Source organism: Blastococcus sp. SYSU DS0669 (assembly GCF_054050895.1).
This window is the reverse complement of sequence record NZ_JBJHAE010000003.1, coordinates 1-112,046: the sequence shown is the minus strand read 5'-3', so window position 1 is coordinate 112,046 and position 112,046 is coordinate 1. Positions and strand designations below refer to the sequence as shown.

114 protein-coding genes (1 of these 114 running past the window's edge) are annotated in these 112,046 nt (G+C 74.1%); 62 read left to right on the top strand and 52 right to left on the bottom strand.

The genetic code is table 11. The annotated features are described in order from the left end of the window. The 4 genes from ACI792_RS05285 to ACI792_RS05270 all read left to right on the top strand — a co-directional run. Window positions 1–419, top strand: the 3' portion of a protein-coding gene (locus ACI792_RS05285) for a histidine phosphatase family protein (protein WP_456601653.1). Its footprint begins 280 nt before the window's first position; the window shows 419 of its 699 coding nt (coding positions 281–699); its start codon lies beyond the left edge, outside the window; the stop codon is at window positions 417–419. Between the two features lie 70 nt (window positions 420–489). Further along, window positions 490–1,041, top strand: a complete 552-nt coding sequence (locus ACI792_RS05280; protein WP_456601652.1) for a DUF3090 family protein — start codon at window positions 490–492, stop codon at window positions 1,039–1,041. Continuing rightward, window positions 1,011–1,790, top strand: a complete 780-nt coding sequence (locus tag ACI792_RS05275; protein ID WP_456601651.1) for an SCO1664 family protein — start codon at window positions 1,011–1,013, stop codon at window positions 1,788–1,790. The genes ACI792_RS05280 and ACI792_RS05275 overlap by 31 nt, the downstream gene beginning before the upstream one ends. Window positions 1,791–1,931: 141 nt before the next feature. Then, on the top strand, window positions 1,932–2,315 hold the full coding sequence (locus ACI792_RS05270) for a VOC family protein (RefSeq protein ID WP_456601650.1): 384 nt from the start codon (window positions 1,932–1,934) through the stop codon (window positions 2,313–2,315). Between the two features lie 18 nt (window positions 2,316–2,333). Here ACI792_RS05270 and ACI792_RS05265 read toward each other — a convergent pair whose 3' ends face one another. Continuing rightward, window positions 2,334–3,050 (bottom strand): maleylpyruvate isomerase family mycothiol-dependent enzyme, encoded by a 717-nt coding sequence (locus ACI792_RS05265; protein ID WP_456601649.1) that lies wholly within the window; start codon window positions 3,048–3,050, stop codon window positions 2,334–2,336. Window positions 3,051–3,156: 106 nt separating this feature from the next. Here ACI792_RS05265 and mshC point away from each other — a divergent pair, with 106 nt between their 5' ends. Beyond that, window positions 3,157–4,407 carry a cysteine--1-D-myo-inosityl 2-amino-2-deoxy-alpha-D-glucopyranoside ligase gene (mshC, locus tag ACI792_RS05260; RefSeq protein ID WP_456601648.1) on the top strand — a complete coding sequence of 417 codons (1,251 nt, stop codon included), beginning with the start codon at window positions 3,157–3,159 and terminating at the stop codon, window positions 4,405–4,407. After that, complete coding sequence (locus ACI792_RS05255; protein WP_456601647.1) at window positions 4,407–5,492, top strand: HD domain-containing protein; 1,086 nt, start codon at window positions 4,407–4,409, stop codon at window positions 5,490–5,492. Before mshC ends, ACI792_RS05255 begins: the two co-directional genes overlap by 1 nt. Before the next feature lie 65 nt (window positions 5,493–5,557). Here the strand turns inward: ACI792_RS05255 and ACI792_RS05250 are convergent, their stop codons facing one another. Further along, window positions 5,558–6,427 carry a PAC2 family protein gene (locus tag ACI792_RS05250; protein WP_456601646.1) on the bottom strand — a complete coding sequence of 290 codons (870 nt, stop codon included), beginning with the start codon at window positions 6,425–6,427 and terminating at the stop codon, window positions 5,558–5,560. A 215-nt stretch (window positions 6,428–6,642) separates the two neighbouring features. Between ACI792_RS05250 and metH the strand changes: the two genes are divergently transcribed. Further along, on the top strand, window positions 6,643–10,443 hold the full coding sequence (gene metH, locus ACI792_RS05245; RefSeq protein ID WP_456601645.1) for a methionine synthase: 3,801 nt from the start codon (window positions 6,643–6,645) through the stop codon (window positions 10,441–10,443). A gap of 28 nt (window positions 10,444–10,471) precedes the next feature. Here metH and ACI792_RS05240 read toward each other — a convergent pair whose 3' ends face one another. Next, window positions 10,472–11,848, bottom strand: coding sequence for a copper resistance D family protein (locus ACI792_RS05240; RefSeq protein WP_456601644.1), 1,377 nt, complete (start codon window positions 11,846–11,848; stop codon window positions 10,472–10,474). Beyond that, the gene (locus ACI792_RS05235; protein WP_456601643.1) at window positions 11,845–12,444 is read right to left on the bottom strand and encodes a copper resistance CopC family protein; all 600 of its coding nucleotides are present in this window, start codon (window positions 12,442–12,444) and stop codon (window positions 11,845–11,847) included. The genes ACI792_RS05240 and ACI792_RS05235 overlap by 4 nt, the downstream gene beginning before the upstream one ends. 294 nt (window positions 12,445–12,738) lie before the next feature. Between ACI792_RS05235 and ACI792_RS05230 the strand changes: the two genes are divergently transcribed. The 3 genes from ACI792_RS05230 to ACI792_RS05220 all read left to right on the top strand — a co-directional run bounded on the left by ACI792_RS05230 (window position 12,739) and on the right by ACI792_RS05220 (window position 15,254). Further along, window positions 12,739–13,509, top strand: a complete 771-nt coding sequence (locus ACI792_RS05230) for a hypothetical protein (RefSeq protein WP_456601642.1) — start codon at window positions 12,739–12,741, stop codon at window positions 13,507–13,509. A 70-nt stretch (window positions 13,510–13,579) separates the two neighbouring features. After that, window positions 13,580–14,299: a class F sortase gene (locus tag ACI792_RS05225; RefSeq protein ID WP_456601641.1), complete on the top strand. Its 720-nt coding sequence runs from the start codon at window positions 13,580–13,582 to the stop codon at window positions 14,297–14,299. A gap of 250 nt (window positions 14,300–14,549) precedes the next feature. Then, window positions 14,550–15,254: an HAD family hydrolase gene (locus ACI792_RS05220; protein ID WP_456601640.1), complete on the top strand. Its 705-nt coding sequence runs from the start codon at window positions 14,550–14,552 to the stop codon at window positions 15,252–15,254. Window positions 15,255–15,277: 23 nt separating this feature from the next. Here the strand turns inward: ACI792_RS05220 and ACI792_RS05215 are convergent, their stop codons facing one another. Then, window positions 15,278–16,225, bottom strand: coding sequence for a RecB family exonuclease (locus ACI792_RS05215; protein WP_456601639.1), 948 nt, complete (start codon window positions 16,223–16,225; stop codon window positions 15,278–15,280). A gap of 95 nt (window positions 16,226–16,320) precedes the next feature. Between ACI792_RS05215 and ACI792_RS05210 the strand changes: the two genes are divergently transcribed. Then, window positions 16,321–17,256 carry a tRNA (adenine-N1)-methyltransferase gene (locus tag ACI792_RS05210; RefSeq protein WP_456601638.1) on the top strand — a complete coding sequence of 312 codons (936 nt, stop codon included), beginning with the start codon at window positions 16,321–16,323 and terminating at the stop codon, window positions 17,254–17,256. 267 nt (window positions 17,257–17,523) lie between these two features. Next, window positions 17,524–19,299: a proteasome ATPase gene (gene arc / locus ACI792_RS05205; RefSeq protein WP_456581374.1), complete on the top strand. Its 1,776-nt coding sequence runs from the start codon at window positions 17,524–17,526 to the stop codon at window positions 19,297–19,299. Window positions 19,300–19,514: 215 nt separating this feature from the next. Here the strand turns inward: arc and ACI792_RS05200 are convergent, their stop codons facing one another. Beyond that, complete coding sequence (locus ACI792_RS05200) at window positions 19,515–20,123, bottom strand: transglycosylase family protein (RefSeq protein ID WP_456601637.1); 609 nt, start codon at window positions 20,121–20,123, stop codon at window positions 19,515–19,517. A 290-nt stretch (window positions 20,124–20,413) separates the two neighbouring features. Between ACI792_RS05200 and dop the strand changes: the two genes are divergently transcribed. From dop to pafA, 7 genes are all read left to right on the top strand, one after another. Then, complete coding sequence (gene dop, locus ACI792_RS05195) at window positions 20,414–21,919, top strand: depupylase/deamidase Dop (RefSeq protein WP_456601636.1); 1,506 nt, start codon at window positions 20,414–20,416, stop codon at window positions 21,917–21,919. A gap of 116 nt (window positions 21,920–22,035) precedes the next feature. Further along, complete coding sequence (locus ACI792_RS05190) at window positions 22,036–22,245, top strand: ubiquitin-like protein Pup (RefSeq protein ID WP_456601635.1); 210 nt, start codon at window positions 22,036–22,038, stop codon at window positions 22,243–22,245. A gap of 344 nt (window positions 22,246–22,589) precedes the next feature. Further along, window positions 22,590–22,889, top strand: a complete 300-nt coding sequence (locus tag ACI792_RS05185; RefSeq protein WP_456601634.1) for an endonuclease domain-containing protein — start codon at window positions 22,590–22,592, stop codon at window positions 22,887–22,889. Between the two features lie 99 nt (window positions 22,890–22,988). Next, window positions 22,989–23,846: a proteasome subunit beta gene (gene prcB / locus ACI792_RS05180; protein WP_456601633.1), complete on the top strand. Its 858-nt coding sequence runs from the start codon at window positions 22,989–22,991 to the stop codon at window positions 23,844–23,846. Window positions 23,847–23,849: 3 nt separating this feature from the next. Further along, a complete protein-coding gene (prcA, locus tag ACI792_RS05175) occupies window positions 23,850–24,713 on the top strand; it encodes a proteasome subunit alpha (protein ID WP_456601632.1) in 864 nt (287 codons plus the stop codon). A gap of 27 nt (window positions 24,714–24,740) precedes the next feature. Then, window positions 24,741–25,088: a hypothetical protein gene (locus ACI792_RS05170; RefSeq protein WP_456601631.1), complete on the top strand. Its 348-nt coding sequence runs from the start codon at window positions 24,741–24,743 to the stop codon at window positions 25,086–25,088. Between the two features lie 55 nt (window positions 25,089–25,143). Next, window positions 25,144–26,502, top strand: a complete 1,359-nt coding sequence (gene pafA, locus ACI792_RS05165; RefSeq protein WP_456581366.1) for a Pup--protein ligase — start codon at window positions 25,144–25,146, stop codon at window positions 26,500–26,502. 151 nt (window positions 26,503–26,653) lie between these two features. On the opposite strand, the gene ACI792_RS05160 is transcribed toward pafA, so the two are convergent. Beyond that, entirely contained in the window at window positions 26,654–27,775 is a 1,122-nt protein-coding gene (locus ACI792_RS05160; protein WP_456601630.1) for a DUF3866 family protein, read from the bottom strand. Window positions 27,776–27,851: 76 nt separating this feature from the next. Here ACI792_RS05160 and ACI792_RS05155 point away from each other — a divergent pair, with 76 nt between their 5' ends. From ACI792_RS05155 to ACI792_RS05120, 8 genes are all read left to right on the top strand, one after another. Next, window positions 27,852–28,844, top strand: a complete 993-nt coding sequence (locus tag ACI792_RS05155) for a helix-turn-helix transcriptional regulator (protein WP_456601629.1) — start codon at window positions 27,852–27,854, stop codon at window positions 28,842–28,844. Then, window positions 28,841–29,824, top strand: a complete 984-nt coding sequence (locus ACI792_RS05150) for a helix-turn-helix transcriptional regulator (protein ID WP_456601628.1) — start codon at window positions 28,841–28,843, stop codon at window positions 29,822–29,824. Before ACI792_RS05155 ends, ACI792_RS05150 begins: the two co-directional genes overlap by 4 nt. Window positions 29,825–29,833: 9 nt before the next feature. Next, window positions 29,834–30,040: a hypothetical protein gene (locus ACI792_RS05145; RefSeq protein WP_456601627.1), complete on the top strand. Its 207-nt coding sequence runs from the start codon at window positions 29,834–29,836 to the stop codon at window positions 30,038–30,040. Between the two features lie 111 nt (window positions 30,041–30,151). After that, window positions 30,152–30,481 (top strand): Sec-independent protein translocase subunit TatA, encoded by a 330-nt coding sequence (gene tatA / locus ACI792_RS05140; RefSeq protein WP_456581361.1) that lies wholly within the window; start codon window positions 30,152–30,154, stop codon window positions 30,479–30,481. Between the two features lie 25 nt (window positions 30,482–30,506). Then, a complete protein-coding gene (tatC, locus tag ACI792_RS05135) occupies window positions 30,507–31,421 on the top strand; it encodes a twin-arginine translocase subunit TatC (RefSeq protein WP_456601626.1) in 915 nt (304 codons plus the stop codon). A 5-nt stretch (window positions 31,422–31,426) separates the two neighbouring features. After that, window positions 31,427–32,329 carry a diacylglycerol/lipid kinase family protein gene (locus tag ACI792_RS05130; RefSeq protein ID WP_456601625.1) on the top strand — a complete coding sequence of 301 codons (903 nt, stop codon included), beginning with the start codon at window positions 31,427–31,429 and terminating at the stop codon, window positions 32,327–32,329. A 105-nt stretch (window positions 32,330–32,434) separates the two neighbouring features. Next, window positions 32,435–35,272, top strand: a complete 2,838-nt coding sequence (locus tag ACI792_RS05125) for a DEAD/DEAH box helicase (protein ID WP_456601624.1) — start codon at window positions 32,435–32,437, stop codon at window positions 35,270–35,272. Window positions 35,273–35,358: 86 nt separating this feature from the next. Continuing rightward, window positions 35,359–35,889: a DUF4333 domain-containing protein gene (locus ACI792_RS05120; protein WP_456601623.1), complete on the top strand. Its 531-nt coding sequence runs from the start codon at window positions 35,359–35,361 to the stop codon at window positions 35,887–35,889. An 8-nt stretch (window positions 35,890–35,897) separates the two neighbouring features. Here the strand turns inward: ACI792_RS05120 and ACI792_RS05115 are convergent, their stop codons facing one another. Further along, the gene (locus ACI792_RS05115) at window positions 35,898–36,815 is read right to left on the bottom strand and encodes a 5'-3' exonuclease (protein ID WP_456601799.1); all 918 of its coding nucleotides are present in this window, start codon (window positions 36,813–36,815) and stop codon (window positions 35,898–35,900) included. Window positions 36,816–36,951: 136 nt separating this feature from the next. Between ACI792_RS05115 and ACI792_RS05110 the strand changes: the two genes are divergently transcribed. The 4 genes from ACI792_RS05110 (at window position 36,952) to ACI792_RS05095 (ending at window position 41,434) form a co-directional block, all read left to right on the top strand. After that, window positions 36,952–38,106, top strand: coding sequence for a M24 family metallopeptidase (locus ACI792_RS05110; protein WP_456601622.1), 1,155 nt, complete (start codon window positions 36,952–36,954; stop codon window positions 38,104–38,106). Next, on the top strand, window positions 38,081–38,548 hold the full coding sequence (locus ACI792_RS05105; protein WP_456601621.1) for an Lrp/AsnC family transcriptional regulator: 468 nt from the start codon (window positions 38,081–38,083) through the stop codon (window positions 38,546–38,548). The genes ACI792_RS05110 and ACI792_RS05105 overlap by 26 nt, the downstream gene beginning before the upstream one ends. A 90-nt stretch (window positions 38,549–38,638) precedes the next feature. After that, window positions 38,639–39,205, top strand: a complete 567-nt coding sequence (locus ACI792_RS05100; RefSeq protein ID WP_456601620.1) for a dihydrofolate reductase family protein — start codon at window positions 38,639–38,641, stop codon at window positions 39,203–39,205. A 93-nt stretch (window positions 39,206–39,298) separates the two neighbouring features. Continuing rightward, complete coding sequence (locus tag ACI792_RS05095; RefSeq protein WP_456601619.1) at window positions 39,299–41,434, top strand: intein-containing Rv2578c family radical SAM protein; 2,136 nt, start codon at window positions 39,299–39,301, stop codon at window positions 41,432–41,434. Window positions 41,435–41,444: 10 nt separating this feature from the next. Here the strand turns inward: ACI792_RS05095 and ACI792_RS05090 are convergent, their stop codons facing one another. Continuing rightward, on the bottom strand, window positions 41,445–42,290 hold the full coding sequence (locus ACI792_RS05090) for a hypothetical protein (protein ID WP_456601618.1): 846 nt from the start codon (window positions 42,288–42,290) through the stop codon (window positions 41,445–41,447). 156 nt (window positions 42,291–42,446) lie between these two features. On the opposite strand from ACI792_RS05090, the gene ACI792_RS05085 reads away from it, so the two are divergent. Both ACI792_RS05085 and ACI792_RS05080 read left to right on the top strand, forming a co-directional pair. Beyond that, complete coding sequence (locus ACI792_RS05085; protein WP_456601617.1) at window positions 42,447–43,625, top strand: carboxylate-amine ligase; 1,179 nt, start codon at window positions 42,447–42,449, stop codon at window positions 43,623–43,625. A gap of 9 nt (window positions 43,626–43,634) precedes the next feature. Continuing rightward, the gene (locus ACI792_RS05080; protein WP_456601616.1) at window positions 43,635–44,495 is read left to right on the top strand and encodes a lysophospholipid acyltransferase family protein; all 861 of its coding nucleotides are present in this window, start codon (window positions 43,635–43,637) and stop codon (window positions 44,493–44,495) included. 9 nt (window positions 44,496–44,504) lie between these two features. Here the strand turns inward: ACI792_RS05080 and ACI792_RS05075 are convergent, their stop codons facing one another. After that, window positions 44,505–45,032, bottom strand: a complete 528-nt coding sequence (locus ACI792_RS05075; RefSeq protein WP_456581349.1) for a GNAT family N-acetyltransferase — start codon at window positions 45,030–45,032, stop codon at window positions 44,505–44,507. Between the two features lie 119 nt (window positions 45,033–45,151). Here ACI792_RS05075 and ACI792_RS05070 point away from each other — a divergent pair, with 119 nt between their 5' ends. From ACI792_RS05070 to ACI792_RS05055, 4 genes are all read left to right on the top strand, one after another. Then, window positions 45,152–46,672 carry an amidohydrolase gene (locus ACI792_RS05070; protein WP_456601615.1) on the top strand — a complete coding sequence of 507 codons (1,521 nt, stop codon included), beginning with the start codon at window positions 45,152–45,154 and terminating at the stop codon, window positions 46,670–46,672. 555 nt (window positions 46,673–47,227) lie between these two features. Continuing rightward, window positions 47,228–48,775, top strand: coding sequence for an apolipoprotein N-acyltransferase (lnt, locus tag ACI792_RS05065; protein ID WP_456601614.1), 1,548 nt, complete (start codon window positions 47,228–47,230; stop codon window positions 48,773–48,775). Continuing rightward, window positions 48,772–49,545: a polyprenol monophosphomannose synthase gene (locus ACI792_RS05060; RefSeq protein ID WP_456601613.1), complete on the top strand. Its 774-nt coding sequence runs from the start codon at window positions 48,772–48,774 to the stop codon at window positions 49,543–49,545. The genes lnt and ACI792_RS05060 overlap by 4 nt, the downstream gene beginning before the upstream one ends. Before the next feature lie 57 nt (window positions 49,546–49,602). After that, window positions 49,603–50,109, top strand: coding sequence for an FxsA family protein (locus ACI792_RS05055; RefSeq protein ID WP_456601612.1), 507 nt, complete (start codon window positions 49,603–49,605; stop codon window positions 50,107–50,109). Window positions 50,110–50,232: 123 nt separating this feature from the next. Here the strand turns inward: ACI792_RS05055 and ACI792_RS05050 are convergent, their stop codons facing one another. From ACI792_RS05050 to ACI792_RS05030, 5 genes are all read right to left on the bottom strand, one after another. Next, window positions 50,233–50,577, bottom strand: a complete 345-nt coding sequence (locus ACI792_RS05050; RefSeq protein ID WP_091932539.1) for an RNA polymerase-binding protein RbpA — start codon at window positions 50,575–50,577, stop codon at window positions 50,233–50,235. Between the two features lie 192 nt (window positions 50,578–50,769). Further along, window positions 50,770–51,522: a thymidine kinase gene (locus ACI792_RS05045; protein WP_456601611.1), complete on the bottom strand. Its 753-nt coding sequence runs from the start codon at window positions 51,520–51,522 to the stop codon at window positions 50,770–50,772. Next, window positions 51,519–52,874 carry an MFS transporter gene (locus ACI792_RS05040; protein ID WP_456581343.1) on the bottom strand — a complete coding sequence of 452 codons (1,356 nt, stop codon included), beginning with the start codon at window positions 52,872–52,874 and terminating at the stop codon, window positions 51,519–51,521. Before ACI792_RS05040 ends, ACI792_RS05045 begins: the two co-directional genes overlap by 4 nt. A 52-nt stretch (window positions 52,875–52,926) precedes the next feature. Then, window positions 52,927–53,808 carry a lysophospholipid acyltransferase family protein gene (locus ACI792_RS05035; protein ID WP_456601610.1) on the bottom strand — a complete coding sequence of 294 codons (882 nt, stop codon included), beginning with the start codon at window positions 53,806–53,808 and terminating at the stop codon, window positions 52,927–52,929. Then, window positions 53,805–54,584: a glycerophosphodiester phosphodiesterase gene (locus tag ACI792_RS05030; RefSeq protein WP_456601609.1), complete on the bottom strand. Its 780-nt coding sequence runs from the start codon at window positions 54,582–54,584 to the stop codon at window positions 53,805–53,807. Before ACI792_RS05030 ends, ACI792_RS05035 begins: the two co-directional genes overlap by 4 nt. 150 nt (window positions 54,585–54,734) lie before the next feature. On the opposite strand from ACI792_RS05030, the gene ACI792_RS05025 reads away from it, so the two are divergent. Beyond that, entirely contained in the window at window positions 54,735–55,142 is a 408-nt protein-coding gene (locus ACI792_RS05025) for a hypothetical protein (protein ID WP_456581340.1), read from the top strand. Between the two features lie 9 nt (window positions 55,143–55,151). On the opposite strand, the gene ACI792_RS05020 is transcribed toward ACI792_RS05025, so the two are convergent. Beyond that, entirely contained in the window at window positions 55,152–55,382 is a 231-nt protein-coding gene (locus tag ACI792_RS05020) for a hypothetical protein (RefSeq protein WP_456581339.1), read from the bottom strand. Window positions 55,383–55,958: 576 nt separating this feature from the next. Here ACI792_RS05020 and ACI792_RS05015 point away from each other — a divergent pair. The 3 genes from ACI792_RS05015 (at window position 55,959) to ACI792_RS05005 (ending at window position 57,279) form a co-directional block, all read left to right on the top strand. Next, window positions 55,959–56,549: a hypothetical protein gene (locus ACI792_RS05015; RefSeq protein ID WP_456601608.1), complete on the top strand. Its 591-nt coding sequence runs from the start codon at window positions 55,959–55,961 to the stop codon at window positions 56,547–56,549. Window positions 56,550–56,614: 65 nt separating this feature from the next. After that, window positions 56,615–56,977, top strand: coding sequence for a VOC family protein (locus tag ACI792_RS05010; RefSeq protein WP_456601607.1), 363 nt, complete (start codon window positions 56,615–56,617; stop codon window positions 56,975–56,977). 107 nt (window positions 56,978–57,084) lie between these two features. After that, a complete protein-coding gene (locus tag ACI792_RS05005; protein ID WP_456601606.1) occupies window positions 57,085–57,279 on the top strand; it encodes a hypothetical protein in 195 nt (64 codons plus the stop codon). A 3-nt stretch (window positions 57,280–57,282) separates the two neighbouring features. Here ACI792_RS05005 and ACI792_RS05000 read toward each other — a convergent pair whose 3' ends face one another. Both ACI792_RS05000 and ACI792_RS04995 read right to left on the bottom strand, forming a co-directional pair. Beyond that, window positions 57,283–57,924, bottom strand: coding sequence for a LysE family translocator (locus ACI792_RS05000; RefSeq protein WP_456601605.1), 642 nt, complete (start codon window positions 57,922–57,924; stop codon window positions 57,283–57,285). Between the two features lie 24 nt (window positions 57,925–57,948). Beyond that, entirely contained in the window at window positions 57,949–58,581 is a 633-nt protein-coding gene (locus tag ACI792_RS04995; protein ID WP_456601604.1) for an antibiotic biosynthesis monooxygenase, read from the bottom strand. Window positions 58,582–58,701: 120 nt separating this feature from the next. On the opposite strand from ACI792_RS04995, the gene ACI792_RS04990 reads away from it, so the two are divergent. Next, on the top strand, window positions 58,702–59,418 hold the full coding sequence (locus ACI792_RS04990; RefSeq protein ID WP_456601603.1) for a M50 family metallopeptidase: 717 nt from the start codon (window positions 58,702–58,704) through the stop codon (window positions 59,416–59,418). Window positions 59,419–59,532: 114 nt separating this feature from the next. Here ACI792_RS04990 and ACI792_RS04985 read toward each other — a convergent pair whose 3' ends face one another. Together ACI792_RS04985 and ACI792_RS04980 are read right to left on the bottom strand one after the other, a co-directional pair. Continuing rightward, window positions 59,533–61,893, bottom strand: coding sequence for a glycoside hydrolase family 65 protein (locus ACI792_RS04985; RefSeq protein WP_456601602.1), 2,361 nt, complete (start codon window positions 61,891–61,893; stop codon window positions 59,533–59,535). Further along, window positions 61,890–62,633 (bottom strand): beta-phosphoglucomutase family hydrolase, encoded by a 744-nt coding sequence (locus ACI792_RS04980; protein WP_456601601.1) that lies wholly within the window; start codon window positions 62,631–62,633, stop codon window positions 61,890–61,892. Before ACI792_RS04980 ends, ACI792_RS04985 begins: the two co-directional genes overlap by 4 nt. Before the next feature lie 167 nt (window positions 62,634–62,800). On the opposite strand from ACI792_RS04980, the gene ACI792_RS04975 reads away from it, so the two are divergent. After that, the gene (locus ACI792_RS04975; protein ID WP_456601600.1) at window positions 62,801–63,346 is read left to right on the top strand and encodes a YbhB/YbcL family Raf kinase inhibitor-like protein; all 546 of its coding nucleotides are present in this window, start codon (window positions 62,801–62,803) and stop codon (window positions 63,344–63,346) included. Window positions 63,347–63,461: 115 nt separating this feature from the next. Then, window positions 63,462–64,373, top strand: coding sequence for a serine hydrolase (locus tag ACI792_RS04970; RefSeq protein ID WP_456601599.1), 912 nt, complete (start codon window positions 63,462–63,464; stop codon window positions 64,371–64,373). Window positions 64,374–64,385: 12 nt separating this feature from the next. On the opposite strand, the gene ACI792_RS04965 is transcribed toward ACI792_RS04970, so the two are convergent. Continuing rightward, window positions 64,386–65,195 (bottom strand): GNAT family N-acetyltransferase, encoded by an 810-nt coding sequence (locus ACI792_RS04965; protein ID WP_456601598.1) that lies wholly within the window; start codon window positions 65,193–65,195, stop codon window positions 64,386–64,388. A gap of 113 nt (window positions 65,196–65,308) precedes the next feature. Here ACI792_RS04965 and coaA point away from each other — a divergent pair, with 113 nt between their 5' ends. Both coaA and ACI792_RS04955 read left to right on the top strand, forming a co-directional pair. After that, window positions 65,309–66,271, top strand: coding sequence for a type I pantothenate kinase (gene coaA, locus ACI792_RS04960; RefSeq protein WP_456601597.1), 963 nt, complete (start codon window positions 65,309–65,311; stop codon window positions 66,269–66,271). Between the two features lie 203 nt (window positions 66,272–66,474). Continuing rightward, a complete protein-coding gene (locus tag ACI792_RS04955) occupies window positions 66,475–66,666 on the top strand; it encodes a DUF5999 family protein (protein ID WP_456581328.1) in 192 nt (63 codons plus the stop codon). Window positions 66,667–66,773: 107 nt separating this feature from the next. Here the strand turns inward: ACI792_RS04955 and gcvP are convergent, their stop codons facing one another. The 11 genes from gcvP to ACI792_RS04900 form a co-directional block, all read right to left on the bottom strand. Beyond that, window positions 66,774–69,806, bottom strand: coding sequence for an aminomethyl-transferring glycine dehydrogenase (gene gcvP, locus ACI792_RS04950; RefSeq protein WP_456601596.1), 3,033 nt, complete (start codon window positions 69,804–69,806; stop codon window positions 66,774–66,776). A gap of 53 nt (window positions 69,807–69,859) precedes the next feature. Beyond that, window positions 69,860–70,435: a MerR family transcriptional regulator gene (locus tag ACI792_RS04945; protein WP_456601595.1), complete on the bottom strand. Its 576-nt coding sequence runs from the start codon at window positions 70,433–70,435 to the stop codon at window positions 69,860–69,862. Window positions 70,436–70,637: 202 nt separating this feature from the next. After that, window positions 70,638–71,129 (bottom strand): bifunctional nuclease family protein, encoded by a 492-nt coding sequence (locus ACI792_RS04940; protein WP_305999992.1) that lies wholly within the window; start codon window positions 71,127–71,129, stop codon window positions 70,638–70,640. A gap of 113 nt (window positions 71,130–71,242) precedes the next feature. Further along, on the bottom strand, window positions 71,243–71,974 hold the full coding sequence (gene ftsR / locus ACI792_RS04935; protein ID WP_456601594.1) for a transcriptional regulator FtsR: 732 nt from the start codon (window positions 71,972–71,974) through the stop codon (window positions 71,243–71,245). Window positions 71,975–72,046: 72 nt separating this feature from the next. Next, window positions 72,047–72,562 carry an oxoglutarate dehydrogenase inhibitor Odhl gene (gene odhI, locus ACI792_RS04930; RefSeq protein WP_091932657.1) on the bottom strand — a complete coding sequence of 172 codons (516 nt, stop codon included), beginning with the start codon at window positions 72,560–72,562 and terminating at the stop codon, window positions 72,047–72,049. 262 nt (window positions 72,563–72,824) lie between these two features. Then, complete coding sequence (gene gcvH / locus ACI792_RS04925) at window positions 72,825–73,229, bottom strand: glycine cleavage system protein GcvH (RefSeq protein WP_456581323.1); 405 nt, start codon at window positions 73,227–73,229, stop codon at window positions 72,825–72,827. Window positions 73,230–73,317: 88 nt separating this feature from the next. Beyond that, window positions 73,318–74,091 (bottom strand): DUF881 domain-containing protein, encoded by a 774-nt coding sequence (locus ACI792_RS04920; protein ID WP_456601593.1) that lies wholly within the window; start codon window positions 74,089–74,091, stop codon window positions 73,318–73,320. Then, entirely contained in the window at window positions 74,088–74,420 is a 333-nt protein-coding gene (locus ACI792_RS04915; RefSeq protein WP_091932660.1) for a small basic family protein, read from the bottom strand. Before ACI792_RS04915 ends, ACI792_RS04920 begins: the two co-directional genes overlap by 4 nt. Window positions 74,421–74,424: 4 nt before the next feature. Further along, window positions 74,425–75,324, bottom strand: a complete 900-nt coding sequence (locus ACI792_RS04910) for a DUF881 domain-containing protein (protein WP_456601592.1) — start codon at window positions 75,322–75,324, stop codon at window positions 74,425–74,427. Beyond that, entirely contained in the window at window positions 75,321–75,989 is a 669-nt protein-coding gene (locus tag ACI792_RS04905; protein WP_456601591.1) for a CDP-alcohol phosphatidyltransferase family protein, read from the bottom strand. Before ACI792_RS04905 ends, ACI792_RS04910 begins: the two co-directional genes overlap by 4 nt. A 243-nt stretch (window positions 75,990–76,232) precedes the next feature. Continuing rightward, a complete protein-coding gene (locus ACI792_RS04900) occupies window positions 76,233–78,314 on the bottom strand; it encodes an elongation factor G-like protein EF-G2 (protein ID WP_456601590.1) in 2,082 nt (693 codons plus the stop codon). Window positions 78,315–78,483: 169 nt separating this feature from the next. Here ACI792_RS04900 and ACI792_RS04895 point away from each other — a divergent pair, with 169 nt between their 5' ends. Next, window positions 78,484–78,684 (top strand): hypothetical protein, encoded by a 201-nt coding sequence (locus ACI792_RS04895; protein ID WP_456581317.1) that lies wholly within the window; start codon window positions 78,484–78,486, stop codon window positions 78,682–78,684. Next, window positions 78,684–79,115, top strand: coding sequence for a hydroxyphenylacetyl-CoA thioesterase PaaI (paaI, locus tag ACI792_RS04890; protein ID WP_456601589.1), 432 nt, complete (start codon window positions 78,684–78,686; stop codon window positions 79,113–79,115). Before ACI792_RS04895 ends, paaI begins: the two co-directional genes overlap by 1 nt. A 7-nt stretch (window positions 79,116–79,122) precedes the next feature. Here the strand turns inward: paaI and ACI792_RS04885 are convergent, their stop codons facing one another. After that, window positions 79,123–79,743, bottom strand: a complete 621-nt coding sequence (locus ACI792_RS04885; RefSeq protein WP_456601588.1) for a TetR/AcrR family transcriptional regulator — start codon at window positions 79,741–79,743, stop codon at window positions 79,123–79,125. Next, window positions 79,740–81,083 carry a phenylacetate--CoA ligase PaaK gene (paaK, locus tag ACI792_RS04880; protein ID WP_456601587.1) on the bottom strand — a complete coding sequence of 448 codons (1,344 nt, stop codon included), beginning with the start codon at window positions 81,081–81,083 and terminating at the stop codon, window positions 79,740–79,742. The genes ACI792_RS04885 and paaK overlap by 4 nt, the downstream gene beginning before the upstream one ends. 115 nt (window positions 81,084–81,198) lie before the next feature. On the opposite strand from paaK, the gene paaA reads away from it, so the two are divergent. From paaA to ACI792_RS04845, 7 genes are all read left to right on the top strand, one after another. Next, window positions 81,199–82,173 (top strand): 1,2-phenylacetyl-CoA epoxidase subunit PaaA, encoded by a 975-nt coding sequence (gene paaA, locus ACI792_RS04875; RefSeq protein WP_456601586.1) that lies wholly within the window; start codon window positions 81,199–81,201, stop codon window positions 82,171–82,173. Continuing rightward, on the top strand, window positions 82,170–82,535 hold the full coding sequence (paaB, locus tag ACI792_RS04870; protein WP_456581312.1) for a 1,2-phenylacetyl-CoA epoxidase subunit PaaB: 366 nt from the start codon (window positions 82,170–82,172) through the stop codon (window positions 82,533–82,535). Before paaA ends, paaB begins: the two co-directional genes overlap by 4 nt. A gap of 86 nt (window positions 82,536–82,621) precedes the next feature. Continuing rightward, the gene (paaC, locus tag ACI792_RS04865) at window positions 82,622–83,530 is read left to right on the top strand and encodes a 1,2-phenylacetyl-CoA epoxidase subunit PaaC (RefSeq protein ID WP_456601585.1); all 909 of its coding nucleotides are present in this window, start codon (window positions 82,622–82,624) and stop codon (window positions 83,528–83,530) included. Then, a complete protein-coding gene (gene paaD, locus ACI792_RS04860) occupies window positions 83,527–84,030 on the top strand; it encodes a 1,2-phenylacetyl-CoA epoxidase subunit PaaD (RefSeq protein WP_456601584.1) in 504 nt (167 codons plus the stop codon). Before paaC ends, paaD begins: the two co-directional genes overlap by 4 nt. A gap of 80 nt (window positions 84,031–84,110) precedes the next feature. Further along, window positions 84,111–85,187, top strand: coding sequence for a 1,2-phenylacetyl-CoA epoxidase subunit PaaE (paaE, locus tag ACI792_RS04855; RefSeq protein ID WP_456601583.1), 1,077 nt, complete (start codon window positions 84,111–84,113; stop codon window positions 85,185–85,187). A 329-nt stretch (window positions 85,188–85,516) separates the two neighbouring features. Then, the gene (locus ACI792_RS04850; RefSeq protein WP_456601582.1) at window positions 85,517–86,647 is read left to right on the top strand and encodes an FUSC family protein; all 1,131 of its coding nucleotides are present in this window, start codon (window positions 85,517–85,519) and stop codon (window positions 86,645–86,647) included. 127 nt (window positions 86,648–86,774) lie between these two features. Next, window positions 86,775–87,770 carry an alpha/beta fold hydrolase gene (locus tag ACI792_RS04845; protein WP_456601581.1) on the top strand — a complete coding sequence of 332 codons (996 nt, stop codon included), beginning with the start codon at window positions 86,775–86,777 and terminating at the stop codon, window positions 87,768–87,770. 75 nt (window positions 87,771–87,845) lie between these two features. On the opposite strand, the gene ACI792_RS04840 is transcribed toward ACI792_RS04845, so the two are convergent. Beyond that, a complete protein-coding gene (locus tag ACI792_RS04840) occupies window positions 87,846–88,670 on the bottom strand; it encodes an MBL fold metallo-hydrolase (protein WP_456601580.1) in 825 nt (274 codons plus the stop codon). Window positions 88,671–88,875: 205 nt separating this feature from the next. Further along, entirely contained in the window at window positions 88,876–89,805 is a 930-nt protein-coding gene (locus tag ACI792_RS04835; protein WP_456601579.1) for a LysR family transcriptional regulator, read from the bottom strand. 85 nt (window positions 89,806–89,890) lie between these two features. On the opposite strand from ACI792_RS04835, the gene ACI792_RS04830 reads away from it, so the two are divergent. The 7 genes from ACI792_RS04830 (at window position 89,891) to ACI792_RS04800 (ending at window position 96,167) form a co-directional block, all read left to right on the top strand. Further along, window positions 89,891–90,889: a cyclase family protein gene (locus ACI792_RS04830; RefSeq protein ID WP_456601578.1), complete on the top strand. Its 999-nt coding sequence runs from the start codon at window positions 89,891–89,893 to the stop codon at window positions 90,887–90,889. Between the two features lie 9 nt (window positions 90,890–90,898). Beyond that, on the top strand, window positions 90,899–92,029 hold the full coding sequence (locus ACI792_RS04825; RefSeq protein ID WP_456601577.1) for an FAD-dependent oxidoreductase: 1,131 nt from the start codon (window positions 90,899–90,901) through the stop codon (window positions 92,027–92,029). A gap of 82 nt (window positions 92,030–92,111) precedes the next feature. Continuing rightward, the gene (locus tag ACI792_RS04820; protein ID WP_456601576.1) at window positions 92,112–93,050 is read left to right on the top strand and encodes a VOC family protein; all 939 of its coding nucleotides are present in this window, start codon (window positions 92,112–92,114) and stop codon (window positions 93,048–93,050) included. Beyond that, a complete protein-coding gene (locus ACI792_RS04815; protein WP_456601575.1) occupies window positions 93,050–94,018 on the top strand; it encodes a fumarylacetoacetate hydrolase family protein in 969 nt (322 codons plus the stop codon). The genes ACI792_RS04820 and ACI792_RS04815 overlap by 1 nt, the downstream gene beginning before the upstream one ends. 19 nt (window positions 94,019–94,037) lie before the next feature. Further along, a complete protein-coding gene (locus ACI792_RS04810; protein WP_456601574.1) occupies window positions 94,038–95,222 on the top strand; it encodes an alpha/beta hydrolase family protein in 1,185 nt (394 codons plus the stop codon). A 12-nt stretch (window positions 95,223–95,234) separates the two neighbouring features. Continuing rightward, window positions 95,235–95,636, top strand: coding sequence for a VOC family protein (locus ACI792_RS04805; RefSeq protein ID WP_456601573.1), 402 nt, complete (start codon window positions 95,235–95,237; stop codon window positions 95,634–95,636). 177 nt (window positions 95,637–95,813) lie between these two features. Further along, on the top strand, window positions 95,814–96,167 hold the full coding sequence (locus tag ACI792_RS04800; RefSeq protein ID WP_456601572.1) for a hypothetical protein: 354 nt from the start codon (window positions 95,814–95,816) through the stop codon (window positions 96,165–96,167). A gap of 8 nt (window positions 96,168–96,175) precedes the next feature. Here ACI792_RS04800 and ACI792_RS04795 read toward each other — a convergent pair whose 3' ends face one another. The 16 genes from ACI792_RS04795 to ACI792_RS04720 all read right to left on the bottom strand — a co-directional run. Then, window positions 96,176–97,099 carry a ThuA domain-containing protein gene (locus tag ACI792_RS04795; RefSeq protein WP_456601571.1) on the bottom strand — a complete coding sequence of 308 codons (924 nt, stop codon included), beginning with the start codon at window positions 97,097–97,099 and terminating at the stop codon, window positions 96,176–96,178. Beyond that, window positions 97,096–97,872, bottom strand: coding sequence for a TIM barrel protein (locus tag ACI792_RS04790; protein ID WP_456601570.1), 777 nt, complete (start codon window positions 97,870–97,872; stop codon window positions 97,096–97,098). Before ACI792_RS04790 ends, ACI792_RS04795 begins: the two co-directional genes overlap by 4 nt. A 1-nt stretch (window position 97,873) precedes the next feature. Beyond that, window positions 97,874–98,932, bottom strand: coding sequence for a sugar phosphate isomerase/epimerase family protein (locus ACI792_RS04785; protein ID WP_456601569.1), 1,059 nt, complete (start codon window positions 98,930–98,932; stop codon window positions 97,874–97,876). A gap of 10 nt (window positions 98,933–98,942) precedes the next feature. Then, a complete protein-coding gene (locus ACI792_RS04780; RefSeq protein ID WP_456601568.1) occupies window positions 98,943–99,341 on the bottom strand; it encodes a C-glycoside deglycosidase beta subunit domain-containing protein in 399 nt (132 codons plus the stop codon). Beyond that, window positions 99,341–100,327, bottom strand: a complete 987-nt coding sequence (locus ACI792_RS04775; protein ID WP_456601567.1) for a sugar phosphate isomerase/epimerase family protein — start codon at window positions 100,325–100,327, stop codon at window positions 99,341–99,343. The genes ACI792_RS04780 and ACI792_RS04775 overlap by 1 nt, the downstream gene beginning before the upstream one ends. Continuing rightward, window positions 100,324–101,274, bottom strand: a complete 951-nt coding sequence (locus ACI792_RS04770; RefSeq protein WP_456601566.1) for a sugar phosphate isomerase/epimerase family protein — start codon at window positions 101,272–101,274, stop codon at window positions 100,324–100,326. The genes ACI792_RS04775 and ACI792_RS04770 overlap by 4 nt, the downstream gene beginning before the upstream one ends. Next, window positions 101,271–102,245 (bottom strand): sugar phosphate isomerase/epimerase family protein, encoded by a 975-nt coding sequence (locus ACI792_RS04765; RefSeq protein WP_456601565.1) that lies wholly within the window; start codon window positions 102,243–102,245, stop codon window positions 101,271–101,273. The genes ACI792_RS04770 and ACI792_RS04765 overlap by 4 nt, the downstream gene beginning before the upstream one ends. After that, window positions 102,242–103,123 carry a sugar phosphate isomerase/epimerase family protein gene (locus ACI792_RS04760; RefSeq protein WP_456601564.1) on the bottom strand — a complete coding sequence of 294 codons (882 nt, stop codon included), beginning with the start codon at window positions 103,121–103,123 and terminating at the stop codon, window positions 102,242–102,244. The genes ACI792_RS04765 and ACI792_RS04760 overlap by 4 nt, the downstream gene beginning before the upstream one ends. A gap of 314 nt (window positions 103,124–103,437) precedes the next feature. Beyond that, complete coding sequence (locus ACI792_RS04755; RefSeq protein WP_456601563.1) at window positions 103,438–104,907, bottom strand: MFS transporter; 1,470 nt, start codon at window positions 104,905–104,907, stop codon at window positions 103,438–103,440. Then, on the bottom strand, window positions 104,907–105,692 hold the full coding sequence (locus tag ACI792_RS04750) for a nuclear transport factor 2 family protein (protein ID WP_456601562.1): 786 nt from the start codon (window positions 105,690–105,692) through the stop codon (window positions 104,907–104,909). The genes ACI792_RS04755 and ACI792_RS04750 overlap by 1 nt, the downstream gene beginning before the upstream one ends. 76 nt (window positions 105,693–105,768) lie before the next feature. After that, on the bottom strand, window positions 105,769–107,073 hold the full coding sequence (locus ACI792_RS04745; RefSeq protein WP_456601561.1) for a C-glycoside deglycosidase beta subunit domain-containing protein: 1,305 nt from the start codon (window positions 107,071–107,073) through the stop codon (window positions 105,769–105,771). 2 nt (window positions 107,074–107,075) lie between these two features. Then, window positions 107,076–108,587, bottom strand: coding sequence for a GMC oxidoreductase (locus tag ACI792_RS04740; protein WP_456601560.1), 1,512 nt, complete (start codon window positions 108,585–108,587; stop codon window positions 107,076–107,078). Continuing rightward, window positions 108,584–110,095: a GMC oxidoreductase gene (locus tag ACI792_RS04735; RefSeq protein WP_456601559.1), complete on the bottom strand. Its 1,512-nt coding sequence runs from the start codon at window positions 110,093–110,095 to the stop codon at window positions 108,584–108,586. The genes ACI792_RS04740 and ACI792_RS04735 overlap by 4 nt, the downstream gene beginning before the upstream one ends. Beyond that, window positions 110,092–111,123, bottom strand: a complete 1,032-nt coding sequence (locus tag ACI792_RS04730) for a sugar phosphate isomerase/epimerase family protein (RefSeq protein WP_456601558.1) — start codon at window positions 111,121–111,123, stop codon at window positions 110,092–110,094. Before ACI792_RS04730 ends, ACI792_RS04735 begins: the two co-directional genes overlap by 4 nt. A 1-nt stretch (window position 111,124) precedes the next feature. Then, window positions 111,125–111,529: a C-glycoside deglycosidase beta subunit domain-containing protein gene (locus tag ACI792_RS04725; protein WP_456601557.1), complete on the bottom strand. Its 405-nt coding sequence runs from the start codon at window positions 111,527–111,529 to the stop codon at window positions 111,125–111,127. Between the two features lie 26 nt (window positions 111,530–111,555). Then, window positions 111,556–112,046 (bottom strand): sugar phosphate isomerase/epimerase family protein (locus ACI792_RS04720; protein ID WP_456601556.1); only part of this gene is annotated, 491 nt, incomplete at its 5' end.

The following is a 112,046-nucleotide window of genomic DNA, read 5'->3' as shown; positions in this document are numbered from 1 at the left end:
TCAAGGAGCTGGCCAAGGAGCCGCTCTGGAAGGTGGTCCAGCAGCACCCCTCGGCCGCCGTCTTCCCCGGGCCGGACGGGGAGGGGCTCGCGCAGACCCAGGCGCGGGCCGTCGCCGCCGTCCGAGGGTGGAACGCCCGGCTCGGCCCCGACGCGGTGTGGCTGGCCTGCAGCCACGGCGACGTCATCAAGGCGATCCTGGCCGACGCCCTGGGGCTGCACCTGGACTCCTTCCAGCGGATCGTCGTCGACCCGGCCTCGATCTCGGTGGTCAGCTACACCGACACCCGACCGTTCGTCGCGCGGGTCAACGACACCGGTGGCGACGTCGCCGCGCTGATCCCGCCGCCGCGCAAGGGCCGACGCCGCAAGGCCGCCTCCGACGCCGTCGTCGGCGGTGGGGCGGGCGCGAGCGCCTGACCTCGCGGGCCCCTCCGGAGGGTGCGAGGCGTGGGGAGGACGGGGTCCTTCCACCGCGTAACCTGGGCGCGTGCCCCGCCAGGTCCATCTCTTCGATCGCCCCAGCCGGTTCGTCGCAGGGACGGTGGGGCAGCCCGGGGACCGCACCTTCTACCTCCAGGCCAGTGACGACAGCGGCCGCACGGTCAGCGTCGCGCTGGAGAAGACCCAGGTGCAGGTCCTGGCCGAGCGGATGAGCGACCTGCTCGACGAGGTCGCCGGCCGGGCGGGCACGGTGATCCCGCCGGAGGCCGACGTCGACGACCTCGAGCCGCTCACCGCGCCGGTCGACGAGGAGTTCCGCGTCGCCGCGATGGGGCTGGCCTGGGACGGCACCGAGGAGGCCGTCGTCGTCGAGGCGGTCGCCGCCGGTGAGGAGCCGATCGAGGAGGACGCCATCCTCTCCGACAGCGAGGAGGGGCCCGACGCCCTGAGGGTGACCATCACCCCCATGGCCGCGCGCGCCTTCATCGCCCGCGCCCGGCGGGTCGTGGCGGCCGGCCGCCCGTCCTGCCCGCTGTGCTCGCTACCGCTCGACCCGGTGGGCCACGTGTGCCCGCGGCAGAACGGCTACCGCCGCTGAGCGGCGACCCCGCGGAGGACACCGTCCTCCGGCCGCCCGCCGGCGACGAGGAGGCGCGGCGGCTCCTCACCGAGGGCGTCATCGACCTCGAGGGGCGCATGCTCGACGCCTCGAACGTGACTCTGGTCGGCGCCATCCGCGCCGGTGACCTGGTCGCCGAGTGCGTCTACAAGCCGGTCGCGGGGGAGCGGCCGCTGTGGGACTTCCCCGACGGCACCCTCGCCGGGCGGGAGATCTCGGCCTACCTGGTGTCCGAGGCGACCGGCTGGCGGATCGTCCCGCCCACCGTGCTGCGCGAGGGGCCGTTCGGGCCCGGGATGGTGCAGCTGTGGGTGGACGGCGACGAGGAGGTCGACCTCGCCGCCTTCGTCCGCCGCGACGACCCGGCGCTGCGCCGCATGGCCGTCTTCGACGCGGTGGTGAACAACGCCGACCGCAAGGGCGGCCACATCATCCCGATGCCCGGCGGCCACGTGCACGGCATCGACCACGGCATCTGCTTCTCCGTCGACCCCAAGCTGCGCACCCTGCTCTGGGGCTGGGCCGGCAAGCCGCTGACCGCCGAGGCGATCGAGGTGCTGGAGCGGCTCGGGGACGAGCTGCGCGGGGACCTCGGGGACCGGCTGCACGAGCACCTGACCCGCGCCGAGGTGCGCTGCACCCAGCGGCGGGTGGCCGAGCTGCTGCGCACCGGCCGGCACCCCGAGCCGAGCGGGGAGTGGCCGGCCCTGCCCTGGCCGCCGTTCTGAGCACACTGTCGCCCTCCGGGCTCCCACCGCGGCCAGGTGCCGTCCCCCCGTTGCGCCGAGCCGGCCCCTTCGCCGCCTCGGGAGGCCTCCGGCCCCCGCTCGGCGGTTCGCCTCGCAGGGCGGCTCACTACCCTCCGGCGCATGCATCGCAGCCGGCTGTCGATCCTCCTGCTCGACCTCCCGCCGGAGCACCACGCCGCCGGCACCGCCTTCTGGGCCGGCGCCACCGGGCGCACCGCGCAGCCCGATCCCGCCGACGAGAAGTGGGCGTCCCTGGGCTCGTTCGCCGACGGCTGGCACGTGGAGGTCCAGCGGACGGGCGAGGGCACGCCGCCGCGCTGGCACGTCGACGTCGAGACCGACGACATCCCCGCCGAGGTGGCCCGGCTCGAGGCCCTGGGCGCCACCCGGCACCGCGACATGGGCCGGTTCTGGCAGATGCTCGACCCGGCCGGGCTGGTGTTCTGCGTCGTCGGCGTCCAGACCGGCGAGGAGTTCGACCGCCACGCGGTGACCTGGCCGTGAGCCGGAGGCGCCGGCCCCTCAGTCCAGCTTCACGAGGTCGATCATCGCGGCCGCCTGGAGGCCGTCGCCGTCGACGGTGAGCACCTCCAGCGGCACCCGGCGCCACACGGCCAGGAGCAGGTCACCGGCCGTCCCCGTGAGCGCGGCGATCGGGAAGGGCTTCGTGCCGGGGAAGAGGGTGCGCTCGGCATCGGCGTCCACCGCGTGCAGGACTACGGGGTGGGCCTGCTCGGGCGGGCCGTCGGGGAGGGCGCCCGGAACCATGACCTCCAGCCACTCGTCCAGGCCGTCCATCGCCACCGCGGTGGGCACCGGGCGCACGTCGCCGAGCACCTGCTCGACGTCGACGGTGTGCACGGTGGCCTCCTGCAGCTGCCGGCGCAGGACGAACGCCACGTCCTTCTGCGGCGCCCAGGTCCACACGCGCTCCGCGGGGTCGGCCCCGGCCAGCGCCGTCTCCAGCTCCGCGCTCTGCGCCGCCACGTACCCCAGCAGCTCGTCGTCCTCGATCCGTCGCGGCTGGGGGTAGGCCGAGGGGTCCTGGGCACGCGTGCGCACCACCCACGCCCAGAAGTGCTGCACCTCGCCCAGGTGCCGCACCAGGTCGGCGAGCGTCCAGCCGGGGCACCCGGGCACGGGCGCCTGCCACCCGCGGTCCAGGAGCGCCTCGGCCGCGGCGTCGGCGAACCGGGCGTCGACCCGCCGCAGGGCCGGGAGGTACTCGGACAGCTGCATCGCTCCTCCTCGTGGGCCGCTGCGGTGCGCACCCGGCCCTCCGACGTGATGACCCGCACGGACGTGCGGGCGGGGTGCCGTCGGACCACGCCTCTAGGCTCGTGCCGTGCTCTCCTGGCCCGCCCCGCTGCTGCCGACCCTGCCCGGCACCGGCCCCGTCCTCAAGGTCTACGACACCGCCCGCGGCGAGATCGTGGCGACGACGCCGGACCGGACGGCGCGGATGTACGTCTGCGGCATCACCCCCTACGACGCCACGCACCTCGGCCACGCCGCCACCTACCTGGCCTTCGACCTCGTCAACCGGGTGTGGCGGGACGCGGGGCACGCCGTCCACTACGTGCAGAACGTGACCGACATCGACGACCCGTTGCTCGATCGCGCCGAGCGCGACGGCGAGGACTGGATCGTCCTGGCCATGCGCGAGACGGCCCTGTTCCGGGAGGACATGACGGCGCTGCGCGTGCTGCCGCCCGAGGACTACGTGGGTGCCGTCGAGTCGATCCCGCGGATCGTGGCGCACGTCGAGCGGCTGCTCGACGAGGGGCTGGCCTACGTGCTCGACGACGGCACCGGCGACATCTACCACGACGTCGCCCAGGCGCCCGGGTTCGGGACGGAGTCCGGCTACGACGAGGCCACGATGCTGGCGTACTCCGCCGAGCGCGGCGGCGACCCCGACCGGGCAGGCAAGCGCAACCGGCTGGACCCCATGCTGTGGCGTGGCGAGCGCGCCGGAGAGCCGGCGTGGCCCGGCCCGCACGGCCGGCGGGGCCGCCCCGGCTGGCACATCGAGTGCGCCACGATCGCCCTGGACACCATCGGCATGGGCTTCGACGTCCAGGGCGGGGGCAGCGACCTCGTCTTCCCGCACCACGAGTTCTCCGCCGTGCACGCCGAGGCGCTCACCGCCACCAAGCCGTTCGCCCGGGCCTACGTGCACGCGGCGATGATCGGCCTGGACGGCGAGAAGATGAGCAAGAGCCGGGGCAACCTGGTGTTCGTCTCCAAGCTGCGGGGGGAGGGCGTGGACCCCATGGCGATCCGGCTGGCGCTCCTCTCGGGCCACTACCGCACCGATCGGACCTGGACCGGCGACCTCCTCGCCGAGGCCCAGGAGCGGCTGGCGACGTGGCGGCAGGCGGTCGGGCGCGAGGCGGGCGCCCCCGCGGGGCCGGTGCTGCACGGGCTGCGCGAGCGGCTCGCCGACGACCTCGACAGCCCGGGTGCGATCGCGCTGGTCGACGCCTGGGCCGCCCGCACCCTGGCCGGCGGGGACGACCTGGAGGAGCACGCGCCGCAGGTGGTGAGCGACGCCGTCGACGCGCTCCTGGGCGTCGATCTGCAGGAGGCCTGATGACCAGCGCGCCCGGCGGATCCTTCCGGCTGACCGACCGGGCGGCCCGCCAGCGGGCCGAGGAGCAGCTCGCGCCCGCCGCGACCCGGGCGTCGGCCACCCGCGGCCGGGCCCGCCCGGAGCCGGAGGACGCCCTGCGCACCGCTTTCGAGCGCGACCGCGACCGGATCCTGCACGCCAAGGCCTTCCGCCGGCTCAAGCACAAGACGCAGGTCTTCCTCCACCCTGACGGCGACCACTTCGTCACCCGGCTCACGCACACGCTGCAGGTGACGCAGGTGGCGCGCTCGCTGGCCCGGGCGCTGGGGCTCAACGAGACGCTCGCCGAGGCGATCGCGCTCGGCCACGACGTCGGGCACTCGCCGTTCGGCCACATCGGCGAGGACGCCTTCGACCCCTACGTCCCCGGCGGGTGGCACCACGCCGCGCAGGGGGTGCGGATCGTCGAGGTGCTCGAGGACCTCAACCTCACGTGGGAGGTGCGCGACGGCATCCGCGCGCACAGCTGGAAGATCGACCCGCCGCCGGCCACCCGCGAGGCGGAGTGCGTGCGGTACGCCGACCGGATCGGCTACCTGTCCCACGACGCCCTGGATGCCGTGAGGGCGGGGGTGATCCGCGTCGCCGACCTGCCCTCGCGCGCCCTCGCCGTCTTCGGGCAGCCGGGCAGCGAGATGGTCGGCGCGATGATCGACGCCGTCGTCGAGGGCTCGCTGGCCGACGGCGGCCGCGTCGTCATGACGCCGGAGCCGCTCGCGGCGATGCACGAACTGCGGGACTTCCTGTTCGCCCGCGTCTACGCCTCCGACGTCGCCGCCGGGCAGAAGCACCTCGCGATCGACGTCATCCGCCGGCTGGTCGACCACCACCTGGCGCACCCGGAGCTGATCCCGGCCAGCTACCGCGACACCGAGGCCGACCCGCTCACCCAGGTCGTGGACTACGTCTCCGGGATGACCGACCGGTACGCCCTCGCCACGCACGACCGGCTCTTCGATGCCGACGCCTCGGCCCAGATGCGACCGCTGCTGCATGGCGAGCCTCCGGACCGCACCGCGACCAACGGCCGTCCCGGCTGCCGCTGAGCCCCACCGTCGCGACGACGCCGACCCCCTCCGGGGCCCACTCGCCGCGACCATGCCGAGCGGGGTCAGGCGCCGCCGGCGGGGCCTCCGCGGCGGCGGAGGTAGCGCTCGAACTCGCGGGCGATCTGGTCGCCGTTGGCCTGCGAGAGGTCGACCTCGGTGGCGCGCTCCTCCAGCGAGCGCACGTACTCGACCACCTCGGCGTCCTCGCTGGCCATCTCGTCGACCGTCTTCACCCAGTCCTCGGCCTGCTGCGGCAGCACGCCGAGCGGCACGGTGACCTCCAGGACCTCCTCGACCCGCTGGAGGAGCGCGACGGTGGCCCGGGGCGACGGCGGCTGCGACACGTAGTGCGGGACGGCGGCCCAGAAGCTGATCGCCGGGAGGCCGGCCTGCACGCAGGCGTCCTGGAACACGCCCAGGATGCCGGTCGGGCCCTCGTAGCGGGAGGTCTCCAGCCCGTACGCGCGGGCCGACTCGCCGTCGTAGGCGGAGCCGGTGACGGGGGTGGGCCGGGTGTGCGGGGTGTCGGCGAGCAGCGCGCCGAGGGCGACGACGATCGAGGCGTCGAGCTCGTCGAGGATCTCCAGCAGCTCCTCGCAGAAGCTGCGCCAGCGCATGTTCGGCTCGATGCCGCGGATCAGCACGACGTCGCGGTCCAGCCCCTCGGGCCGGGCCACCGAGATGCGGGTGGTCGGCCACTCGATGCGCCGGCTCACCCCGCCCACCAGCGAGACCGTGGGCCGGTTGACCTGGAAGTCGTAGTAGTCCTCGGGGTCCAGCGCCGCCAGCGGCTTCGCGTCCCAGATCAGCTCGAGGTGCTCGACGGCCCCCGTCGCGGCGTCGCCGGCGTCGTTCCAGCCCTCGAACGCCACCACGACCACCGGGTCGGTGAGCTGCGGCAGGTCATCTGCGTCGGGCTTCGGATCGATCACCTCTGCCAGCCTACGTCGATCCCGCCGTCCCGCCCGGCGCACGCCCGCGGTTCTCCCACCGTCGGGTTGCCCGGTCCCCGACGCCCGCTGCAGCTGGGGGGACCCGGGTGCGAGAATGGGCGCCGACATCGGGAACGCCCAGGCCTGGGCCAGCCCGCCGGGGTGACGGAGCGCGAGGCCCGCACGCCCATCGAGCAGAACCACTGGGGATCACCGTGTCCGAGTCACCCGACCTCCGCCCCGATGCCACAGCGGCGCTCACCGCCCTGATGCAGCAGCGGATCCTGGTGCTCGACGGCGCCATGGGGACGGCCATCCAGCGGGACCGCCCCGACGAGGCGGGCTACCGCGGCGAGCGCTTCGCCGACTGGCCGAGCGACGTCCAGGGCAACAACGACCTGCTCAGCATCACGCAGCCGGAGATCATCGCCGGCATCCACCGCGAGTACCTCGAGGCCGGCGCGGACCTGATCGAGACCAACACCTTCAACGCGACGTCGATCTCGCTGGCCGACTACGGCATGCAGGAGCTGGCCTACGAGCTGAACCTGGCCTCGGCCCGGCTGGCCCGCCGCGAGGCCGACGCGATGGCCGCCCGCACTCCCGGGAGGCCGCGCTTCGTCGCCGGAGCGATCGGCCCCACCAGCCGGACCGCCTCGATCTCCCCGGACGTCAACGACCCGGGGGCCCGCAACGTCAGCTTCGACGAGCTCGTCGAGGCCTACCTCGAGCAGGCGGACGGCCTGGTCGACGGCGGGGTCGACGCCCTGCTGATCGAGACGATCTTCGACACGCTCAACGCCAAGGCGGCGATCTTCGCGCTCGAGACGCTGTTCGAGCAGCGCGGCCGCCGCTGGCCGGTCCTGATCTCCGGCACGATCACCGACGCCTCCGGGCGCACCTTGTCCGGGCAGGTCACCGAGGCCTTCTGGAACTCCGTCCGGCACGTGCGGCCGCTCCTGGTCGGGCTGAACTGCGCGCTCGGGGCGAAGGAGATGCGGCCCTACGTCGCCGAGCTCTCGCGGGTCGCCGACACGTTCGTCTCCTGCTACCCGAACGCCGGCCTGCCCAACGCCTTCGGCGAGTACGACGAGTCGCCGGAGGAGACGGCGGCGATCGTCGCCGAGTTCGCCGAGTCCGGATTCGTGAACCTCGTGGGCGGCTGCTGCGGCACCACGCCGGCGCACATCGCGGCGATCGCCCGGTCGGTGGAGGGAGCGTCGCCCCGCACCCCGGCGCAGCCCCGCCCGGCGCTGCGGCTGTCCGGCCTCGAGCCGCTCGCGGTCAGCGAGGAGTCGCTGTTCGTCAACGTCGGCGAACGCACCAACATCACCGGGTCCGCGCGTTTCCGGAACCTCGTCAAGGCCGGCGACTACCCGGCCGCGCTCGCCGTCGCCCGCCAGCAGGTGGAGGCCGGCGCGCAGGTCATCGACGTCAACATGGACGAGGGGATGATCGACGGCGTCGAGGCGATGGACCGCTTCACCAAGCTGATCGCCGCCGAGCCCGACATCTGCCGCGTGCCCACGATGATCGACTCCTCCAAGTGGGAGGTGATCGAGGCAGGGCTGAAGAACGTCCAGGGCAAGGCGATCGTCAACTCCATCTCGCTGAAGAACGGCGAGGAGGAGTTCGTCCACCAGGCCACGCTCTGCCGGAGGTACGGGGCGGCCGCCGTGGTCATGGCCTTCGACGAGCAGGGCCAGGCCGACACCCTCGAGCGGCGCATCGAGATCTGCCGCCGCGCCTACGACGTCCTCACCACGCGGGTGGGCTTCCCGGCCGAGGACATCATCTTCGACCCGAACGTCTTCGCCGTCGCCACGGGGATCGAGGAGCACGCGAACTACGGCGTCGACTTCATCGAGGCGACGCGCTGGATCAAGCGGAACCTGCCCGGCGCGCTGGTCTCCGGCGGCGTCTCGAACGTCTCGTTCTCCTTCCGGGGCAACAACCGCGTCCGCGAGGCGATCCACGCGGTCTTCCTCTTCCACGCCATCAGGGCCGGCATGGACATGGGGATCGTCAACGCCGGAGCCCTCGAGGTCTACGACGAGGTGCCGGCGGAGCTGCGGGAGCGGATCGAGGACGTCGTCCTCAACCGGCGCCCGGACGCCACCGAGCGGCTGCTGGAGATCGCCGGCGACTACGCCGGGGACGGCGCGGCCCGCGAGGTCGCCACCGAGGAGTGGCGGGCCCTGCCGGTGGGGGAGCGGATCACCCACGCGCTCGTGAAGGGCATCGACGCGCACGTCGAGGACGACACCGAGGAGCTGCGCCGGGAGATCGCCGCGCGCGGTGGGCGGCCCATCGAGGTCATCGAGGGTCCGCTGATGGACGGGATGAACGTCGTCGGCGACCTGTTCGGCGCCGGGAAGATGTTCCTGCCGCAGGTGGTGAAGTCCGCGCGGGTGATGAAGAAGGCCGTCGCCTACCTCATCCCGTTCATCGAGGCGGAGAAGCAGCCCGGCGACGCCGAGCGCAGCAACGGCAAGGTGGTCATGGCCACCGTGAAGGGCGACGTCCACGACATCGGCAAGAACATCGTGGGCGTCGTCCTGCAGTGCAACAACTACGACGTCGTCGACCTCGGGGTCATGGTGCCGGGGCAGCGGATCCTGGACGCCGCCAAGGAGGAGGGCGCCGACATCATCGGGCTCTCCGGGCTGATCACGCCCTCGCTGGACGAGATGGTCGGCCTCGCCTCGGAGATGGAGCGGCAGGGCTTCGAGATCCCGCTGCTCATCGGGGGCGCCACGACCTCGCGGGCGCACACGGCCGTGAAGGTGGCGCAGAAGTACCACGGCCCGGTGATCTGGGTGAAGGACGCCTCCCGGTCGGTCCCCGTGGTCGCCGCGCTGCTGTCGGACGAGCAGCGGCCCGGCCTGCTGGCCGAGACCGAGGCCGACTACGCGGCCCTGCGGGAGCGGCACGCCGCCCGGCAGGACAGCCGGACCCTGCTGCCGCTGGCGCAGGCACGGGCGAAGGCGACCCCGGTGGACTGGAGCGGCTACACCCCGCCGCGGCCGCGGATGCTCCTCCAGCAGGCGAAGGACGTCTGCGACGGCCCCACCTGCGACCACCGGCACGGGCACGCCACGCAGTTCGTGAAGACCTTCCCCGACTACCCGCTGGCCGAGCTGCGGGAGTACATCGACTGGCAGCCGTTCTTCAACGCCTGGGAGATGCGCGGGCGGTTCCCCGACATCCTGCACAACCCGGCGACCGGTGAGGCGGCCCGGCGGCTGTACGAGGACGCGCAGGCGATGCTCGACCGGATCGTGGCGGAGCGGTGGCTGCGGGCCAGCGGCGTCTTCGGGTTGTTCCCGGCCAACCGGGTCGGGGGCGAGGACATCGAGGTCTACACCGACGAGTCACGCACCGCCGTCCGCGCCACGCTGCACCAGCTGCGGCAGCAGACCGAGGGTCGCGACGGCTCCGCGCGCAAGTCGCTGGCGGACTTCGTGGCGCCCCGGGAGACCGGTCTGCGCGACTACGTCGGCGCCTTCGCGGTGACCGCCGGGCTGGGCTCGGCCGAGCGGGTGGCGGCTTTCAAGAAGGACAACGACGACTACAGCGCGATCATGCTCGAGGCGCTGGCCGACCGGCTGGCCGAGGCGTTCGCCGAGCGGCTGCACCAGCGGGTCCGCCGGGAGTTCTGGGGCTACGCCGCCGACGAGTCGCTGGACAACGAGGCGCTGATCGCGGAGAAGTACCGCGGCATCCGCCCCGCCCCGGGTTACCCGGCGTGCCCGGAGCACACCGAGAAGCTCACCATCTGGGACCTGCTCGACGTCGAGGCCGCCACGGGCATCCAGCTCACCGAGAGCCTGGCCATGTGGCCCGGCGCGGCGGTGAGCGGGCTGTACTTCGCCCACCCGCAGGCGCAGTACTTCGTGCTGGGCCGGGTGGGCCGCGACCAGGTCGAGGACTACGCCGCCCGCAAGGGCTGGACGGTCGCCGAGGCGGAGCGGTGGCTCTCGCCGAACCTCGGCTACCGCACCGAGGACGAGTAAGGACCCCGGCTGAAGGGCCCCCGTCCCCTCACCGGCTGACGACCAGGACGTCGGTCAACTCCGCCGAGTGGCGGCTGGCGAAGGGGTGGGCGCCTGGCTCCGCGGGGGCCAGGAAGGTGGTCAGCGTCCCGCCGGGGACGACGACGTCGAAGGACCCGTCGGCCGCGGTGAGGGTCACCTCCGCGGCGCCGGCGTTGAACACGCTCACCCGGGACCCCGGGGCGACCGGGCCGGCGACGTGGAAGCGCTCGTCGTCGACCAGCACCCCCACCGACAGCTCGCCGTGGTCGTGGCCGGCCATCGGGTCGGCGCTGCCCGCCGGTGCCGTGGCCGACGCGGCGGTGTGCGTGGCGCCCGCCGGGGGAGGGGAGGCCGCGAGCGCGACGGCCAGCGTCACGGTGGCGAGCATCAGCACGACCTCGCCGGCGGCGAACCGGCGGAACTCGCGCCCCTGGCCCGCGCGCAGCAGGGGGAGGGTGTGCCGGCGGTGGTGCAGGCCGAGCACGCCGAGCACGGTCAGCCCGGCGGTCTTGGCCAGCAGCAGGGCGCCGTAGCCGGTGCCCAGCGCCGTCACCGCCGCCTCGGTGCCGCCGAGCAGGAGCACGGCGGAGAGCACCCCGGAGACGGCCGTGGCCAGGAAGCAGCCCAGGGCGAGGCGGCTGAACCGGGACGCGGCCTCGGCCACCGCGGCGCCGCGGCGGGCGTAGGCGAGGAGGGCCAGCAGACCACCGACCCACGCGGCCGCGGCGACGACGTGGATCCCGAGGGTCGTGACGGCGAGCAGCCGGTCCTCCGCCGCCGAGGCGTGGCCGGTGAGCACGACCGGGACGACGAGCGCCGCGCCGGCCACCAGCAGGAGGAGCCCCGCGGCGGGAGCGCCTGCGCTGCGGCGGGCGGCGATGCCGACGAGGCCCGCGAGCGCCGCCACCAGCAGGCCCGCGCGGCCGGCGCCGGTCTCCTCGAGGAAGACCCGCAGCGAGGCCCAGGTCAGCGACGTCGGGGGTGTGCCGACCAGCCGGCTGACGGTGAGCAGCGCGCCGAGGGCGGCCGCTCCGGCCCACGCGAGCGCCCAGGTCGATGCGGCGCGGAGCGCCCGTCGGACCTCCTCGGGCGGGCCGGCCCGCCGGGGCAGCAGGACGGCGGCGAGGAGGAGGGCGCCGACCGTCCCCACCGCCGACACCCGGCCGGCCAGCGTGATCACCGGCAGCCCCCAGCCGACCAGCGGGCCGGCGCCGGGGAGCCCGGAGGGAGCCGGCTCGGGAGCCCCGCCCCCGACGACCAGAGCGCCGAGGAGGAGGGCGGCCAGGCCCGCGGCCGTGAGCCCGACGGCGCGTGGCGGCCGCCACCGGGTGCGTGCGCGGGCGTCGTCGACGGCGACGGCACGCGCGGGCACGGCGAGGCTCACGGACGTCCGCGCAGCCGGCCCGCGACGAGGATGCCGAGCCCGACCAGCACGACGGCGCCGACGGCCACCCACACCCCGCCGGGACCGGCGGCGTCCACGTCGGCGGCCGCCGCCGCGGGCGACGGCGTCGCGGCCTCCGGTGACGGTGCTGCGGGGTCCGGCGTCGGCGCCGCGGGCCCGGCAGAGGACGCGGCCGGGGTCGTCGCCGTGGCCACGGCGAAGTCGAAGGTGCCCGTGAGCGGGTGCCCGTCCGAGGACGTGCTCCGCCAGACGACCTGGTAGGTCCCGGCGGGCCGGTCGGCGATGAGGCGCTGGACCACGGAGGTGCCCCGGACCTCCGCGTCCCCTTCGGAGAGGACTGCGCCGTCGGCGTCCGTCACCAGGACGAGCGTGCCGAGCGGCAGCGGTTCGCCGGAGAAGACGAGCCCGACCGTGGACGGGGAGGACTCCACGGTGGCGCCCGCCGCCGGTGTGGTGCCCACCAGCCCGTCGTGGGCGAGCGCGGACGGCGCCGTGGCCAGGAAGAGCACGCCGGTCACCAGGGCCAGCAGCAGCGCCGTGCCCCGCCGGTGGCGGACCTGTCGCGAAGCAGTCATGCCCGTCCTTCGTTCCGAGCCGGGCTTCCGGTTGCCCGGGCCCCACGAGCCTCGGCGAGCACCGACGCGGCGGTCAACCACCACCCCTGTGCCCACGGCCTCCCCAAAACCGGGTGAACCGATCCGGCCCCGGCTCCCGAAGGCAGGACGGACAGCGCGGCCGGGGACCGGTCCGCTGCTCCGGGTCTCCGGACCGGAACCACGGCCGGCGCAGAGGCGCGCCGGCCGGCGCGACGGGTGATCGGCGCTCTCGCCGGCGCCCGCCGCCACCACTCCGAACACGAGGAGCACACCTTGCGCAAGGCACTCGCACTCCCGACCGTCGCCCTGGCCGCCGCGGCCTTCCCGCTGCTGGCCGTCTCCACCGCCTCGGCGCACGAGGGGCCGCTCAGCTACCAGGCCGACCTCGGCGCCCTCAACCAGTCCGGCGTCCAGGGCACCGGCATGGTGACGCTCGACGGCACCACGGCGACCGTGATGATCGAGGCCTCCGGGCTCCTCGCCGGCGCGCCCCACGCCCAGCACTTCCACATCGGCGCCCAGGGCACCTGCCCGACCGACGCCGCCGACGAGAACGGTGACGGCTTCGTCAGCGTGACCGAGGGGGCGCCGTTCTACGGCGCCATCGGCTCCTCCCTCACCACCACCGGCGACACCGGTCCGGACAGCGGCCTGGCCATCGACCGCTTCCCGACCGCCGAGGGCGGCTCCGTCAGCTACGAGCGCACCTTCGAGGTGAGCGAGGACGTGCACCAGGCGTTCGAGGACGGCACCGCGGTCCTCGTCGTGCACGGCGTCGACCAGAACGGTTCCGGCACCTACGACGGCGACGTCATGAGCGACCTCGACCCGTCGCTGCCCATGGAGGCGACCGCGCCCGCGGCGTGCGGCACCCTGGCGGTCGCGCAGATGGGCGCCGCGCCCGCCGGTGGCGCCGAGACCGGCGGTGGGAGCACCGTGGGTGCCGAGCAGCAGACGGCCATGGGCGTCGGCGCCCTCGCGCTGACCGGCGCTGCGGTCGCCGGTGGGCTGGCCTACCGGCGTCGGCAGGCCGAGCAGGCCTGATCCGTCCCCGGGCCGCGCGGGAGGATCTCCTCCCGCGCGGCCCGGCCCGCACACCCCGGAGGGAGCCCGCGTGACCGAGCAGAACGGCCGTCGGCCGAGCACCCGCACGTGGACGGCGCTGGCCGTCGGGCTGGCCCTCGTGGCCGTCGTGGCCCTCGCCGTGGCGGTGACCGGGCAGCGGCAGGCCCCGCAGCCGGTGGCGTCGGCCGACGCGTCCGCCACTGCCTCCGCGCCCGCCAGCCCGTCCGCGCCCGCCAGCCCGTCCGCGCCCGCCCCGCCCGGCCCGGGGACCGCGGCCGCGGAGCCGGCAGCGGGGGCCGATGCCGTGGCCGAGCCGGTGGCGGTGAGCATCCCGGCCATCGGGGTGACCAGCGACCTGCTCCGCCTGGGGCTGAACGGCGACGGCACCGTGGAGGTGCCGCCGCTGGAGCCGGACGACCAGGCCGGCTGGTACGAGCGCGGTCCGGCGCCCGGCGCGGTCGGCCCCGCGGTCGTCCTGGGGCACGTGGACTCCGCCGAGCACGGCCCGGGGGTGTTCTTCGACCTCGGCGCGCTGGCACCCGGTGACGAGGTGGAGGTGGCCCGCGCCGACGGGACCGTCGTGGTCTTCGCCGTCGACCGGGTCGAGCGGCACCCGAAAGCCGACTTCCCGACCCTCGAGGTCTACGGCAACACCGACGACGCGCAGCTGCGGCTGATCACCTGCGGTGGGGACTTCGACTCCTCCGTGCGCAGCTACGAGGACAACGTGATCGCCTTCGCCACCCTGGTGCGCACCGAACCGGCCTGATCCCGGCGGCTCGGGACCCGGTGATCCAGCGGCCCGAGGACACCCGGCGCCACCGGTCACGCAGCCGTGACCAGCACCGCGTCCGGGCTCGTCCGGTGCCACCACTCCGGTGGCACCACTCCGGTAGGGCGCCGCTCCGGCTCCGCCCCCCGGGCTGGGACACTCGGAGCCGCGGACCACCCACCGCGTGGACGGCTGCCCTGCGCGCCGTGCCTCCTCAGCCGGATCACGAAGGAACGTCGCAGCCCTGATGCCGAACGACCTCGCCGCCGTCCTGTTCGACATGGACGGCACGTTGGTGCAGACCGAGGAGTACTGGGGCGAGGCGATGTTCGAGCTCGCCGCCTCGCTGGGCGGGCGCATGTCACCCGAGGCCCGGGCGGCGACGGTGGGGACGAGCATGCGCCGGTCGATGCAGGTCCTCCACGCCGACCTGGGGGTCGTCCGCACGCAGCAGCAGCTGCAGGCCGACGCCCGATGGGTCGAGGACCGGGTCGGCGAGCTGATGGGGCGCGGGATCGCGTGGCGGCCAGGCGCCCGCGAGCTGATCTCGGCCGTCCGTGCCGCAGGGCTGCGGACGGCCCTGGTGACGACGACGCCGCGCCGGCTCGCCGACATCGTCCTGGGCAGCATCGCGGCCGACCTCGGGAACAGCCCGTTCGAGGCCACCGTGTGCGGCGACGAGGTGCCCGCGCGCAAGCCCGACCCGGCGCCGTACCTGCAGGCGGCCGCCGCCCTGGGCGTGGAGCCCGCGGCCTGCGTCGTCGTGGAGGACTCGATGGTGGGCGTCACCTCCGGGCTGGCCGCCGGCATGGCGGTGCTCGGGGTGCCGGCGTTGCAGCCGGTCCCGCCCGCGCCCGGGCTGACCCTGCGCGACACGCTCGCCGGCGTCGGGGTGCGCGAGCTCCTCGAGGTCCTCGCCGCCGGGCGGTCGGCGTTGCTCGCCGGCCGCTGAGCTGGACGAGCGTCAGCCGGGGCTCAGACCGGTGTGACCGGCAGCGTCGTGCGCCAGCCGGCCGCCGCGGCGGCGTCGGCCGGGAACGGCGGGGGAGTGCCCCCGAACGCCGGGCACAGCGCCTGGTGGTCGCACCAACCGCACAGCCGGCTCTTGTTCGGCCGGAACTCGCCGGTGGCGACGGCGCGCTCGATCGCCGACCAGATGGCCAGCAGCGTCCGCTCGAACCGGACCAGCTCCGCCTCCTCCGGGGCGTAGGTGAGCGCGTCGCCGTCGCCGAGGTAGAGCAGTTTGAGCTGGGCGGCGACGACCCCACGGGTGCGCCAGAGGACCAGCGCGTAGAATTTCATCTGGAACAGCGCCTTGGACTCGAACGCCTCGCGGGGCATCGAGCCGGTCTTGTAGTCGACGACCCGCAGCGCGCCGTTCGGGGCGACGTCGAGCCGGTCGACGTAGCCGCGCAGCAGGAGCCCGTCGGGCAGCGTGACCTCGACCAGCTCCTCGCGGCCGGCCGGCTGGATGCGGCGCGGGTCCTCCAGCGTGAAGTACTTCTCGACGAGCTTGCCGGCCGAGGCCAGCCAGGCGGCCACCGACTCCGGGGCGTTCGCGTCGGTCTCGGCGCCCTCCTCCTGCCCGGTCTCGAACAGCTCGGCGATGCCCGGCTCCTCGCGCAGCTCCGCCCAGGCCGGCTCGACCAGCTCCAGCGCGCTCTCGGGGGTGCGCCGCGCGGGGGGCAGGTCGTAGAGCCGCTCCAGCACGGAGTGCACCAGGGTGCCGCGGACGGCGGCCAGGCTCTTGCGCTCGGGCAGCCGGTCGATCGTGCGGAAGCGGTAGAGCAGCGGGCAGGTCTTGAAGTCGGCCGCGCGGCTGGGGGAGAGCGACGGGCGACGCGGTGCCGCCGCCTCGCCGGGCGCCGCCGCGCCCTCGGCGGGCGTGTCGGTTCCCGTGCCGGTCTGCACCATCGCCGTCATGCACCCGAGGCTAGGTGGCGCCTCCGACAGTTCCGAGCGCCCGCGCCGCATCGGCGTCCCGGGTCACACCAGCACCGTCCGTACCCTGGTCGCCCGTGACCAGTGAGCAGGAGCCCGTGACCGACGTCGTCGACGAGGCGCAGCCCGCGCCGGCCGGGACGCCGGAGGACGCGGGGGAGCAGCCGGCCGCCCAGCGGGCCGAGCCCGTGGAGGGCGCGTTCGTCGCGGGGGACCGCGTGCAGCTCACCGACCCCAAGGGACGGCTGCACACCGTCGTCCTGACCCCGGGCAAGCAGTTCCACACCCACCGCGGCGCCATCGAGCACGACGACCTCATCGGCGCGCCCGAGGGCTCCGTCGTGCACTCCACGGCGAACACCGGCTACCTCGCGCTGCGGCCGCTGCTGGCCGACTACGTGCTCTCCATGCCGCGCGGCGCGCAGGTCATCTACCCGAAGGACGCCGCGCAGATCGTCGGCTTCGGCGACGTCGGCCCCGGCATGCGCGTGCTGGAGGCCGGGGCGGGCTCCGGGGCGCTGAGCTGCTCGCTGCTGCGGGCCGTGGGCTCCGAGGGCTCGCTGACCAGCTACGAGCGGCGCGAGGACTTCCTCGACGTGGCCCGGGCCAACGTCGGCGCCTTCTTCGGCGAGGTCCCGGGCAACTGGGACCTGCGGCTGGGCGACCTGGCCGACCACCCGGCCGAGGAGGTCGTCGACCGCGTCGTCCTGGACATGCTGGAGCCGTGGGCGGTGCTGCCCACCGTCGCCGCGGCGCTGCGGCCGGGCGGCGTGCTCGTCGGCTACGTGGCCACCGTGACCCAGCTCTCCACCTACGTGGAGGCGCTGCGCGCGCAGGGCGTCTGGACCGAGCCCTACGCCTGGGAGACCCTCCTGCGGCCGTGGCACGCCGTCGGCCTCGCCGTCCGCCCGGAGCACCGGATGGTCGCCCACACCGCCTTCCTCGTCACCGCCCGCCGGCTCGCCGAGGGCGCCGTCGCACCGATCCGCCAGCGGCGCGCTCAGAAGCACTGAAAGGACCCTCCTGCCCCCCGCCGCTCGCACGCTCGCGGCGGGGCCCTGCAGGAGGGCCGTTCCAGCACGTCCCGAGGCTCGGCGCGGGTCCCTGAAGGGTTGCCGTTCCAGCACGACACGCGGCTTGCCCCGGGATCCTGCGGCGGTGGCGAGGGGTCACGAGGGCGTCACTAGCAGCCCGTCACGACCTCCGCGAGCCCACGGCGAACTGTCCCTCCGCGTGTATAGATTTGCGTCCTGGCTCCCCCGACTGTGCGGAGGTGCGCGATGGGCCTGGGTCCTGACGAGCTGAGGGCGCGGCGCGAGCGTGACGTCGCCTCGCTGCTCAGCCAGATCTCCTACCTCGAGGAAGAGATCGGCCTGCTCCGCCGCAAGGTGGCCGACAGCCCGCGCCAGGTGCGCGCGCTGGAGGAGCGGATCGCCGAGGCCGAGGGGCGTGCGGCCTTCCTCTCCGAGCGCAACGACAAGCTGGCCGGCACCCTGCGCGAGGCCCGCGAGCAGCTGGTCACGCTCAAGGAGGAGGTCGACCGGCTGGGCCAGCCGCCGTCGGGCTACGGCGTCTTCCTCACCTCCTACGACGACGGCACGGTCGACGTGTTCACCGGCGGCCGCAAGCTGCGGGTCTCCGTCTCGCCGAACGTCGAGGTCGAGGGCTTGCGAACCGGCCAGGAGGTCATGCTCAACGAGGCGATGAACGTCGTCGAGGCGCGCGACTTCGAGCGGCAGGGCGACGTCGTCATGCTCAAGGAGCTGCTCGAGCCGGTCGACGGCGTCACGCCGCGCGCGCTGGTCATCGGCCACACCGACGAGGAGCGCGTCGTCTACCTCGCCGACTCGCTCAGCGACCAGCCCCTGCGCGTCGGCGACTCGCTGCTGCTGGAGAGCCGGTCGGGCTACGTCTACGAGCGGATCCCCAAGAGCGAGGTCGAGGAGCTCGTCCTCGAAGAGGTCCCCGACATCGACTACGCCGACATCGGTGGGCTCTCGCGGCAGATCGAGCAGATCCGCGACGCCGTCGAGCTGCCCTTCCTGCACGCCGACCTGTTCCGCGAGTTCCAGCTGCGCCCGCCCAAGGGCATCCTGCTGTACGGCCCGCCCGGCTGCGGCAAGACGCTGATCGCCAAGGCGGTCGCCAACTCGCTGGCCAAGAAGGTGGCGGCGGTCAAGGGCGAGGGCGTCAACCAGGCGAAGTCCTACTTCCTCAACATCAAGGGCCCCGAGCTGCTCAACAAGTACGTCGGGGAGACCGAGCGGCACATCCGCCTGGTGTTCCAGCGGGCACGGGAGAAGGCCAGCGAGGGCACGCCGGTCATCGTCTTCTTCGACGAGATGGACTCGATCTTCCGCACCCGCGGCTCCGGCGTCTCCTCCGACGTCGAGTCGACGATCGTCCCGCAGCTGCTCAGCGAGATCGACGGCGTCGAGGGCCTGGAGAACGTCATCGTCATCGGCGCCTCCAACCGCGAGGACATGATCGACCCGGCGATCCTGCGGCCCGGCCGGCTCGACGTGAAGATCAAGATCGAGCGGCCCGACGCCGAGGCGGCGCGCGACATCTTCAGCAAGTACCTGGTGCCCGAACTGCCCCTGCACGCCGACGACCTCGCCGAGCACGGCGGCAACCGCGAGTCGACGATCGCCGGGATGATCCAGCGCACCGTCGAGCGGATGTACACGGAGAGCGAGGAGAACCGCTTCCTCGAGGTCACCTACGCCAACGGTGACAAGGAGGTCCTGTACTTCAAGGACTTCAACTCCGGCGCCATGCTGCAGAACATCGTCGACCGCGCGAAGAAGATGGCGATCAAGGAGCGGCTGGAGACCGGCACCGGCGGGCTCCGCGTCGGCCACCTGATGCAGGCGTGCCTCGACGAGTTCAAGGAGAACGAGGACCTGCCCAACACGACCAACCCCGACGACTGGGCGCGGATCTCGGGCAAGAAGGGCGAGCGGATCGTCTACATCCGCACGCTCATCAGCGGCAAGGGCAACGAGGCCGGGCGCGCCATCGACACGGCGACGAACACCGGCCAGTACCTCTAGCGCCGACGACGGACGGCCCGGCCACCTGCGCGGTGCCCGGGCCGTCCGTCTGCCTGCCGGCAGCCCGTCCGTCGGGGCTCGTCCGCCGGGGCTCGCGACGATCAGGGGACCTGATCGCGGCGTGTCCTCCCTCACCGCACACCGCGAGGACGGACACGTCACGGTGAGGGAGGACGGCGTGACGAGTCCGGAACCCCGGACGCCGGTCGGGCGGGTCAGCCCAGGGAGAGGACCTGGCCGGGGTAGATGAGCCCCGGGTCGGCGCCGATGACGTCGCGGTTGGCGTCGTACACGGCGCGCCAGTCCAGGCCGGCGGCGGCTGCGATCCGCGAGAGGGTGTCACCGGCCTGGACCGTGTACTGCTGTCCGGCGTCGGCCGGAGCAGGGGTGGGCGCGGGGGCAGCCGGTGCCGGGGCGGGTGCCGGTGCGGCGGCGCTGCCGGCCTTGTCGGCCTCGGTGAGCCCGAGCTTCGCCGAGCAGGCCGGCCATGCGCCCCAGCCCTGCGCCGCGAGGGTCTTCTCGGCGATCGAGATCTGCTGCTCACGCGTCGCCAGGTCGGCCCGCGCGGCGTACTCCAGGCCGCCGAACGCCTCCCAGGTGGGCTGGTAGAACTGCAGGCCGCCGTAGTAGCCGTTGCCGGTGTCGATCGCCCAGTTGCCGCTGCTCTCGCACTGCGCGAGGCGGTCCCAGGTCGCGCCGTCGGCGGCCGCGGCGGTGCCCGTGCCGAGGAACGGGGCGATCAGCGCGGCGCCGGCGACGGCGACACCCGCGGCGCCGCGGCGGAAGGAGCGGGTGGACGGGCGGGGAGTGCTGCGGTTGGTCATGACCCTCTCGAACGGCGGGCGCCCACGCGACCGACCCGCGACGGGGCAGCACGGTCCACCCACGGTGCCGGATCGATGGAGAAGGAGCGCGGCCGCTGGGCGGAGAGGGCGCGCGGCGCGTCCTGAGGGTGCAGCGGATCGGCTCGACGGCCGACATCCGTGCACGACCCCGATGACCGCTCGGTGCGGCCGGGGCGTCACCGAGGCTACGGAAGGGTTCCGGCATCCGCCAGGCCGCGGGCTCGATGCCGGCGCCGGGCCCGCGGACGGGACCGGCCTAGGGTTGGGCCATGAGCGTGCGGCGGGTCATGGGCACCGAGGTCGAGTACGGCATCTCGGTGCCGCGGCAGCCGGGGGCCAACCCGACGACGCTGTCCAGCCTCGTGGTGAACGCATGGGCGGTGGCCGAGGCGCCGACACCCCGTCGTCCCCGGTGGGACTTCGAGGAGGAGTCGCCGCTGCGGGACGCCCGCGGCTTCGACCTGACCCCCGCGCAGGCGCTGGACCACAACGACCTCGACGAGGACTCCGGGATGGCCAACGTCATCCTGACCAACGGCGCCCGGCTCTACGTCGACCACGCCCACCCGGAGTACTCGACGCCTGAGGTCACCACCCCGCGCGACATCGTGCTGTGGGACAAGGCCGGGGAGCGGGTCATGGCCGAGGCCGCCCGTCGCGCCGCGCAAATCCCCGGCACCCACCCCATCCAGCTGTACAAGAACAACACCGACGGCAAGGGCGCCTCCTACGGGGCCCACGAGAACTACCTGATGGACCGCCGGACGCCGTTCATCGACATCATCCGCGGGCTCGTGCCGTTCTTCGTCACCCGGCAGGTGTTCGCGGGGTCCGGCAAGGTCGGCATCGGCGTGGAGAGCCGGACGGCGGGCTTCCAGCTCTCGCAGCGCGCCGACTTCTTCGAGGTCGAGGTCGGCCTGGAGACGACGCTGAAGCGGCCGATCATCAACACCCGCGACGAGCCGCACGCCAACCCCGACGAGTACCGCCGTCTGCACGTGATCATCGGGGACGCCAACCTCGCCGAGCTGTCGACCTACCTCAAGGTCGGGACGACGTCGCTCGTCCTCGCGATGATCGAGGCGCGCGTGCTGCCGCCGGACCTGGCCGTCGAGGAGCCGGTGGCCGAGCTGCAGGCGGTCAGCCACGACCCCTCGCTCACCCACCGGGTGCGGCTGCGCGACGGCCGGCGGCTGACCGCGATCGAGGTGCAGCGGCTGTACCTCGAGCGGGCCGAGCGCTTCGTCGAGACCCGCGGGGAGCGCGACGAGCAGACCGACGACGTGCTGCGCCAGTGGGCCGCGGTCCTCGACGACCTCGAGGCGGACCCGATGCGGCTGGCAGACCGGCTGGACTGGCCGGCGAAGCTCCGCCTGCTGGAGGGCTACCGCTCGCGCGACGGCCTGGAGTGGAACGACTCGCGGATGCAGCTGGTCGACCTGCAGTACTCCGACGTCCGGCCGGACAAGGGGCTGTACAACCGGCTGGTCGCGCGCGGTGCCATGAAGCGCCTGGTCACCGACGAGGAGGTGACCCGGGCCATGGTGATGCCCCCCTCGGACACCCGCGCGTTCTTCCGCGGCGAGTGCCTGCGCCGCTTCCCCGCGCAGATCGCCGCGGCCTCCTGGGACTCGGTCGTCTTCGACCTGGGCCGGGAGAACCTGGTCCGCATCCCGACGATGGAGCCGTTGCGCGGCACGCGGGAGCACGTGGGCGCGTTGTTCGAGGCCTCGGCGACGGCCCAGGAGCTCGTCGACACGATCACCGGCCCCTGACCGGTCGTCCACAGTGCGGGGAGGCGTCCACCGGTCCCGGTCGGCGGACGCCGGATGTCGGTGCCGGCGGGTAGTTTCCTGAGCAGCACCAGCCACTTGACGGACCGGAGGGCAGCATGGCCACCAGGGACACCGGCGGGCAGCAGAAGGCGACGCGGGCGCGCGAGGAGAACGAGGAGATCGAGGCCTCGGTCGACTCCGACGTCGCCGAGCGCCACGAGAAGATGTCCGAGGACGTCGACTCGCTCCTGGACGAGATCGACGACGTGCTGGAGGAGAACAGTGAGGAGTTCGTTCGGTCGTATGTGCAAAAGGGCGGTCAGTGATCGGCTCATTACGCTGAGCGATGGACAAGCAGTGTCCGGCCTGTGGCCAGACCAAGTCCACTGCGGCGTTCGGACGCAATAGATCGCGCGAGGACGGTCTCTCGTTCTACTGCCTGGAGTGCAACCGTGCCCGGAATAATGCCTGGTACCGAGACAGGCGACGCTCTCTGGGGAAGGAGATCAGGGATCACTCCTGGATCCCGCAGGGGTTCCGATGGTGTCCCTCCTGCCAGCAACCGGTAGCGCACGAGGACTACACGCGAAGTCGGCGGACCGCCTCCGGCTTCGGCAGTCGCTGCAAGAAGTGCCACAACACCGCGAGCAGCGCGGCCTACTTCGCGCGGATGTACGGCATCACCAAAGAAGAGGTCGCGCAGCTCCGCGCGGCGCAGCGTGACCAGTGCGCGATCTGCCAGGACCCGAGTCCCCAGCACCTGGATCATGACCACGTTCGCGGGGGGACCCGGCAGTTGCTCTGCCAGCGGTGCAATCAGGGGTTGGGGCTGTTCAGGGATGATCCAGGGCTCCTCCACATGGCCGCCTTCTACGTGGAGCACCACATGCAGCAGCAGGCGATCGCCGTGCTCCAGGCTGCCGGCGCCGAGGACCCGGACGGCCAAGCCGACGTCAGTGGCCGCCGGTAGGGTCCCTGGGGACGTCCGGGACCGCATCCGAGCACTACGGCGCGGCGCCCGGCAGAGCAGCGGTGCACGCCGGCGGGAGCAGGCGGGAGAGGCGGATGGGTGAACGAGTCGTCAGCTGGCCGGAGCGGGTTCCCGCCCGCCTACCTGGACCGGGTGGGTTCCTCGTTCACCGACTTCCTGGCCGCCTCGTCTCCCGACCTGCTCCCGGGCCGCCGGCCGGTCCCGCAGCTGCCCGTGGGTGACATCGCGCCGCACGGCACCACGATCGTCGCCGCCACCTACGAGGGCGGCGTGCTCATGGGCGGCGACCGCCGGGCCACCATGGGCAACTACATCTCCAGCCGCGACATCGAGAAGGTCTACCCGGCCGACTCCTACAGCGTCATCGGCATCGCGGGTGCGGCGGGCATCGCCATCGAGATGGTCAAGCTCTACCAGGTCGAGCTCGAGCACTACGAGAAGATCGAGGGGCTCACCATGTCCCTCGACGGCAAGGCCAACCGGCTCGCCCAGATGATCCGCGGCAACCTCGGCGCGGCGCTGCAGGGGCTCGCCGTCGTCCCGCTGTTCGCCGGTTTCGACCTCGACGCCGCCCCGGGCGCGCTCCCGGGCCGCATCTTCAGCTACGACGTCACCGGTGGGAACTACGAGGAGCGCGGCTACGCGGCCGTCGGCTCGGGCTCGCTGTTCGCGCGCAACAGCCTCAAGAAGACCTGGCGCCAGGGCCTGGACGCGGCGGCGGCCACCCGCACCGTCGTCGAGGCGCTCTACGACGCCGCCGACGACGACTCCGCCACCGGCGGCCCCGACCCGGTCCGGCGGCTCTACCCGATCGTCTACCGGGTGGACGCCGAGGGCGCGATCCGGCTCACCGACGCCGAGATCGCCGCCGTCGCCGACGCCATCGTCACCGAGCGCGCCGCCGCCGAGCGCGAGAACTCCGCCGGGGAGGCCTGAGCCATGACCATGCCGTACTACGCCTCCGCCGAGCAGGTCATGCGCGACCGCTCGGAGTACGCCCGCAAGGGCATCTCCCGCGGTCGCAGCGTCGCCGTGCTCACCTACGCCGACGGCGTCCTGCTCATCGCCGAGAACCCCAGCTCCACGCTGCACAAGATCGGCGAGATCTACGACCGCATCGGCTTCGCCGCGGTGGGCCGCTACAGCGAGTTCGAGAGCCTGCGGGTCGCCGGCGTCCGCCTCGCCGACGTCCGCGGCTACTCCTACAACCGGCGCGACGTCACCGGCCGGGTGATCGCCAACGCCTACGCCCAGACCCTGGGCGCGATCTTCACCGAGCAGATGAAGCCCTACGAGGTCGAGCTGTGCGTCGCCGAGGTCGGCGAGACCCCCGAGCACGACCAGCTCTACCGCCTCACCTTCGACGGCTCGGTCGTCGACGAGCCCGACTTCGTCGTGATGGGCGGGCAGGCCGAGGCCGTCACGGCCCACCTGCGCGAGAACTTCCACCCCGGCATGGGGCTGGCCGACGCGCTGCGGGTCGGGGTCGACGCGCTCTCCGCCGTCAGCCCGGCCACCGCCGGGGCCGGCGACGGCGGGCCGACGCGGCTGACCGCGCACCAGCTCGAGGTCGCCGTCCTCGACCGCCGGCGGCCCAAGCGGGCGTTCCGACGGATCGTGGGCGCCGCCCTGCACAGCGTGCTCGGCGACGGCGAGACCGGCGACGGCGGGACCCCCACCTCGGGTCACGTGCCGAGCCACCCGGCACCCGGCACGCCCGCGGGGCTCGGCGACCCGGCCGCCCCCGACACCGCCGGCGGCGTCACCGACACCGGTGAGGGGCACCCGCAGACCGAGGGCTGACCCGCTCCGGCGGGGTAGGGGAGGGGCATGCCCCACTACGACCTCAACGACGACGCGTTCGCCCAGGCGAAGAAGCTCATCGACCGGGGGGACGTGGACGACCGGACCGAGTGGTCCGACGCCGCGCCCTCCGCCGCCGACGGGAACGCCGAGATCGAGGCGCACGGCTGGACGGGTTACGCGGCCTGGCACCTCGCCGTCGACCCGGACGCCGGCGAGGAGACCAAGAAGCGCTACCACTTCCCGTACGGCGACTTCTCGAAGGTGAACCGGGCGGCGCTGATCCACGGCAAGCAGCGGGCGTCGCAGAACGGGCACGACGAGATCGAGCGCGCGTTCGACGACCTGCTGCAGCGGCTCGACGCGAAGCGGTAGCGGCCCGCCGGTCCGGCGGTGGGCCGCTGTCGCTCCCGGCGCCTAGTCTCGGAGCGTGGACCGACGGATCTTCGGGATCGAGACCGAGTACGGCGTCACGTGCACCTTCAAGGGGCAGCGCCGCCTCTCGCCGGACGAGGTCGCCCGGTACCTGTTCCGGCGCGTGGTGTCGTGGGGGCGCAGCTCCAACGTCTTCCTGCGCAACGGCTCCCGGCTCTACCTCGACGTCGGCAGCCACCCCGAGTACGCGACGGCCGAGTGCGACGACCTCTCCGAGCTGGTCGTCCACGACAAGGCCGGCGAGCGGATCCTCGAGGGCCTGCTCGTCGACGCCGAGCAGCGGCTGGCCGAGGAGGGCGTCACCGGCGACATCTACCTGTTCAAGAACAACACCGACTCCGCGGGCAACAGCTACGGCTGCCACGAGAATTACCTCGTCGGCCGGCACGGGGAGTTCGGCCGGCTCGCCGACGTCCTGATCCCGTTCCTGGTCAGCCGGCAGATCGTCGTCGGCGCCGGCAAGGTGCTGCAGACCCCGCGGGGCGCCCTGTACTGCGTCAGCCAGCGCGCCGAGCACATCTGGGAGGGCGTGTCGTCGGCGACCACGCGCTCCCGGCCGATCATCAACACCCGCGACGAGCCGCACGCCGACGCGGAGCGCTACCGGCGGCTGCACGTCATCGTCGGCGACTCGAACATGAGCGAGACCACGACGCTGCTCAAGGTCACCATGACCGACCTCGTGCTGCGCATGATCGAGGCCGGCACCCCGATCCGGGACATGACGCTGGAGAACCCGATCCGGGCCATCCGCGAGATCAGCCACGACATGACCGGACGCCGCAAGGTGCGGCTGGCCGGCGGCCGCGAGATGTCGGCCCTGGAGATCCAGTCGGAGTACCACAGCCGGGCCATGGAGTTCGTCGACCGCGAGGGCTGCACCCCGGTCCACCGGCAGATGCTCGAACTGTGGGGCCGGGTGCTCAAGGCCGTCGACAGCGAGGACCTCGGCCTCATCGACCGCGAGATCGACTGGGCGATCAAGTACAGCCTGCTGGAGCGCTACCGGGCCAAGCGGGACCTCCCGCTCTCCTCGCCGCGCATCGCGCAGATGGACCTCGCCTACCACGACATCAGCCGCACCCGCGGGCTGTACTACCTGCTCGAGCGCGCCGGCCAGGTCGACCGGGTGGCCCACGAGCCGCGCATCTTCGAGGCCAAGAGCGTCCCGCCGCAGACCACCCGCGCCCGCCTGCGGGGCGAGTTCATCCGCAAGGCCCAGGAGAAGCGCCGCGACTTCACCGTCGACTGGGTGCACCTCAAGCTCAACGACCAGGCCCAGCGCACCGTGCTGTGCAAGGACCCGTTCAAGGCCGTGGACGAGCGCGTCGAGAAGCTCATCGCCTCCATGTGATCTGGCGCGCCGAGTGGGCCCGGAGGGTCCGCGCAGGCGCGACAGGGAGACGCCCTGCGAGGGACGTGCTGCGACGCGGGGGCCGGAGGCTCCCCGGCGCGGCACGTCGGCTGGGCTCAGCGCAGCGGGGGGACGGCTCGTGGCCGCGGTGTCAGCCGGAGGCTGACGAAGCGAGGGGTGCTTGCAGGGCGGCGTAGCGGCCGGCTGCCGCGGCCGCCAGGAAGTAGGCGCGCTCCTCCGGGTAGCCGCGGCCCATCGTCCGCAGCGGCACCGGCGAGAGCCCCAGTGCCGCGTCCAGCCCGTCGGTGTCCACCCAGACGACGGTGTTGCGCTCGGGCTGGCCCGCGAGGTCCTCGTCCACCTGCCCGCCCAGCTCGGACGAGAGCCCGCGCGGCGCCACCAGCGCCACCCCGCCCAGCGCCACCCGCCCGAAGGCGGTCAGCGAGTGGTGGGAGACCCCGCGGTGCCGTGGCCGGGGGTCGGCGTCGGAGATGCGCAGCGCTCCGACCGGCACCCCGCCCAGCACGCTGACGGCGTTGCAGGCCTCACCGGCGGCCACCCCGGAGAAGCCCCACGGCGTCCCCGTCCCCAGGTTCCCGGGCCCCTGGGTGACGATCGCCAGGTCGGCGCGGAGCACGTGCCGGGCCGCCAGCAGCCCGGTGTGCAGGGTGACCGCCTCCAGGTCGCCGCCGTAGGCCTGCCCCACCGTGACGACGCCGGCCAGCGAGGGCTTGAGCGCCCCCACGGCGCGGGAGAACGCCGCCGGCAGCGCCCCGCCGTCGGTCATCACGTAGGCGACCCTGAGGTCGGGGTCGGTGGCGAGCATCCCGATGAGGATCGCCGGCAGCGCCGAGTGCAGGTCGGCCACCACGACCGGCATCCCGCCGAGGTCGTCGGCGTCGGCGATCGTCGCGTGGTGCTCGGTCTCCTGCTCGTCGACGCCCTGCACCATCACCTGCAGCGGCGTGTACCGGGCCTTCACCAGGTGCCCGGGGCCCTCGGGGTCCGGCGGCAGCCGGTCGGGGACGGCGACGACCAGCGCGTAGCCCCCGGTACCCAGGCCCCGCGCCAGGGCGGTGGTGTTCAGCAGCACGTCGTCGCCCACCTCGGGGACGCCGACCAGCGAGGGGTGGGCCAGTGCGCGGAGCTCGCCCTCACCGCCCACCTCGACGGTCAGCTCCAGCGCGTCGGGCCAGGACCGGCCGGTCGCGGTGACCCGGCCGCGCCGCCAGCGGATCCGGGACGCGGGCGCGGAGGCAGCAGCACGGGTCATACCGGCAGGCTATCCAGCGGGCCGCGGACCGGCCGGGCGGCGACGGGGCGCCGGCGGGCTGACTAGCCTGAGGGCCATGGCGGCCAAGCGGGCGGAACGACTGGTCAACCTGGTCATCGCGCTCCTGAGCACGCGCCAGTACGTGACGGCGGCGCGCATCCGCGCCACCGTGCCGGGCTACGAGGCCGACGACGGCACGGACCGGGCCGACGAGGCGTTCAAGCGCATGTTCGAGCGCGACAAGGCCGAGCTCCGCGAGATGGGGGTGCCCCTGGAGACCGGGCGCACCAGTGTCTTCGACACCGAGGACGGCTACCGCATCGCCCGGGCCGACTACGAGCTCCCCGAGATCCACCTGACCGGGGAGGAGGCAGCTGCCGTGGGCCTGGCGCTGCGGCTCTGGGAGTCCGCGCAGCTCGCCGGCGCCGCGCAGGGCGCCCTGGTCAAGCTCCGGGCGGCCGGGGTCGACGTCGACTCCTCCCGCGCGTTGCCGATCAAGCACCGGCTGGACCGCGGCGAGGCGGCGTTCGAGCCCTGCTACGCCGCCGCCCGCGACCGGCGCCGTCTCCAGTTCGACTACCGGCGCCCCGACGAGGACACCGCCGTCCGCCGGGACGTCCAGCCCTGGGGCGTCGTCGCCTGGCACGGCCGCTGGTACATGGTCGGCCAGGACCTCGACCGCCAGGCGCCGCGCGTGTTCCGGCTCTCCCGCGTGGTCGGCACCCCGAAGGCCGTCGGGCCGGCGGGCGCCTTCGAACCGCCGGCCGACCTGGACCTGACCGCGGTCGTCGCCGGCCAGCAGGTGCAGGGGGAGGAGCACCTGGTGGTCGTCCGGGCACGCCCGGGCACGGCCGTGGGGCTGCGCCGGCACGCCACCTCCCTCGGCCCGGCCGACGACGGCACCGGCCAGGTGGAGGACCGGCTGCAGCTGCGCACCACCGAGCCCTGGGCGCTCGCCGACCAGATCGCCGCCTACGGCGCGGACGTCGTCGTCGAGGCCCCGACCACGATGCGGGAGGCCGTGATCGCCCGGCTGACCCGCCTGGCCGCCATGGAGGTGCACGCGTGACCGCCGGCGGGACCACCGACCGGATGACCCGGCTGCTGGCCCTCGTCCCGTACCTCACCGCCCGCCCCGAGGGGGTGCCGCTGGCCGAGGCCGCCCGCGACTTCGGCGTCCCCGAGCGGCAGCTGCAGCGCGACCTCGAACTGCTGTGGATGTGCGGGCTGCCCGGCTACGGCCCGGGCGACCTGATCGACGTCGCCTTCGAGGGCGACCGGGTGCGGGTCACCTTCGACGCCGGCATGGTGCGGCCGCTGCGCCTGACGACGGACGAGGCGGTCGCGCTCGTCGTGGCCCTGCGCACCCTGCTGGAGCTGCCCGGTCTCGCCGAGCGGGAGGCGGTGAGCCGGGCCCTGGCCAAGGTCTCCGCGGCCACCGGTGACGCCGCGGCGCGGACGGCGCCCCTGGCGGTGAGCGTGGACGCACAGGAGGAGACCCTCGCGATCGCCCGCCGCGGGCTGCAGGAGGGGCGCGCGCTCCACCTGCACTACTACGTGCCCGCCCGCGACGAGCGCACCGAGCGCACCGTCGACCCGATGCAGCTGCTGTACGTGGACGGCCACTGGTACCTGGAGGCCTGGTGCCGGCGGGCCGAGGGCGTCCGGCTGTTCCGGCTGGACCGGGTCGACGAGGCCACGGTGCTCGACGAGCCGGCCGCGGCACCGCCCCAGGCCACCAGCCGCAGCATCGACGACGGCCTGTACCAGCCCGGGCCCGAGACGCCCGCCGTCCGGCTGCGGCTGTCCCGCAGCGCCCGGTGGGTCGCCGACTACTACCCGACCGAGGACCTCACCCCCGTCGACGACCCACCCGGCGGGCTCGCCGTCACGGTCCGCACCGCCGACCTGGCGTGGGCCCGGCGGCTGGTCGCCCTGCTGGGCGGCAACGCGGTCGTGGAGGAGCCGGCCGAGCTCGGGGCGCAGGTCGCCGCCGAGGCCCGCGCCGCCCTGGCCCGGTACGGGGTGCCCTCCGGCGGCGCGGGCTAGGGTTCCGCCGTGGTGTTCTGGATCGTCCTCGCCGTCGTGGTCCTGCTGGCGCTCGTCGTCCTCGGCGTGCTCGTCCACGGCGTGCTGGGGTCGTTCGGCCGGCTGGCGCGCGAGCTGACGGCCGCGCAGGACGACGTCGCCCCCGTGCGCGCGGAGCTGCAGCAGTCCGCCGACCACGCCGCCCGGCTGCGCGACGCCCGGACGACCGCCGGCTGAACGGCCGGCGAACTCGACCGGCCGGCGGCTCCACCTCGCGCGCAGACCTCTGGGAATCGCCGCAAGGCGGCGTAGCATCACCGCAGCAACCACACCTCTGGAGGACGCGCCATGGCCGGACTCGGCCCGCTGGAGATCGGTCTGATCATCCTGGCCATCCTGTTGCTCTTCGGCTACAAGAAGCTGCCTGACGCCTCGCGGTCCCTGGGCCGTTCGCTGCGCATCTTCAAGGGCGAGATGAAGGGCATGAAGGACGACGACGTCCGCACCAAGGACGCCGCGCGCACCACGCCGGTGCGCGGGGAGATCGTCGCGCCCGCGTCGCCGGCGTCGGACGACCTCGGCGCCCAGCTGCAGGAGGAGGCGCGGCAGGCCGAGCTCCGGGCCGCGGAGCTGCGGGCGCAGGCCGAGCAGGCCCGCGCGGCCGACCGCTCCCGCTGACCGCACCGCACCCGGGGGGACGGCGGTGAGCGAGGCGACCCGTGGCGCGCGCCGGCGCCGGCGGCCGCCGCGCGACGCGCAGGCCACGATGAGCCTGATCGCGCACCTCACCGAGCTGCGCAACCGCATCCTCAAGGCCGGGCTGGCCATCCTCGTCGCCACCGCGATCTCGTTCTGGTGGTACGGGCACGGCCTCGGGGAGTTCATCCGCGCCCCGTACTGCGGCCTCCCCGAGGAGCTGCGCTACGGCGGGGACGACGCCGGGGGCTGCGGCCTGCTGATCACCAACGTCTTCGGTGGCGTGTTCATCCGCCTCAAGGTCGCCTTCCTGGCCGGCGTGGTGCTCTCCGCCCCGTTCTGGCTCTACCAGCTGTGGGCCTTCATCACCCCCGGCCTCAAGCGCAACGAGAAGCGCTACGGCGTCGGCTTCGTCGCCGTCTCCTCGACGCTCTTCGCCCTTGGCGCCGTGCTCGCCTACGTCTCGCTCTCGGCCGGCCTGGAGCTGCTGCTGAGCCTCGCCGGCGACGGCGTCGTCGTCGCGCTCACCGCCCAGGACTACATCGGCTTCGTGCTGTCGCTGCTGGTCGCCTTCGGCGTCAGCTTCGAGGTGCCGCTGATCGCCGTCGCGCTGAACCTCGCCGGCGTGCTGAGCTACGAGGTGCTGTCGAAGAGCCGCCGGTGGATCTTCTTCCTCACCATCGTCTTCGCCGCGTTCGTGACGCCGACGCAGGACCCGTTCACCATGCTGCTGATGGCCGGCCCGATGATCGTGCTGTTCGAGCTCGCCATCCAGCTCGCCCGCGTCGTCGACCGGCGCCGGGCCCGGCGGGCCGCCGCGGAGCACTTCCACGACCTGGGTGACGACGAGGCCTCGCCGCTGGACGCCCGCCCCTCGGAGCTGGAGGAACCGGTCGAGCACTCGCCGTCGGCCCGCGGCTGACGGCGGTGGATGCCGCGGTCCTCATCAGCCCGGCGGCCGGGCGCGGCCGCGCCCTCACCGCGAGCCGGTCGGTCCTCGACGCGCTGCGCGAAGAGGGGGTGGTGCCCCGGGTGCTCGACGCCACCACCCGGCCCGACGCCGAGCGCCAGGCGGCGGAGGCGATCGCCGAGGGCGCCGGAGCCGTCATCGCGGTGGGGGGTGACGGCGCCGCGCACGCGGCGCTGCAGGCGGTCGCGGGGTCGGCCGTCCCGCTCGCCGTCGTCCCGGCGGGCACCGGCAACGACCTGGCCCTGGCCCTCGAGGTGCCGGCCGATCCGGTGGCGGCCGCCCGCGCCGCCGCCCGGGACCTGCTGGCCGGGCGCCACCGGGCGGTGGACGCGGGGCGCGCCGCCGGCCGCTGGTGGGCCACCGTGCTGTGCTGCGGGTTCGACTCGGCCGTCACCGACCGCGCGAACCGGCTGCGCTGGCCCCGGGGCCGGCGCCGCTACGACGTCGCCGTCCTGGCCGAGCTGGCCCGGCTGCGCCCCTATGACGTGACGCTCTCCCTGGACGGCGAGACCCGCACGCTGGCCGCCACGATGGTCGCCGTCGGCAACACCGCCTGGTACGGCGGCGGTCTGCGGATGTGCCCGGGCGCCGACTGCGCCGACGGGCTGTTCGACGTCACCGTGGTCGGGCCCGTGACGCGCCGCGAGCTGGTGCGCACCCGACCGCGGCTGGCCGACGGCAGCCACGTCGGGCACCCCGCGGTGACGGTGCACCGGGCGGCCCGCGTGGAGCTGTCGTGCGCCGGCGTCAGGACCTACGCCGACGGGGAGCTGATCGGGCCCCTGCCGGTGGTCGTCGAGTGCGTGCCCGCCGCCGTCCGGATCGCCGGCGCGGGGCCCGGCGACGATCAGCTGACCTGATCATGCGGTGTCCTCCCTCAGCGCATGCGCTGAGGGAGGACGCGCCACGATCAGGGAAGCTGATCGTGGCGAGCCGATGACCCGGGGCGCGCCTAACGTGGGGGCATGTCCAGCCCCGCTGAGCGGTACGCCGCAGCCCGGCGGCGGACCTCCCACCCGACGCTGGCCGACTTCACCGCCGAGCTCGGCTTCTCCCTGGACCCGTTCCAGGTGGAGGCGTGCGAGGCGCTGGAGGAGGGCTCCGGCGTCCTGGTCTGCGCGCCCACCGGCGCCGGCAAGACCGTGGTGGGCGAGTTCGCCGTGCACAAGGCTCTCGCCGAGGGGCGCAAGGCCTTCTACACGACGCCGATCAAGGCGCTGTCGAACCAGAAGTACAACGACCTGGTCGAGCGCTACGGCGCCGACCGGGTCGGCCTGCTGACCGGCGACAACGCGGTCAACGGCGACGCCCCGGTGGTCGTGATGACCACCGAGGTGCTGCGCAACATGCTCTACGCGGAGTCCCCGGCGATCCACGGCCTGGGCTACGTGGTGATGGACGAGGTCCACTACCTCGCCGACCGGTTCCGCGGCGCCGTGTGGGAGGAGGTGATCATCCACCTGCCCCAGTCGGTCACCCTGGTCTCGCTCTCGGCGACGGTGAGCAACGCCGAGGAGTTCGGCGACTGGCTGGTCACCGTGCGCGGCCACACCAAGGTGGTGGTCAGCGAGGTCCGGCCCATCCCGCTGTGGCAGCACATGCTCGTGAGCAACCGGGTGTTCGACCTGTTCTCGCTGCGGCCCGCGGCGCACGCCGGGGAGCAGGGCGAGGGGCCCCGGCCGCTGTCCACGCGGGAACGCGGCGCCTCCGTCGTCGACCCGGAGCTCGTCCGCTACGTGCGGGAGCACGAGCGCCGCCTGGACACCTGGGGCGGCAACGGCCGCCGGGAGGGCCACCACCGGCCCCGGTACCGGCCACCGGCGCGGTCCGACGTCGTCGAGCGCCTCGACCGGGCGGGGCTGCTGCCGGCGATCACCTTCGTGTTCAGCCGCAACGGCTGCGACGCCGCGGTCCACCAGTGCCTGCTCAGCGGGCTCCGGCTCACCGACGAGGCCGAGCGCGCCGAGATCGCGGCGATCATCGACGAGCGCACCGGCTCGCTGCCGGAGGAGGACCTGCACGTCCTCGGCTTCTGGGAGTGGCGCGAGGGCCTGCTCTCAGGGCTCGCCGCCCACCACGCGGGGCTGGTCCCGGCGTTCAAGGAGACCGTCGAGGAGTGCTTCGTGCGCGGCCTGGTCAAGGCCGTCTTCGCGACCGAGACCCTGGCGCTGGGCATCAACATGCCGGCGCGCACCGTCGTACTCGAGCGGCTGGTCAAGTGGAACGGCGAGGCGCACGTCGACGTCACCCCGGGGGAGTACACCCAGCTCACCGGCCGGGCGGGTCGGCGCGGCATCGACGTCGAGGGGCACGCCGTCGTCATCTGGGCGCCCGGCATGGACCCGAGCGTCGTGGCGGGGCTGGCCAGCACCCGCACCTACCCGCTGCGGTCGTCCTTCCGGCCGAGCTACAACATGGCGGTCAACCTGGTCGGCTCGTTCGGGCGCGCCCGCGCCCGCGAGCTGCTGGCCAGCTCGTTCGCGCAGTTCCAGGCCGACCGCTCGGTCGTCGGGCTGGCCCGGGCCGCTGCCCGCCACGAGCGGGACGCCGAGGAGTTCGCCGCCCAGATGCACTCCGACCGGGGCGACGTGGGCGCCTACGCGCTGCTGCGCCGGCGGATCTCCGAACGCGAGAAGGAGCTGTCCCGCGACTCCCAGGCCAAGCGGCGGATCGAGGCCGCCGACGCGCTGGCCGCGCTGCGCCCCGGCGACGTCATCCGGGTACCCACGGGACGTCGGCAGGGGCTGGCCGTCGTCCTCGACCCCGGGATCACCGACCTGGCCGATCCGCGGCCGCTGGTGCTCACCGAGGACAAGTGGGCGGGCCGGCTGGGCTCGGTGGACTTCCCGACGCCGGTGCAGGCGCTCGCCCGGGTACGGGTGCCCAAGAACTTCAACCACCGCAGCCCGCACGCCCGCCGCGACCTGGCCTCGACGCTGCGCAACGCCCGGGTGGAGCACGACCTGGGCGCGCGGCGGGTGAAGAAGGGCCGCTCCGCGGCTGCGGACGACCCGGTGCTGGAAGACCTGCGGCAGGCACTGCGCAACCACCCCGTCCACCAGCTGCCCGACCGGGAGGATCGGGTGCGGGTGGCCGAGCGCTGGCTGCGCGCGGTGCACGAGGCGGAGGCCCTGCAGCGGCGGATGGCCGAGCGCACCGGCTCGCTCACCCGGCAGTTCGACCGGACCTGCGACGTCCTGGAGGAGCTGGGCTACCTGGTGCCGGAGGTGGCGCCGCTGGTGCCGGCCGACACCGAGGTGCTCGGGGCGGTCGACGACGTGCCCGTGATGACCGACGACGGCCGGCGGCTGGCCCGCATCTGGTCGGAGTCCGACCTGCTCGTCGCCGAGTGCCTGCGCGAAGGGGTCTGGCGCGGGCTCGGCCCGGCCGAGCTGGCGGCCTCGGTCTCCACGCTGGTGTTCGAGGCCCGGCGGGACACCCCGGGGCTGCCCTCCGTGCCCGCCGGCAAGGTCGGCGCCGCCATCGGCGAGATGCGCGGCATCCGCTCCCGGCTGCAGGACGTCGAGCTCGACCACGACGTGCCCCCGAGCCGCGACCTCGACCTCGGGTTCGCCTGGGCCGCCTACCGCTGGGCCGACGGCCAGAGCCTGGACCGGGTGCTCGCAGGAGCCGAGCAGGCCGGCACCGAGCTCTCCGGCGGCGACTTCGTCCGCTGGGCGCGGCAGCTGCTGGACCTCCTGGACCAGCTCGGCAAGGTCGCCGACGAGCCGGTGGCGCGCACCGCCCGGGCCGCGGTGGAGCGGGTGCGGCGGGGCGTCGTGGCGGTCGCCGTCGGCGGCTGACCAGCGGCGCCGCCGGTCCCGCCGGGAGCCGGTGCGGCAGGATGCGAGCTGCCCCGAGGGGGCACCCCACCGACCCGGGAGCGACGATGACCCACCCGCCGTACGGCGAACGGCCGCGCGAGGGGACCGGGCGGCTCCCGCAGCCGGGCTGGCAGCCCTCGTCGCAGGGCCCGGGGCCCGCACCCCACCCGGCCTCCCCGCCGCCCGGGGCACCCGGGTACGGGGGAGCTGCGTACGGGCCCCCCGCACACGTCGCACCCGGCTCTGAAGGCCCCGGGCACGGCTCGTCGGCGCAGCCGCCGCCGGACGGCCGGCGCCGGGCCACCCTGCTGCTCCTGCTCGCCGCTGTGGTCCTCGCGGTCGTCGCGGGGGTCGCACTCCTGGCGACGGCGACCGGCCCGGTCGTGCTCTCCCGGTCGGCCGTCGAGCGGGACGTGGCCGCGCAGTTCGAGCAGCGCGAGGGCGTCGCCGTCGACCTGGACTGCGACCAGGAGATGCGCGTGGAGACCGGCGCCCGCTACGAGTGCACCGGCGTCACGGCGGACGACGAGGAGGTGACCCTGCGCATCGAGATCACCGACGCCGACGACGCCCGCTACACCTGGAGCGAGCGCTGACCGGGGGCTCAGCCCAGCACGTCGGCCGGCCAGCCCAGCGCGGCGCCCAGGCGGCCGATGGAGGACTGCAGCCCGTGCTGCTCGGCGAGCGTGCCCAGCGTCTCCGGATCGGCGGGGGAGCGGGGAAGGGTGCCGTCCACGGCGGGCAGGTCGACGTCCCGCGCGACGGCGACGACCACCGGCGCGGCGTCGAGGTAGTCCGCGGCCGCGTGCATCTTCTTCAGCACCGCTGCGGTCAGCGGCGGCGCCGGGACGACGGTCCGCGCCACGGCCGCCCGGATCCCGGCCAGGTCCCCGTACCCGTTGATCAGCGCGGCCGCGGTCTTCGCGCCCACCCCGGCCACGCCCGGCAACCCGTCGCTGGGGTCACCGCGCAGCACCGCGAAGTCGGCGTAGGCCCGGCCGGGGATGCCGTACTTGGCGGCCACGCCGGCCTCGTCGACGTACTCGAGGTCGGAGATGCCGCGGGCGGTGTAGAGGATCCGGATCCCGCGGGCGTCGTCGACGAGCTGGAAGAGGTCGCGGTCACCGGTGACGACGTCGACGGGCCCGCGGGCCCGGGTGGCGAGCGTGCCGATCACGTCGTCGGCCTCGTAGCCGGGGGCGCCCACCCGGGCGATCCCCGCCGCGGCCAGCACCTCGACCAGGACCGGCACCTGCGGGCCCAGCTCGTCGGGGGTCTCCTCACCGCCGTCGGGCGCCAGGCGGTGCGCCTTGTAGGAGGGCAGCGCCTCGACGCGGAAGGCCGGCCGCCAGTCGTCGTCCCAGCAGGCGACCAGCCGGTCGGGGCCGTGGGCGGTCACCAAGCGCGCCGTCATGTCCAGGAACCCGCGGACGGCGTTGATGGGCCGCCCGTCCGGGGTGGTGACGCTGGTGGGGACGCCGTAGAACGCCCGGAAGTACAGCGACGCGGCGTCCAGGAGCATGGTGGTCACGCGGCCGCCCCGCTGCCGCCGGGTGCCGTCGTCCGCTGAGACCTCGCGCGCTCGCCCACGTCCGCGGACGGTAGCGGTCTGGCAACGATTCAGGAGCAGCGCCGTCCCGCCTGGCTACTCTGCGCCGGTGGGAACCGTGACAGAACCGGCCGGCAGCGGCCCGCTGGTGAGCCTCGACCGCCTGCACGCCGCCCGCGCGGTCGCCGGCGAGCTGGGGATCGACCTCCTCGTGCTCACGCCGGGCGCCGACCTCCGCTACCTCTGCGGGTACGCCGCCCACGCGATGGAGCGGCTCACCGCGCTCGCGGTGCCGCGCAGGGGGGAGCCGTTCCTGGTGGTGCCACGGCTGGAGGCCCCCATGGTCGACGCCGGGCCGGCGGGAGCGCTGGGCCTCGAGGTCCTGGCGTGGGACGAGACCGACGACGCCTTCGCCGTCCTGGCCGGGGCCGCCGTCGGCCGCCTGGGCGCCGCGCCCGCGCGCGTCGCCGTCGGCTCCCGCACCTGGGCCGAGCACGCCCTCGGGGTGCAGCGCGCGCTGCCCGGCGCGGTGCTGGAGCTCGCGTCGCCGGTCGTCGACCAGCTGCGCATGGTGAAGACGCCGGCCGAGGTCGAGGAGCTGGCCCGGGCGGGCGCGGCGATCGACCGGGTGCACGCGCGCATGGGGGAGTGGCTGACCGTCGGCCGCACGGAGGCCGAGGTGGGCGCCGACGTCGCCGCGGCGATCCTCGCCGAGGGGCACGTCGCCGTCGACTTCACCATCGTCGGGTCGGGCCCGAACGGGGCGAGCCCGCACCACGAGCTCTCCGATCGCGTGATCGAGGCCGGCGACCTCGTCGTCGTCGACATCGGCGGTGAGACCGCCACCGGCTACCGCTCCGACTGCACCCGCACCTACGTCGTCGGCGGCAGCCCGGACGCCGAGGTCGCCGAGTGGTACGCGGTCCTGCACGCCGCCCAGCAGGCGGCGACCGCGGCGGTCCGCCCCGGCGTTCCCGCCGAGGAGATCGACGCCGCCGCGCGCCAGGTGATCGCCGACGCCGGATGGGGCGGGTACTTCATCCACCGGACCGGCCACGGCATCGGGCTGGACTCCCACGAGGCCCCCTACATCGTGGCCGGCAACCCGCTCCCGCTCGAGCCCGGCATGGCGTTCTCCGTGGAGCCGGGCATCTACCTGCCCGGCCGCCACGGTGCCCGCATCGAGGACATCGTCGTCTGCACCGACGACGGCGTCCGCGTCCTGAACAACGGTCCCCGTGGGCTCGTCGAGCTCCCCGGCTGAGGGCGGCGCCGTCGACGTCGACCGGGCGCTCCTGGCGGCGCTGGCGCGCGACGGCCGCGCCAGCTTCACCGAGCTCGCCGAGCGGGTGGGGCTCTCGGTGTCGGCCGTGCACCAGCGGGTGCGCCGGCTCGAGCAGCGCGGCCTCATCACCGGGTACCGGGCGACGCTGGACGCCACGAAGATCGGGCTGCCGCTGACCGCCTTCGTGTCGATCACCCCGACCGACGCGCAGACCGACGACGCCCCCACGCTGCTGGCCCACCTCGACGCCATCGAGGAGTGCCATGCGGTCGCCGGGGTGGAGAGCTACATCCTCAAGGTGCGGGTCGCCTCACCGGACGCCCTGGAGAACCTGCTCAAGGAGATCCGCTCCGCCGCGAACGTCACCACGCGGACCACGGTGGTGCTCTCCACGTCCTACGAGGCCCGGCCGCTGATCTGACCGGTGTGATGGCCGGGTGTGGCCGGACCGATGATTTCCCACCGCCGTGCTGGTCGGTACGCCGAACACCGACTTCGGAGAGGCCGACGCATGCGGAGACTGGCCTTCGGCATGAACCTGTCCCTGGACGGCTACATCGCCGCGCCCGGCGGGGACCTCGGCTGGGGCGTGCCGAGCGACGAGCTGTTCCAGTGGTGGTCCGACCGGGTGGGGGCGACGGGCACGGCGCTGTACGGACGCAGGCTGTGGGAGGCGATGAGCTCCCACTGGCCCACCGCCGACCAGCAGCCCGGCGCCACACCGGCGGACATGGAGTACGCCCGCCGCTGGCGGGACATGCCGAAGGTGGTGTTCTCCTCGACGACCAGCGCGGTCGACTGGAACGCCCGCCTGGTCACCACCGGCGACGCGGTTCCCGAGATCACCCGGCTCAAGACCGAGGACGGCGGCCCCATGGACGTCGGCGGCGCCACCCTGGCCGCGGCGGCCATGCGGGCCGGGCTGATCGACGAGTACGCGCTCGTCACCCATCCGGTCCTGGTGGGCCGAGGCATGCCGTACTTCGCGGCCCTGGACAACTGGGTCGACCTGACCCTGGTGGAGACCCGGACGTTCCCCGGCGGCGTGCTCCTGACCAGGTACGAGACCAGGCGCTGAGCGCCCGGTGCCGGTTCGAGGCGGGCTCCCGGCGCACACGACGTCCGTCGCCCCCCCGTGGACATCTGTTCGAACGTGTGTTCGGATGGGCGCATGCGGTGGGACGCGCAGCGGCTGGACCTCGAGGAGCCCGGGGCGCTCCCCGGCATGCCGAGCACCCGGGGGATGCTGCGCAGCGTGCAGGTGCCGGAGTTCCCGGGGCTGACCTTCCACGAGGTGCGGTCGAAGAGCGCGCTGAACCGGGTTCCGGGGGAGTCGGCCATGCCGTTCCCGTGGACCATCAACCCTTACCGTGGCTGCTCTCATTCGTGCGTCTACTGCGTAGGCGGAGACACGCTCGTCCTCACGGCGGACAGCCGCCAGGTCCGCATCGCGGACCTCGCGGTCGGCGACCGGATCGTCGGGACGGTGAAGCGCGGCCCGTACCGCTTCTACGTGGAGACCAAGGTGCTCGCGCACTGGTCGACCCTCAAGCGCGCCTACCGCGTGACCCTCGCTGACGGGACCACCCTGGTCGCCAGCGGCGACCACCGCTTCCTCACCGGTCGCGGGTGGAAACACGTCGCGGGTACCGGTGCGGGCGCCGGCCAGCGCCCGCACCTGACCGGCAACGACGAGATGCTCGGTTTCGGCAGCACCGTCGTGACGCCCGACGAGACGGTCGCGTACCGGCGTGGCTACCTCACAGGGATGATCCGCGGAGACGCGACACTCACGACGTACGGGTACCGGCGGTCCAACGGACGGCCGGGCGTCGTCCACCAGTTCCGACTCGCCCTGATCGACCTGGACGCCCTCCTCCGCACCCAGAGGTTCCTGCAGGAGGAGGGCGTCACGACTGCCCGCTTCGACTTCTCCCCGGCGTCGGAAGGGCGCCAGGCCATGCACGGCATCCGCGCCGCGCGCGGTCGTGCGATTGCGGACATCCAAGCTCTGGTGCGCTGGCCGGCCACCCCGCCGGCCGAGTGGAGGCGTGGCTTCCTCGCCGGCATCTTCGATGCGGAGGGGAGCCGCAGCCGACACGTCGTCCGGGTGAGCAACGCGGACGACGAGATGCTGGCGCAGACGAGCGCAGCGTTCGCCGCGCACGGGTTCGACAGCGTCCTCGAGGACCCAGGACGGCCCGACCGGGTCCGCACCGTTCGCCTGCGCGGTGGGCTGAAGGAGCACGTGCGGTTCATCCACCTCGTCGATCCCGCCATTCGCCGGAAATGCCGACTGCAGGGCACCGCGATCAAGAGCACGGCCGACCTGCGCGTCGCCAGCGTGGAGGACCTCGGCCTCCAGATGCCGATGTACGACATCACCACGGGCACCGGTGACTTCATCGCCAACGGCGTGGTCAGCCACAACTGCTTCGCCCGCCGGACGCACGAGTGGCTGGAGCTGGACTCGGGCCGGGACTTCGACACCCAGGTCGTGGTGAAGACCAACCTGGTCGAGGTGCTGCGGCGGGAGCTGGCCCGGCCGGCGTGGCAGCGGGAGCACGTCGCCCTCGGCACGAACACCGACCCCTACCAGCGCGCGGAGGGCCGCTACCGGCTGATGCCCGGGGTCATCGATGCCCTCGCGCGGTCGGGCACGCCGTTCTCCGTCCTGACGAAAGGCACCCTGCTGCGCCGGGACGTGCCGCTGCTCGCTGCGGCGGCCCGCGACGTACCGGTCGGGCTCGGCGTCTCCATCGCCATCTGGGACGACGACCTGCACGCCGGCCTCGAGCCCGGTGTCCCCACACCGCGGGCGCGGCTGGAGCTGGTCCGCGCCCTCGCCGACGCCGGGCTCCCCTGCGGGGTCTTCCTCGCGCCCGTCCTGCCGGGCCTCACCGACTCCCCGGAACGCCTGGACACCGCGCTCGCGGCGATCGCCGCGGCGGGCGCCACCGGGGTGACGGTCATCCCGCTGCACCTGCGCCCGGGGGCCCGGGAATGGTTCATGGCCTGGCTGCGCCGCAGCCACCCCGAGCTGGTCCCGAGCTACGAGCGCCTCTACGCGCGCCGGGCCTACGTGCCGGCGGAGTACCGCACCTGGCTCGCCCGGCAGGTGGCCCCGCTGCTCGCCCGGCACGGGCTGGACCGCCAGCGCGGCGGCGCGGCCCGGAAGGTCGAGGTGGCAGGCGTCCCGGGCGACGAGGAGGTCGGCTTCCCCGCAGGCAGCCTGCCGTCGCGGGCCACGGGTGGGCGCCCCCCCGACGCACCGGCCGGCCCGGCCGAGCAGCTGACCCTGCTGTGAGGTGGCGGGGTCAGCCGCCGGTGCGCGCCGCCCGGGCCGTCGCGCGGGCGGCACGCACGACGCCGCGCGCCCCCACCGGGGGTGCGCCGGCCGCCAACGCCAGCCGGCGGTAGCTGTCGTAGGACAGCTGGCGGTAGGCAGCGGCGAGCTCCTCCACGGCCTCCCGGCGGGAGGGCGCAACCGTCGCCCGCAGGTGCCCGACCGTCGCGCGCACATGCTTGGTGAACGTCGCCTGCAGGGCCTGGTTGGACAGGCGGCCACCGATGCGCGAGTCCAGGCCCGGACCCCGGCGGAGCGCCGGCAGCACCCAGGGGCTGGCGGCCAACGCCGGGAAGGCCTCGCGCGTCGCCTCCCACGCGTGCCAGGCGGTCACCGCCCCGGGCACGGCCCACTCGCCGTCGTCCGTGGAGATGAGCAGGCGGCGCGCGGTCGCCCGCACCTGGTCCCGGCGCAGGGAGCGGAACGTCCCCACGGGGGCGGGCCAGCCCAGCGCCAAGGCGCACCAGGCCACCGACCGCAGGTGCTCGGGGTCCTCGGCCCGGATCTGCGTGAGCGGGCGCAGGTCGAGCTGCGGAGGATCCGGCTCGGGCGTCACCGGCAGCGCCAGCGCCAGGCCGCCGTAGCGGGCCACCTTGCTGTAGAGCGCCACGGTCGCCGGCTTCCACCCCCGCGCGGCAGCCAGGTCACCGAGGCCGCCGGCCGCCAGCTCCTCCGGTCCCAGGCCCAGCTCGAGGGCCGCATCGGCCAGTCGCCGCCACTGGGTCTCGTACCCGGGTGGTGGGCGCAGCCGTGACCAGGCACGCGCCGGGGGGAGGGCGGGCATGTCGGGCAGCGGCTGCTGCCATGCACGAGGCATGGCTGAATACTACCGTTATCCCCAACAAACATTCGTCTCACGACTGTGGGCACGTGACGAGACCACCGTCACGGCACCCTCCGGGCGCCGAAGCACCGACGGACGACCCCGCCGGTTGACCGTGCACCGGAGGAATACCCTCCGGATCATGGGGCGGTGCGAACGGTGGGCGTCGAGGAAGAGCTGCTCGTGGTCGACGCGGACGGCGTCCCCGTTCCCCGGGCACCGGAGGCACTCGCGGTGGCAGCCCGCCGCGGCGAGGGGGAGGACGTGCACCAGCACGATCTCGAGGAACAGGGTGCCGACGTCGCCGTCCCGGAGACCGCGCACCTGGTGCCCGAACTGAAGGCCCAGCAGCTGGAGCTCGGGACGCCGGTGTGCACGACGCTGGCCCAGGTCGGGGCCCAGCTGCGGTACTGGCGCGGCCGGGCCGACGCGGCGGCATCGGCCGTCGGCGCCCGCGTGGCCGCCCTGGCCAGCTCGCCGGTGGACGTCGCACCGGTGCCGACGGACGGAGAGAGGTACCGGCGGCTGCTGGAGACCTTCGGCCGCACCGCCGAGGAGGTGCTGACCTGCGGGTGCCACGTGCACGTCTCGGTCGCCGACGACCGCGAGGGGGTCGCGGTGCTCAACCGCATCCGCGTCTGGCTGCCGGTGCTGACCGCGCTGAGCGCCAACTCGCCGTTCTGGCAGGGCCGGGACACCTCCTACGCCAGCTTCCGGTCGCAGGTCTGGCACCGGTGGCCCTCGGCCGGCCCCAACGGACCGTTCCGCGACGCGGAGGACTACCACCGGCTCGTCGAGGCGGTCCTGGCGACGCGGACGGTGCTCGACGACGGGATGGTCTACTTCGACGCCCGCCTGTCGGCGAGCTGGCCCACCGTCGAAGTGCGCACGATGGACGTGGCGCTGCGCATCGAGGACGCCGTCACCCTCGCCGGGCTGGTGCGCGGCCTGGTCGAGACCGCCGCCCGCGACGCCCGGGCCGGGGGAGCGGTGCCCGAGATGCGGCCCGAGGTGCTGCGCCTGGCGGGCTGGCGCGCCTCCCGCTCCGGGTTGTCCGGAGAGCTGGTGCACCCGCGCACCGGCCGGCCCGCGCCCGCGGCCGACGTCCTCGCCGATCTGCTCGACCACGTCCGGCCGGCGCTGGCCGACGCGGGCGACGAGGCCCTGGTCGGCGACGGGCTCCGGGCGATCCTCGACCGCGGCACGGGAGCGGACCTGCAGCGGCAGGTGCACCGGGAGACCGGCGACCTGACCGCGGTCGTCCGGGCGGCCGTCGGCGCCACCGCGGGGGAGGAGACCGCCCGGGCAGCAGCCGGGGTCAGCCGCTAGATTCCCGCCATGTACACCGCGAGCTGGCGCGACGTCGTCCGTCCCGGGCTGTTCGGCCCCTCGCCCGATCCGCGGGACAAGCCCTACCGCGCCATCATCCGGCTCGCCCTGGTCGTCTTCCGGCTGCTCCGCTTCCGGTTCGACGTCCGCGGCTCGGAGCACGTGCCGCCCACCGGTGGCGCCATCATCTGCAGCAACCACGTGAGCTTCTTCGACTTCACGTTCCTCGGGCTCGGGGCGCTGCCGCAGCACCGCCTCGTGCGGTTCATGGCGAAGTCGCCGGTGTTCGAGCACTGGTTCGCCGGGCGGTTCATGCGCGCCATGAAGCACATCCCCGTCGACCGGAAGGCGGGCTCGGCGGCGTTCGAGGCGGCCGTCCGCGCCCTCAAGGACGGCGAGGTGGTCGGCGTCTTCCCCGAGGCGACCATCAGCACCAGCTTCACGGTCAAGGAGCTCAAGGCCGGCGCCGCCCGCATGGCGATCGATGCCGGGGTCCCGATCATCCCCGCCGCCGTCTGGGGCGGGCACCGCGTGGCGACGAAGAACCACGAGGTCGAGCTGCGCCGCGGGGTGCCGGTGACGGTGATCCTCGGCGAGCCCATCGCGGCCGAGCCCGGGGAGCAGATCGCCTCGCTGCTGGGACGCACGCGCACCGCCATGGAGGCGCTCCTCGACGAGGCGCAGCGCAGCTACCCGGACCAGCCGGCCGGGGACGACGACCGCTGGTGGCTCCCGGCCCACCTCGGGGGGACCGCCCCGACGCCGTCGGAGGCCGCGGCCGCCGACACCCTGCGCGCCACCGGCCGGGCGACCAAGCCGCCGAAGCGGACGGCGGTCAGCCGGCTGACCGGGCTGCTCCGCCGGCGCTGAACACCGGGATCACTCGACGACGACCGGCGCCATCAGGCGGAACGCCTCGAGCTCGACGTCGTACCAGCGGCGCATCCGCCCCAGCGGCGTCATGCCCAGCCGCCGGCACACCGCCATCGACGGCTCGTTGCCGGGGCGAACGACGGCGTACACCTCGGGGAGGCCGCAGGCGAAGGCCCGGTCGATCACCGCCCGCGCCGCCTCCGTGGCGTAGCCGTGCCCCCACGAGTCCGGGTGCAGATGCCAGCCCACCTCCACCTCACCGACCCCGTCCGGCAGCGGCTTGAGCAGCACCGTGCCCGCCGGCACGCCGTCGGCTCGCTCGATCGCCCAGCACAGGTGCCGCTCGTCGCGCCGGTGCACCTCCGCCCAGCGGTCGACCAGCTCACGGGGCGGGATCGACGGCGTGCCGCCCAGCCAGCGCGTCACCTCGACACGCCCGTAGAGGTCGCAGAGCCGGGCGAGGTCCGCCGGCGCCGTCGTCCACGGGCGGAGCCGCAACCGCCCGGTCCGCAGCCCCGTCTCCTCACCGCCCATCGTTCCTGCCTACCGCCGGCCGCCAGGACCGGCCACCCGGACGCCGGCCCGGCGGGTCGTGGTCTCCTACTCGTCGGCCCGCCGCCCCGGCAGGCGACGGGACGGGAGGAGGAGCGAACGTGAGCCTGCTGCTCACCGACGTGCGGGTGGGTGACCGGCCCGGGCGTGCGCTGCACGTCGTGGACGGCCGGATCGCCTGGACCGGCGCCGCGGCGGACGCCCCACGGGCGGACCGGGTGATCCCGGGGGAGGGCGCCCTGCTCACCCCGGCCTTCGTCGACGCGCACGTGCACGCGACGGCGACGGGGCTCGCGCTGACCGGTCTCGACCTCCACTCGAGCCTCAGCCTTGCGGAGGCCGTGGCCTCCCTCCGGCAGCACGTCGCCGCGACCCCCGCCGGGATCGTCCTGGGCACCGGGTGGGACGAGACCGACTGGCCCGAGCGCCGGGGACCGACCCGCGCCGACGTCGATGCCGTGGCCGCGGGCCGGCCGGTCTACCTGGCGCGGGTCGACGTCCACTCCGCGACCGTCTCCACCGCGCTGCTGGACCTGGTCCCCGGCATCGCCGCCCTCCCGGGCTTCTCACCGGACGGGCGGCTCCGCCTGGACGCCCACCACGCCGCCCGCCAGGCCGCCTACGGGGCGGTCGGCACCGTGCAGCGGGCCGACGCCCAGCACGCCACCCGCACCACCGCCGCCGCGCTGGGGATCGGCAGCCTGCACGAGATGGCCGGCCCGGAGGTCTCCTCCGCCGACGACCTCCGAGAGCTGCTGGCGCTGGCGGCCGAGATCCCCGGGCCGCGGGTCGTGGGGTACTGGGGCGAGCTGTCCGAGCGCGGCGGCCTGGACCTCGTGCGGGAGCTCGGGCTCGCCGGCGCCGGGGGGGACCTGTTCTGCGACGGCGCCCTCGGCTCGCACACGGCCGCGCTGAGCACTCCCTACAGCGACCGGCCCGAGACGTCCGGGGCTCTGCGGTTCGACTCCTCGTCGCTGGCCGAGCACGTGCGCGCCTGCACCGCGGCGGGGATCCAGGCCGGCTTCCACGTCATCGGCGACGCCGCCGTCGAGCAGGTCCTGGACGCGGTGGGGGTCGTCGTCGCCCAGCTCGGCGTCGAGGCCGTACGCGCCTGCCGCCACCGCCTCGAGCACCTGGAGATGCCCTCCGCGGAGGCCATTGCCCGGATGCGGAACTGGCGGATGGTGGCCAGCGTGCAGCCGGCCTTCGACGCCGCATGGGGCGGGGACTCGGGGATGTACGCCGAGCGGCTGGGCGTCGAGCGGGCGCTGGCGACGAACCCGCTGGCCGACCTCGCCGACGCCGGCGTCGTCCTGGCGCTCGGCAGCGACGCGCCGGTCACGCCGCTGGACCCCTGGGGGGCGGTGCACGCCGCCGTCGACCACCGGAGCCCCGACTCCGGGATGCGCCCCTTCGACGCCTTCGACGCCGCGACGCACGGCGGCTGGGCCGCCGTCCGCGCCGAGCACCCGGCCGGGCCGCTCGCCGTGGGTGCGCCCGCGGACCTGGCCCTGTGGGCCACCGACGACGGGCTCTCCGCCGTGCTGGAGCACCGCGCGCGGCCGGCGTGCGCCGGGCTGGTCGTCGATGGCCGGCCCGTTCCGACTCGCGACGATCAGTAACGATCCGGTCACACTGCGACCCGGAGGTGCCGAAGGTCTCGATCCGGGGCCGCGCGCTTCCTACAGTCCCTGCAGTTCCTGACCGGGAGCACCGCACGCACGTCCCCGGCAGGCGCGTCCGTCCTCCCGGCCGGCGCCCTCCCGCGCAGGGCGCCCCCAGGCCGCCGACGACGGGCGGGCCGGCCGGCGACCGCGGGCGGGTACCCCGGCGGAGCCCGCACGGACGCGCGCCATCAGACAACGGTCGCGCCGATCGCCCCCAGCGACCGGCCGTCCGGCCCGAAGGCGCGCCGTCCGCGGAGGGTGACCGCCGGCGCATCCGGGACGGGGGTCGGGACGGGGCGGCCACGGGCGGGGTCACCCGCCCCGCCGGGATGGGATGCTGGGTCGGGACCGCGTGGACACCGCGGTCCGGACCCCGCCCAGTCCGGCGCGGGGACGTCCCGCCCACGCAGGGCGGCTGCACCGGGGAGGCGCTGGGTGCCCGCAGGCGATGGCGGGCCGGGAACCGGCACGCTCCCGCGGCCGACCGGCCCGGGCGGGGCGGATCGGCCCGTGCCGCCGACCGGGCGCGGAGCCCGCTGGTCACGTGCTCCCTGGCGCACGCTCCTGGCCGCAGCAGGCGGCCTGGCCATGTTCCTGGCCTTCCCCGGGTACGACCTGGTCGCGCTGGCCGTCGTGGGCCCGGCCGCCCTGGCCGTCGCCGTGCACGGCCGCGGCGTGCGCGCCGGTCTCTGGCTGGGCCTGGTCACCGGTCTCGCCTTCTTCGTGCCGCTGCTGTCGTGGACCGGCATCTACGTGGGCGCCTTCCCGTGGCTGGCGCTCGCGGTGAGCCAGGCGCTGTACCTGGCCGCGCTGGGCGGGCTCACCGCGCTCACCTCCCGCCTCCCCGCCTGGCCGCTGTGGGCGGCGGCGCTGTGGGTGGCCGTCGAGGCCGCCCGCGGCCGGTTCCCCTTCGGCGGCTTCCCCTGGGGCCGGCTCGGGTTCTCCCAGACCGACGGGCCGTTCCTGGCGTTCGCCGCGTACGGCGGTGTCCCGCTGGTGAGCTTCGCCGTGGCCCTGACGGGCGCCCTGCTCGCTGCGGCCCTCCTCGGCCTGCGAGCCGGGCGGGGCCGCCGCGCGGCCCCGGTGGCGCTGGCCGGGGCGCTCGTCGTCCCGCTCGTCGGGACGCTGGCGTGGCTGCCCCTCCCCGGGGCGTCCCTCACCGCGGGCGGGCCGACCGCCATCGTCGCGGTCATCCAGGGCGACGTGCCGCGCGCCGGGCTGGACTTCAACGCCCAGCGCCGGGCGGTGCTCGACAACCACGTCCAGCAGACGCTGCGCCTGGCCGCGGAGGTGGCGGCGGGCCGGCAGCCGCGACCGGACGTCGTGCTGTGGCCGGAGAACAGCTCCGACATCGACCCCTACCGCAACGCCGACGCCGCGGACGGCATCCAGCGGGCGGCCGACGCCGTCGGGGCCCCGGTGCTCGTCGGCGCGGTCGTCGACGGCCCCGGGGAGTACATCAGCAACACCGCCATCGTCTGGTCGCCCGAGGACGGGCCCGGGCAGACCTACGTGAAGCGCCACCCGGTGCCCTTCGCCGAGTACATCCCCGCCCGTGACTTCTTCCGGACGTTCAGCGACAAGGTGGACCTCGTGCGGCGCGACTTCGCCGCGGGGGACGAGGTGGGGGTGCTCGACGTGGGCGGGGTGCGACTGGGTGACCTCATCTGCTTCGAGGTGGTCTACGACGGCCTCGTGCGCGACGTCGTCGACGGCGGCGCCGGCATGCTCGTCGTCCAGACGAACAACGCCACGTTCGGCTACACCGACGAGAGCGCGCAGCAACTGGCGCTGAGCCGGCTGCGGGCGGTCGAGTTCGGGCGCACCGTCGCCGTCGCCGCCACCAGCGGGATCTCGGCCGTCGTGGCCCCGGACGGCACCGTGGTGCGCTCCTCGGAGCTGTTCGAGCCGGCGGTGTTCGTGGAGGAGATCGCCCAGCGCGACGACCGGACGGTCGCCCAGCGCCTGGGCGCGGTGCCGGAGGCACTCCTCACCGCACTGGGTCTCGGCGCGGTCCTCCTCGCGGCTCTCCGGGGGCGCAGGGCGGGCCGGGGGTGAACGGACGCGTCCTGGTGGTCATCCCCACCTACAACGAGGTGGAGAACCTCGCGCGCGTCCTCGACCGCCTGCACGCCAGCGTGCCGGATGCGCACGCCCTCGTCGTCGACGACGCCTCCCCGGACGGCACCGGGGCGGTCGCCGACGCCCGCGCCGCCGCCGACCCGCGGGTCCACGTGCTGCACCGCAGCGCGAAGGCCGGTCTCGGGCGCGCCTACGTCGCCGGGTTCCGCTGGGCCCGGGAACGCGGGTACGACGTCCTGGTCGAGATGGACGCCGACGGGTCGCACCCGCCCGAGCAGCTGCCCGACCTGCTCACCGCACTGGCCGACGCGGATCTGGTGCTGGGCTCCCGCTACGTCGACGGCGGCCGGGTCGAGGACTGGCCGGTGCACCGGCTGGTGCTCTCCCGCATCGGCAACCGCTACACGCGCTGGGCGCTGCGCCTGCCGCTCCGCGACGCCACCGGCGGGTTCCGTGCGGTCCGCGCCGAGCTGATCGACCGGCTGCCCTTCGACGAGGTGGCCAGCGAGGGCTACTGCTTCCAGGTCGACTGGGCCTGGCGGGCGCTGCGGGCGGGGGCCCGGGTGACCGAGGTGCCGATCACCTTCACCGAACGCGCCTTCGGCCGGAGCAAGATGAGCAGTTCGATCGTTGGGGAGGCGTGGGCCCGCGTGACCGTGTGGGGCGTGCAGGACCGGCTGGCCGACTGGCTGCCCCGCCGGGTGCGCCCGCCGGTGACCGGCCCGGCCGATCCGGCCGGACGCTGAGACGGCGGCCGGCCGACGGGGGAGCAGGGATGGGACGACCGACAGGGAGGAGGCGACGTGGCTGACGTGGTGCGTCGGAGACTGCGCACGGTGGTGGGGCTGACCGCGCTGGCGGAGCTGGTGGTCTTCCTCCTGGTCGCCGCCTGGATCGGGCTGGGGTGGACCATCGTCGCCACCCTCGTCACCAGCGCGCTGGGCTGGGTGCTGCTGGCCAGCCAGGGCCGGCGCACCCTCGCCGACCTGCGCCGGCGGGCGCAGTCCCGCGAGGCCGCGGGCCACGAGCTCGGCGACGCCGGCCTGATCGCCGTCGGCGGCCTGCTGATGGTCCTGCCGGGCTTCCTGGGTGACCTCATCGGCCTGCTCTGCCTGCTGCCGGGCACCCGGGGGCTCGTTCGCGGGGTGCTCCGGCGCCTCGTGCTCGCCCGGCTGCCCGAGCACATGCGCGGACCGGTGCGCGTGGGCAGCACCCGCACCGCTCCCGTCGACGCGACGCACCCCTCCCGGCCGGCCGAGCCGCGGGTGATCGAAGGAGAGGTCCTGCGGGACCCCGACGACCGGCCCTGACGCGCCAGCGGGGGACCGGCCGGGTCGCCCCGGTCCTACGACGACGGACGGCCCCGGTGGATCTCTCCACCGGGGCCGTCCGGAAGACGGTGAGCGCAACCCACCCTGAGGGCGGGCCCGTCGTCAGCTGGCGCGGGTACGCCGACCGCGGAGCACCTCGAGGCGCTCGGCCAGGACCTCCTCGAGGTCCTCGACGCTGCGTCGCTCGAGCAGCATGTCCCAGTGCGTCCGCGGGGGCTTCACCTTCTTGGGCGCCGGCTCGGACCCACCGACCAGCTTCGCCGCGGAACCGTCGAACTTGCACTCCCAGGTGTCGGGGAGCTCGGCGTCATCGGCGAAGGGCACCGTGAACAGGTGGCCCGAGGGGCACCGGTACTCGGCGTACTGCCGCTCGATGGGCGCGGTGTTCCGCTCGGTCTCGTAGCTGACGCTGCCCAGTCGGCTGCCGCGCAGGGAACGCTCGCCCATGGCACACCGTCCTCTCGTGCTCGTGTCGGTCGGGACTCGACGTCCGATGGCCAGGGCAGTACCCAGGCGATCGGGGAGTCAGAGGAGTGAACGACCGAAAAGGCGGAGAGATTCCGCCGAATCGGCTGCTCATCATCGCATGGGGTGGGATCTGCGGCGCGCGCGCCCCCCGCAGGGGTGAGGACCGGCCCCTCAGGGCAGGGCGAGCTGCCCGGGACCGGCCGCCGTGGGGGCCAGCTCGCCCCGCACGTAGTGCCGCCGGCAGAGCACCTGGTACCGGACGGCAGGTGCTCCGGCGCCCCCGCCGGGGAGCTCCGGCGGGGCGGTGTCCGCGACCACGACGGTCTCGCCCGAGCGGACCATCACGCCGTCCACGACGCGGGCGTTGAACAGCCCCGGAAGACCGCACCAGCACAGCACCTCCACCTGGATGCGCTGCACGTCGTCGGCCAGCTCGAGCAGCCGCTGGGTCCCCGGGAAGAGCCGGGTCCGGAAGTCGGTGGTCAACCCGAAGGCGTAGACGTCGACGTGCGACTCGTCGACGAGCTCGGCCAGCTGGTCGACCTGGGCGGGGGAGAGGAACTGCGCCTCGTCGACGATCAGGTAGTCGACGCGCTGACCGCCGGCCCAGCGGTCGCGGACGAGCAGCCGCAGGTCGGTGGTCGCGCCGATCTCCACAGCCGCCCGGCTCAGCCCGACCCGGGAACTGATCCGGGGAGCCGCGGACCGGTCGCCCTGTGTCACCAGCAGCCCGTGCCGGCCCTGCCTGCTGTGGTTGTGGTCGACCTGCAGGGCGAGGGTGGACTTCCCGCAGTCCATGGGCCCGTGGAAGAACCGGAGGTGCGCCGGCGCCGGGTGGCGGCGCCGGTCCCCGGAGGCGGGGACCGCGCCGGGCGCCGGCAGCGGGAGAGGGGGCCGCTCGCCGGCGGCAGGGGAGGAGGTCACAGCTTCTCCGGTGGGGTGTTGCCGGCAGCGAGGACGGCGCGGCGCATCGGCAGGGTCGCGAGCGCGATGAACCCGCCCACGAAGAAGACCACCAGGCTGACGATCGCCAGGCGGTAGGACCCGGTGAGCTGGTAGGTGAGGCCGAAGGCGAGCGGGCCCAGCCAGCTCGTGCCGCGGTCGCTGATCTCGTAGAAGCCGTAGTACTCGGCCTCCTTGCCCGCCGGGATGAGCTGGCTGAACAGCGACCGGGAGAGGGCCTGCGTGCCACCCTGCACGAGGCCGATGACGGCGGCCAGCGCGTAGAACTGCGCCACCGCCCCGGTCTCCAGGAAGAACGCGGCGAACAGCACGCCGATCCAGGCCAGGAGCGCGCCCAGGACGACCCGCTTGGCCCCGTAGCGGCCCGCCAGCCGGCCGAGCCCCAGCGCCCCGAAGATCGCCACGACCTGCACCATCAGGATCGCGCCGGTGAGCACGTCCTGCGCCAGGTCGAGCTCCTCGGTGGCGTACGTGGCCGACAGCGAGATCACCGTCTGCACGCCGTCGTTGAAGAGCAGGTAGGCGCCGAGGAACCACAGCGTCAGCGGGAAGGCGCGCATCTCGCGGAACGTGGTGGCCAGCTGCCGGAAGCTGCTGCCCGAGCGCACCGCGGAGGCGGCGACCGGGCGGTTGCGGAGCCGGGAGACGGAGAACAGCGTGAACGCGCCCCACCACAACCCCGCCGTCGCCAGGGCGATGCGGACCGCCTCACCGGTCGTCAGGCCCAGGTCCTCGGCGGCGACCACGAGCCCGAGGTGGACGGCCAGCAGCAGCGCGCCGCCCACGTAGCCGAACGCCCAGCCCCGGCTGGAGACCTGGTCGCGCTCGTCGGGACCGGCCAGGTCGGGCAGCCACGAGTAGTAGACGACGGTGGCCGCGCCGAAGCTGATGTTGGCGAGCACGAACAGCAGCGCGCCCATCAGCCACCGGCCGTCGCCGACGAAGAACAGGGCTGTGGTCGCCAGCGCTCCCAGGGCGGCGAACGCGGCGAGCATCTCCCGCTTGCGGCCGGTGCGGTCGGCGACGGCGCCGGTCAGGGGCAGCACGAGCACCTGCAGCACGACCGACGCCGAGAGCACGTAGGAGAACCAGCTGCCCGCCGCGATCGACAGGCCGAGGAAGGACAGCCGCTCGTCCGGGCCGGCGGCGTCCCGCGCGATCGCGGTCAGGTACGGGCCGAGGAAGACGGTCGTCACCGAGGTGTTGAAGACCGACATCGCCCAGTCGTAGGAGTACCAACCGAAGCGTTCGCGCGCGAGGGCGCGGTCGGCCGGCGGGACCGACGGGTCGGCGGAGGGGACGGCGGTGGTCACCGCGGCAGGCTGCCAGGCGGCCGGGCGCCGGTCCAGCACCGGCCGCGAGCGGTCACGGGATGTCCTCCGGGACGACCCCGCCCGGGAAGGCGGCGACGGCGGTCGTCGGCCGGGTCGGGTCCACGAAGGCGGGGCCGTCCGGCTCGCCGGCGCGCAGCGGGCGCAACCCGCGGGTGAGGGCGGCGGCGATGCGCGTGCGGGCGCGGTTGGCGTCGCCGACGCGGCCCATCCGGAGGTCGTCGAAGACGACCGGCGGCCCGACGTGCACCCGCAGCGCCGGCCGCCGTCGGACGGCCCGGAGCGCCGACCGCAGCTTGCCGAGGTCGTTGCCGTACTGCAGCACCTCGTGGGCGCCCCACTGGCTGACCGGGATTACGGGCACCCGCAGCCCCAGGGCCAGCCGCGCCATGCCGGTGCGCCCCCGTTCGGGCCACAGGTCGGGCGCGAGGCCCACCCGGCCCTCGGGGTAGGCGACGACGTGCCCACCGTGCACGAGCGCCACCTCCGTCACCCGGACGGCGTGCCGGGCGAGCTCGGTGCCGCGCTCCACCCGGATGGTGCCCGCGCGCTCGAGGAGGGGGCCGACGGCCGGCGCCGAGAGGATGCCCCCGGTGGCCATGATCCGGGGCGTCACGCCGAGCCGCTGGAGCGCCGCGGCGACGACGAAGGGGTCGAAGTCGCCGATGTGGTTGGCGACCAGCAGCAGCGGGCCGCGCCGCAGCTCCTCGGGGATCTCCCCGGTGACCTCCAGCCTGCCGAAGAGCCCCACCAGCCCGCCGGACGCGCGCAGCAGGAGGCGCCAGAACCACCACGGCGGCGCGACCGCGACGGCGAGCTCACGGGCGAACCACTCGGGGTCCTCGGGGCGCACCAGCGCGGCGAGGTCCTCGGGGAGCGGCGGCGTGCGCGGCCACCGGCCCCGGAGCCGGCTCACGACGGTGGCACCCACTGGCCGCGCTTCTCCAGGACCCCGCGCAGCATCGCCGGCCGGTCGGTCATGACGCCGTCCACCCCGAGGTCGAGCATCGCCTCGGCCTCGGCGGGGTCGTCGACGGTCCATACGTGCACCTGCAGCCCCCGCGCGTGCGCGGCGGCGAGGAAGCGCTCGTCGACCAGCGCGCGCCCGCCGAGCTGGAGCGGCACCTGTGCGCAGCCGGCGGAGATGCGCACCAGCCCGGCGGCGCGGGGGGAGTACGACGACAGCCGCAGCGCCGCGACCCCGCGCGGCCCCAGCGAGGTGCAGACCGCCGGGCCGAAGAGCCGCCGGGCGGCGGCGAGGCGGGCGTCGGAGAAGGAGCCCAGGCAGATGCGGTCCAGGACCTTCATGCGCCGCACCAGCCGCACCAGCGGGGCCAGCACGCCGGCGGCCTTGACGTCGAGGTTGAACCGGACGTCGGGCCACGCGCCGAGCAGGTCCTCCAGGCGGACGATCGGCTCCCGGCCGCCGATCCGGGCCTCGGAGACCTGTCTCCACGTGAGGGAGTCGACCCGGCCGCTCTGGCCGGTGACCCGCTCCAGGCTGGGGTCGTGGAAGGCGACGAGGACGCCGTCGGCGGTCACCTGCACGTCGGTCTCGAGGAACCGGTAGCCCAGCTCCACGCAGGCCTCGAAGGCCGGCATGGTGTTCTCCAGGTGCTCGATCGCACCGCCCCGGTGGGCCATCGCCAACGGCGTCGGCGCGTCCAGGAAGGCGAAGCGCGACGCAGGCACGCGTCCACGCTAGTGGCAGGCCTGCGGGGCCGTGCGGGGCCCTTGCGGTGCGGCCGTCGGTGCCCGCCGCCCCACCGACCTGCACCGTTCCGACCGGCGCTCTGGCGTGTCATCCGGGACTGTCGGCAGCGGCGTCTACCGTGCGCAGGCGTGGCACAGCAGCACGCGACCGGCAGCACGGCATCCCTCCCCGTCGCCCCGCTCCCCAGCCGGGGGAGCGGCGAGGAGCGGCGGTGCGGGTGGTGCCGCAAGGTCCTCCCGCAGCAGGGGTCGGTCGGGCGGCCGCGGCTGTACTGCGGGCAGGCCTGCCGCCAGCGGGCCTACGAGCAGCGCTCCGCGACGGCGAAGGCCGGGCTCCCCGGCGACGTGGTGCTCGTGTCGCGGGCCGAGCTCGACGGCCTGCAGGACCGGCTGTACCAGCTGCGCTGCGCCCTCGAGGACGTGCAGACGATGCTGCACGAGCGGCCGACCAAGGCCGAGCTGGAGCGTTCGCTGGCCGACCTTGTCCGCTCCACGGGCCGGCTGGACCGGCTCTGGGTCAGCGAACGCTCCAGCTGACCGGCCGGGTCAGTCCGGGTCCTGCGTGTCGTCGTCGGTGTTCTGGTCGGTCTCCGGGTTGCTGACGTCCGGCAGGTTCTCCCGATCCGCCTCCTCCGGGTCCACGGTCTCGACGACGTCCTCGGTGTTCCCGTCGTTGCGGTCCAACCCGGCCGGGTCGCCGCAGGCGGTCATCGTGGCGCCTCCACCGAAGAGCGCCAGCGAGGTCAGCAGTGCGGCGAGCGGTCGTCGGGTTCTCATGGAGCGAGCCTACGAACCACGGCAGACAGCCGCCCGTCGAAGCACCGACATCCCCGTTCTTACGTCACAGTGACGGAACACGGGTGGTGTCGGTGGGTGGGGGGAACGCGGCGCACGGTCGGATGGTGAGCCCTGGAGCGGTCGACGGCGCTCCGGATCCCACGACGGGCCACGGACTCACAAGATCGTCTGGATCACGATCAACTGATGGGGGAGTCGGCGGTGGGCGTGACCGGTCGAGCCGGCGCTGCCGGCCCGCTGCGGCGGCCATTCGGGAGCCACGAACCGGCCGGCCCGTCGTCGCCGACCCCAGGGCCGCCGGCAGTCCGTGCGTGGGACCGGCCAGCGCCTGTGGAGTTCGCCGAGGAGGACGTGGACCGATCGGTCGGGACGGGCACCTGCGGGAAGCGGCGACCCCGGTGATCACGAGCCCCCTCTCGACGCCGATCCACAGCGCCGATAATCGACGTTATGTCAACTAGCGCCGGAGAACGCTACGGCGCCCGCCGAGGTATCGCGACCGGCCACTCCTCCTGGCCCCCGGCGGCTGACCCGGGCAGGAGCGATCATCGGAGCATGCCCCGTACCTGGACCCACGTCGGCCGCTGCTGGACCAACGGCGAACCCTTCCTCGCCCTGGACGGCGACCTGCTCCCGGCCTGGCGCGGGATGAGCGAGCAGGCCTACGAGGCCCTGGTGCCGCGGCTGGACTACCAGCTCACCGGCATCCCCGTCGGCGGGAGCACCGCGGCGCTGGTCCTCACCGACCCGGAGGTCGGCGACGAGGGGTGGCTGGAGGTCTTCCGGGCCGATGACGGCGGCGTCGCCGTCGTGCAGGCGAGCGCCGGCGACTACCGGGCCACCCTCGACACCGCGCTGGCCTTCCCGGAGGGCGACGACCAGGTCGGCGACGTCGTGCGGGTGCCGAGCGGGCGGCTGGCGTTCATCAGCGCGGCGCTGGACGGCACCGGCGAGGACGGCGCCTTCCTCCTGCCCGAGTCCCCCGGCCCCACGCCCGACTCCCCCGTGCTGGCCGACGACACCGTCACCGACGCCAGTCCGCTGCTGGTCGTGCCGCCCGGCGCCTTCCGGGTGTCGGTCCTCTGGCGTACCGAGGTCCACGAGGACGCCGCCTTCGCCCGCTGGCTGTTCAACCGCGTGGGCTGACCGCTCACATCCCCCGGCCGGGGCGGTCCACCCTGCAGCAACCGCCTCGACCACCGGGAGCCCGCATGTCCTCCGCCGTCCGCCCGATCCTCCTCACGCCCGACGTCGAGCGGCTGCGCGCCTTCTACGTCGGTCTCCTCGGTGCCGAGGAGACCGAGCGCTTCCCGGAGGACGGCCCGCTGTTCTACCTGGGCCTGCGCATCGGGGACTCCCACCTCGGGCTGACCGCGGAGCCGGCCGTCGCGCCCGGGCCGCCGGGCAGGGTCCTGATCAGCATCGAGGTGCCCGACGTCGACCAGGTCCTCCCCCGGGTCGCCGAGCTGGGCGGCTCCGCGCCGTCGGGGTCGGCCGACATGCCGTGGGGCCAGCGGGTCGCGCACGTCGCCGACCCCGACGGCAACGCGGTCGACCTGACCCAGCAGCTGTGAGCGCCCGCCGCTCCAGGGCGGTGACTCCCGCCCGACCGCGGCGGGTTCCTCCGGGACTCGACGGGGTAGGCGTCGGCGGACCGCCCCCGAAGCCGTAGGAGGAACCCGTGACCGAGGCCCGTCCCGACACCGACGAGCAGCACGAGCCCGGTGGCACCCCCTCCCCCGGCAGGCAGGACCTCACCGGCCGGCCGCTCACGCCCGGCACGGGCGACGACGGCGGTGCGCAGGCGATCCCCGGCGCCTACGAGGCGGACGAGGCGGAGCAGGAGCGCGGCAAGGCGGTCAAGCCGGGCAACTGACCGTCAGCGGCCCGAGACGGCGACCCGCAGGCCCAGCGCGACCAGCACCGTGCCGCTGATCGCCTCCAGCCGCCGATGGACCCGGGGCCTCCGGAACCAGGTGCCCGCACGGGCCACCGCGGCCGCCAGCCCCAGGTAGAGCGCCGTCTCGACGACGACCTGCAGCAGGGCCAGCGCCGCCGTCGTGGCGAGCACAGGGCCCTCGGCCGGCACGAACTGCGGGTAGAACGCCAGCACGAAGACGGCGGCCTTGGGGTTGGCCAGCTGCACCACGACGCCCTCGCCGAACGCCGCCCACCACCCCCGGCGCCCCGGGGTGGCCGGCTCCGGTGCGACCGCAGCGCTGCCCCGGTCCCGCCAGGCCGCCCGCCAGGCCCGGAGCCCGAGGAACAGCAGCACCACGGCACCGACCACGCGCAGCACCAGGTAGGCGACCTCCGAGGCGGCCACCAGCGCCGCGAACCCGGCCCCCGCCGCCAGCGCCCACAGGTAGAGGCCGAGCTCCAGGCCGAGGACCGTCGGCACGGCGCCGCGCAGGCCGCGCAGGGCCGCCCGCCGGAGGATGAGCGCCATCGCCGGCCCGGGCGACGCCGAGATGAGCAGCACGGCGAGCAGGAACGCCGGCACCGTCGTCAGGACCTCCACGCCGACGATGGTGGCAGCGGTGGGTCAGGACGTCGACGAGGTTCCGTCCCCTCCGCGCGGTCGGCGGTCGCGCCAGCTCCGGCCCTGCAGCCACCACTGCAGGCGCGCGGTGATCCACGGCAGGGCCAGGTAGGTCATCACCGGCGTCAGCGCCAGCGTGACGGCCAGCACCCGCAGCACCACGTGGACGTCGGCGAGCGCCGCCCCCAGCGTCACGGTGGCCAGCAGGTTGACCGGGAAGAACACCAGCCAGATCGTCACCGCCTGCTTCCACCGGGGCGGCGCGGCCGGTGCAGGGGTCTGCTCCACCGTCCCGGTGACGGGCGCGTCGAACCAGCCCTCGATGCCGGTGCGCCGCTCGGTGCGGGTGACCTCGGCCAGCCCCTGCGCCGAGCGCAGCCACCACCGCCGCTCCGTGGAGGCCTCCCAGGCGTCCAGGGCGGCCTGGTCGGCGAACCGGACGAGCATGTGCCACTCGTCGGCCTCGTGCCGGGAGCGCACCCAGCCGCCGCCGAGGAAGCCGGGGAAGGTCTCCGCCATGCCGAAGCCGGCGCGGATCCACGCCGTCATCTCGCGCGTGTGCGCCGGGTCGGCGCGCCGCGTGAAGGACACCGTCACCGGGAGGTCGTCCCGGGTGAGGGCGGTCGTCGTCGTCATGCACCCAGGATCGCCCGGAGCCGGGTCCGCCGGGTCCCCCGAGGCGGTGTGAGCCCTGCCTCCCCCGACACCCCCGCCGCTCCCCGGTCGCTGACAGGTCCGTGCGGTTGACTCCCGGGCGTGGAGGTCCTCGCCCGCTTCTGGGCCCGCGTGACGGCGACGGTCCCGGACCTCTCGACGACGGTCCTGCTCGCCACCGCCGCCGCCGCTGCGGTGCTGGTCCTCTCCCCCACCCTCTGGCGGCGGGCCCGTTCGGTGGTGACGATCGCCCACGAGGGTGCGCACGGGCTGGTGGCGCTGGCCGCCGGGCGGCGGCTCGCCGGCATCCGGCTGCACTCGGACACCTCGGGGCTGACCGTCTCCGCCGGGCGGCCGACCGGCCTCGGCATGGTGCTGACCTGCGCCGCCGGCTACACCGGCCCCGCCCTCTTCGGCCTCGGTGCGGCCGCCCTGCTCGCCGCCGGGCACGCGATCGGGTTGCTCTGGGCGCTGCTGCTGCTCCTGGCCCTGCTGCTCGTGCAGATCCGCAACTTCTACGGGCTGTGGTCGGTGCTGGTCACCGGCGCGGTCGTCTTCGCCGCCACGTGGTGGCTGCCGCCGGCCGGGCAGGCGGTGTTCGCCGCGGTGGCGACGTGGTTCCTCCTGCTGGCCGCTCCGCGCGCCGTCCTCGAGCTCCAGGGTGCCCGCCGACGGCGGGCTGCGCGGGACTCCGACGCCGACCAGCTGGCCCGGCTCACCCCCTTGCCCGCCATCGTGTGGGTCGGCGTCTTCCTGCTCGTCGACGTCGGGGCCTTCGTTCTGGGCGCGAGCTGGTTGATCGGCGCGACCACCGGCTGAGCCGGGTCGATGTTGGGGATAACGGTAGTCGTGGTCCCCGAGCGCGCACGACGACCCCAGCCGGTGGTCGTCGTCCCAGCCGCGCGGGGCCGGGCTCCGCTCGCGCGGCGGCGGTCAGCCGCGCGAGCGCCGCCGCGGCTCGCAGCCGGGTGGCTGGCGCACCGGGTCGACGTCGGGCGGCGGCGGCAGCTCGAGCACCACGTCGTCGTGGTCGATGCGCACCTGCCGGCCGTGGTGGCTGATGTCGAGCGGATCGCCGTCCACCAGGCGGTAGGTCGCCTGGTCCCGCTCCACGGTGACGGTGAGCTTCCGGCCCCGGTAGACCACCCGGAAGCGCAGCCGGCTGATCCGCTCGGGCAGCCGCGGCGCGAAGGAGAGCCGGCCCCCGTGGTCCCGGAGCCCGCCGAAGCCGGCGACGGCGACTGTCCACCCCCCTGCCAGCGAGGCGATGTGCAGCCCGTGGCCGGAGTTGTGGTGCAGGTTCTGGATGTCGGTGAGCGCCGCCTCGGCCCAGTACTGGTGGGCGAGCTCCAGGTGGCCGGTCTCGGCGGCGACGACCCCCTGCTGGGTCGCCGACAGCGACGAGTCGCGGGTGGTGCGCTGCTCGTAGTAGGCGAAGTCCGCGATCTTCTCCTCGAGGGTGAACGCGTCGCCCCGCAGGTGCAGGGCCATCACCAGGTCGGCCTGCTTGACCACCTGCTTCCGGTACAGCTCGAAGTAAGGGTAGTTCAGCAGCAGCGGGTAGTGCTCGCGCGGCGTGCCGGCGAAGTCCCACTCCTCGTGGTGGGTGAAGCCGTCGGACTGCATGTGCACGCCACGCTGGGTGTCGTAGGGCACCGCCATGAGCGCCGCCCCGCGCAGCCACTCCTCCACCTCCTCGTCGGTGACCTGCAACCGGGTCGCCACGGCGGGCTGCCGACGCACCGCGGCGGCGGCCTCCTGCAGGTTCCGCTGCGCCATGAGGTTGGTGTAGACGTTGTTGTCGACGACGGCCGTGTACTCGTCGGGCCCGGTCACCCCGTCGATCCGGAAGCCGTGCTCGGTGTCGAAGTGACCGAGCGAGGCCCACAGCCGGGCGGTCTCGATGAGCAGCTCGGCGCCGTAGTCGCGGTCGAAGGCGTCGTCCAGCGTGGCGTCGTGGTAGCGGACGACGGCGTCGGCGATGTCGGCGTTGATGTGGAAGGCGGCCGTGCCCGCGGGCCAGTAGCCCGACGTCTCCTCGCCCCGGATCGTCCGCCACGGGAACGCGGCCCCGCGCAGGCCCAGCACGCGGGCGCGCTCACGGGCCAGGCCCAGGGTGGTGTGCCGCCAGATCAGCGCGTCTCGGGCGGCGTGCGGCGCGGTGTAGGTGAGCACCGGCAGCACGTAGGTCTCGGTGTCCCAGAAGGTGTGCCCGTCGTAGCCGGGCCCGGTCAGCCCCTTGGCCGGGATCGCCTGCCGCTCGGCGCGGAGCCCCGCCTGCAGGACGTGGAACATGCCCACCCGCACGGCCTGCTGCAGCTCGTCGTCGCCCACCACCTCGACGTCGGCCTCGTCCCAGTGCTGGGCCAGGAGCTCGCGCTGCTCGCGGAGCAGGCGCTCGAAGCCGGCGAGCTTCGCCGTCGCCAGCGCCGCCTCCACCTGGTCGCGCAGCGCCGCGCCCGAGCGGCGCGAGGACCAGCCGTAGGCGAGGAACTTGATGATCTTCATCGAGCCCCCGGGCGGGATGCGGGCCGCGAGGGTGTACCGGGCCAGGTCGCCGACGGCCTCGATGTCCTCGGTGCAGCTGTCGGGGACCTCGATCAGGTGGTCCATGCCGGCCGCCATGCGCAGCTGGCTGCGCTTCGTGCGGTGCACCAGCACCGCGCGGCGGCCCCGGCCGGCGGCGAGCTCGCACTGCAGCGGGCGGGCCAGGGCGGCAGCACCACGCGGGTCGCGGTCGCCGTCGGGGGCGCCGTCCTCGTTGGCCAGCAGGTCCGACTGCAGGGCGACGTAGAGGTCGCCGAGGTCGTCGGTGACCTCCACCTGGTACTCGATCGCGGCGATCGACCGGCGGGCCAGCGACACCAGGCGCGTGCTGGTCACCCGCACGGTCCGGCCGCTGGGCGAGCGCCACTCCGTGGACCGGCGCAGCACCCCGGCCCGCAGGTCCAGGGTGCGCCGGTGGTCGATGACCTCGCCGTAGTTGAGGTCCAGCGGCGAGTCCTTCACCAGCAGCCGGATCAGCTTGCCGTCGGTCACGTTGACGACGGTCTGCCCCATCTCCGGGAAGCCGTAGCCCGCCTCGGCGTAGGGCAGCGGCCGCTCCTCGAAGAAGCCGTTGAGGTAGGTGCCGGGGACGACGACCGGCTCGCCCTCCTCCAGCGAGCCGCGCATGCCCAGGTGCCCGTTGGCCAGGGCGAAGACCGATTCGTGCACCCCGAGGCTGCCGTGGTCCATCCCGACCTCGGTGAGCGCCCACGGCTGGACCGGGAAGACCGCCCGCCCCTCGGTCATGGTCGCTCCAGCAGCTCGGCCAGGTCGGTCACGACGACGTCGGCCCCGGCCTCGCGCAGCCCCTCGGCGTGCCCCACGCGGTCGACGCCGACGACGTGGGCGAACCCGCCCGCGCGCCCGGCGGCCACCCCGGCCAGGGCGTCCTCGAAGACGACGGCCTCCCGCGGGCTCACCCCCAGGGCGTGCGCGCCGGCCAGGAAGGTGTCGGGCGCGGGCTTGCCCGCCAGCCCCCGCTCCCGCGCGACGACGCCGTCCACCCGGGTGTCGATCAGGTCGGCGAAGCCGCCGGCGGCCACCACCTGCTCGCCGTTGGCCGAGGCGGTCACCACCGCGGTGGCCAGGCCCGCCTCCTTCACCGCCCGCAGGTAGCGCACCGAGCCCTCGTACACCTCGACGCCGTGCTCCTCGAGCTCCCGCTGCACCAGGTCGTTCTTGCGGGTGGCCACCCCCTGCACCGTCTCGGCGTCCGGGGGGTCGCCGAGCTCGCCCTCGGGCAGGACGATGCCCCGGCTGGCGAGGAAGTCGCGGACGCCGTCGGCCCGCGGCTTGCCGTCGACGTACCGGTTGTAGTCGTCCTGGGTGAACTCCGGTGCCGCCGGGTCGTGCGCCCGCAGGAACTCGTCGAAGGTCCGCTTCCAGGCCGCCATGTGGACCGTGGCGGTCCGGGTGAGGACGCCGTCGAGGTCGAACAGGCAGGCCCGGACGCCGCCGGGGAGGCCGACCGATCGGGTGGTGGACACGACGCGACGCTACCGGCGCCGGGCGCTGCGCACGTCCTGGGACGGCGCCCGGGCGCGCTGCGGGCGTCCGGCCCGACGGGCGCCGGGCGGTGGAGCTGCCTAGGGTCCGACGGGGACGCTCCGGCGGCCCCGCCCATCGACCGACCGCCCCGAGGGAGAGGACCACCATGGCCGACCGGCCCACCCCGCCCAACCCCTACGACTTCCTGCCGCAGGTGCCGGGCTTCACCGTGACCAGCAGCGACCTGTCCGACGGGCAGGCCATGGCGATGCCGCACGTCAGCGGTGTGATGGGCGCCGGCGGCGAGGACCGCTCCCCCCAGCTGTCGTGGTCCGGCTTCCCCGAGGGCACCCGCAGCTTCGCCGTCACCGTCTACGACCCGGACGCTCCGACCGCCAGCGGCTTCTGGCACTGGGCGGTGGCGAACATCCCCGCGTCGGTGACCGAGCTGCCCTCCGGCGCCGGCGACAAGGACGCCCCGCAGCTCCCCGAGGGAGCCGTGCAGCTGCGCAACGACGGCGGCTTCGCCGGGTACGTCGGCGCCGCTCCCCCGCCCGGGCACGGGCCGCACCGCTACTTCGTGGTGGTGCACGCGGTCGACACCGACCGGCTCGAGGTGGACGCGAGCACCACGCCAGCGGTGCTGGGCTTCAACCTGTTCTCGCACACGCTCGCCCGCGCGACCCTGGTGGCCACGTACGAGCAGGGCTGACCGGCCGCGTCCGCGCGTCTCCGCACCGCCACGGCCCGCCGCCGGCCGCTTGAACGTTGAAGCGGCCACCGTGGGGTGGGTGCGGCGGCCGCCGTCGGGTGGGTAGCTCCCCGCCATGGCGACGTCGTCCCCCCGCCCGGGCCGGCGCGGCCCGGGGCGCGTGCGCCGGCTGCCCGTCCCCGGGCTGCTGGTGGCCCTGCTGGCCTCGTTGGTGGGCTCGTTGCTCGCGCCGGTCCCGGCCGCGGCCGCATGGCCCTCGGCCCAGGAGGTCGTCTCGGCCATGACGGCGGCCTACGGCACGCAGGGCACGCTGGCGGTGGCGGTCGCCCGGCAGCCCGACCCGACGGGCGGCCGCTCGGCCCGGGCGGCGGAGGCGGCCACGGCGCGGGCGGCCGCGTTCCGGGCCGACAACGGCGACGTGGCCGGGCGGCCGATCCCGGGCGCGTCGATGGTGAAGCTGTACATGGCCGCGGACCTCCTGCACCGCGCCCGGACGGGGCGCCTGGCCCTGGACCGGGAGGACTTCGCGCTCCTGCAGGCGATGGTCCGGCGGTCCGACGACCCCGCGGCCTCGCAGCTGTGGGTGCGCTACGGGGGCGCGCAGATGGTGGTGGACGTCGCCGAGCGGTACGGCCTGAGCGCCACCAGCCCCCCGGCGGTGCCCGGCCAGTGGGGCCAGACCTTGACCAGCGCCCGCGACCTCGCCCGGTTCCTGTCGCTGCTGCCCACGGTCGCGCACCCCGCGGACGCCGCGGCCATCCTCGCGTGGATGCGGCTGGCCACGCCGATCGCGGCCGACGGCTTCGACCAGGAGTTCGGCGTCTTCGGCGCCGTCCCCGGGCGACCGGCGGTCAAGCAGGGGTGGATGTGCTGCGTCGCGGGGAACCGGCACCTGCACTCGGTCGGGGTGATCGGGCGCAAGGTCGTCGTGCTGCTCAGCGAGGTCCCCGCATCCGTGGGCTGGGACGCCGCCCGTGCCGCCCTCGACGCCGCGGCGGCGCAGCTGCCCACGCCGCGGGACTCCTGATCCTGCGCGGGCTCAGCCCGGCGGCAGCTCGGCCACGGCGGTGGTCGCGATGCGGGCGAAACCGATGCGCTCGTACACCCGCGCCACGTCGTCGTCACCGGCGGCCAGGAAGACCAGGTCCGCGGTCTCCCGGGCGTGCGCGGTCAGCGCCGAGGCGACGCCGGCGCCCAGCCCGCGGCCGCGCAGCCGCGGCAACGTCGCCACCCCGACGATCTCGCTCACCTCGGTGCCGTCGACGTCGAGGGGCTGGTGCGAGCCCACCGCGACCGGCTGGCCGTGGTCGATGGCGACCATCATGACGGTCCGCCCGTCGGCGATCCGCTCGCGCAGCACCTCGGTGCGGCGCACCGCCTCCGGCGACTCCTCCGGCGCCCTCTCCTCCACGTCGACGGCTCCCCCGGGGTGGGCGAAGCCGAGCGCGGCCACGTGCTGGTAGTGCGGCAGCTCCGGGTCCTCGGCGCCGACCAGGAAGAGGCGGACCCCCGCCGGCAGGACGACGTCGACGGGTTCGTCGGCCACGAGCAGCGGCAGCTCCTCGACGGCCATCCCTGCCGCACGGACGGCGGCCCCCACCTCCGGCGAGCACTCGGGGATCCACTCCAGGGCCGTCGGCAGGCCGGCCGCCCGCTGCAGCTCCAGGGCCGCCCGCACGTCCTCGGCGGTGACCTGGCCACCGTCGTGCCGGGGGCGGGCGGGGTAGGGCCAGGCGGGATCGGCGATCGGGACGTCGAGCGCCCCGGCGGTCTGGATCCGCGCGTCCGGCTGGGGCGCGGTGGCGAAGTAGCGCTCGATGCACTCGAGCAGCCCCGGGCGGGTCGGCACGGGGAAACACTAGACCGGCTCCGTCCCGTCGGGGCTCCGCACGCCCCCGGTACCCCGTGGCCCGACCCGCCTGGGTGACCCGCGCGCACCCCGCCCCGGGGGTGGACGGCACGATGGGGCGCGTGACGGCTGGGACTCGTGGCTCCATCTCGCCCTACGCGGTGTTCGACCGCGACTCGTGGCGAGCCCTGGCCGCGGGCTCGGTCCTGCCGCTGGACGCCGCCGAGCTGGAGACCCTCGCCTCCCTGGGTGACCGCATCGACCTGGACGAGGTCGCCACGGTCTACCTGCCGCTGGCCCGCCTGCTGAGCCTGCACGTGACCGCCAGCCGCCGCCTCTGGGCGGCGCAGAGCGAGTTCCTCGGCAACGCCACGGCCAAGGTGCCGTTCGTCATCGCCGTCGCCGGCAGCGTCGCCGTCGGGAAGAGCACGACCGCGCGCCTGCTGCAGACGCTGCTGGCGGCCACCCCCGGCGTCCCCCGGGTCGACCTGGTCACCACCGACGGCTTCCTGCTGCCCAACGCCGTGCTGCAGGAGCGCGGCCTGCTGGGGCGCAAGGGCTTCCCGGAGAGCTACGACCGGCGGGCGCTGCTGCGCTTCCTGGCCGACGTGAAGTCCGGGCGCGAGGAGGTCTTCGCGCCGGTGTACGACCACCAGTCCTACGACATCGTGCCCGGCCGCGTGCAGGCGGTGGACCGGCCGGACATCCTCGTGCTCGAGGGGCTGAACGTCCTGCAGGCGGGCCGGCGCACGGACGGGTCGGCCCCGGAGATCTTCCTCTCGGACTTCTTCGACTTCTCGGTCTACGTCGACGCGGCGGAGGCCGACATCCAGCGCTGGTACGTCGAGCGGTTCCAGGCCCTGCGCCGGACGGCGTTCCAGGACACCACGGCCTACTTCCACCGCTTCGCCGACCTCACCGACGACCAGGCCCGGGAGACGGCGCTGGGCATCTGGTCGGCGGTGAACGGCCCGAACCTCCGGGACAACATCGCCCCGACCCGGTCGCGGGCGCGGCTGGTGCTGCAGAAGTCCGCGGACCACTCGGTGCGCCGGGTGCTGCTGCGCAAGCTCTAGGCCCGACACGCCGCGGCCGAACCGGGCCGATGCCCGACGTGACCGGCGGCCATGGCAGGACCTGCCTACTCCTCCGGGTGGATTGGTGACCCGGCTCACGCGCTCTGCTTCAGGACGCGCGCACACCTGCCGAATCCAGGAGTCAGACGAGGGCGGTGCGCAACCCGACCGGTCGTCCTGGAAACCGACGAAGAGGAACCGTCATGTGCCACCACGCAACGCCCTGCCCCGACGTAGCCAGCGAGGCGCGCGACCTCGCCGCCGTGGTCAGCAGCCACCCCGAGCAGGGTTGGCGCCTCCTGTGCAACGGCGTCGTGCTCTTCGACGACGACGGCGAACTGCTCCCCGACGGCCGGGCCGTCCCCGACCACCACGTCTGGCTGGCCCCCGCCTGAGCGGCCCCCTGCAGGGTCCCGGAGGAGCACGTCGCGCCCCGACTGGAGGGCGCGACGCAGCGCGGTAGGCGCATCCGTGACCGGCACCCTGCCGCCGGGTGCCGACGCTAGGCCGGGGCCCCGACCACGTCGGCCGTCGTCCCGAGGTCGTCGGGGTGCCCCTGACCGCGTGAGGGCACCGCACCGTTCCCCGAGGGCGCGTGCGCGCCGAAGTCGTGGTCCTCGAACGCCTCCGGCGGCGGGCAGGAGCACACCAGGTTGCGGTCGCCGTAGGCCTGGTCGATGCGGCGGACGGGGCTGAGGTAGCTGCGGCCCTGCAGCGCACGCACCGGGTAGACCGCCTCCCTGCGCGGGTAGGGCCGCCCCCACTCCCCCGCCACCATCGCCAGGGTGTGCGGCGCGTTGCGCAGCGGGTTGTCGGTGCGGTCGTACTCCCCCGTCGCGACCTTCTCGATCTCCGCGCGGATCGCGACCATGGCGTCGACGAAGCGGTCGAGCTCCGCCTTGTCCTCGCTCTCGGTCGGCTCGACCATGAGCGTGCCGGCGACCGGGAAGCTCATGGTCGGGGCGTGGAAGCCGAAGTCGATCAGGCGCTTGGCGATGTCGTCGTTCGTCACGCCCGTCGCCTTGGTCAGCGGGCGGATGTCGAGGATGCACTCGTGGGCCACCAGCCCCGTGGCGCCGGTGTAGAGGACCGGGTAGTGGTCGCGCAGGCGGGCCGCGACGTAGTTGGCCGCCAGGATGGCGTGCTCGGTCGCCCGGGTCAGCCCGTCGGGCCCCATCAGCCGCATGTAGGCCCAGCTGATCGGCAGGATGCCCGCCGACCCCCAGGGCGCCGCGGAGACGACCGGGCCGGAGGCGCCGGTGTCCACGACCGGGTGCCCGGGCAGGAACGGCAGCAGGTGCTCGCGGACGGCGACCGGGCCGACCCCCGGGCCACCGCCGCCGTGCGGGATGCAGAACGTCTTGTGCAGGTTCAGGTGGCTGACGTCGGAGCCGAACCGGCCCGGGCGGGCGAGCCCGACGAGCGCGTTGAGGTTGGCGCCGTCGACGTACACCTGGCCGCCGGCGTCGTGCACCGCGGCGCAGATCTCCTGGATGTCGGCCTCGAACACCCCGTGCGTCGACGGGTAGGTGATCATGAGTCCCGCGAGCCGGTCGGCGTGCTGGTCGACCTTCGCGTGCAGGTCGGCGACGTCGACGTTCCCGGCCTCGTCGCAAGCCACGACGACGACGCGCATGCCGGCCATGACGGCGCTGGCGGCGTTGGTGCCGTGCGCCGAGCTCGGGATCAGGCAGACGTCGCGGTGGCCCTCGCCCCGCGAGCGGTGGTAGCCGCGGATGGCCAGGAGACCGGCGAACTCGCCCTGCGAGCCGGCGTTGGGCTGCACGCTCACCCCGGCGTAGCCGGTCACCTCGGCCAGCCCCGCGCACAGCTCGTCGATCAGCTGCCGGTAGCCGCGGGCCTGCTCGGCCGGGGCGAACGGGTGCAGGTGCGCGAACTCCGGCCAGGTGATCGCCGCCATCTCGGCCGCGGCGTTGAGCTTCATCGTGCAGGAACCCAGCGGGATCATCGTGCGGTCCAGCGCCAGGTCCTTGTCGCTCAGCGAGCGCAGGTAGCGCAGCATCGCCGTCTCCGAGCGGTGCGCGGAGAAGACCGGGTGGGTGAGGAACGGCGTCCGGCGGCGAAGCGCGGCCGGGAGAGCGTCGGCACCGGCGTCGTCGAGCGCCGTCTCGTCGGCGGGGACCCCGAAGGACTCGGCGACGGCGCGCAGGACGGCCGGCGTCGTCGTCTCGTCGCAGGCGACGGCGACCGTGTCGGCGTCGACCAGGCGCAGGTTGATCCGCCGCTGCGCCGCCGCGGCGACCACCTCGGCGGCGCGTCCGGGCACCGCCACCTCGACGGTGTCGAAGAAGTGCTCGTGCACGATCTCCAGCCCGCCGGCGCGCAACCAGCCGGCCAGCACCGTCGCGCCGCGGTGCACCCGGGCGGCGATGGCGGTGAGCCCCTCGGGGCCGTGGTAGACGGCGTAGGCGCCGGCCATGACGGCCAGGAGCACCTGCGCGGTGCAGATGTTGCTGGTCGCCTTCTCCCGGCGGATGTGCTGCTCGCGGGTCTGCAGCGCCAGCCGGTAGGCGACGTCGCCGTCGGCGTCCACCGAGACACCGACCAGGCGGCCGGGGAGCTGGCGGGCCAGCCCCTCGCGCACCGACAGGTAGCCGGCGTGCGGGCCGCCGTAGCCCATGGGGACGCCGAAGCGCTGGGACGTGCCGCAGGCGACGTCGGCGCCCCACTCCCCCGGCGCCTCCAGCAGGGTGAGTGCCAGCAGGTCGGCGGCGACGACGACGGCCGCGCCGGCCTCGTGCGCGGCGGCGGCGAGCGCGCGGTGGTCGCGGACGGCCCCGCTGGCGCCCGGGTAGGACAGCAGCACGCCGAACGCGCCGGCCTCGGGCAGGTCGGTGGGCCAGCCGGCGGAGAGGTCGGCGACGTGCAGCCGGATGCCCAGCGGCTCGGCGCGGGTCTGCAGCACGCCCAGCGTCTGCGGCAGCGTGTCCCGGTCGACGACGAAGACGGCGTCACCCTTCGCCCTGCCGGCCCGGCGGACCAGGGTCATCGCCTCGGCGGCCGCGGTCGCCTCGTCGAGCATCGAGGCGCCGGCCACGGGCAGCCCGGTCAGGTCGGCGACCGTCGTCTGGAAGTTGATCAGCGCCTCCAGGCGGCCCTGGCTGATCTCGGGCTGGTAGGGCGTGTAGGCGGTGTACCAGGCCGGGTTCTCCAGCACCGTGCGCTGGATGACCGGTGGGGTGATCGTGCCCGAGTAGCCCAGGCCGATCATCGAGGTGAAGACCTCGTTGGCGGCCGCGCGCTCGCGCAGCAGCGCGAGGACGGCGGCCTCGCTCTCGGCGGGCGGCAGGTCCAGTGGCGCGCGGTCGCGCACGCCCTCGGGGACGCAGGCGTCGACGAGCGACTCCAGCGACGGGTGGCCGACGACCTCGAGCATCGCCGCGGTGTCGTCCGGCCGGGGACCGATGTGCCGCCCGGCGAAGGACCCGGCGGTGTCGAGGGCGTTCAGCGAGGGCAGCGGTCCGGCGATCGGCGTGGTGGCCTCACCCGTGGACGCGGCAGCGCGGTCGGTCACTGCTCGGACGGTACCAGCGAGCGTTCCCGGCGAGCGCGCGCCCGGAGGACGACCTAGGCCGTCGCCACCCGGCGCCGGCGGCGCAACGACAGCTCGTCGTCCGACGGGACGACCTGACCGCCGTCGATCCGCTCCGCGGGCAGCTCGGCCAGCTCGCCGGAGAGCTCCCGCAGGGCCCCGGAGACCGCGATGCCGAACACGCCCTGGCCGCCGGCGAGCAGGTCGACGACCTCCTCGGCGGAGGTGCACTCGTACACGGTCGCGCCGTCGGAGAAGAGGGTGACGTTGGCCAGCTCCTTCACCCCGCGCTGGCGGAGGTGGTCGACGGCCTTGCGGATGTTCTGCAGCGAGACGCCGGTGTCCAGCAGCCGCTTGACGACCTTGAGCACCAGGATGTCGCGGAAGGAGTAGAGCCGCTGGGTGCCCGAGCCGGTGGCGCTGCGCACCGACGGGGACACCAGGCCCGTGCGCGCCCAGTAGTCCAGCTGGCGGTAGGTGATGCCGGCGGCGGCGCAGGCGGTCGGACCGCGGTAGCCGACCAGGTCGGTGTCGACCTCGTCGTACTGCGGCGCACCGACGGCGGCATCGCTGAACAGCTGACCTTGCGAGCCGTTGCCCTGGTCGCTCACGTCCGGCGTCCTCCTCTGTCCCGCCACAGCCGCGGCGGTAGACGGTTCGGCACCCGTCACCTCAGGTGTCACACCGTTGTCGTTCGCCGACGGTAAGCCGGGCCCGGAGGCCGGTCAACTGAGCGGTGCGGCGTGTCGCCACACCAGCCCCATTTCGGGTGACGGATGCGGCGCGCCTGCCGATACCTACCCGATGGGCCCTCTAAGCGGGCCCGCCGCCGGAGCCGGAGCCGGCCCCGAAGTCCTCCGGCGAGATCTGGTCGAGGAACTCGCGGAACTTCTCGACCTCGTCCTCCTGCTCGTCGGGGATCTCGATGCCCACCTCGTCGAGGAGGTCGTCGGCGCCGAAGATCGGCGCCCCGGTGCGCACCGCGAGCGCCACCGCGTCGGAGGGGCGGGCGCTCACGATGCGGTCGTCGCCGAAGACGAGCTCGGCGATGTAGATGCCGTCGCGCATCTCGGTGATGTTGACCGCCTCCAGCTCGGCTCCCAGCGTGCGCACGACCTCGCGCAGCAGGTCGTGGGTCATCGGGCGGGCCGGGCGCACGCCCTGCTGCTCGAACGCGATCGCGGCCGCCTCGACGGCGCCGATCCAGATCGGCAGGTAGCGCTCCCCCTGCGTCTCCTTGAGCAGCAGGATCGGCTGGTTGCCGGGCAGTTCGACGCGGACGCCGACGACTCGAAGCTCCTGCACGGTGCGGCTCCCTCGGCTGCGGCCCGGGTTCGGGCGGGACGGTGTGGTCAGGCGGCCGGTGACGCGTCGACCCGGCGGCGGGCCGGACCGCGACGGCTCAACGGTACGCCCGCTCAGGGGCGGAGGAGGTCCCGCAGGCGCGTCTCGAGCAGGGCGGTGTGCAGCTGCGCGGAGAGCGCGGCCAGCTCCTGCAGCTTCTCGGTGGCGCGCGTGCGCGCCTCCTCGGAGCGCGCCCGCAGCACCGGGGCGACGAGCTGCTCGACGAGCCCCGCCTCGCGCTCCACGGCGCTGCGGTAGACCCGCAGGTGCCGCGGCTCGATGCCGTGCCGGGCGAGCCCGGCGGCCGCGCGCGCGATGGGGAGGTCCGCGGCGGGGTGCCGGCCCTCGGCGTCGGTGGAGAGGAGCCCGAACTGCACGCAGTCGGCCAGCTGCCCGGGCTCCAGCCCGGCGGCCCGCGCGAACTGCTCGGCGGTCAGCGGCGCCGTCGCCCCCTCCTCGGTGGAGGCGGGGGGCAACGGCGCGGAGCCGCTCGTGCCGGGCAGCGGCTCCCCGCGGTCGAGGGCGTCGAGGTGGTCCTTGATCACCCGCAGCGGCAGGTAGTGGTCCCGCTGGGCGGTCAGCACGTAGCGCAGCCGGCTGACGTCGGCCCGCGAGAACTTCCGGTAGCCCGACGGCGTGCGCTGCGGGTGGACCAGGTCCTCGGACTCCAGGTAGCGGATCTTGCTGATCGTCACGTCGGGGAAGTCGTCGCGCAGCACCGCCAGCACCTCGCCGATGGTCAGGCGGGGTGCGTGCTGGTCGCCGGCGTCCCCGAGCGCACGCTCGCGCTCGGGCACGGCGGTCACGCCCCTCTCTCCCCGGGACCGCGTCTGGGCGTCCCGGTCCGCGGTCCCGACATGCGCAGAATCGCCGGTCGGCTAGCGCGCGGCCGGCTCGCCGGTGCGCGGGCCGGTCAGGTACACCAGGCGGAACTTGCCGATCTGCACCTCGTCGCCACCGGCGAGGGTGGCGACGTCGACCGGCTCGCGGTTGACGTAGGTGCCGTTCAGGCTGCCGACGTCGTGCACCGAGAAGCCGCCGCCCTCGCGGTGGAACTCGACGTGCCGGCGGCTGACCGTGACGTCGTCCAGGAAGATGTCGCTGTCGGGGTGCCGGCCGGCGGTGGTGACGTCCTGGTCGAGCAGGAACCGGCTGCCGGCGTTGGGGCCGCGCTTGACCACCAGCAGCGCCGATCCGGCGGGCAGCGACTCGACGGCGCCCGCGTGCGCGTCGGCCGCCTCCACCGCCTCCGGCTGGTCGCCGGTGTCCTCGCCGCCGACCTTCGGGATCACGCTCGTGGCCTCGCCCACGCGCTCCGGGGAGAGCGCCGCACCGCACTGCGCGCAGAAGCGACTGCCCTCGGGGTTCTCGTGGCCACATCGAGTGCAGTGCACGTTGCGTCTCCTCCGGTGCGAGGGGCCCGCCGCGGACCTGGAACGGGCCGCGGGCGGCCGGCGGACGGTGGGCCGGGCGGCCCGCCGTGGGTCGGCCGCCGCGGGTGGGCGGCGGACCGTGGGTCATGGAACCAGCCGGTCGGCCCGAGGGTCAACCGGAGGTGCAGGGCCGGGGGGCGGCTTCGCCGCAGGTCCCCCGCTGTTCTTCGCCCCGCAGCGATCATAGTGATCGATCGCCGCAGTCAGCCTCCCGGCGGGCCGGTCACGTGCCGTCGACCACGGCCTGGTACGCGTCGGCGTCGAGCAGCTGCCCGGTGGGGTCGCCGCCCTCCCCCTGCACCGCGATGTCGACCAGCCAGCCCTCGCCGTACGGGTCGGCGTTGATGGTCTCCGGCGCGTCGGTCAGGCGGTCGTTGACCGCGGCCACCACCCCGGCGACGGGCGCGTAGACGTCGGAGACGCTCTTGGTCGACTCCACCTCGCCGATCGGCGTGCCGGGGGCGACCTCGGCCCCCACCTCGGGCAGCTGCACGAAGACGATGTCCCCGAGCGCGTCCTGGGCGTGGTCGGTGATGCCGACCCGGACGACGGTCGACGTGCCGTCGGTCCCCTGCACCATCGCCCACTCGTGCTGGTCGGTGTAGCGGCGGTCGTCGGGCGTGCTCATGCGGCGGTCGTCTCCCGGTGAGGTGGTGCAACGGCCTCGGCGCAGGGCCCCACCTCGAGCGGAGCGGGAGGTGGGGGCACCGAGATCCCTAGTCGGTTGTGGGCGAAGCGTATTGAGGGCGGTCGAGCGGCCGCAATGCGTCCACGAGGAGCTCGGGCGACTGCACGATGTCCACGGAGCCGCCGCGGCGCTCGATGCGCTGCACGACCCCGCCGGGGATGTTCATGGCGGTCTCCATGCCCTGGGGGTCGCCGAGGACGACGAACTCGTACGGCGAGCGCAACGCCTCGCCGTCGACGCGGAGGTCGCCGGTGGCGCCGGTGACGGCGGTGGAGAGCCCGATCCGGACGCCGTCGACCTGCATGGTCTCCGCGCCGGCCGCGCGCAGCTCCTGCACCACGTCGAGCAGGTCGGGCACCCGCACCTCGCCCGTGGGGTCGGCGATGCTCAAGGTGAGCCCCGGCCCCTGGGCCGGCAGCGTGCCGTTGAGGATGCCGAGGGCCTCGGCCCTCCGGCGGGCCTCCTCCAGCGCGGCACCGGTCCGGCTGCCGGAGCCGTTGAGCTCGCGCAGCGCAGCCCGCTGGTCGGTGAGCTGTGCCCGCAGCCGTTCCTCGCGGCTGTTGAGCTCGTCGAGAATGCGCACGAGGTCCTCCTCGCGCGCGCCGGCCAGCATCTGGGCCTCGTCGGCGTTGCGCACCTGCACCGCGAGCGCGAAGCCCAGCAGCAGGGTGAGCACGCCGATGAGCGCCGCCGCGAGAGGGTCCCGCCCCCGCCGCCGCACCGTGGTGGCTTCGCCCGCGACCGTCTCCGCGGGTGGGTTCTCGCCGGGGTGCGACGGCCCGGGCCGCCCCGCACCGGTCATGCGCGGAAGACGTGCCGGCGGATCGCCGCCGCGTTGCCGAAGATGCGGATGCCGAGGACGACGACCACCGCCGTCGACAGCTGGGCGCCGACGCCGAGCTGGTCGCCGAGGAAGACGATGAGCGCGGCCACCACCACGTTGGACACGAACGAGATGACGAAGACCTTGGCGTCGAAGATCCCGTCGAGCCGGGCGCGGAACCCGCCGAAGACGGCGTCGAGCGCGGCGACGACGGCGATCGGCAGGTAGGGCTGGAGCCAGAGCGGGACGGTGGGGTCGAAGACGAGGCCGAGCAGGACGCCCGCCGCCAGGCCGAGGATCGGGATCACGACGTCAGCCTCCGGGGCCGGGCTCGGCGCCGGTGGCCCGGCGGGGACTGGCGATCTCGGCGGAGCGGAGCTCCGGCGGGTTGGCGGCCGGCAGGGACAGCTCGTCCTCCTTGGCGAACACGAACTCAAGCCCCGTGGCGGCCGCGAACCCGGCGAGGTCGCGCACCTGGGGGTCGAGCAGGAAGTTCTGCGACAACGTGTCGGGGTCGCCGACGGCGCTGATGCGGTAGGGGCTGCTGACCGGGCGGAAGTTGACCAGCACCGCCTCGCCGGCGAACCGGATGGCGCTCGTGGGGCCCAGCCGCTGGCCGTTGATGCTGACCGCCTCCGCCCCGGCCGCCCAGAGTGCGTTGACGACCAGCTGCAGGTCGCCGTCGGCCACCTGGACCGCCTCGCTGCCGCCCGCGCCGCCGAGCGGGTCGTCGTCGGCATCGGCCTCCGCGTTGGCCAGCGTGACGAGCAGCCCCGGCCCGGTGACGGCGACGGCGGCGGTGGCCTGCTCGGCCCGTGCGAGGGCGTCGAGCGCCCGCTGCCCCACCGCGGTGGCGGCGAGCAGCTCGTCGCTGGTCCGGCTCACCTCGGCGCGCAGCTCCTCGAGGTCCGCGGCCAGCGCGTCGCTGAGCGCCGACTCGTCCTGGATGTCGCGGACGAGGGCCTCGCGGATCTCCTGCCGGCCCTCCGCCCGGGCGGCCGCCTGGTCGTAGGTGACCGCGGCCAGCAGCCCCGCGCCGGCCATGGTCAGCGCGACCAGCACCCGGCCACGGCCCCGGCGGGGTGGCGCCTCTCCCCCGGCCCTGCGGGCGGCGGCCTGCGCGTAGGCCGGGTCGAGGGTCTCGGCCAGCACGTCGTCCAGCAGGGAGGCGCCCAGGGAGCGGACACCGCCGGGCGGGCGCGCGCCGGTCACGGGGAGCTCCGGGTGGCCGCGGAGCGTTCCTCGGCCACGAGACCCACGACCTGGATCACGTAGAAGACGGCGGCCAGCAGGTAGAGCGCGGTGCCCCAGATGGTGAGGGCCCAGGCGAACGGCGCGGCGACGGTCGCCAGCGCGCCGTCCCCGTCGGCGACGAGCAGCACCGGGAAGGCGTAGAGCAGCAGGAGCGTGGCCGCCTTGCCCAGGTAGTGCACCTGCAGCGGCGGGTAGCCGTAGGCCCGCAGGACGAGCAGGAGCACGCCGAGCAGGAGCTCCCGGCCGACCAGCAGCGCCACCAGCCAGAGGGGCACGACCTCCCGCAGCGCCAGCGCGACCAGGGCCGAGACGATGTAGAGCCGGTCCGCCGCGGGGTCCAGCAGCGCACCGAGGCGGCTGCCCTGGTCCAGCCAGCGGGCGAGCTTGCCGTCGAGCCAGTCGGTGAAGCCGGACACCATGAGGACGACGAGCGCCCAGCCGTCCTCCTCCGGGCCGAGGAGCAGCCACAGGAAGAGCGGGACGCCGAGCAGCCGCAGCACCGAGAGCGCGTTCGGCAGGGTCCAGACGCGGTCCGGCAGCTTCTCGCGGTCGGGCAGGGACGCCCCCGTCGTCCGGGACGGGGGGACGGGTGCGGCGGCCGACGACCCGTTCGACGACGTCACGTTCCCTCCAAGCCCAGCACGACCGTGGCCGAGGCTAGTAGAAGGACCCCCTGCCCCCCACCACTCGCATGCTCGCGGCGGGTCCCTGCAGGGGGCCGGCCGCCCCCCTCGTCGCTCGCAACCTCGCGACGGGCCTCCGGACGCGGCCACGGGGCCCCACGTCGGGACGGCCCCCCACCACTCGCATGCTCGCGGCGGGTCCCTGCAGGGGGCCGGCCGCCCCCCTCGCCGGGAGGGCGTCCATCAGGCCGGCACGGCCGTCGCCGTGGGCGCCGGCTCGTACCCGAGCGGACGGCGCTCGAAGCTGCCGGTCCCGTGCGTCACCGAACGCAGGACACCGGGGTAGCCCAGCAGCTCCACCTCGGGCACCTCGGCGCGCACCGTGGCCCGGTCGCGGCCCGGGTCGGCCTCGCTGCCGGTCACCCGCGCCCGCCGGGACGACAGGTCGCTCATCACCGCACCGACGTGCTCGGCGGGAACCTGCACCGCGATCTCGCACCAGGGCTCCAGGACCCGGGTGCCGGCGGCGGCCGCGAGCTCCCGCAGCGCCAGGGCGCCGGCGGCCTGGAACGCCGCGTCCGAGGAGTCGACCGAGTGCGCCTTGCCGTCGACGAGGGTCACCCGGACGTCGACCAGCGGCCGGTCCCCGGTGACCCCGCGCGCCGCCTGCGCCCGGATCCCCTTCTCGACGCTGCCGTGGAACTGACCGGGCACGGTGCCGCCGACGATGCGCTGCTCGAAGACGATCCCCGACCCGGGCTCCCCCGGCTCCCCCTCGACGACGACGACGGCGTACTGCCCGTGCCCGCCCGACTGCTTGACGTGCCGGCCGGTCACCCGGGCCGGCCCGCGGAGGGTCTCGACCAGCGGCACGCGGACCGGCACCGTGGCGACGTCGACGCCGTGCCTGCTGCGGAGCCGCTCCAGCAGCACCTCGGCGTGGGCGTCGCCGACGCACCAGAGCAGCAGCTGCCCGGTGTCCGCGCGCCGCTCCAGCCGGACGGTGGGGTCCTCGGCGACGAGCCGGGCCAGTGCGGTCGCCATCCGGTCCTCGTCGCCGTGGGAGGCAGCCTCCACCGCCACCGGCAGCTGCGGGACCGGCAGCTCCCAGGGGGGCACCAGCCGCGGCTCCTCCGGCGAGCTGAGCGTGTCGCCGGTCTCGGCCGTCGCCAGCCGGGCGACGGCGCAGATGTCGCCGGCCGGGCACGCCGCGACGGGCCGCATGGCGGCACCCAGCGGTGCGGAGAGGACGCCGATGCGCTCGTCGGCGTCGTGGTCGGGGTGGCCGCGCTCGGCCATGCCGTGACCGGAGACGTGCACCGCGATGTCGGGCCGCAGCGTGCCGGAGAAGACCCGGACCAGGGAGATCCGGCCGACGTAGGGGTCGGTGGTGGTGCGGACCACCTCGGCGACGAGCGGGCCGTCGGGGTCGCACCGCAGCGGCGGGGCCGACGACCCGTCGGGCCGGGTGACCGGCGGGCAGCCGTGCTCGGCCGGCGAGGGCAGCGCGGCAACGATCAGCTGCAGCAGCTCGTCGATGCCGACCCCGGTGAGCGGGGCGACGCAGACGACCGGGTGGAAGTGGCCGCGGGCGACCGCGGTCTCGAGGTCGGCGACCAGGTCGGGGACGGAGAGCTCGTCGCCGGCGAGGTAGCGCTCCATCAGCGTCTCGTCCTCGCTCTCGCCGATGATCCCCTCGATGAGCTCGGCGCGGAGACGGTCGGCGTCGCGGTCGCCGATGCCCCCGGCCTCGGGGTGGGGCTCCAGCAGCGAGACCAGCCCGCGGGCGGCGCCGTCGGGGCCGCGCTCGACCAGGTGCATGGGGTAGACCCCCTCCCCCAGCATCAGCTGGCAGAGGCGCACCGCCTCGTCGACGTCAGCCCGCGGCCGGTCGATCTGGGTGAGCACGACGGCGCGCGGCATCCCCACCGCGGCGCACTCCTCCCACAGCTGGACGGTGGCGGCGTCCACGCCGCTGACGGCCGAGACGACGAAGAGCGCCGAGTCGGCGGCACGGAGCCCGGCCCGCAGCTCGCCGACGAAGTCCGGGGAGCCGGGGGTGTCGAGGATGGTGATCCGGTGGCCGTCGTGCTCGATGGCGGCCACCCCGAGCGCGACCGACCGCTGCTGGCGGATCTCCACCTCCTCGGTGTCCAGGCAGGTGCTGCCGTCCTCGACGCGGCCCGCTCGGGGAATCGCCCCGGTGGCCGCCAGGAGGGCCTCGGCGAGCGTGGTCTTGCCGGCGCCCGCCCGGCCGACCAGGGCCACGTTGCGCACCTGGGCGGCCGGGCGGGGTGCCGGGGCCGGTGGGATGTCCTTGCCCATGGGGGCCTCAGCCGTCGACGCCGGTCGCTGCGGCCGGATGAGCGGGGTGGGCTGCCACGACGCCTCCCTGGTGCCGGATGTGTCCTGGATCACAGCCTGCCTGGCGATCGGGCGTCGGACAAGCCCTCCCGCGGCCCCCCGCCGCTCGCTGAGGACGCATGCTGGGGGCATGACCAGCGATCACGTCGCCGGCCGCGACCAGGCCACCGGCCGGGCGCACGCCGTCCTGCGCAGCACAGCCGACCTCCCGGCGCCCTGGGCCGGCATCTGCGGGGCGTCGGTCGGCGTCGTCCAGGGGACGTGGGACGGCCCGCGCGGCCGCGGCTCGGCCGACCCCTGCCCCGAGTGCGTGCGGCTCACGGCCGGCTGATGACCGGGGCCTCACCGCAGCTCGTCGCCGAGGAGGCGGTTCGCCGCTACCTCGCGGGGGACGCCGCGGCGCGGGCCCTCGGCGTCACCGTGAGCCACGTGGCGCCAGGGGCGGTCACCGCGCACATGACCATCCGGCGCGAGATGCTCAACGGGCACGGCACCGCCCACGGCGCGGCGCTGTTCGCCGTCGCCGACATCGCCTTCGCCATGGCCTGCAACTCCCACGGGCCGGCGGCCGTTGGCCGGTCCTGCAGCATCGAGTACCTCGCGCCGGCCGGGCCGGGCGACGCCGTCACCGCCACCGCCGTCGAGCGCTCGGTGGCCGGCCGTGGCGGCATCTACGACGTCGCCGTCACGCGCGACGCGGACGGCCGGCTGCTCGCCGAGCTGCGGGGGCACAGCCGGCAGCTCCCGCCGGGCAGCGCCTGAGCACGCGTCAGGACGGGCAGCCCGGCCGGGTGCGCAGCCCGGCGAAGGTGGTCGTGACCAGGGCGTCGGCCAGCGCGTCGGCGGAGAGGTCGCCCTCGGGCCGGTACCACTCGGTGAGCGAGTTCACGGTGCCGAACAGCAGCCGGCTGGTCACGGCGGGGTCGACGTCGGGGCGCACGTCGCCCTCCGCCTCCGCGGCCCGCACCAGGTCGGTGACGACGCGGTCGAACCGGCGCCGCCGCTCCAGCGCCGCCTGCTCGACCGCGGAGTTGCCGCGGACGCGCAGCAGCAGGGTGACGAACGGCAGCTCGGCGGCGAGCACGCGCACCGAGCCGCGGACGACGTGCTCGAGGCGGTCGATGGCCGGCCCCTCGGTGGCGCCCGGCTCCCCGGTGACGGCGAAGAGCGCGTCGAGGGCCCGGTCCAGCGCCAGGCGGAGCAGCTCGACCTTGCTGGGCACGTGGTGGTAGATCGCCGGCTTGGTCACGCCCAGCCGCGCCGCGAGCTCGTCCATGCTCGTGGCGTCGTAGCCGCGCTCGTTGAACAGCGCGACGGCGGTCGCGAGCAGGGAGTCCAGCGAGTGGCCGGGGCGTCCCCGCCGCCCGGTCGCGGCCGCGGCGGCGGTCATGCGCCGGGCCCCGGGCGGTCGCGCAGGTCGTGGAGGCGCTTGAGCTTGCCGACCGAGCGGGCCAGCGTCTCGGGGTCGACCACCACGACGTCGATGCTCGTGCCGACGGTGTCCTTGACCGCCTGCGCCACCTCGGCCGCGGCCGTGGCCCGACGGCCCGCGGGGCAGTCGGGGCGCGCCTCGACCCGGCAGGTCAGGTGGTCCAGCCGGCCGCGGGTGGTCAGCTCCAGGGCGAAGTGCGGCGAGAGGCCGGGGGTCCGCAGGACGATCTCCTCGATCTGGGTCGGGAAGAGGTTGACCCCGCGCAGGATGATCATGTCGTCGGTGCGGCCGGTGATCTTCTCCATCCGCCGCATGCCGGGCCGGGCGGTGCCGGGGAGCAGCCGGGTCAGGTCGCGGGTCCGGTACCGGACGACCGGCATGGCCTCCTTGGTGAGCGAGGTGAGCACGAGCTCGCCCTGCTCCCCCTCGGGCAGCACCTCGCCGGTGAGCGGGTCGATCACCTCGGGGTAGAAGTGGTCCTCCCACACGTGCAGGCCGTCCTTGGTCTCCACGCACTCCTGGGCGACGCCGGGGCCCATGACCTCGGAGAGCCCGTAGATGTCGACGGCCTGGATGTCGAGGCGCTCCTCCATCTCGCGGCGCATCTCCTCGGTCCACGGCTCGGCGCCGAAGATGCCGATCTCCAGCGAGCTGGCGCGCGGGTCCAGCCCCTGCGCCTCGAACTCGTCGATGATCGTGAGCATGTAGGAGGGCGTCACCATGACCACCCGCGGCCCGAAGTCGGTGATCAGCTGCACCTGCCGCGGTGTCATGCCCCCGGAGACCGGTACGACGGTGCAGCCGAGCTCCTCGGCGCCGTAGTGGGCCCCGAGGCCCCCCGTGAAGAGGCCGTAGCCGTAGGCGTTGTGGAGCACGTCCCCCGGGCGGCCACCGGCGGCGCGGATCGAGCGGGCCATCACGGCGGCCCAGGTGCCGAGGTCGCGCCGGGTGTAGCCGACCACCGTGGGGCGGCCGGTCGTGCCGGACGACGCGTGCACCCGCCGGACCTGCTCCCGCGGGACGGCGAACATGCCGAACGGGTAGTTGTCCCGCAGGTCGGCCTTGCCGGTCGTCGGGAAGCGGGCCAGGTCGGCGAGCTCGCGGCAGTCGTCGGGGTGCACGCCGGCCGCGTCGAAGGCGCGCCGGTAGTGCGGCACGTTCTCGTACGCGTGCCGCAGCGACCACCGCAGCCGGCGCAGCTGAAGGGCGCGCAGCTCCTCGAGGGGCAGCCGCTCCGCCTCGTCGAGAGCGGCCGCGTCCGGGGCCTCGCCGAGCCGTCGCCGTCCGGTCGTCGTCATCCCTGCCGTCCTCGTCCCTCGGCTGCTGCGTCGGCCGCCCGACGCTTGTGCGCGGGTGCGGCGTGGGTCACACTATTCCTGACCGGACGGTCAGTAAACAGCTCGAGGAGATCCGATGTCCGCGCCCACGCTGGACCGATCCACGGCCGGGAACCCCGACGAGGCCGCGCTGCAGCAGCAGTTCGACGCCACCATCGCCGCCGACCGGCGCATCGAGCCGCGCGACTGGATGCCCGAGGGCTACCGGAAGACCTTGGTGCGCCAGGTCGCCCAGCACGCGCACTCCGAGATCATCGGCATGCAGCCCGAGGGTGACTGGCTGCTCGCCGCCCCCAGCCTGCGCCGCAAGGCGGTGCTGCTGGCCAAGGTGCAGGACGAGGCCGGCCACGGCCTGTACCTGTACTCGGCGGCCGAGACCCTCGGGGCCGACCGCGCCGACCTCACCGACAAGCTGATCGAGGGCCGGCAGAAGTACAGCTCGATCTTCAACTACCCGACGCTCACCTACGCCGACGTCGGCGTCATCGGCTGGCTCGTCGACGGCGCGGCCATCTGCAACCAGGTGCCGCTGTGCCGCTCCTCCTACGGCCCGTACGCGCGGGCGATGATCCGCGTCTGCAAGGAGGAGTCCTTCCACCAGCGGCAGGGCTACGAGCTGCTGATGACGATGATGCGCGGCACCGACGAGCAGCGGGCCATGGTGCAGGACGCCGTCGACCGCTGGTGGTGGCCCTCGCTGATGATGTTCGGCCCCCCCGACGACGAGAGCCCCAACACCGCGCAGTCGATGGCGTGGGGCATCAAGCGGCACACCAACGACGAGCTGCGCCGGCGGTTCGTGGACATGACCGTGCCGCAGGCGCAGGCCCTGGGCGTCACGCTCCCCGACCCGGACCTCGCCTGGGACGCCGAGAGCGGGCACTGGCGCTCCGGCCCGATCGACTGGGACGAGTTCCGCCGCGTGCTCGCCGGCGAGGGCCCGATGAACGCCGAGCGGATCGCCCGCCGCAGAGCGGCGCGGGACGACAACACCTGGGTCGTCGAGGCGGCCACGGCCTACGCCCGCAAGCACGCCGGGGTGGCGGCGTGAGCGAGGTGACCGCCGAGGGCGGCCACGGCGCGGTCCCCACCGGTCCGGAGGTGCCGGTGCAGCCCCGCCGCCGCGCCGTGCAGCGGGACTGGCCGCTCTACGAGGTGTTCGTCCGCGGCAAGCGCGGGCTCAACCACGTGCACGTGGGTTCGCTGCACGCCCCCGACGACGAGATGGCGATCGACGCCGCGCGCGACCTCTACACCCGGCGCAACGAGGGCGTGAGCATCTGGGTCGTGCGGGCGGTCGACATCACCGCGTCCAGCCCCGACGAGAAGGACCCGCTGTTCGCCCCCAGCGGCGACAAGGTCTACCGCCACCCGACGTTCTACGAGATCCCCGAGGACGTCCCCCACATCTAGAAGGACCCCCTCCCTCCCCCGCACCTCGTCCCTCGGCGCGGGTCCCCTGGGAGGGGGCCGTTCCAGCACGTCACCAGGAGGTCACCATGCACGAGGAGACCGTGTACGACGCGTTGACGAACGCGGACGGCGAGGCGGGGCACTGGGCGTTCGGGACCGGGTTCGACGACCCGCTGGCCGGCGTGGACACGACCGTGCCCGACGGCATCGACCCCGCGGACCTCGGCGCCTACTGCCTGATGCTCGGCGACGACGCCCTCGTGCTCGCCCAGCGGCTGACCCAGTGGATCACCCGGGCGCCCGAGCTCGAGGAGGAGGTCGCGATCGGCAACATCGCCCTGGACCTCCTCGGCCAGGCCCGCCTGCTGCTCGCCCGTGCCGGCTCCGTCGGCGTGCTGGGCCGCTCCCGTGAGCGGGCCACCGCGTCCATCCCCGACGAGGACGCGCTCGCCTACTTCCGGGACGTCGACGAGTTCCGCAGCACCGCACTCGTCGCCGCGCCGGACGCCGACTTCGCGCACGCCGTCGTCCGGCTGCTGGCCGCCTCCGCCGTCCGCCTGGCGGTGCTCAGCCGCCTCCGGGCCTCCCGCGACCCGGTGCTCGCCGCGATCGCCGCGAAGGGGGTCAACGAGGTCACCTACCACCGCGACCACGCCGCCCGCTGGGTGCTGCGCCTCGGCGACGGCACCGAGGAGTCCCACCGGCGCGCCCGATCCGCCGTCGAGGCGGTGTGGCCGCTGCTCGCCGACCTGTTCACCCCCACCGACGTCGAGACCCGGCTGACCGCGGCGGGGGTGGCCGTCGACCCCGCCGAGGTGCGCGAGGAGGTCCGGGGCGTGCTCACCCAGGTGCTCGAGCGGGCCACGCTGCCCGTGCCCGGGTGGCCGGCCGGCGCCCCGCCCCGCGGGCGCCTGGGCCGGCACGGGCCGGAGCTGGCCGAGCTGCTGGACACCCTGCAGGGGCTGGCCCGCCGGCACCCGGCGGCGACCTGGTGAGCGCCCCAGCCGACCCGCGGTCGGTCGCCGAGCGGGTGACCGACCCCGAGCTGCCGACGCTGACGCTGGCCGACCTGGGCGTGCTGCGGGACGTCCGCACCGAGGGCGACGGCGCCGTCGTCGTCGAGATCACGCCGACCTACTCCGGCTGCCCGGCGATGGGCGTCATGCGCGCCGACCTGCTGCGGGCGCTGCACGAGGCCGGCTTCGACGACGTCGACGTCCGCACCGTCCTCTCCCCCGCGTGGACCAGCGACTGGATCAGCGACGAGGGGCGCCGCAAGCTCGCCGCCGCCGGCATCGCGCCGCCGGGCAGGGCGCCGGTCCGCCCGGACGGGCCCGTCCCGCTGAGCCTCGAGCCGATCCGCCGGAGCGCCGCGTGCCCGCTCTGCGGCTCCGCGGACACCGAGGAGCTGTCGGAGTTCGGGTCGACCGCGTGCAAGGCGCTGCGCCGCTGCCGCAGCTGCCGGGAGCCGTTCGAACACGTCAAGGAGATCTAGTGACGCGACAGCGAGTGAGCATCGCAGCGGGCGTCAGCGAGCGAGGAGCGGAGCGACCGCGGAGCGGCACCGAGGGCGCAGTGAGCGCACCCACCCGCCGGCGGCCGCGGTTCCACCCGCTCACCGTGGCGCGGGTCGAGCGGCTGACCGACGACGCCGTGGCCGTCACCTTCGACGTCCCCCCCGAGCTGGCCACCGACTACGCCTTCCGGCCCGGGCAGGCGCTCACGCTGCGCCGGGTCGACGGCGACCGGGACGAGCGGCGCTCGTACTCGATCTGCGCCCCGGTCGGTGCCGCCCCGCGGGTCGGGGTCCGCGAGGTCCCGGGTGGCTTCTTCTCCTCCTGGCTGGTGCACGAGGTCCGACCCGGTGACGAGATCGAGGTGCTGCCGCCCTCGGGCACCTTCACCGCGGACCTCTCGACCCCCGGCGACCACGTCTTCGTCGTCGCCGGCTCCGGGATCACGCCCGCGCTCTCGCTGGCCGGCACGGTGCTGCGCGACGGCGAGTCGACCGTGACCGTCCTCTACGGCAACCGGCGCACCAACACCGTCATGTTCGCCGACGAGCTCGCCGACCTGAAGGACCGCCACGGCCCCCGGCTGCAGCTGGTGCATGTGCTCTCCCGCGAGCCGCGCGACGCCGAGCTGACCAGCGGCCGGCTCGACAGGGAGCGGCTGAGCGCCCTCGTCGGCAACCTGGTCGACGCCCCGCACGTCGACCACTGGTGGCTCTGCGGCCCGCACGGCATGGTCACCGATGCCCGGGAGCTGCTCGCGGAGCTCGGCGTGCCGGCCGAGCGGGTGCACCAGGAGCTGTTCTACGTCGACGACGTCCCGCCGGAGCCGGTCCGGGGCGACGAGGAGACCGTCGAGGGGCCCAGTGTCCAGGTGACCGTCGTCCTCGACGGCCGCTCCACCACCCTCGCGCTCCCCCGGGACGAGGCCGTCCTCGACTCCGCCCAGCGGGTCCGCTCGGACCTCCCGTTCGCGTGCAAGGGCGGCGTCTGCGGGACCTGCCGGGCACGCGTGACCGGCGGCGAGGTGCGGATGCGGCGGAACTACGCACTCGAGCCTGCCGAGGTCGAGGCCGGCTACGTGCTCACCTGCCAGTCGCTGCCCGTCTCCGACGAGGTGACCGTCGACTACGACGCCTGACCGGGGTGGCCCCTCCCCGGTTGTCGCCGTTCCGGCTCGTCGGCCTCCAGACGAGTTGGTTGTTGGGGATAACGGGTGCTGCAAGCGCAGGTCCGGCCGTCGGCCCGGTGCACGCCATGACGGCTCGATGACGATGCCGGCGCGGGCCGCATCCGGTGGACCGGCCCCGGGCAGGTGCCGTACGGAGAGCCACTGACGACGTCCCGCGTCCCGGCGACGAGAGGAGACCCCCGGCTGCGCGCACCCCGACCCCGCCCCGTCGGGTCGCCCGCGGGGTGAGCGAGGCGTGGCGACAGGTCGGCGTGTGCCGGCGGCCCGGGGACACCCGCATGACGACAGATCACGACAAGGCGGTCGGCACCCGACTGCGAGGCGACCCGCGACAGCGGGTCCGGCGAGCCCTGCGGAGGCTCGACGCGCATCCGCGGGCCGGCATGGCGATCCGGGCCGCTGCAGCCGCCTCCATCTCCTGGGGGCTGGTGCACGTGCTCCCGGGGTTCGCCGCGGAGTACCCCTACTACGCGCCCCTCGGCGCGGTGATCGCGACCTCCACGACGATCGCCGGATCGGCGCGCCAGTCGTGGCAGACGATCGCCGCCATCGGCCTCGGCGCCTTGGTGGCGCTGGGCATCAAGGCGCTGCTCGGGCAGAACCTGGCCACCATCGCCGCGGTCGTCGGTATCGGCGTGCTGCTCGGCGGCTGGGGACGCCTGGGCAGCGGAGCCGCGTGGCTGCCCACCTCAGCCCTGTTCGTGCTCATCGTCGGGAACGAGCACCCCCTCGACTACGTCGCCGGGTTCGCCGGGTTGACCCTGCTGGGGGCGCTCGTCGGGCTGGCCGTGGTCGCCGCCGTCCCTCCGCTGCCGGTGACGCCTGCGGACCAGGCCCTGGACCGGCTGCGGACCGCCTTGGCGGATCACCTGGAGGAGCTGGAGGAGCGGCTCCGGCAGGAGGGATCCCCGCCCCTCACCGACTGGCATGCCCGCGTGGACGCCCTCGACGACGTCGTCGCCGCGGCACGCCAGGCCGTGGACCGCGCGGAGGAGGCCCGGCGCGGCAACCGGTTCGCCCGGACGTTCCAGTCCCGCCTGCGACACCAGCGCCGACGCGGAGAGGCGCTGCAGCGTCTCGCCTTCCTCGTCGCGAGCATCACGCAGCTCCTGAGCAGGACCGGGGAGCCCGGCCGCGACGAGGCGGAGCTCCCGCCCTCGCTGCGCATCCCCGTCGCCGGCGCTCTGGGCGGCCTGGCCGGTGCACTGCGGGCCACGGGCGGCCGGACGCCTGACGAGGCAGCCGTCAGGCGGGCCTGCGACGCGCTCCGGTCGCTCGCGGCAGAGCACAGGCGCGCACGCGCCAGGACCGGGGACGACCTGCTCGTCACGAGCGGCCTCGTGGAGAACATCCGGCGGTCGCTCCTCGCCCTGCACCCCCGGGACGACCGCGAGGTGGCCACGCGATGACGCCGGTGGAGAGGATCCGCCGGCGGGGACCGCGGCCGCCTCTCCTCCGCCCCGCCGCCGGACCGCACGTGCCCGGCAACGACTCGGGCAGGCCCGCAGCGATGTCCGGCAGAGCAGGGGGCCGGCGGTGAGCCGCCGGACCGCCCTGACGGCCGCCGGAGCGGTCGCCGCGCTGACGGGTGCCCGGCTGATCCGGGCGCGTCGCCTCTCCGAGCGCATGACGGGCGAGGACCCGTCGGTCCGCACCGACGACGGCGTGCGCCTGCACGTGGAGACCGCCGGCCCGCCCGATGCACCGCTGACCGTGGTGTTCGCCCACGGCTTCGCCGCCGACGCCACGATGTTCGACCCCCAGTGGACGGCCCTGCGCGGTCGCGCGCGTCTCGTCCGCTACGACCAGCGCGGCCACGGCGCGAGCGGCTGGTCGGGCTTCCGGTCGGCCACGGTGGAACGCCTGGGCCGCGATCTCGGCCGGATCGTCGACCGGCTCGGCGGAACGGGGCGGGTCGTGGTGGTCGGCCACTCGATGGGTGGCATGGCCGTGCTCGCCCTGGCGGCCCTCCGGCCCGAGCTCTTCGGCGACCGCATCGCCGGGGTGGCCCTCCTCTCCACCCGGGCCGCCCCGCTGACCGCCGGCGAGCGCAGCGAGGGGGCGACCCTCCGGGTCAGGACCGCCGTCGCCACGGCCGGGGGGTGGTGTGCATGGCTGGCTGCCCCGCTGGTGCAGCGCCTGCACCCCTTCCGCACCCCCCTCGGCCGGCGGCTGCTGCGCCGGCGGCTCTTCGCCGGCGACCCGTCCGGCAAGGTGACGGACAGCTTCCAGGCCACGTGGGTGCGCACGCCCGAAGCCGTGATGTCGGCCTACCTCCGGAGCCTCGCCGGGTACGACGCCCGCGCGGCCCTGGCCCCGCTCCGCACGGTGCCCGTGCTGGTGCTGGCCGGCGACCAGGACGCGGTGATCCCGGCCCGGTCCGCGGGTTGGCTCACCGATCGCATCGACGGACCGGTGCACCGGGTGCTGGTGCCCGGAGGCGGGCACATGGTCAACCTGACCCACCCCGACGCGGTCGACTCGGCGCTGCTCGATCTGATCGCCCGGGTGCAGGCAGGGCCCGGCGGGTGACGCGCTGCTCCTGTGTCCTCGCCCCAGACCGACCGGGAGCGCGGGGACCGGGAGCGCCTCGGGCGCCGACGGACCTCAGCCGCGCCCGCTCCTCCGGCCGAGGCTCTCGGCCTGCCAGGCGTGGATGTCGGCCACCCACTCCCAGCCCGGGGCCGCGGACGGGCCGATCCGCGGGTCGTCGGGCTCGCGGCCGTCCCGCAGGGCGCGGAGGTAGGCGCGGTCCAGATCGATCCGGGCGCGCACCTGACCTGCCCCGCCGACGGACCCGTGACCCGGGACGACGACGTCGACGTCCCCCGCCACGCCCTCCAGCAGCCGAAGCCCGGTGAGGTACTCCTCGATCGGGCCGTTCGCACCGGTGAAGTCGTCGAGCATCGGGATGAAGACGTCGGACAGCATGTCCCCGGCCACGAGGACGCGGTCGCCCTCGACCAGCAGCGCCGCGTGGCCAGGGGAGTGCGCCGGGTGTTCGATGATCCGGACCCGGGGGCCGTCCCAGGGGATGTGGACCGTCGCGGCCGGCAGGCCGGTGATGCGGCCGTAGAGGTCCAGCGGCACCTCGTCGGCGATCTCCGGCGGCAGCCCCTCGGCGACGCGGGCCCGCCAGTCCGGGTCCGCCAGCAGGTCACGCACGGACGCCGCGCAGCGGGCCGTCCCGTACCGGGGGGCGTCACCGAGCGCGGGGTGCCAGAGCACGTGGTCCCAGTCGGGGTGCGTCGCGAAGCCGGCCACGACGCGCTGGCCCGGGCCCGAGAGGTCGTCCGCCAGGCAGGCCATCTCCTCGCGCGTCAGACCGGGATCGACGAGCAGCACGCCGGCCGGTCCCCGCACGACGACGGCGTTGTTCTGGAGCAGCTCGCTCCGGTGGACCAGCACGCGTTCCGCCACCTGCACCAGCACGGGCAGCACCTCCCGATCGCCCGCGCGCTGACGGGGTGGTCGGCACGCACGCATCACCATTCCTCGTCCGACGGCGATGAGGAACCGGTAGCTCCACGGCAGGGGCGGGGGCGGCAGGCCAGGCGGCGCCGGGGACGAAGGGGCACGCGACGCCGTCGGCCCTCGCGCGGACGCCCCTCTGTGGAGCCGGACGGATCCACGATCCCTATACCACCGCCCCCGGCTCGCCCATGGCCTGCCGGGCCGCCCGGCTCACGAGGTCACGCAGGTACGCGTGCTCGGGGTCGTCGTCGTAGACGGGGTGCCACCACATCGCCTCGACCAGAGGGGCGATGTCCAGCGGCGGGTCGAGCGCCCGGATGCCGCTGTTGAGCGGCAGCTGCTCTACGAGGTGGCGCTGCAGCAGCGCGATCCGGTTGCTCCCCGCGATCAACCCGGGCACGGTCAGGAAGTTCTCCGTCACCACCTGGACGACAGGTTCGACGCCGCGCATGCGCAGCTGCCGCTCGGCCGGGGTCGCCGCCGTCGGGCCGTGGAAGGTGACCACCCACGGAAGGTCCTCGAGGTCGGCGACGGTGAGCCCTTCGTCGACCACGGGGTTGTCGGCGGCGACGACGCACACCCAGTCGTCGCGGTACAGGTCGCGGTGCGACAGACCGGTCACGAAGCCGTGCGGCAGGATCAGCAGGTCGGTGGTCAGCATGACCTGGTCGGCACGGTCCACGGCCGCCGGCGTGTTCGCGGCGAGGTGGAGGCGGGCGTGCGGAGCCTCCTCGCTCAGCAGCGCGGCGACGGTGTCCCCCAGGACGGCGACCCAGTAGTCGCTCACGAGGAAGGTGAACTCCCGGGTCGACGACCGCGGGTCGAACACCGGTTGGGCGCTGAACACCCGCTCCACACCGGACAGCGCCATGCGGGCCAGTTCCTTGAGCTGCACCGCCAGCGGGGTGAGCCGGTACTCGTTGCCCACCCGCGTGAGCAGCTCGTCACCGAAGTGCCGGCGGAGCCGGGCCAAGGAGGCCGACAGGGCCGGCTGGCTCAACCCCATCTGCTGCGCCGCTCGCGTGACGCTGCGCTGCTGGAGGAGGGCATCGAGCGCGACCAGGAGGTTCAGATCCAGGCTCGCGAGCTGCATCCGCGCAGGCTATAGACGTCATGGATGCCTGTCATCAGACATCTCGTCTTCCCTCACCCCTGTGGGCTGGCCCACTGTCGACAGCGTGCACGAGTCCTCCGAAGCCCTCGACCGGACCGATCCCGAGGGCGCGATCGCCGCGGCCGCCAAGCGCTGCTCCAACTGGGGCCGGTGGGGCGCCGACGACGTGCTCGGCACGCTGAACTTCCTGGACGAGGCCAAGCGGGTCGAGGGCGCGCGGCTGGTCCGCCGCGGGGCGAGCTTCAGCCTGTCGCAGCGCTTCGACATGGACGGCCCGCAGAAGGGGTGGCGGCGCCGCACCAACCCGGTGCACACGATGCTCGACACCGGCACCGACGCCGAGCGCGGGGTGCAGGGCTTCCCGCACGGCATCGGCGGCGCCGACGACGTCATCTCGATGCCGCTGCAGGCGTCGACCCAGTGGGACGGGCTCGGGCACATCTTCGACCACGGCATGGCCTGGAACGGCCGCCGTGCGGGCGATGTCGTCACCAGCGACGGCGACAAGGTGACGGGCATCGAGACCACCGCCGCGCTCGTCGCCGGCCGGGGCGTGCTGCTCGACGTCGGCCGGGCGATCGGCACCGACGGCGAGCTCCCCGACGGCTTCGCCATCACCGCCGAGCACCTCGAGGCGACGATCGCGGCCCAGGGCGCCTCCGCCCGCGTCGGCCGCGGCGACCTCCTCCTGGTCCGCACCGGCCGCCTCTCCCGGGCCCGCCGTGACATCGCCGAGGGACGCGGCTGGGGCGACTACGCCGGCGGGGACTCCCCCGGCCTGTCCTTCACCACCGCCGGCTGGCTGCACGACAGCGAGATCGCCGGCATCGCCACCGACACCTGGGGCTTCGAGGTGCGGCCCAACGAGTTCGACGTCGCCTTCCAGCCGCTCCACCAGGTCGCCATCCCGAACATCGGCCTGTTCATCGGCGAGATGTGGGACCTCGACGCCCTCGCGGCCGACTGCGCCGCGGACGGTGTCTGGGACTTCTTCCTCACCGCCGCACCCCTGCCCGTGACCGGCGCCGTCGGTGCCCCGGTCAACCCGATCGCCGTCAAGTAGGAGTCCCAGATGCCCGCCGTCAGCAACGTCCTCGTCGTCGGCGCCGGCCTGGCCGGTGCCGGTGCCGCCATCCACCTCGCCGCCGCCGGCGTCGCCGTCGACCTGGTCGAGATCAAGCCCGAGGTCACCGCTCTCGGCTCCGGGATCACCCTCCAGGGCAACGCGCTGCGCGAGCTGCGCACCCTCGGCGTCTGGGATCGGGTGCAGGAGGCCGGCTACGCCTTCGACGTGACCGGCATCCGCGCCCCCGACCCGAACGGAACCGTGGTCGCCGAGATCCCCGACGCCAAGACCGGCGGCCCGGATCTCCCGGCCGTCATGGGCATGCCCCGCCCGGAGCTGGCTCGGATCCTCGCCGACCGGGCCACGCAGGTCGGTGTGAAGGTCCGGTTCGGCACCACCTTCACCGAGCTCGCCCAGGACGACGACGGCGTCGACGTCACCTTCTCCGACGGCTCGACCGGCCGCTACGACCTGGTCATCGGTGCCGACGGCGTGCGGTCGTGGACGCGGCGGGCGCTCGGCATCAACCTGGACACGAAGTCCGTCGGCATGGGCATCTGGCGCGCCTTCGGCCCGCGGCCGGCCAGCGTCACCCGGACCGACCTGTACTACGGCGGCCCCTCCTACATCGCCGGCTACTGCCCGACCGGCGAGGACTCGCTGTACGCCTACATCGTCGAGGACGCCCAGGACCGCAGCGCCCTCTCCCCCGACGACCAGCTCGCCACGATGAAGCAGCTGTCGCAGGCCTACCACGGTCCCTGGGACGAGATCCGCGAGTCGCTGACCGACCCGTCCCGGGTGAACTACACCTGGTTCGAGACCCACGTCCTCGACGAGCCGTGGAACCGCGGCCGGGTCGTGCTCATCGGCGACGCCGCCCACACCTGCCCGCCCACCATCGCCCAGGGCGGCGCCATGGCCCTCGAGGACGCCGTCGTCCTCGCCGAGCTGCTCGTCCGGCGCGACGTGCTCGACCAGGAGCTCTGGAACGCGTTCATGGCGCGCCGCTACGAGCGCGCGAAGACCGTCGTCGACGCCTCCAACCAGCTCGCCCGGTGGCAGCTCGAGCACGTGCAGGGCGACATCCCCGGCCTCATGCGCTCCGTCGCCGTCCTCACCAGCCAGCCCGCCTGAGCAAGGACCTCGCCCTCCCCACCCCTCGCACGCTGGGGGCGGGCCCCGGGCCGAGGCCGTTCCAGCACCTCACGGAGAACAGATGACCCAGCGCCTGATCACCCACCTGCGGCACGTCGACCTGGCGGTGCCCGACTTCACGAAGCAGCTCGAGTTCTACTCAGGCACGTGGGGCCTGAAGACCGAGCACACGGACTCCGGGCTGGCCTTCCTGGCCGCCGAGGGCTCGCCGGAGCAGTACATCGTGCGGCTGCGCGAGGCCACCGACAAGCGGATCGACCTGATCTCCTTCGGTGCCGCGAACCGGGCCGACGTCGACACCCTGGCCGCGCAGCTCGTGGCCGACGGCGTCCGGCTGGTGCACGAGCCGACCGACCTCCAGACGCCCGGCGGCGGCTACGGGTTCCGGTTCTTCGACAACGAGGGCCGCACCATCGAGGTGAGCTCCGACGTCGCGGTGCGTCGGCACCGGAAGATCGAGGAGGGCGAGTCCATCCCGGTCCGGCTCTCCCACGTCGTCATCAACTCCGCCGACCCGGAGGGCACCCTCGCCTTCTACGAGAGGCACCTCTCCTTCGCCCTCTCGGACACGCTGATGCACCCGCGGATGGGCAACATGATGTGGTTCCTGCGGACCAACGCCTGGCACCACAGCATGGCGATCGCCCGCGGCCCGCACCCCTCGCTGCACCACGCCAGCTTCGAGATGCGCGGCATCGACGAGTACATGCGCGGCACCGGCCGGCTGCTGCGTGCCGGCGTGGAGAAGATCTGGGGCCCCGGCCGGCACATGGCCGGGAACAACACGTTCAGCTACTTCCTCGACCCGCACGGCAACACCGTCGAGTACACGACGGAGCTCGAGGAGCTGGACGAGGACACCTGGCACCCGCACGTCTACGACTTCACCAACCCCGAGGTCTCCGACCAGTGGGGCACCGCCAACGCGATGAACGAGTTCGTCGCGCAGCGTTCGTTCAACGACCCCGACAAGGGTCTGTTCGTGGCGCCCCCGGTCTGATGCGCTTCGCTACCTGGGAGGTCGAGGACCGCGTGCAGGCCGGCGCAGTTGGGGTCGCCGGCCTGCACGCACTCCCCGACGACCGCACGATCCTCGACCTGGTCCGCGCGGGGCTGCCGGCCGCGCTCGAGGCGGGTGCCTCCGCGCTGGAGGGACCGGCCGTTCCCGTCGAGTCCGTGCGGCTGCTGCCCCCGCTGCAGGCACCGACGGTGCGCGACTTCGTCGCCTTCGAGGAGCACGTCGAGGGGGTGCGCAGGAGCATCGACGGCGTGGGCGGCGTCGTGCCGGAGTGGTACCAGGCGCCGCAGTTCTACTTCACCAACCCGTACGCCCTGCTCGGCGCGCACGACGACGTCCCGGTGCCGCCGGGCTCGCAGCGGTTCGACTTCGAGCTGGAGGTGGCGGTGGTGGTGGGGCGGAACGGCGCCTCGCTGACCTCGGAGCAGGCCCGGGACCACGTCTTCGGCTACACGGTGCTCAACGACTGGTCCGCGCGCGATCTGCAGGCCCGGGAGATGAAGGTCAATCTCGGCCCGGCCAAGGGCAAGGACTCGGCGACGACGCTCGGCCCGTGGCTGGTCACCGCCGACGAGCTCGAGCCCTACCGCGACGCCGACGGCTTCCTGGCACTGGACATGAGGGTCTCGGTCAACGGGGTGGAGATCGGCCAGGACCTGCTCTCCAACATGGGCTGGCCGTTCGAGGAGCTCATCGCCTACGCCTCCCGCGGCACGGAGGTGCGGGCCGGCGACGTCCTGGGCTCGGGCACCTGCGGCAACGGCGGCTGCCTCGCCGAGCTGTGGGGCGTCCGAGGCGACGCCGCTCCCCCGCCGCTGCAGGTGGGGGACGTCGTGGAGATGACCGTCGAGGGCATCGGCACCATCCGCAACCGGGTGGTGCCCGGCCTCGACCTCCCGCCCGTCGCCCCGGCGCGACCCCGCCCGCGCGCCCGCACGCGCACCGCCTGACCACCCGAGAGGAACTCCTGTGTTCGAGTACTTCCCCACCGGCCCCTACACCTGGAACCTCGGCGTCGTCGCGACGCTGAACTCCGGCGGGCTCATCGACGAGGTGGACCGGGCCTGCCGGCCGATCAAGGACGCCGCGAACGCCGGTGAGGACGCCGGCACGCCGGAGTTCCTGCGGGCCTGGCGCGCGCTCACCGACCAGCTCGTCGGCCAAGCCGAGGACGCGGAGAAGGCCGGGCACACCCGCACCGCCGGGCAGCTCTGGTTCCGCGCCAGCAACTACCTGGCCCAGGCCGAGCGGATGCTGGCCCACTCCGACCCCAACCGGGTGCCCACCTACCGGCGGATGCTGGAGATCGCGGAGCGGGCGTTCGCCACCCACAGCCCACGCGTCTCGCGTGTGGAGATCCCCTACCAGGGGACGACGCTGCCGGCGTACTTCAGCGCCGCCCCGGCCACCGACGACGGCCCCGCACCGGTGATGGTGCTGGTCAACGGGCTGGACTCCACCAAGGAGCACATGTACGCCTCGAACCACTGGGCGGAGCTCGCCGCCCGGGGCATCTCGTGCCTCATGCTCGACCAGCCCGGCACCGGCGAGGCGGTGCGGCTGCAGGGGCTCACCGCCCGCATCGACACCGAGGTGTGGGCCGGCGCCGCCGTCGACTGGCTCGAGTCCCGGCCCGACGTCGACGCCTCGCGCATCGGCATCGTCGGCTGGTCGCTCGGCGGCTACTACGCCCCGCGCGCGGCGGCCTTCGAGAAGCGGTTCGCGCTCTGCGTCGCCTGGGGCGCCAACCACGACTGGGGCGCGGTGCAGCGCCGCCGCAAGGAGCGGGAGGGTGAGCGCCCGGTCCCCCACTACTGGGAGCATGTCCTCTGGGTGTGGGGCAAGGACGGCGACGAGCACCACCTCGACGCCTTCCTGGACTTCGCCGACGGCGTGAACCTCGAGGGCGTGGTGGAGCAGATCACCGTGCCGTTCCTCATCGCCCACGGCGCCAACGACCGGCAGATCCCCCTGGCGATGGCACACCGCTCCTACGACCAGGCCGTGAACTCCCCCAAGCGGGAGCTGCGGGTGTTCACGCCCGAGGAGGGCGCGACCGAGCACATCGGCCTGGACCACCTGCCCCACGTGAGCACGTTCATCGCCGACTGGGTGGCCGACACCTTCGCCGAGCTGCACCGCACGGCCTCCTGAAGGAGAACGACGATGGGGATGCTGTTCATCAACCTGCCCGTGGAGGACCTGTCCCGGGCCCGGGCGTTCTACGAGGCGCTCGGCTTCGGCGTCAACGAGCACTCGTCGGACGAGAGCACCGCCGCTCTGGTCCTGGACGACGACGTCGCGCTGATGCTGCGGACTCGCGAACGGTTCGCCGAGCAGGTGGCCGGCGAGGTGGGTGACCCCCGCACCGGGACCACCGTCGTGCACTGCCTGACCGTCGCCGGCCGCGACGAGATCGACGCCCTGGTCGCCAGGGCGCTCGCGGCGGGTGGAGCTCCGTGGCTCCCCGTGCGGGAGGACACCTCCGGGGCGACCGGTAGCTTCGCCGACCCGGACGGCCATGCCTGGCAGATCACCGTCATGGACCCGGTGCACGTCATCGACTGACCTCCGAGGAGGCACCGGCGGCTGGCACCATCGCCGCCATGTGCACGGTGGTGGTGCGGTGGGGCGCGGGCTCCCCGGTGCGGGTGCTGGCGCTGCGCGACGAGCTGACCGGCCGGGAGTTCGACGGCCCGGACGCGTGGTGGCCGGCGTCCCCCGCGTCGTGGGCGGCCGTGACCGGTGCTGGCCTCGCCGCACCGGCTGATCACGTGGGACTACGACGGCACGCGACTGGCCGCGACCGGGCACTCCGAGGGCACGGTGATGGTCACCTCCGGGGGCCCGGAGGACCGGAAGGCGGACCGGTTCCTGCGGTCGTTCGCCGAGGCCGACTTCCCGGACGCCTGGCGCCGGCTGGTCGAGAAGGACCCGCCGCAGGACGATCCGGGTGCGCTCGTCGTGCGCCACGAGGAGCACGGCCAGGTCTTCGCCACCGTGTTCGGCCAGCTGATCGAGGCCGCCCCGGGCCGGCTGAGCCTGGAGCACAGCCGCTCGCCCTGGGCCGGCGGGTGGCGCCCCCTCGACGTCGGCTGACCGAGGCGCTAATGCCGCGCCGCGGCGGCCGCGGCCGACGAGAACCGGTCGAACCGGGACGGATCGCCGGCGTAGTACGGCCAGACCCGCCAGCGGGCGGCGCCCGTCCGCTCCGGCGGGCCGAGCGTGACCTCGCCGGCCGCTGCCCACTCCACGCCCCGGACGAGCAGGGTCATGAAGGGCACCTTCCGGAAGGTGTCCCAGTCGTGTCCCAGGGTGACGCAGAAGGACCGGCCCGCGCCCCACTCGTTGATCCAGGCCAGCGGCTGGTCGGTGTTCATGCCGGGAAGCGCATCGAGCCCGCCGGGTGGGATCACGACGGGGGTGTGCGCGTTGGGCCAGCCGGCCCTGCGGTAGCTGTCCGCGTCGTCGAACACCGTGAGCAGCACCCGCGCGGACGGGTCCATCCGGGCACCGGTCAGGACGTCGTCGTTGACGACCGCCCACCGGGCGTCCAGCCCCTCGGTGATGGCGTGCCGCGGCTCCGCGGTCCGGACGACGACCTCGCCCTGCGGCCGCGGGCGCAGCCCGGTCTCCCGGCTGAGCGTGGCCCCGCGCATCCGGTCGAACTCCTCGGGCCAACCCCAGTCCGGCTCCTGCACCGACGAGCCGTGGAACCAGACGACGCCCCGGCCCTTCTCCCGCACGAAACGCAGCAGCGCCTGCTCGGTCGTCGGGCCGAAGCCCTCCGCGACCGAGTGGTAGTCGTCCCGACCCTCGTACATGACCAGGACGACGTCGAACCGGTCGAGCAGCTCGTCCCCGACCCCTCGGAACTCCTCGAGCACGCGCACCCGGAACCGGCCGGTCGACTCCAGCAGCGTCGTCAGCATCGACGTGTGGTGCCGGAAGCTGCGGAACTCGTTGTCGTGCTCGACCGTGACCCGCCCGGTGGCGATCAGGACGTCGAGCTTCCCCGCCGGTCCTGTCACGCGTCCGCCGCGACCGACCGGATGTACTCGACCGACTTCGTCGTCTCGACAGCCGGGAAGTACTCCAGCCCGATGGGGCCGTCGTAGCCGGAGGCGCGCAGCACCGCCAGCTGCGCGGGCCAGTCGACGTCCCCGCTGCCGGGCTCGTGCCGCCCGGGCGCGTCGGCCAGCTGCACGTACTTGACGAAACCCGCGGCGTTCGCCAGCTCGGTCGCCGGGTCCTCGCCCTGGGCGATCGAGTGGTAGAGGTCGTAGAGGATGCCGAACCGGTCGCTGGCGATGGCCCGGGCGATGTCCACGGCGTCCTCGGTGCGGTCGGTCAGGGCACCGGGGTGGTCGACGCGGGAGTTCACCGGCTCGAGGACGAAGTCGACGTCCGTGCTGCTGTGCCGCGCGATCGCCTCGCCGTACAGGTCGATGACCACCTGGTGGTTGCGCTGCCGGTTCATGCCCGGGAAGCCGACGCCCGAGGCCAGCACGATGCGCGGGCAGCCGAGCTGTGCGGCGTGCTGGACCGCGAGGTCCAGCCCCTCGTGGGCCGGGGCTAGGTCGGTGCCCGGGAAGGTGAAGCCCATCCGCGGCCCGGCGAGCAGCGAGGTGAGCTGGACCCCGGTGTCGGCGAGCGCCTTGGACAGGGAGTCGAGGTCCTTGTCGGTCGAGAACCACATCTCGACCGCGTCGAAGCCGGCATCCGCGGCGGCGCGGACCCGGTCGCCGGCGTCCGGACCGGCCTCCGTGAAGAGCAGTTCGATGTTGGCGGAGAGCTGGTACACGTCAGGCGTCCTTGTCGGTCAGGGCGGCCGAGATCGACCGGCGGATGAGGTCGTGCTGCTTGCGGACGAGGTCGACCGGGTCGGCCTCGCCGAGATCGGCGAAGGCGTGGCCCTCCCACTCGCTGGAGAAGAAGCCGGTGTAGCCGCCGCGGACGAACTCGCGGACGATCGCCGGGTAGTCGATCGCCGGCTCGTCGCCGTGCTCGTCGATGTCGTAGAACTTGGCGTGCACGTGCCTGATCAGCGGCATGATGTCGGCCCACTCGGCCGGGTCGACGTGGCCGTGCATGTTGAAGGCCAGCCGGGCGAACGAGCCGAGGCTCTCCGGGGCGATGCCGCGGGAGCGCAGGTACTCCACGAACTCGCCGTGCCGGGCGTTGATGTCGGCATCGGTGGCCCAGATCTCCTGCAGCCGGTCGAGCTCCTCCCGGCCGAGCCCCATCTTCCCGAGCTTGCGGAGGATGGTCGGCGACATGCTGTGCATCGTGGAGCTGAAGTCGGCGACGAACCCCAGCCGCTCGGAGCCGATCTGCTCGTAGGTCTCCCGGATCTCCAGCACCTTGGGCGAGTTCGGCCCGAGAGGGGCGTGCAGCTCCCACCCCATGGTGAGGTCGAGCTGCTCGGCCACCGGCAGCAGCCGGCGGATGAGCGAGGGTTTCGCGCTCTGGATGCGCACGAGCGGGAAGCCGAGCGCGTGCGCGCTGCGGAACTGGGTGACGGTGAACTCGTACTCCTCGTCCTCGGTCATGTCGCGGTCGCGCCGGCGGCCCATGTCCAGGTTGCAGCCGAACGAGCTGGGCACGAAGCCGTGCCGGTCGAAGGCGTTCCGCCAGTCGCGCACGAACTCCGGTGTCACCTCCGGGTACGTGCGGATCGTCTGGGAGGCGACGATCTCGATGCCCGGGCCGATGCCCGCGGCGTCGACGACATCGAGGAGGCCGGCCAGGTCGTAGCGGCCGGCCGCCCACTCGCTGGTGAGCGAGTACAGCGTCAGGCCCAGCTTGATGTCGCTCCCCGGCACGGCGGGCTGCGCCTGGCGGGCTGGAGCGGTCGTGGTCATCCCGTGCTCCTCAGCGGACCGCGAGCGACCGGCGGTCGCTCGCGTGGTTGGTCACGTACTTCTGCGGCGCGATCTGCATGTAGGGCAGCCGCAGGTCGACGGTCACCTCGACCTCGACCTCCTGCCCCTCGGCGGGCGGCTGGTCCAGCGGCACGACGACGACGAGCCGGTCCTGGATGAACCACAGCACGTCCCACTGGTCGGCGAGCTCGTCGACGCGGTAGGTCCGCTCCCCCAGCTCGACCCGCAGGTCGTCCTGCGCGACCGCGCGCCCCTCGATCGAGACCGCGATGTCGCTGACGCTGGACAGCCAGAGGCTGCGGTACCAGGGCACGGTCAACGCGATGCCGAGGCCCTCCGGACGGTGGACGAGGCTGTCGTCGGTGAGGACGGTGTCACCGGTGGCCATCAGACGGCGGCCTTCCGCTGCTCGTGGACCATCGGAGCCAGTTCCTGCTGGACGAGGTAGCCCGCCAGCAGGGCACTGGCGGCGGGGTGCGGGCTCTGGTCGCTCTCCACGACGATCCAGCCCGCGTAGCCGGCGTCGAGCAGGGCACGGGTGATGGCCGGGAAGTCGACCAGCCCTCCGTCGGCGCCCGGCTCGGCGAACCAGCGCGGGACCTCCCGGGCGCCGCCGCGCACCCGGACGGTCCAGTGCGCGTGCGGCTGGAGGTACTCCTGGGCGTCGTCGACGGCGAGGGCGTCCTTGAACTGGACGTGTGCGATGCGGTCGCCGTGCGTGGCGATCACCGCGAGCGGGTCGGTACCTCCGGCGGTCAGCTCGCCGGTGTCCAGGGCCAGGCCGACCAGCGCGGGATCCGTGCGGTCGATCAGGCAGGGCGCGTGGTCCCGGCGCAGCGCCGACAGGAAGTCCACGTGCAGCGCGAGGCGGACCCCGTGCTCCGCCGTCGCGCGGCCGACCGCGTCCCAGCAGGCGGCGACCCGGCCGATGGCGTCGTCGTCCAGCGGCTCGACGTCCCCGGCGCCCGGCACGGGACGCACGAGCAGCACCGAGCCGCCGAGCTCGGCCAGCGCCGCGGCGAGCTCCCGAGCACGGTCCACGATCGCCGGGACGTCGGCCTCGGAGAGCGGCGAGAGCGGCCCGGTCAGGTGCTCCATCGAGCGCTCCGCCGGGTCCCAGTACCAGCTGGAGACACCGTCGAGCGCGCAGCTGCGCAGGAACTCCCGGAAGCCGGCGACCGAGCCGAAGTTGGCGGCCAGCTGCTGCGGGTTGCCCAGCGGCTCCCAGCGTCCGGTGCCGTACGTCAGCTCGACGCCCTCGAAGCCGGCGATGGAGATGGTCTTCAGTGCGCGCTCGTGCTCCTCGCGGCGGACGAAGTCGTCGAACTGCGGCTTCCACTGGTTGATCGCATAGGCCCAACGGATGGCGCTCACCGGTAGATCTCCTCGAGGACGTTCTTCGCGTACCAGCGGGAGACGGCGGTGCTCTCCGAGTAGTCGCCACCCTGCTTGTTGGCCTTGTCGTGCTCGACGGAGATCCAGCCGCGGTAACCGTTGTCCCGGACCGCCGTCATCATCGCCTCGAAGTCGACGAGGCCGTGCGGCGTGCCCATCTCGTAGAACCACTTGCCCGTGGTCGGCGCCATGATCTCCGAGTCCGGCCGGTGCCGGTGGTCGTCGCCGGTGGCGACGTTGCGGGTGTCCTTGAAGTGGAAGCCGCTGACCCGGTGGGCGTGGCGGTTGTAGAGCGCCACCGGGTCCACCCCCGCGATGCAGTGCTGCGCGGTGTCGACGAACAAGGACACGTACCGCGGGTCGGTGTACGAGTAGAAGGTGTCGATGTCCGGCTCGCTCTGGATGCCGGAGAAGAACTCGTGGTGGCAGGTGAGCCGCACCCCGTAGCCCGCGGTGATCTCACCGACCTTGTTCCAGCACTCCGCCGTGTACTTGAGCTTGTCCTCGGTGACCGGCTCCATGTCGTAGTAGAGGGTCGCCGGCATCACGATGATGTTGTCCAGCTGGATCTCCGACCAGCGGCCCATGGTGACCCGGAAGTCCTCGAGGATGTTGTCGTGCGTCTCCGGCAGGTGGGGCGCGTAGTTGCGCAGGTCGTAGTCGGCGGCGTGGAACGTGTTCACGATCCGCTCGAGCCCGTGGTCCTGCACCACCTGCTGGTACTTGGCCGGGCCGCCGTAGTCGCCGTACATCTGCCAGATCCGGAAGTCGAACGTGTCGATCGCGTCGAACCCGGTCGCCTTGATCTGCTTGAGGAAGGCGGACATGGTCTTGTGGGAGTGCCACTGGTCGACCGGCCCGGACGGCCCGTTGCTGCGCCAGTGGTCCATGTACGACCACTTGATGGCGCGTTCGGAGGCGGTCATCGCTTCGGCACCCCCAGCTCGTGCTGCAGGTACCAGCTGTTGAGCATGGCGAGCTCGGCCGGGTTGCCGCCGTGGTCGCTCTCGACGACGACCCAGCCACCGAACTCGTCCTCGCGCAGCGCCGCGACGAAGCCCGGGACGTCGACCAGGCCGCCCTCGGTGCCCAGCTCGTAGAACCACCGCTCGATCCGCCGGCCCGCGCCGCCCTTGAGCATCGTCGACTCGGCGCCCGGCATCCGGTGCTCCTCGCCGGTGTCGGCGTAGCGGGTGTCCTTGAGGTGCACGTGGGTGACCCGGTCGGCGTGCTCGCGGTAGTAGGCGACCGGGTCGATCCCGCCGACGGTGAACTCGGCGGTGTCCAGGGCGAGGCCGACGGTCGCCGGGTCGGTGGCCTCCAGCAGCGCGGTCAGCTCGTCGGCGGTGTGCACGGCACCCAGGCAGTCGTAGTGCAGGGCCAGCCCCAGACCGGCGGCAGAGGTCAGCTCGCCGATCCGGTTCCAGACGTCACCGATGACCTTGATCCCGTCGGCGTCCAGCGGCGGCGTCATCCAGGCCGAGCCGACCGGGCGGACGACGAGCTGCTCGGCGCCGACGCCGGCGAGGAACTCCACGAACGGCTTCGACCACTCGACGATCGCGTCGTGGTCGTCCGGGTTCGCCGTCGTCCGGAACGCGTAGCCCTCCTCCTCCTCCGCGGGCGCCTGAGGGTCCCAGAACATGCTGGAGACGCCGTGCACCTCGGCCCGGCGCAGGAAGTCGAGGAAGCCGGAGTGGCTGCCGTGGTTGAGCAGGATGACCTCGGGGCGGCTGATGTTGTCCCAGCGCCCCGTGCCCGACGCGAGTTCGACGTGGTCGAAGCCGCAGGCGGAGACGGTCTTCAGCGCCCGCTGCTGGTCCTCGTGGCGGACGAAGACGTCGAGCCGGACGTTCCACTGGTTGAGCGCGTACGACCAGCGCAGGGAGTCCTTCATCGTGCGGCCTCCAGCTCCGCCCGGACCTCGGCCTCTGCCTCGGCGAGGACGTTGTCGATGTACCACTTGGCGACGGCGGTGGCCTCGGCGTAGCTGCCACCGCCGAGCTCGGCCTTGTCGTGCTCCACGGTCAGCCAGCCGTCGTAACCGGATCGGACGATCTCCTTCATCAGCGCCGGGAAGTCGACCAGCCCGCCCTCCCCCATCTCGTAGAACCAGCGGGTGACCTGCGGCGCCATCAGCTCCGGGTCCGGCGGCGTGCGGTAGGCCTCGTGCTCGTCGACGTTCTTCGTGTCCTTGAAGTGGAACCCCGTGCAGCGGTCCCGGTAGTCGCGGAACAGCTGGATCGGGTCGACGCCGGCGATGGTGTGCTGAGCGGTGTCGCAGAAGAAGTGGACGAGCTCCGGGTCGGTGTAGGACAAGAACGTGTCGATCTGCTCACGGGTGCGGATCGCGCCCCAGAACTCGAAGTGGCAGGTGGTCTTCATGCCGTGCTCGAGGGTGAGCTTCCCGACCCGGTTCCACAGGTCGGCGACCACCTTGATCGTGTCGTCGGTGACCGGTTCGGTCTGGTGGTAGGTGGACGTCGGCATCACGATGAAGTTCTCGACCCCGGTCAGCCCTTCGCACATGCGCAGGGTGTTCGTGCAGTCGGCGACGATCCGGTCGTGCGTCTCCGGCACGTGCGGTGCGGTGTACCTCGTCGCCGACGGGTAGGCGGAGAAGATGCCGGTGATCTTGTCGAAGCCGCTGTCCTGCAGGTACCGCTCGAAACCGGGCACGCCGCCGTACATGCCGGCGTAGATCGGGAGGTAGAAGAAGAAGGTGTCGAAGCCGGTGAAGCCCAGGGCCGACAACTGCTTGACGTACCTATCCATGGAGGCGCGGTTGAACGACGGGGGCTGAGGCCCTTGCGGCGTCTCCGTCACCCAGTGATCCATGTACGACCACTTGGTCCAGGCCACGTCTGGAATTCCCTTCTCTCTGCGTGGCCGGCGGCCGACCCCTCCGGGGCGCGCCGACGCACGACGGTCCGAGATCACCGGGAGACCCTGGAAAGGGTCCCCAGCGGCGGTTCTGTCGACCGCCTGGGGCGAAAAGCCCTGGGAGGGTGAGAGAGGCGTTTCTGCTCACCCGCCATTCTGCCGTAGTGCAGGTCACACGGACCAACGCTTTCGCCTGATGCCCGGTATCAGCCTCGGTGATGGCCGGGACCTGCCGTGTCGCCCCGCCCGGGCAGGGCGAGCGCCACCAGGCCGGCCAGCGCGATGAGGCCGGCACCGGCGAGCAGCCCGACCCCGTACCCGCGCGTGGCGGCCGCGGCCCCCAGCTCGGCGGACTGCCCCGCCCACGCCGTGGCCAGCGCGACGAGAGCCGCCAGCCCGACCGCGCTGCCCACCTGCCGTGCCGACGCGAGCAGCCCCGACGCCAGGCCCGCGCGCTCCGGTCCCAGCCCTGACGTCGCGGTCACGGTCAGGGGTAGTCCCGACATGCCGAACCCGGCCATCGCCAGCACGAGCGGCACCAGCACGTCGACGGCGTACCGGCCCTCCACGTCGATCCCCGACAGCCAGACCAGCGCCACCGCCGACAGCAGTGCCCCCACCCAGAAGGTGCCGCGTGGCCCCAGCCGGCCGATCAGCCCCGAAGCCACCCGGGCGCCGAGCGCGATGCCGAGCGCTCCCGGCGTCAGCGCCAGCCCGGCCTCGAGCGGGTCCATGCCCCGCACCTGCTGCAGGTAGAGCACCAGGAAGAACATGGTGGCCGGCAGCACACCGCCGATGAGGGCGGAGATCCCGTTGGCCACGGACACCGGACGTACCCGGAAGACCCACAACGGGACGACGGGCTGCTCGGCCCGGCGCTCCGCGACGACGAACAGACCGAAGGCCGCGATCGAGAGGGCGAGGCACGCCAGGCTCTCGACCGAGCCCCAGCCACGGTCCTCGCCGAGGATGACGGCGGAGACCAGCGCCGCCGTCGCCGCGGTGACCGTCACCGAGCCCGGTAGGTCGAGCTGCCCGCGCACGTGCCCGCGTGCCCGACCGGACAGCGACACCGCGGCCGCGACCACGAGCACGGCTCCCAGCGGCACGTTGACGATGAAGACCCAGCGCCAGCTGAGCAGACCGGTGAGCAGCCCGCCGATGACGCCGCCGAGCCCCCCGCCGGCGGCCGCGGCGGCGGTCAGCACGCTGAGCGCCCGCGCCCGCGCCGCCGGATCGAGGAAGCCCGTGGTCACCAGGCTCAGCGTCGTCGGCACCAGCACCGCACCGCCCACGCCCTGCACGAAGCGTGCTCCCACGACCTGCCAGCCCTCCTGCGCCAGCCCTGCCGCGAGGCTGGCGACGGAGAAGATCAGCAGGCCGCCGATGAAGGCGGACCTGCGGCCCCAGAGGTCTCCGACGCGACCCCCGAGCAGGAGGAAGCCTGCGAAGGTGAGCGTGTAGCTGCTCACCACCCACTGGAGACCCGTGGCCGAGAGGCCCAGGCTCTGCTGCATCGGTGGCAGAGCCACGTTGACGATGGAGACGTCGAGCACGCAGATGAACTGCGCCGCGCAGGCGATCGCGAGAACCAGCCCGGGGCGCCGCACCGTCGGGTCGACGACGGGACCCGACGGTGCGGCTGCCCGGACCTCGGCGTCAGGTTCTGCCGGCATCAGCGGAAGGTGTCCTCGAACTTCTCGTAGGGCTGCGGCGGCTCCGGCTCGAGCACCTGCACCTTGTCGTTCGCGTACGGGTAGTAGTTGCCGGTGGTGACCGGCTCGTCGACCGGCGGGAGGAAGACCGGCACCCCGTCGTCGCCGAACCAGGCGAGCTGCGAGTCGTGGCTCTCCTGGTTGTCCTTGGCGAAGGAGATCCAGTCGCGGTTGAACGGCGCGCGGGCGACCTCGTAGCAGCGGAAGTGCCAGATCCGCCACTCACCGTCCTGCTTGATGAAGTCCACGCCGTACTTGCACCAGACCCAGTGCGCCCAGACGGGCTTGCCGTCCACCTCGCCGCCGGAGAAGACCCACGGGGGCACGTCCTTGGCGACCTCGGGGTCCATCAGGCCCGACTCCAGGCCGGCCATGATCCAGATGCCCTTGGCCGTCTCGCCGTCCGCGGCGACCTCGATGACCGGCGTGCTCGTGTAGTGGAACAGCAGCTTGCCCACGGGACGAGGTCGCCCGCGGTGGTAGGCCGTGACGGACTCGTAGGAGGTGTACAGCCCGACGTTGTTGTACCGGGCCCACATGTCGGGTGTCCCCGGCTTGGCCCACAGCTCGTCGATGATCCGCTGGTCCTCGTAGGCGTTGTGGTAGTGCATGTAGCGGTTGAAGACGTTGTCCACCGCGCCGCGGTCCGCGGCGCGCTCGGCGGTCCGCTGCGCCTCCGCGAGCTGCTCCTCGAGGGCGGCGAGCCGATGGGCGAGCGCCTCGACCGATGGGGTGTCGACGGTCATGTCGTGTCCTCTCTCCTTGGTCAGGGGCCGGGCGCCGGGCGGTCCGGTGCCCGGGGAACCGGGCTGCTCCTGTCCTTCAGCCCCGCTGGGCGCCGGCCTGCAGCGACCGCAGCAGGGCGTGCTGGCGACGGACCTGGTCGCGGCCGCGGTAGGGGTCGCGGCGGCCCTCGTACTCGCTGGACAGCCAGCCGTTCCAGCCGGCCTGCTCGAGCGTCGGGACGATGTCACCCCAGGGCACGTGGAGGTCGTGCAGGTCGTCGTCGATCTCGAAGAACTTGGCCTGGATGAAGTGGGTGTGCGGCAGCACATCGGCCAGGTCGGACATGGGCACCCGCAGCGGGCGCAACGGCGGCGGGACGTCCTCGTCGTCGTCGGTGCCGAGGACCTCCGCCGCCTCGCGGACGGCGGCGGTCTGGAAGATGCCGGTGTCGATCAGCAGCTTGAAGTGCTCGGTGCCGGTCTTCTCGATGAAGTCGACGTAGCCCTGGGTGACCGGGTGCTTGATCGGCGTCGGCGAGTGGATCTCCGGGCAGATGACGACGTCGAGCTCGGCGGCGAGATCGAGCGAGCGCTCCACGACCTGCTCCCAGATCGGGTGCGGGTCGAGGTCCCAGGAGACGACGCCGAACTTCGGCCGCACGGAGGTGAAGCCCAGTTCCTTGGCCAGGCGGAGGTCGAGCTGGAGCTGCTCAGCGCCCTCCTCGGCGGTCAGGTCGCGGCCGTGGAACCGGGTGGTGTCGACCCACGAGCCGAAGTTGGTGGGCGTGAGGCCGTATCTCTCCACCAGCGCGTGCCAGCCGTCGACCCAGGCCGCATCGGGCGACGGGTAGTTCGGCAGGTTGCCCTCGCCGAGGATCTCGATGCCGGTGGCCCCGAGGTCGGCGATGTCGGCGAAGACGTCCTCGAGCGTCATCGACGTGTAGACGTCGCCGGTGTAGCTGTAGGTGGAGACGCAGTACTTCAACCCGCCCGCCGGCACCGGCGGCACGATGACGCCGGAGCCGGTGATGCTGAACTCCGACCGTGAGATCAGCGGCGGGAAGTACGACCGGCGCAGGAAGAGCGTGGCGTCGATGCGGTGCACGCCCACCGACAGGCCGCCGGGCTTCGGCACGGTGATGGTCGCCGGCTCGTCGAGCTGCCAGCGGACGTCGGTCGAGGCCCGCAGCTCGTCTCGGGTGAAGGTGCGGCCCGAGATCGTCCACAGCGGCACGTGGTCGGGGATGCGCTCGCCGTCGACGACGACCTCGATGCCGTCGAGCATGCTGGCGGGCCCGCCGCGGTAGTTGGGGTTGCGCAGCTGGAACGAGAAGCCGGTGACCTGCCCGCCGTCGGTGACGTTGCGGAAGCCGCGGCCCTGGATGATCGGGAAGTCGAGCATGGTCAGTTCTCCTTCGAGAGCTCGGCGGCCAGTGCGCTCGCGCCGCGGACGGCGAGGGCCACGCTGGTCAGCGTGGGATTCATCGAGTTGGCGGTGGGGATCAGGCCGTTGCCGGCCAGCACGAGGCCGGGCACGCCCCAGACGCGGGAGAACGAGTCGCAGACGCTGGTGCCGTCGTCGGCGGGCCCCATGCGGACGGTGCCCATGTAGTGCAGCGAGCTGCCGGCCGGCATGACCTTCGGCATCCCGTCGACGAACTCCCCCAGAGCGGCCGCCGCCCGAGCCTGGTGCTTGCGGGCGCGCTCGAAGTCCGCCTCCTCCACGTCGGTGAGCTCGTAGGCGATCCGGATGCCCGGCAGCCCGTTCTCGTCGGGCCGGTCGTCCTCGAAGGTGAGCCGGTCCTCCGGGCGGGGCCGCTTGCGGATCCCCCAACCCATGCCGACGTAACCGGCCGGGTTGTCACGGAAGCGGCTGCCCTCCGGGAGCGGGACCGGTGACACCGGGCTGAACATCATCTGGGCGGAGTAGGGGTGCCGCTCCTCGTCGAACGGGATCGCGATGATCGCCCGGATCGGGTCGACGGGACCGGTCCCGCCGTCCCCGGGCGGCAGGAGGTCCGGCCGCACCGCCACGACGCCGAAGAGCAGCGGGTGCTCGGTCAGGTACCGCCCGAGTGCCCCGGGCCTGATCCCGGAGGCCCACATCAGCTGAGGAGTGCGGAGCGCGTCGGCCGCCAGCACGACGACGTCCGCCCGCACCTCCTCCTCCGCCCCGGTCCGCTGGTCGCGCAGTACCGCGCCGACGGCGCGGTCGCCCTCCCGCAGCACCCGGACGCACAGCGTCTCCGCCCGGAGGGTGAACCGGTCGGCGTGGGCGCCCTCGGCCAGCGGGCCGAGGACGACGTCGGTACCGCTCCAGCGCAGGGAGCCGTCGTCCCGCGGATCAGCGGCGACGGGCAGCGGCCGGACGGTGATGCCGTCGGACGCGAACTCGCCGCGGATCCGCTCGAGGATCGCCGCGGCCTGCGGCGCGCCGTCGAACGAGGGCCGGTGGACGTGGAGCAGCCCCTCCGCGGTGGCCAGGTGCTGCTCCCACTCCGCGTCGTCGATGAACGGCACCCGCTCCGGCCCGGTCGGCGCGGGTGTGGCGCACGTCCAGTGCACGCCCTGACCCCCGACGCAGGTCGCCCCGGCGGCGGCCGGCATGCCGGCCGAGCCCTCGGCCGCCCGCCCGATCAGGTGGGTGCCCTGCCGGGCGGTGATCGTGCCCTCGACGACGACGCCGCCGGGGATGCCCGAGACACCGCTCTCGTGCGACCGCCCCTGCGAGGCCAGCCGTGCGGCGGCCTGCTCGTCCGGATCGGGGACGTTCTTGACGTTCATGCCCGGCGGGGTGGTCACGAACGGCCCCGCCTCCACCATCAGGACCGAGACGTCCGGGACCTGCTCGAGCAGCAACCGGGCGTAGGCGGCACCGGTCGGCCCGCTGCCGACGACCAGGACACGGGGGCTCATGCGTGCGCTCCTTCTGGGGTGGTGGCGGCCGCCAGCGAGGCGGCCACGGTGCGAGCGGTCAGCACCCCGAGCGCGACGGCGGTCAGCGTCGGGTTGCAGGCCGTCGCGGTCGGGATGACGTTGTTGCCGCCGACGTAGAGGTTCTCGGTGGTCCAGACCCGGCCGGTCGGGTCGCACACGCTCGTGCCGTCGTCGGTGGCGCCCATGCGGGTGGTCCCGAGGTAGTGCAGCGAGCTGCCGGAGGGCATGACGAAGGGGTCCCCGAGCGGTCGCCCGAGAGCCCGGGCCGCATGGGCCACCTCGGCCTTCGCCGCCTCGATCGCGGACCGGTCGGCGTCGCTGAGCGCGTAGTCGATCCGGATCGCGGGCAGGCCGTGCCCGTCGGTCTCGTCGTCGTCGAACCAGACGCGGTTGTCCGGGGAGAGCTCCTTCTTGCAGAACCAGCCGAGGCCCACGACCTGGCCGGGACGGACGGTGGTGCCCGGGTCGAGCGGCACCGGCGAGGCGTCCATCTGCATGACCTGGCCGTGGAAGGGCCGGTCGGCGGCGTAGGGCACCCAGGACACCCCGGACACCGGCACGATCGCCCCACCACCGGGCGCCGTGGCCGACGACCGCGGCAGGTCGACGTCGACCAGGACGCCGTCGGGCACGTGCTGCTCGTCGAGGAGAGACGCGGCCATGATCTGCGGGTGCTCGGTCAGGTACCGGCCCAGCGCCCGCGGACGCACCCCCGAGGCGTGCAGCAGCTGCGGGGTCCGGAACGCGTCGGCGGCGACGACCACCGCCCGGGCGCTGACCGTCGACCGCTCGCCGGTGGGGACGTCGACGACCTCGACGCCGGTCGCCCGCCCGCCGTCGAGCAGGATCCGCCGGGCCAGCGTGCCGGTGCGCAGCTCCACCTCGGGCCGCTGCCACAGGTCGCCGGCGATGGTGGCCGGGCCGGTCCAGTGCAGGGCGCCGTCCTCCCCCACCGTCACGGCGACCGGCATGGCCCCGACCGGCCGGCGGTGCGGCCGGTCGAAGAGCTCCCCCAGCGCCCGCTGCACCGCCCCGGTGAGGGGGGCGCGGTCGAAGGCGTGCGTGGTGACCGCGAGGAGCTCCTCGGCCCGGGTCAGCGCCTCGCCGAGGACGGTCGGGTCGACGCAGCCGGGCACCTCGTCGTCCACCGGCCGGGGGCAGGCGGCCGTCCAGTGGGCGCCCATCCCGCCGACGTTGGTCGACATGGCGGCGTTGGGCATGGCCTCGGCACCGACGAGCACCGTGCCCGGACGCGGCGGTGTGCCACCGGGCAGCGGCCCGGGTCCCGTGGCCAGGGCTGCCAGCAGCCGGTCCCGCTCCTCGACGTCGGCGATGTTCTTGACGTGCCCGCCCGCCGGGTCGCCGAGCGCCCGCCCGGCCTCGAGCACGAGCACCCGCAGCGCCGGGGCGGTGTCGGCGAGCTCGCGGGCGACCGCCGTCCCCACCGGGCCCGAGCCGACGACCACGACGTCGTAGGAGCCGCTCATCGGGCCGCCCCCACCGGCTGCTGCTCGAGGAGCCCCTTGAGCATGTCGTGCTGAGCGCGGACCTGGTCGAAGGCGCCGTGCCGGTCGCTGTAGGCGTGCGCCTCGTACTCGCTGGAGATGAAGCCGGTGTAGCCCTGCTCGACCAGCACCCGGGCCACCGCCGGCCAGTCGATCGACGGATCGGTGAGGCCGTCGGGGCCCGCCTCGACGCCGTAGAACTTGCCGTGCACGTGCACGACGTGCGGGAAGAAGTCGGCCCACCGCTCGGGCGCCATCCGCCCGTGCATCGTGAAGAGCATCTTCAGGTTCCCCACCTGGGCGGGGGTCGCGCCCGCCTCGGCAGCTCGCTGCTCCAGCTCGGGGAACTTGGCCATGGTGGGCCCCGGCTCGGACCACAGCTCCTTGGTGAGCGCCGTGAGCTCCGGGGGGATACCGGCGGCGCGGTGGGCGTCGTCGACGGCCCCGGGGATCGCCCGCATGCTCGAGCTCATGTCGGGGATGAAACCGAGCCAGGGCGTGTCCAGGCGGGTGAACAGGTCCTTCAGCGCAGCCACCGGTGGGGCCTCGATGGTGAGCGGCGCGTGGATCTCCACGCCGATCCCGACCTGCAGCTCCTCGGCCAGCGGCAGCAGCCGCTCGAGGATCGCCGGGCTGGTCTCGACGCCGACCCGGGTGACCGGGAAGCCGAGCGCGGCGGCGCCGCGCACCTGGACGGCGACGTAGTCGTAGGACTCGTCGTCCGAGAGCAGCCGCCCCGGGTAGAGCCCGAGGTCGTTGTTGATCGCGAGGCAGGACGGGGTCAGGCCGGAGGCCTCGACCACGCCGCGGACCTCACGGACGGCGTCGTCGTCCAGGCGCGGCCAGCCGCGGAGGCTCTGGAACGCGACCATCTCCAGGCCGGGGCCGAGGTCACGGGCGGCGACCTCGGCCACCAGGGAGGCGAAGTCCCGGCCGGCCCTGCGCTGCTCCAGGGTCAGGCTGAACAGGGTGGTGCCCAGGCGTGGCAGCCCGGGTGCGGTGTCGGTCAACTCAGGCTCCCGCGGCGGTCAGGGTCTTGTCGGTCCGGCTGGGCGCCACGAGCGGCACCCGGTCCGGGCCGGTGAGGATGTAGGGGATCGACAGGCCGAGCAGGAGCTCCACCCGGTGCTCGCGGCCCGGCGCGGTCGGGACCGGCACGTGCAACACCACCGGGTCGGTGGTGAACCAGTACTCGTCCCCCTTCCCGGCCAGCTCGGCGAAGGCGTACCGGTGGCCGTTGACGGTCACCGCCAGGGTCGAGGTGTCGATCGGCTCGCCGTCGACGGTCAGGTCGGCCTTCACCAGGGAGGGCAGCGGCAGCGCGCGGTACCAGTGCGAGTAGACGGCGATGTCGAGGCCGTCGGGGGTGGCGGTGAGCGAGTCGGCGCGCACCACCTGGTCGTCGAGTGGACCCATGGTCTTCCCTCGTCTCGTGGGTGGGGTCAGCTGCCGCTGGAGAAGGCGGCGTCGAAGGCGGCCGACGGCGGGTCGAAGGCGAGCCGGCGGACGAACTCCAGCGCCTCGGGGGCGCCGATCAGGCGGTCCATGCCGGCGTCCTCCCACTCCACCGAGATGGGCCCGTCGTAGCCGATGGTGTTGAGCATCCGGAAGCAGGCCTCCCACGGGACGTCGCCGTGCCCGGTGGAGACGAAGTCCCAGCCGCGCCGCGGGTCGGCCCAGGGCAGGTGGGAGCCCATCCGGCCGTTGCGGCCGTTGCCGACCTGCTTCTTCGCGTCCTTGCAGTCGACGTGGTAGATCCGGTCCTTGAAGTCCCAGATGAAGCCGACCGGGTCCAGGTCCTGCCAGACGAAGTGCGACGGGTCCCAGTTCAGCCCGAAGGCCTCGCGGTGCCCGATCGCCTCCATGGTGCGGACCGTCGTCCAGTAGTCGTAGGCGATCTCCGACGGGTGCACCTCGTGGGCGAACCGCACGC

Excerpts from the sequence above, each read along its gene's own strand:
- ACI792_RS04995 (WP_456601604.1), bottom strand. The coding sequence starts at position 58,581 with ATGACGACGACGACCGCCCTCACCCGGGACGACCTCCCGGTGACGGTG.
- ACI792_RS04895 (WP_456581317.1), top strand. The coding sequence starts at position 78,484 with ATGACCAGCGATCACGTCGCCGGCCGCGACCAGGCCACCGGCCGGGCG.
- ACI792_RS05185 (WP_456601634.1), top strand. The coding sequence starts at position 22,590 with ATGTACGGCATCACCAAAGAAGAGGTCGCGCAGCTCCGCGCGGCGCAG.
- ACI792_RS05170 (WP_456601631.1), top strand. The coding sequence starts at position 24,741 with ATGCCCCACTACGACCTCAACGACGACGCGTTCGCCCAGGCGAAGAAG.
- ACI792_RS04850 (WP_456601582.1), top strand. The coding sequence starts at position 85,517 with ATGACGACAGATCACGACAAGGCGGTCGGCACCCGACTGCGAGGCGAC.
- ACI792_RS04920 (WP_456601593.1), bottom strand. The coding sequence starts at position 74,091 with ATGACCGGTGCGGGGCGGCCCGGGCCGTCGCACCCCGGCGAGAACCCA.
- prcA (WP_456601632.1), top strand. The coding sequence starts at position 23,850 with ATGACCATGCCGTACTACGCCTCCGCCGAGCAGGTCATGCGCGACCGC.
- ACI792_RS05155 (WP_456601629.1), top strand. The coding sequence starts at position 27,852 with ATGGCGGCCAAGCGGGCGGAACGACTGGTCAACCTGGTCATCGCGCTC.
- ACI792_RS05020 (WP_456581339.1), bottom strand. The coding sequence starts at position 55,382 with ATGAGAACCCGACGACCGCTCGCCGCACTGCTGACCTCGCTGGCGCTC.
- ACI792_RS04955 (WP_456581328.1), top strand. The coding sequence starts at position 66,475 with ATGTGCCACCACGCAACGCCCTGCCCCGACGTAGCCAGCGAGGCGCGC.
- ACI792_RS04765 (WP_456601565.1), bottom strand. The coding sequence starts at position 102,245 with ATGAAGGACTCCCTGCGCTGGTCGTACGCGCTCAACCAGTGGAACGTC.
- tatA (WP_456581361.1), top strand. The coding sequence starts at position 30,152 with ATGGCCGGACTCGGCCCGCTGGAGATCGGTCTGATCATCCTGGCCATC.
- paaK (WP_456601587.1), bottom strand. The coding sequence starts at position 81,083 with ATGACGACGACCGGACGGCGACGGCTCGGCGAGGCCCCGGACGCGGCC.
- ACI792_RS04725 (WP_456601557.1), bottom strand. The coding sequence starts at position 111,529 with ATGGGTCCACTCGACGACCAGGTGGTGCGCGCCGACTCGCTCACCGCC.
- ACI792_RS05200 (WP_456601637.1), bottom strand. The coding sequence starts at position 20,123 with ATGACCAACCGCAGCACTCCCCGCCCGTCCACCCGCTCCTTCCGCCGC.
- ACI792_RS04755 (WP_456601563.1), bottom strand. The coding sequence starts at position 104,907 with ATGCCGGCAGAACCTGACGCCGAGGTCCGGGCAGCCGCACCGTCGGGT.
- ACI792_RS05235 (WP_456601643.1), bottom strand. The coding sequence starts at position 12,444 with ATGACTGCTTCGCGACAGGTCCGCCACCGGCGGGGCACGGCGCTGCTG.
- ACI792_RS04780 (WP_456601568.1), bottom strand. The coding sequence starts at position 99,341 with ATGGCCACCGGTGACACCGTCCTCACCGACGACAGCCTCGTCCACCGT.
- ACI792_RS04760 (WP_456601564.1), bottom strand. The coding sequence starts at position 103,123 with ATGGATAGGTACGTCAAGCAGTTGTCGGCCCTGGGCTTCACCGGCTTC.
- arc (WP_456581374.1), top strand. The coding sequence starts at position 17,524 with ATGGGCCTGGGTCCTGACGAGCTGAGGGCGCGGCGCGAGCGTGACGTC.
- ACI792_RS05215 (WP_456601639.1), bottom strand. The coding sequence starts at position 16,225 with ATGACGGCGATGGTGCAGACCGGCACGGGAACCGACACGCCCGCCGAG.
- coaA (WP_456601597.1), top strand. The coding sequence starts at position 65,309 with ATGGGGCGCGTGACGGCTGGGACTCGTGGCTCCATCTCGCCCTACGCG.
- ACI792_RS05095 (WP_456601619.1), top strand. The coding sequence starts at position 39,299 with ATGCGGTGGGACGCGCAGCGGCTGGACCTCGAGGAGCCCGGGGCGCTC.
- dop (WP_456601636.1), top strand. The coding sequence starts at position 20,414 with ATGAGCGTGCGGCGGGTCATGGGCACCGAGGTCGAGTACGGCATCTCG.
- paaC (WP_456601585.1), top strand. The coding sequence starts at position 82,622 with ATGCACGAGGAGACCGTGTACGACGCGTTGACGAACGCGGACGGCGAG.
- ACI792_RS04835 (WP_456601579.1), bottom strand. The coding sequence starts at position 89,805 with ATGCAGCTCGCGAGCCTGGATCTGAACCTCCTGGTCGCGCTCGATGCC.
- paaI (WP_456601589.1), top strand. The coding sequence starts at position 78,684 with ATGACCGGGGCCTCACCGCAGCTCGTCGCCGAGGAGGCGGTTCGCCGC.
- ACI792_RS04820 (WP_456601576.1), top strand. The coding sequence starts at position 92,112 with ATGACCCAGCGCCTGATCACCCACCTGCGGCACGTCGACCTGGCGGTG.
- ACI792_RS05190 (WP_456601635.1), top strand. The coding sequence starts at position 22,036 with ATGGCCACCAGGGACACCGGCGGGCAGCAGAAGGCGACGCGGGCGCGC.
- ACI792_RS04745 (WP_456601561.1), bottom strand. The coding sequence starts at position 107,073 with ATGCTCGACTTCCCGATCATCCAGGGCCGCGGCTTCCGCAACGTCACC.
- ACI792_RS05015 (WP_456601608.1), top strand. The coding sequence starts at position 55,959 with ATGCCCCGTACCTGGACCCACGTCGGCCGCTGCTGGACCAACGGCGAA.
- ACI792_RS04985 (WP_456601602.1), bottom strand. The coding sequence starts at position 61,893 with ATGACCGAGGGGCGGGCGGTCTTCCCGGTCCAGCCGTGGGCGCTCACC.
- paaA (WP_456601586.1), top strand. The coding sequence starts at position 81,199 with ATGTCCGCGCCCACGCTGGACCGATCCACGGCCGGGAACCCCGACGAG.
- ACI792_RS05080 (WP_456601616.1), top strand. The coding sequence starts at position 43,635 with ATGTACACCGCGAGCTGGCGCGACGTCGTCCGTCCCGGGCTGTTCGGC.
- ACI792_RS04975 (WP_456601600.1), top strand. The coding sequence starts at position 62,801 with ATGGCCGACCGGCCCACCCCGCCCAACCCCTACGACTTCCTGCCGCAG.
- ACI792_RS05220 (WP_456601640.1), top strand. The coding sequence starts at position 14,550 with ATGCCGAACGACCTCGCCGCCGTCCTGTTCGACATGGACGGCACGTTG.
- ACI792_RS04805 (WP_456601573.1), top strand. The coding sequence starts at position 95,235 with ATGGGGATGCTGTTCATCAACCTGCCCGTGGAGGACCTGTCCCGGGCC.
- ACI792_RS05010 (WP_456601607.1), top strand. The coding sequence starts at position 56,615 with ATGTCCTCCGCCGTCCGCCCGATCCTCCTCACGCCCGACGTCGAGCGG.
- ACI792_RS04740 (WP_456601560.1), bottom strand. The coding sequence starts at position 108,587 with ATGAGCCCCCGTGTCCTGGTCGTCGGCAGCGGGCCGACCGGTGCCGCC.
- ACI792_RS04900 (WP_456601590.1), bottom strand. The coding sequence starts at position 78,314 with ATGGGCAAGGACATCCCACCGGCCCCGGCACCCCGCCCGGCCGCCCAG.
- gcvH (WP_456581323.1), bottom strand. The coding sequence starts at position 73,229 with ATGAGCACGCCCGACGACCGCCGCTACACCGACCAGCACGAGTGGGCG.
- ACI792_RS04750 (WP_456601562.1), bottom strand. The coding sequence starts at position 105,692 with ATGACCGTCGACACCCCATCGGTCGAGGCGCTCGCCCATCGGCTCGCC.
- ACI792_RS04785 (WP_456601569.1), bottom strand. The coding sequence starts at position 98,932 with ATGACCACGACCGCTCCAGCCCGCCAGGCGCAGCCCGCCGTGCCGGGG.
- ACI792_RS04885 (WP_456601588.1), bottom strand. The coding sequence starts at position 79,743 with ATGACCGCCGCCGCGGCCGCGACCGGGCGGCGGGGACGCCCCGGCCAC.
- ACI792_RS05255 (WP_456601647.1), top strand. The coding sequence starts at position 4,407 with ATGACCAGCGCGCCCGGCGGATCCTTCCGGCTGACCGACCGGGCGGCC.
- ACI792_RS05125 (WP_456601624.1), top strand. The coding sequence starts at position 32,435 with ATGTCCAGCCCCGCTGAGCGGTACGCCGCAGCCCGGCGGCGGACCTCC.
- ACI792_RS04815 (WP_456601575.1), top strand. The coding sequence starts at position 93,050 with ATGCGCTTCGCTACCTGGGAGGTCGAGGACCGCGTGCAGGCCGGCGCA.
- ACI792_RS04735 (WP_456601559.1), bottom strand. The coding sequence starts at position 110,095 with ATGAGCGGCTCCTACGACGTCGTGGTCGTCGGCTCGGGCCCGGTGGGG.
- ACI792_RS05265 (WP_456601649.1), bottom strand. The coding sequence starts at position 3,050 with ATGCAGCTGTCCGAGTACCTCCCGGCCCTGCGGCGGGTCGACGCCCGG.
- ACI792_RS05120 (WP_456601623.1), top strand. The coding sequence starts at position 35,359 with ATGACCCACCCGCCGTACGGCGAACGGCCGCGCGAGGGGACCGGGCGG.
- ACI792_RS04970 (WP_456601599.1), top strand. The coding sequence starts at position 63,462 with ATGGCGACGTCGTCCCCCCGCCCGGGCCGGCGCGGCCCGGGGCGCGTG.
- ACI792_RS05090 (WP_456601618.1), bottom strand. The coding sequence starts at position 42,290 with ATGCCTCGTGCATGGCAGCAGCCGCTGCCCGACATGCCCGCCCTCCCC.
- ACI792_RS05075 (WP_456581349.1), bottom strand. The coding sequence starts at position 45,032 with ATGGGCGGTGAGGAGACGGGGCTGCGGACCGGGCGGTTGCGGCTCCGC.
- ACI792_RS04825 (WP_456601577.1), top strand. The coding sequence starts at position 90,899 with ATGCCCGCCGTCAGCAACGTCCTCGTCGTCGGCGCCGGCCTGGCCGGT.
- ACI792_RS05270 (WP_456601650.1), top strand. The coding sequence starts at position 1,932 with ATGCATCGCAGCCGGCTGTCGATCCTCCTGCTCGACCTCCCGCCGGAG.
- ACI792_RS04770 (WP_456601566.1), bottom strand. The coding sequence starts at position 101,274 with ATGACCGCCTCCGAACGCGCCATCAAGTGGTCGTACATGGACCACTGG.
- ACI792_RS05115 (WP_456601799.1), bottom strand. The coding sequence starts at position 36,815 with ATGCTCCTGGACGCCGCGTCGCTGTACTTCCGGGCGTTCTACGGCGTC.
- ACI792_RS05050 (WP_091932539.1), bottom strand. The coding sequence starts at position 50,577 with ATGGGCGAGCGTTCCCTGCGCGGCAGCCGACTGGGCAGCGTCAGCTAC.
- ACI792_RS05160 (WP_456601630.1), bottom strand. The coding sequence starts at position 27,775 with ATGACCCGTGCTGCTGCCTCCGCGCCCGCGTCCCGGATCCGCTGGCGG.
- ACI792_RS05100 (WP_456601620.1), top strand. The coding sequence starts at position 38,639 with ATGCGGAGACTGGCCTTCGGCATGAACCTGTCCCTGGACGGCTACATC.